The 115,343-nt window shown below is 51.2% G+C and carries 95 protein-coding genes (2 of these 95 only partly in view); 41 read left to right on the top strand and 54 right to left on the bottom strand.

The window, feature by feature from the left end; genetic code table 11:
• Positions 1-273, bottom strand: the start of a protein-coding gene (gene nirB, locus ACYVK4_RS06055) for a nitrite reductase large subunit NirB (RefSeq protein WP_461126577.1). The gene continues 2,241 nt to the left of window position 1, outside the view; only the first 273 of its 2,514 coding nucleotides appear in the window; it begins with the start codon at positions 271-273; the stop codon falls past the left edge of the window.
• 280 nt (positions 274-553) lie between these two features.
• Between nirB and cobA the strand changes: the two genes are divergently transcribed.
• The 10 genes from cobA (at position 554) to ACYVK4_RS06005 (ending at position 16,850) form a co-directional block, all read left to right on the top strand.
• Positions 554-1,312 carry a uroporphyrinogen-III C-methyltransferase gene (gene cobA, locus ACYVK4_RS06050; RefSeq protein ID WP_461126576.1) on the top strand — a complete coding sequence of 253 codons (759 nt, stop codon included), beginning with the start codon at positions 554-556 and terminating at the stop codon, positions 1,310-1,312.
• A 353-nt stretch (positions 1,313-1,665) separates the two neighbouring features.
• Positions 1,666-3,216, top strand: a complete 1,551-nt coding sequence (locus ACYVK4_RS06045) for an alginate export family protein (RefSeq protein WP_461126575.1) — start codon at positions 1,666-1,668, stop codon at positions 3,214-3,216.
• Between the two features lie 144 nt (positions 3,217-3,360).
• Positions 3,361-4,563, top strand: coding sequence for a CmpA/NrtA family ABC transporter substrate-binding protein (locus tag ACYVK4_RS06040; protein WP_461126574.1), 1,203 nt, complete (start codon positions 3,361-3,363; stop codon positions 4,561-4,563).
• 28 nt (positions 4,564-4,591) lie between these two features.
• Entirely contained in the window at positions 4,592-5,374 is a 783-nt protein-coding gene (gene ntrB / locus ACYVK4_RS06035; RefSeq protein WP_461126573.1) for a nitrate ABC transporter permease, read from the top strand.
• A gap of 187 nt (positions 5,375-5,561) precedes the next feature.
• Entirely contained in the window at positions 5,562-6,413 is an 852-nt protein-coding gene (locus ACYVK4_RS06030) for an ABC transporter ATP-binding protein (protein ID WP_461126572.1), read from the top strand.
• Between the two features lie 157 nt (positions 6,414-6,570).
• Positions 6,571-7,866 (top strand): MFS transporter, encoded by a 1,296-nt coding sequence (locus tag ACYVK4_RS06025; protein WP_461126571.1) that lies wholly within the window; start codon positions 6,571-6,573, stop codon positions 7,864-7,866.
• A 107-nt stretch (positions 7,867-7,973) separates the two neighbouring features.
• Positions 7,974-11,711 (top strand): molybdopterin-dependent oxidoreductase, encoded by a 3,738-nt coding sequence (locus ACYVK4_RS06020; protein ID WP_461126570.1) that lies wholly within the window; start codon positions 7,974-7,976, stop codon positions 11,709-11,711.
• Positions 11,712-11,716: 5 nt separating this feature from the next.
• The gene (locus tag ACYVK4_RS06015; protein ID WP_461126569.1) at positions 11,717-13,177 is read left to right on the top strand and encodes a rubredoxin; all 1,461 of its coding nucleotides are present in this window, start codon (positions 11,717-11,719) and stop codon (positions 13,175-13,177) included.
• 337 nt (positions 13,178-13,514) lie between these two features.
• The gene (locus tag ACYVK4_RS06010) at positions 13,515-13,913 is read left to right on the top strand and encodes a hypothetical protein (RefSeq protein WP_461126568.1); all 399 of its coding nucleotides are present in this window, start codon (positions 13,515-13,517) and stop codon (positions 13,911-13,913) included.
• Between the two features lie 72 nt (positions 13,914-13,985).
• The gene (locus ACYVK4_RS06005; RefSeq protein ID WP_461126567.1) at positions 13,986-16,850 is read left to right on the top strand and encodes a M16 family metallopeptidase; all 2,865 of its coding nucleotides are present in this window, start codon (positions 13,986-13,988) and stop codon (positions 16,848-16,850) included.
• 443 nt (positions 16,851-17,293) lie between these two features.
• On the opposite strand, the gene ACYVK4_RS06000 is transcribed toward ACYVK4_RS06005, so the two are convergent.
• Positions 17,294-18,502, bottom strand: a complete 1,209-nt coding sequence (locus tag ACYVK4_RS06000) for an FAD-dependent monooxygenase (protein ID WP_461126566.1) — start codon at positions 18,500-18,502, stop codon at positions 17,294-17,296.
• Positions 18,503-18,512: 10 nt separating this feature from the next.
• Positions 18,513-18,776, bottom strand: a complete 264-nt coding sequence (locus tag ACYVK4_RS05995; RefSeq protein ID WP_461126565.1) for a hypothetical protein — start codon at positions 18,774-18,776, stop codon at positions 18,513-18,515.
• A gap of 494 nt (positions 18,777-19,270) precedes the next feature.
• Here ACYVK4_RS05995 and ACYVK4_RS05990 point away from each other — a divergent pair, with 494 nt between their 5' ends.
• Complete coding sequence (locus ACYVK4_RS05990) at positions 19,271-21,472, top strand: ATP-binding protein (protein WP_461126564.1); 2,202 nt, start codon at positions 19,271-19,273, stop codon at positions 21,470-21,472.
• A gap of 106 nt (positions 21,473-21,578) precedes the next feature.
• Here the strand turns inward: ACYVK4_RS05990 and ACYVK4_RS05985 are convergent, their stop codons facing one another.
• From ACYVK4_RS05985 to ACYVK4_RS05915, 15 genes are all read right to left on the bottom strand, one after another.
• Positions 21,579-23,588, bottom strand: coding sequence for a tetratricopeptide repeat-containing sensor histidine kinase (locus ACYVK4_RS05985; protein ID WP_461126563.1), 2,010 nt, complete (start codon positions 23,586-23,588; stop codon positions 21,579-21,581).
• 174 nt (positions 23,589-23,762) lie between these two features.
• The gene (locus ACYVK4_RS05980) at positions 23,763-25,895 is read right to left on the bottom strand and encodes a M3 family metallopeptidase (RefSeq protein WP_461126562.1); all 2,133 of its coding nucleotides are present in this window, start codon (positions 25,893-25,895) and stop codon (positions 23,763-23,765) included.
• 54 nt (positions 25,896-25,949) lie between these two features.
• Entirely contained in the window at positions 25,950-26,264 is a 315-nt protein-coding gene (locus ACYVK4_RS05975) for a hypothetical protein (protein ID WP_461126561.1), read from the bottom strand.
• 52 nt (positions 26,265-26,316) lie between these two features.
• A complete protein-coding gene (locus tag ACYVK4_RS05970; protein ID WP_461126560.1) occupies positions 26,317-28,434 on the bottom strand; it encodes a M13 family metallopeptidase in 2,118 nt (705 codons plus the stop codon).
• A 134-nt stretch (positions 28,435-28,568) separates the two neighbouring features.
• Entirely contained in the window at positions 28,569-31,733 is a 3,165-nt protein-coding gene (locus ACYVK4_RS05965; protein ID WP_461126559.1) for a hybrid sensor histidine kinase/response regulator transcription factor, read from the bottom strand.
• A gap of 1,142 nt (positions 31,734-32,875) precedes the next feature.
• Positions 32,876-33,295: a hypothetical protein gene (locus ACYVK4_RS05960; RefSeq protein ID WP_461126558.1), complete on the bottom strand. Its 420-nt coding sequence runs from the start codon at positions 33,293-33,295 to the stop codon at positions 32,876-32,878.
• An 81-nt stretch (positions 33,296-33,376) separates the two neighbouring features.
• Complete coding sequence (locus ACYVK4_RS05955) at positions 33,377-34,000, bottom strand: hypothetical protein (RefSeq protein ID WP_461126557.1); 624 nt, start codon at positions 33,998-34,000, stop codon at positions 33,377-33,379.
• A gap of 102 nt (positions 34,001-34,102) precedes the next feature.
• Complete coding sequence (locus ACYVK4_RS05950) at positions 34,103-34,747, bottom strand: DinB family protein (RefSeq protein WP_461126556.1); 645 nt, start codon at positions 34,745-34,747, stop codon at positions 34,103-34,105.
• A 46-nt stretch (positions 34,748-34,793) separates the two neighbouring features.
• Positions 34,794-35,597 carry a hypothetical protein gene (locus ACYVK4_RS05945; protein WP_461126555.1) on the bottom strand — a complete coding sequence of 268 codons (804 nt, stop codon included), beginning with the start codon at positions 35,595-35,597 and terminating at the stop codon, positions 34,794-34,796.
• 5 nt (positions 35,598-35,602) lie between these two features.
• A complete protein-coding gene (locus ACYVK4_RS05940; RefSeq protein ID WP_461126554.1) occupies positions 35,603-36,421 on the bottom strand; it encodes an SDR family NAD(P)-dependent oxidoreductase in 819 nt (272 codons plus the stop codon).
• 21 nt (positions 36,422-36,442) lie between these two features.
• Positions 36,443-36,865, bottom strand: coding sequence for a DUF2147 domain-containing protein (locus ACYVK4_RS05935; RefSeq protein WP_461126553.1), 423 nt, complete (start codon positions 36,863-36,865; stop codon positions 36,443-36,445).
• A 54-nt stretch (positions 36,866-36,919) separates the two neighbouring features.
• Positions 36,920-40,000: an efflux RND transporter permease subunit gene (locus tag ACYVK4_RS05930; RefSeq protein ID WP_461126552.1), complete on the bottom strand. Its 3,081-nt coding sequence runs from the start codon at positions 39,998-40,000 to the stop codon at positions 36,920-36,922.
• A 3-nt stretch (positions 40,001-40,003) separates the two neighbouring features.
• Complete coding sequence (locus tag ACYVK4_RS05925; protein WP_461126551.1) at positions 40,004-41,050, bottom strand: efflux RND transporter periplasmic adaptor subunit; 1,047 nt, start codon at positions 41,048-41,050, stop codon at positions 40,004-40,006.
• Positions 41,051-41,063: 13 nt separating this feature from the next.
• On the bottom strand, positions 41,064-42,401 hold the full coding sequence (locus ACYVK4_RS05920; RefSeq protein WP_461126550.1) for a TolC family protein: 1,338 nt from the start codon (positions 42,399-42,401) through the stop codon (positions 41,064-41,066).
• 49 nt (positions 42,402-42,450) lie between these two features.
• The gene (locus ACYVK4_RS05915) at positions 42,451-43,059 is read right to left on the bottom strand and encodes a TetR/AcrR family transcriptional regulator (protein ID WP_461126549.1); all 609 of its coding nucleotides are present in this window, start codon (positions 43,057-43,059) and stop codon (positions 42,451-42,453) included.
• Between the two features lie 291 nt (positions 43,060-43,350).
• On the opposite strand from ACYVK4_RS05915, the gene ACYVK4_RS05910 reads away from it, so the two are divergent.
• Positions 43,351-44,775 (top strand): carboxylesterase family protein, encoded by a 1,425-nt coding sequence (locus ACYVK4_RS05910; protein WP_461126548.1) that lies wholly within the window; start codon positions 43,351-43,353, stop codon positions 44,773-44,775.
• Positions 44,776-44,930: 155 nt separating this feature from the next.
• Here ACYVK4_RS05910 and ACYVK4_RS05905 read toward each other — a convergent pair whose 3' ends face one another.
• Complete coding sequence (locus ACYVK4_RS05905) at positions 44,931-47,525, bottom strand: carbohydrate-binding domain-containing protein (protein ID WP_461126547.1); 2,595 nt, start codon at positions 47,523-47,525, stop codon at positions 44,931-44,933.
• A gap of 116 nt (positions 47,526-47,641) precedes the next feature.
• On the opposite strand from ACYVK4_RS05905, the gene ACYVK4_RS05900 reads away from it, so the two are divergent.
• The 10 genes from ACYVK4_RS05900 to ACYVK4_RS05855 all read left to right on the top strand — a co-directional run bounded on the left by ACYVK4_RS05900 (position 47,642) and on the right by ACYVK4_RS05855 (position 57,523).
• The gene (locus ACYVK4_RS05900; RefSeq protein WP_461126546.1) at positions 47,642-47,875 is read left to right on the top strand and encodes a hypothetical protein; all 234 of its coding nucleotides are present in this window, start codon (positions 47,642-47,644) and stop codon (positions 47,873-47,875) included.
• Positions 47,876-47,993: 118 nt separating this feature from the next.
• On the top strand, positions 47,994-48,212 hold the full coding sequence (locus tag ACYVK4_RS05895) for a hypothetical protein (protein ID WP_461126545.1): 219 nt from the start codon (positions 47,994-47,996) through the stop codon (positions 48,210-48,212).
• Between the two features lie 285 nt (positions 48,213-48,497).
• Entirely contained in the window at positions 48,498-49,055 is a 558-nt protein-coding gene (locus ACYVK4_RS05890; protein WP_461126544.1) for an RNA polymerase sigma factor, read from the top strand.
• 188 nt (positions 49,056-49,243) lie between these two features.
• Positions 49,244-49,912: a TetR/AcrR family transcriptional regulator gene (locus ACYVK4_RS05885; protein WP_461126543.1), complete on the top strand. Its 669-nt coding sequence runs from the start codon at positions 49,244-49,246 to the stop codon at positions 49,910-49,912.
• Between the two features lie 464 nt (positions 49,913-50,376).
• Positions 50,377-51,618: a PAS domain-containing sensor histidine kinase gene (locus tag ACYVK4_RS05880; RefSeq protein ID WP_461126542.1), complete on the top strand. Its 1,242-nt coding sequence runs from the start codon at positions 50,377-50,379 to the stop codon at positions 51,616-51,618.
• A gap of 381 nt (positions 51,619-51,999) precedes the next feature.
• Entirely contained in the window at positions 52,000-52,434 is a 435-nt protein-coding gene (locus ACYVK4_RS05875) for a response regulator (protein ID WP_461126541.1), read from the top strand.
• A 953-nt stretch (positions 52,435-53,387) separates the two neighbouring features.
• Positions 53,388-53,969 (top strand): DedA family protein, encoded by a 582-nt coding sequence (locus ACYVK4_RS05870; RefSeq protein WP_461126540.1) that lies wholly within the window; start codon positions 53,388-53,390, stop codon positions 53,967-53,969.
• A 328-nt stretch (positions 53,970-54,297) separates the two neighbouring features.
• Positions 54,298-55,140: a hypothetical protein gene (locus tag ACYVK4_RS05865; RefSeq protein ID WP_461126539.1), complete on the top strand. Its 843-nt coding sequence runs from the start codon at positions 54,298-54,300 to the stop codon at positions 55,138-55,140.
• A gap of 101 nt (positions 55,141-55,241) precedes the next feature.
• Positions 55,242-57,110 (top strand): sensor histidine kinase, encoded by a 1,869-nt coding sequence (locus ACYVK4_RS05860; RefSeq protein WP_461126538.1) that lies wholly within the window; start codon positions 55,242-55,244, stop codon positions 57,108-57,110.
• A gap of 248 nt (positions 57,111-57,358) precedes the next feature.
• The gene (locus tag ACYVK4_RS05855) at positions 57,359-57,523 is read left to right on the top strand and encodes a hypothetical protein (RefSeq protein WP_461126537.1); all 165 of its coding nucleotides are present in this window, start codon (positions 57,359-57,361) and stop codon (positions 57,521-57,523) included.
• A 3-nt stretch (positions 57,524-57,526) separates the two neighbouring features.
• On the opposite strand, the gene ACYVK4_RS05850 is transcribed toward ACYVK4_RS05855, so the two are convergent.
• From ACYVK4_RS05850 to ACYVK4_RS05840, 3 genes are all read right to left on the bottom strand, one after another.
• Positions 57,527-57,865: a hypothetical protein gene (locus ACYVK4_RS05850; protein ID WP_461126536.1), complete on the bottom strand. Its 339-nt coding sequence runs from the start codon at positions 57,863-57,865 to the stop codon at positions 57,527-57,529.
• Between the two features lie 964 nt (positions 57,866-58,829).
• Positions 58,830-59,720 carry a hypothetical protein gene (locus ACYVK4_RS05845; RefSeq protein WP_461126535.1) on the bottom strand — a complete coding sequence of 297 codons (891 nt, stop codon included), beginning with the start codon at positions 59,718-59,720 and terminating at the stop codon, positions 58,830-58,832.
• 432 nt (positions 59,721-60,152) lie between these two features.
• Positions 60,153-60,311 (bottom strand): hypothetical protein, encoded by a 159-nt coding sequence (locus ACYVK4_RS05840; protein ID WP_461126534.1) that lies wholly within the window; start codon positions 60,309-60,311, stop codon positions 60,153-60,155.
• Here ACYVK4_RS05840 and ACYVK4_RS05835 point away from each other — a divergent pair.
• From ACYVK4_RS05835 to ACYVK4_RS05810, 6 genes are all read left to right on the top strand, one after another.
• On the top strand, positions 60,310-61,212 hold the full coding sequence (locus ACYVK4_RS05835) for a helix-turn-helix domain-containing protein (RefSeq protein WP_461126533.1): 903 nt from the start codon (positions 60,310-60,312) through the stop codon (positions 61,210-61,212). The genes ACYVK4_RS05840 and ACYVK4_RS05835 overlap by 2 nt on opposite strands.
• A gap of 83 nt (positions 61,213-61,295) precedes the next feature.
• Entirely contained in the window at positions 61,296-62,162 is an 867-nt protein-coding gene (locus ACYVK4_RS05830) for an oxidoreductase (RefSeq protein WP_461126532.1), read from the top strand.
• Positions 62,163-62,532: 370 nt separating this feature from the next.
• Positions 62,533-62,991, top strand: a complete 459-nt coding sequence (locus ACYVK4_RS05825; RefSeq protein WP_461126531.1) for a nuclear transport factor 2 family protein — start codon at positions 62,533-62,535, stop codon at positions 62,989-62,991.
• A gap of 211 nt (positions 62,992-63,202) precedes the next feature.
• The gene (locus ACYVK4_RS05820) at positions 63,203-64,012 is read left to right on the top strand and encodes an SAM-dependent methyltransferase (RefSeq protein WP_461126530.1); all 810 of its coding nucleotides are present in this window, start codon (positions 63,203-63,205) and stop codon (positions 64,010-64,012) included.
• A 415-nt stretch (positions 64,013-64,427) separates the two neighbouring features.
• The gene (locus ACYVK4_RS05815; RefSeq protein WP_461126529.1) at positions 64,428-65,360 is read left to right on the top strand and encodes a PLP-dependent cysteine synthase family protein; all 933 of its coding nucleotides are present in this window, start codon (positions 64,428-64,430) and stop codon (positions 65,358-65,360) included.
• Between the two features lie 264 nt (positions 65,361-65,624).
• A complete protein-coding gene (locus tag ACYVK4_RS05810; RefSeq protein ID WP_461126528.1) occupies positions 65,625-67,838 on the top strand; it encodes a sensor histidine kinase in 2,214 nt (737 codons plus the stop codon).
• 520 nt (positions 67,839-68,358) lie between these two features.
• On the opposite strand, the gene ACYVK4_RS05805 is transcribed toward ACYVK4_RS05810, so the two are convergent.
• Positions 68,359-69,336 carry a GntR family transcriptional regulator gene (locus ACYVK4_RS05805; protein WP_461126527.1) on the bottom strand — a complete coding sequence of 326 codons (978 nt, stop codon included), beginning with the start codon at positions 69,334-69,336 and terminating at the stop codon, positions 68,359-68,361.
• Between the two features lie 246 nt (positions 69,337-69,582).
• On the opposite strand from ACYVK4_RS05805, the gene ACYVK4_RS05800 reads away from it, so the two are divergent.
• Positions 69,583-71,667 (top strand): glycoside hydrolase family 127 protein, encoded by a 2,085-nt coding sequence (locus ACYVK4_RS05800; protein ID WP_461126526.1) that lies wholly within the window; start codon positions 69,583-69,585, stop codon positions 71,665-71,667.
• 271 nt (positions 71,668-71,938) lie between these two features.
• Here the strand turns inward: ACYVK4_RS05800 and ACYVK4_RS05795 are convergent, their stop codons facing one another.
• Positions 71,939-72,412 carry a DMP19 family protein gene (locus ACYVK4_RS05795; RefSeq protein ID WP_461126525.1) on the bottom strand — a complete coding sequence of 158 codons (474 nt, stop codon included), beginning with the start codon at positions 72,410-72,412 and terminating at the stop codon, positions 71,939-71,941.
• Positions 72,413-73,208: 796 nt separating this feature from the next.
• Between ACYVK4_RS05795 and ACYVK4_RS05790 the strand changes: the two genes are divergently transcribed.
• Positions 73,209-75,620: a PAS domain-containing sensor histidine kinase gene (locus ACYVK4_RS05790; protein ID WP_461126524.1), complete on the top strand. Its 2,412-nt coding sequence runs from the start codon at positions 73,209-73,211 to the stop codon at positions 75,618-75,620.
• Positions 75,621-76,124: 504 nt separating this feature from the next.
• Positions 76,125-77,213 (top strand): subclass B3 metallo-beta-lactamase, encoded by a 1,089-nt coding sequence (gene bla / locus ACYVK4_RS05785; protein WP_461126523.1) that lies wholly within the window; start codon positions 76,125-76,127, stop codon positions 77,211-77,213.
• Positions 77,214-77,468: 255 nt separating this feature from the next.
• Here the strand turns inward: bla and ACYVK4_RS05780 are convergent, their stop codons facing one another.
• Together ACYVK4_RS05780 and ACYVK4_RS05775 are read right to left on the bottom strand one after the other, a co-directional pair.
• On the bottom strand, positions 77,469-78,335 hold the full coding sequence (locus ACYVK4_RS05780) for an SDR family oxidoreductase (protein ID WP_461126522.1): 867 nt from the start codon (positions 78,333-78,335) through the stop codon (positions 77,469-77,471).
• 386 nt (positions 78,336-78,721) lie between these two features.
• Positions 78,722-79,324 (bottom strand): hypothetical protein, encoded by a 603-nt coding sequence (locus ACYVK4_RS05775; RefSeq protein WP_461126521.1) that lies wholly within the window; start codon positions 79,322-79,324, stop codon positions 78,722-78,724.
• Positions 79,325-80,054: 730 nt separating this feature from the next.
• On the opposite strand from ACYVK4_RS05775, the gene ACYVK4_RS05770 reads away from it, so the two are divergent.
• Positions 80,055-80,501, top strand: a complete 447-nt coding sequence (locus tag ACYVK4_RS05770) for a hypothetical protein (RefSeq protein ID WP_461126520.1) — start codon at positions 80,055-80,057, stop codon at positions 80,499-80,501.
• A 312-nt stretch (positions 80,502-80,813) separates the two neighbouring features.
• Here ACYVK4_RS05770 and ACYVK4_RS05765 read toward each other — a convergent pair whose 3' ends face one another.
• Positions 80,814-81,536 (bottom strand): hypothetical protein, encoded by a 723-nt coding sequence (locus ACYVK4_RS05765; RefSeq protein WP_461126519.1) that lies wholly within the window; start codon positions 81,534-81,536, stop codon positions 80,814-80,816.
• 485 nt (positions 81,537-82,021) lie between these two features.
• On the bottom strand, positions 82,022-82,312 hold the full coding sequence (locus ACYVK4_RS05760; RefSeq protein WP_461126518.1) for an integrase core domain-containing protein: 291 nt from the start codon (positions 82,310-82,312) through the stop codon (positions 82,022-82,024).
• A 161-nt stretch (positions 82,313-82,473) separates the two neighbouring features.
• Between ACYVK4_RS05760 and ACYVK4_RS05755 the strand changes: the two genes are divergently transcribed.
• From ACYVK4_RS05755 to ACYVK4_RS05745, 3 genes are all read left to right on the top strand, one after another.
• Positions 82,474-83,577: an alpha/beta hydrolase fold domain-containing protein gene (locus tag ACYVK4_RS05755; RefSeq protein ID WP_461126517.1), complete on the top strand. Its 1,104-nt coding sequence runs from the start codon at positions 82,474-82,476 to the stop codon at positions 83,575-83,577.
• Between the two features lie 640 nt (positions 83,578-84,217).
• The gene (locus ACYVK4_RS05750; RefSeq protein ID WP_461126516.1) at positions 84,218-84,616 is read left to right on the top strand and encodes a T9SS type A sorting domain-containing protein; all 399 of its coding nucleotides are present in this window, start codon (positions 84,218-84,220) and stop codon (positions 84,614-84,616) included.
• 13 nt (positions 84,617-84,629) lie between these two features.
• Positions 84,630-84,791 carry a hypothetical protein gene (locus tag ACYVK4_RS05745; protein ID WP_461126515.1) on the top strand — a complete coding sequence of 54 codons (162 nt, stop codon included), beginning with the start codon at positions 84,630-84,632 and terminating at the stop codon, positions 84,789-84,791.
• A gap of 486 nt (positions 84,792-85,277) precedes the next feature.
• Here ACYVK4_RS05745 and ACYVK4_RS05740 read toward each other — a convergent pair whose 3' ends face one another.
• The 7 genes from ACYVK4_RS05740 to ACYVK4_RS05710 all read right to left on the bottom strand — a co-directional run bounded on the left by ACYVK4_RS05740 (position 85,278) and on the right by ACYVK4_RS05710 (position 95,227).
• On the bottom strand, positions 85,278-86,030 hold the full coding sequence (locus ACYVK4_RS05740; protein ID WP_461126514.1) for a hypothetical protein: 753 nt from the start codon (positions 86,028-86,030) through the stop codon (positions 85,278-85,280).
• Between the two features lie 635 nt (positions 86,031-86,665).
• Entirely contained in the window at positions 86,666-87,052 is a 387-nt protein-coding gene (locus ACYVK4_RS05735) for a curlin repeat-containing protein (protein WP_461126513.1), read from the bottom strand.
• Positions 87,053-87,561: 509 nt separating this feature from the next.
• Positions 87,562-88,965, bottom strand: a complete 1,404-nt coding sequence (locus ACYVK4_RS05730) for an MBL fold metallo-hydrolase (RefSeq protein WP_461126512.1) — start codon at positions 88,963-88,965, stop codon at positions 87,562-87,564.
• A gap of 78 nt (positions 88,966-89,043) precedes the next feature.
• Positions 89,044-89,841 (bottom strand): sulfite exporter TauE/SafE family protein, encoded by a 798-nt coding sequence (locus ACYVK4_RS05725; protein WP_461126511.1) that lies wholly within the window; start codon positions 89,839-89,841, stop codon positions 89,044-89,046.
• A gap of 101 nt (positions 89,842-89,942) precedes the next feature.
• Positions 89,943-91,451, bottom strand: coding sequence for an APC family permease (locus ACYVK4_RS05720; RefSeq protein WP_461126510.1), 1,509 nt, complete (start codon positions 91,449-91,451; stop codon positions 89,943-89,945).
• A gap of 165 nt (positions 91,452-91,616) precedes the next feature.
• Positions 91,617-94,697, bottom strand: a complete 3,081-nt coding sequence (gene secDF / locus ACYVK4_RS05715) for a protein translocase subunit SecDF (protein ID WP_461126509.1) — start codon at positions 94,695-94,697, stop codon at positions 91,617-91,619.
• Between the two features lie 146 nt (positions 94,698-94,843).
• The gene (locus ACYVK4_RS05710) at positions 94,844-95,227 is read right to left on the bottom strand and encodes a hypothetical protein (RefSeq protein ID WP_461126508.1); all 384 of its coding nucleotides are present in this window, start codon (positions 95,225-95,227) and stop codon (positions 94,844-94,846) included.
• Positions 95,228-95,370: 143 nt separating this feature from the next.
• Here ACYVK4_RS05710 and nadC point away from each other — a divergent pair, with 143 nt between their 5' ends.
• Positions 95,371-96,204 (top strand): carboxylating nicotinate-nucleotide diphosphorylase, encoded by an 834-nt coding sequence (gene nadC, locus ACYVK4_RS05705; protein ID WP_461126507.1) that lies wholly within the window; start codon positions 95,371-95,373, stop codon positions 96,202-96,204.
• A gap of 114 nt (positions 96,205-96,318) precedes the next feature.
• Here nadC and ACYVK4_RS05700 read toward each other — a convergent pair whose 3' ends face one another.
• From ACYVK4_RS05700 to rpmG, 16 genes are all read right to left on the bottom strand, one after another.
• Positions 96,319-96,678, bottom strand: a complete 360-nt coding sequence (locus ACYVK4_RS05700; RefSeq protein ID WP_461126506.1) for a hypothetical protein — start codon at positions 96,676-96,678, stop codon at positions 96,319-96,321.
• A 215-nt stretch (positions 96,679-96,893) separates the two neighbouring features.
• Positions 96,894-97,874: a pyruvate dehydrogenase complex E1 component subunit beta gene (locus ACYVK4_RS05695; RefSeq protein ID WP_461126505.1), complete on the bottom strand. Its 981-nt coding sequence runs from the start codon at positions 97,872-97,874 to the stop codon at positions 96,894-96,896.
• Positions 97,875-98,087: 213 nt separating this feature from the next.
• Positions 98,088-99,758, bottom strand: a complete 1,671-nt coding sequence (locus tag ACYVK4_RS05690; RefSeq protein WP_461126504.1) for a hypothetical protein — start codon at positions 99,756-99,758, stop codon at positions 98,088-98,090.
• Positions 99,759-99,764: 6 nt separating this feature from the next.
• Positions 99,765-100,535, bottom strand: a complete 771-nt coding sequence (locus ACYVK4_RS05685; RefSeq protein ID WP_461126503.1) for an ABC transporter ATP-binding protein — start codon at positions 100,533-100,535, stop codon at positions 99,765-99,767.
• 274 nt (positions 100,536-100,809) lie between these two features.
• A complete protein-coding gene (locus ACYVK4_RS05680; RefSeq protein WP_461126502.1) occupies positions 100,810-101,823 on the bottom strand; it encodes an aspartate-semialdehyde dehydrogenase in 1,014 nt (337 codons plus the stop codon).
• A 166-nt stretch (positions 101,824-101,989) separates the two neighbouring features.
• Positions 101,990-102,679 (bottom strand): hypothetical protein, encoded by a 690-nt coding sequence (locus tag ACYVK4_RS05675; protein WP_461126501.1) that lies wholly within the window; start codon positions 102,677-102,679, stop codon positions 101,990-101,992.
• Positions 102,680-102,761: 82 nt separating this feature from the next.
• On the bottom strand, positions 102,762-103,355 hold the full coding sequence (locus ACYVK4_RS05670; protein ID WP_461126500.1) for a 5-formyltetrahydrofolate cyclo-ligase: 594 nt from the start codon (positions 103,353-103,355) through the stop codon (positions 102,762-102,764).
• A gap of 13 nt (positions 103,356-103,368) precedes the next feature.
• Positions 103,369-104,916 (bottom strand): bacillithiol biosynthesis cysteine-adding enzyme BshC, encoded by a 1,548-nt coding sequence (gene bshC, locus ACYVK4_RS05665; RefSeq protein ID WP_461126499.1) that lies wholly within the window; start codon positions 104,914-104,916, stop codon positions 103,369-103,371.
• A 98-nt stretch (positions 104,917-105,014) separates the two neighbouring features.
• Positions 105,015-105,359: a HepT-like ribonuclease domain-containing protein gene (locus ACYVK4_RS05660; RefSeq protein WP_461126498.1), complete on the bottom strand. Its 345-nt coding sequence runs from the start codon at positions 105,357-105,359 to the stop codon at positions 105,015-105,017.
• Positions 105,340-105,642, bottom strand: a complete 303-nt coding sequence (locus ACYVK4_RS05655; RefSeq protein WP_461126497.1) for a nucleotidyltransferase family protein — start codon at positions 105,640-105,642, stop codon at positions 105,340-105,342. Before ACYVK4_RS05655 ends, ACYVK4_RS05660 begins: the two co-directional genes overlap by 20 nt.
• Positions 105,643-105,652: 10 nt before the next feature.
• Positions 105,653-106,960, bottom strand: coding sequence for a 30S ribosomal protein S12 methylthiotransferase RimO (rimO, locus tag ACYVK4_RS05650; protein ID WP_461126496.1), 1,308 nt, complete (start codon positions 106,958-106,960; stop codon positions 105,653-105,655).
• Between the two features lie 32 nt (positions 106,961-106,992).
• The gene (locus tag ACYVK4_RS05645) at positions 106,993-107,673 is read right to left on the bottom strand and encodes a hypothetical protein (RefSeq protein ID WP_461126495.1); all 681 of its coding nucleotides are present in this window, start codon (positions 107,671-107,673) and stop codon (positions 106,993-106,995) included.
• Positions 107,674-107,677: 4 nt separating this feature from the next.
• Positions 107,678-108,160, bottom strand: a complete 483-nt coding sequence (locus ACYVK4_RS05640) for a hypothetical protein (RefSeq protein WP_461126494.1) — start codon at positions 108,158-108,160, stop codon at positions 107,678-107,680.
• 295 nt (positions 108,161-108,455) lie between these two features.
• Positions 108,456-109,412 (bottom strand): signal recognition particle-docking protein FtsY, encoded by a 957-nt coding sequence (ftsY, locus tag ACYVK4_RS05635; RefSeq protein WP_461126493.1) that lies wholly within the window; start codon positions 109,410-109,412, stop codon positions 108,456-108,458.
• A 177-nt stretch (positions 109,413-109,589) separates the two neighbouring features.
• Positions 109,590-109,745 (bottom strand): DUF4295 domain-containing protein, encoded by a 156-nt coding sequence (locus ACYVK4_RS05630; RefSeq protein ID WP_012929818.1) that lies wholly within the window; start codon positions 109,743-109,745, stop codon positions 109,590-109,592.
• A 94-nt stretch (positions 109,746-109,839) separates the two neighbouring features.
• On the bottom strand, positions 109,840-110,025 hold the full coding sequence (gene rpmG / locus ACYVK4_RS05625) for a 50S ribosomal protein L33 (RefSeq protein ID WP_012929817.1): 186 nt from the start codon (positions 110,023-110,025) through the stop codon (positions 109,840-109,842).
• A gap of 82 nt (positions 110,026-110,107) precedes the next feature.
• On the opposite strand from rpmG, the gene ACYVK4_RS05620 reads away from it, so the two are divergent.
• Positions 110,108-110,302 (top strand): hypothetical protein, encoded by a 195-nt coding sequence (locus ACYVK4_RS05620; RefSeq protein ID WP_461126492.1) that lies wholly within the window; start codon positions 110,108-110,110, stop codon positions 110,300-110,302.
• Positions 110,256-111,476, top strand: coding sequence for an NADH-quinone oxidoreductase subunit D (locus tag ACYVK4_RS05615; protein ID WP_461126491.1), 1,221 nt, complete (start codon positions 110,256-110,258; stop codon positions 111,474-111,476). The genes ACYVK4_RS05620 and ACYVK4_RS05615 overlap by 47 nt, the downstream gene beginning before the upstream one ends.
• Before the next feature lie 239 nt (positions 111,477-111,715).
• On the opposite strand, the gene hpt is transcribed toward ACYVK4_RS05615, so the two are convergent.
• Positions 111,716-112,270: a hypoxanthine phosphoribosyltransferase gene (gene hpt / locus ACYVK4_RS05610; protein WP_461126664.1), complete on the bottom strand. Its 555-nt coding sequence runs from the start codon at positions 112,268-112,270 to the stop codon at positions 111,716-111,718.
• A gap of 129 nt (positions 112,271-112,399) precedes the next feature.
• On the opposite strand from hpt, the gene ACYVK4_RS05605 reads away from it, so the two are divergent.
• Positions 112,400-113,617, top strand: a complete 1,218-nt coding sequence (locus tag ACYVK4_RS05605; protein WP_461126490.1) for a tetratricopeptide repeat protein — start codon at positions 112,400-112,402, stop codon at positions 113,615-113,617.
• Positions 113,618-113,697: 80 nt separating this feature from the next.
• Here the strand turns inward: ACYVK4_RS05605 and ACYVK4_RS05600 are convergent, their stop codons facing one another.
• Entirely contained in the window at positions 113,698-114,168 is a 471-nt protein-coding gene (locus ACYVK4_RS05600; RefSeq protein WP_461126489.1) for an Lrp/AsnC family transcriptional regulator, read from the bottom strand.
• Between the two features lie 174 nt (positions 114,169-114,342).
• On the bottom strand, positions 114,343-114,633 hold the full coding sequence (locus ACYVK4_RS05595) for a TIGR03643 family protein (RefSeq protein ID WP_461126488.1): 291 nt from the start codon (positions 114,631-114,633) through the stop codon (positions 114,343-114,345).
• A gap of 384 nt (positions 114,634-115,017) precedes the next feature.
• On the opposite strand from ACYVK4_RS05595, the gene ACYVK4_RS05590 reads away from it, so the two are divergent.
• Entirely contained in the window at positions 115,018-115,167 is a 150-nt protein-coding gene (locus ACYVK4_RS05590; RefSeq protein ID WP_461126487.1) for a DUF2256 domain-containing protein, read from the top strand.
• 63 nt (positions 115,168-115,230) lie between these two features.
• Positions 115,231-115,343, top strand: the 5' end (the start) of a protein-coding gene (locus ACYVK4_RS05585; protein WP_461126486.1) for a glycoside hydrolase family 10 protein. 1,588 nt of this gene lie beyond the right edge of the window; 113 of the gene's 1,701 nt are visible here — the first part of the coding sequence; it begins with the start codon at positions 115,231-115,233; its stop codon lies beyond the right edge, outside the window.

Below are 115,343 nucleotides of genomic sequence, written 5' to 3'. Positions count from 1 at the left end.
CCGGTCGATGTTGATGACCGGGTCGGTCAGGTAGAGCGTGATGCCGTTGTCGGCATACCAGCTCTGGGGGGCCAGCGTCAGATCGTCGACGGTTTTGCCATCGAAGTAGGCGCTTAAATGAACCCGATCATACGCTACACGCGGTTCTTCCCCAAAAACCGTCAGTGTAACTAGCTGATCATTTTTTTCTTTGGCTACTAATTTCTCGCAGAACTTGTAGCCCACCATGCCGTTGCCAATGACGACGACACGTCTGTTTTTGTTTGTGTTCATAGTTAATCTTAACTATAACATTGTGAAAACCCCGTTTAATTATTGTATTTATTCAAGAAAATGGCCATTTCCCTCCCCGAAATGACTAGTCAAAAGTAAAAGGTGTTTTTGGTAAATCCTAACGTTTTATTCTGTTACGAGTTGATAATGAAACATATTTTTTTGAATATGGCTTGTTTTTACAAATTTCATCTCTACTTTTGAACCAGAAACAAAAAAGTAGTCGAAATTGCCTATTGATAGTATAATAGTACTATTCCACTATAAACGGTAAAGTCACATGAAGCCAAAGCTTACACTCGTGGGGGCGGGTCCCGGCGACGGCGAATTGATCACCTTGAAAGGGATCAGGGCGCTTCGGCAAGCAGACGTTGTTTTATACGACGATCTTGCCAACGATACTTTACTGGAGTTTGCGCCCGAGCAGGCTCTGAAAATATACGTGGGTAAAAGATCCGGTCAGGCATCCTTCACCCAGGACGAAATCAACGAGTTGATTGTCCGGTTTGCTCAGGAGCACGGCCACGTTGTCCGGCTCAAAGGGGGCGACCCGTATGTGTTCGGACGTGGATTTGAGGAATGTGCCTATGCCCGCCAGTATGCCATTGAGTGCGAGGTGGTACCGGGGGTGTCGAGTAGCATAGCGGTACCGGCCTCGCAGGGTATTCCGGTTACGAGCCGGGGTGTCAGTGAAAGTTTCTGGGTCATTACCGGCACCACGCGCAAAGGCGAACTGTCCGACGATCTGCGGCTGGCGGCTCAATCAAAAGCAACGGTCGTGGTGCTGATGGGTATGCGTAAATTAACGGAGATATGCACGCTGTTTTGCGAGGCCGGACGCGGCCATCTGCCAATGGCAATCGTGCAGAACGGTACGCGCGCTGATGAACAGTGCGTAATTGGTCAGGTCTGGAATATGCCGCAGTTGGCCGAAGAGCAGGGCGTGGGGGCGCCCGCTGTGCTGGTCATCGGCGAAGTGGTGGCGCTGCACCCGTCGTATCTGGCGGAGTCCATGCGAAATTTCTCCATGGCCTACTGATCGATTAGGGCCTTCTGTTTGTAGTTGCTGACTCGATTCCGTCATTCACCGTAACTAAAACTCAAACAGAAGACCATAAAAAAAGCCGATCCGGTGTGGGGGCACCTTTGGATCGGCCAAAACGGGATTTGTCTATGCGAAAAACACAAACGCTTCAAAGAAAATGAAAAAAAGCAGGTAAAGCAAATCGGTCTTATACCACACCTGGTCGCGGCATAGCCCACCAGACCTCTCTGTCCCGTCTTTAGAGCCACCTTTCTCTTCCGCTCTACTCGTCCTTGCCCAATTCGGGCCAAGTCCACTCACTGTTGTCTTCACCGTACATTCTCTACTTAAACTGACTGCTTGCTCTTATGAAAAATATACTGACAAAAGTATCATTAGCCTGTTTTGTGCTATTGGCTATTGAACCGGCTTCGTTCGCGCAGTTCTCCTTGGTTGGGCAGTTGCGCACCCGTACCGAGCTGCGTAATGGCCTGGGTAACCTGGCTCCCAAAGATGCGCCCGCTGCCTTCTTCACATCTCAACGCACCCGCCTGACGTTTGGCTATAAATGGGATCGCGTTCAATTTCAGACATCCATTCAGGATGTTCGCGTGTGGGGACAGGATGCGTCAACGATCAACAACATAGACGGTAACCGCCTGATGGTACACGAAGCCTGGGCCGAAGTGACCCTGGCTAACAGTGCCGATACGACCATCAAATTCAGACCCATTCAGAATCTTTCGCTCAAAATAGGCCGTCAGGAACTGGTTTACGACGATGTTCGCCTGTTGGGTAACCTCGACTGGCTACAGCAGGGACGCCGGTTCGATGCCGCTCTGTTGAAAGGGCAGCACATGGGCTGGGCGCTCGATCTCGGCGTGGGCTTCAATCAGAACACCGATGCCTTCGGTACCGTGGGTGATAATTACACACCGGGCAACGTAGCCCTTTCGGCCTTATCGAACAAAAATGTGTCGCTGACCATTCCGGCTGGCTTTATTCCAACGGCCGGAAAAGGCGGGGCACCTGTCCTAGCCACACCGTTGAGCACAAACGGCCAGAACCAGCAGTTCAAGTCGTTTCAGATGGCTTACCTGACGCGCAAATTCAACCAGACGAAATTCTCGGCCCTGTTCTTTAAAGACGATTTTCAGAAGTACCGCGCTGACTCGCTCGGCAATGCCACGGCGGGTTACGTATATGGGAGACGTTATGACGTGGCCGGCACCAATTCACGCCTGACCTACGGGGCCATGCTAACGGGTCAGTTAGGAAACACCTCCTCGAAATTCGGTAAGGTACAGTGGCAGGCGTTCGCCTATGGACAGAGCGGTAAAGACCGGGATGGCCTGAGCATTAAAGGTGCTTACCACTATGGTGGTAATGTCATGTTTCAGAAAGGGCTGTTGAGCGTTGGCCCCGGCTATGAAGTACTGTCGGGCAACAACGCCACCACCCTTCAGGCGGGCCAGACCAGCCGTTTTGATCCGCTTTACGGTACGCCACACCGGCACTGGGGCTATATGGATTACTTCTACGTAGGGACCGGCTCGCCAGCAGGTGGTTTGCAGGATGCTTTCCTGAAGTTTAAATACGCCAACACCCGCCTAACCACCACCTTCGATATTCACTACTTTGCCCTGGCAGCATCGACATATAATAAAATGGCCGACGCCCCTGTAGGGGCCCTGTTGCCCGCCAAACTGGGCATGGAGTATGACTTCGTGGCGAACTACGCCCTCAACAAGTTCACTAATCTTGAATTCGGCTACTCGGTCATGAATGGCACCAACAGCCTGGAATACTCGAAGCAGGGCACCATGAACGAGAAGAGCCACATTGGTACCTGGTCGTACCTGATGATCAACATTCGCCCGGATTTCTTCTACGCCAAGCCGGTCGCGATCAAGCAGTAATAGAACGCTGATTTTTATGATTTCTAAGAATCATTATGATTTTCTAGGCAGCTTTTAGATCATAGTTTAATCATAAAAATCTGTGTTCTATTAATCTTAAGAATAAGATAATCTACTGATTAACAGAATTTTGATAGATAACAAATGAAAAAGACATACTTATTACTTCTTGCCCTGGTTTCGATAGCATCGGTCACTATGATGATGGCCCTGAAACCGGCTCCGGAACCCATTAAGCTGGGTTTTATTCCACTCACCGACTGCGCTCCGCTGGTGGTTGCCAAAGAGATGGGTTTATTCCAGAAACACGGCGTCGACGTGGTGCTGACCAAAGAAGCGTCTTGGGCCAACATTCGCGATAAAGTGCTGAACGGCGAACTCGATGGTGCCCACTGCCTGTTCTCGATGCCTTTCTCTGTCTATACCGGCGTGGGTGGCAAGGCGGGTTCGGAAATGAAGATTGCGATGGTGCTGAACAACAACGGGCAGGCCATTACACTTTCCAAAGATTTTTGCGGACTGGTCGGTTTCAAGGAAATGGGTAAAGTGGCCGGGGCCGTGAAAGCCGTACAGGGCCGTAAAGAAGTAACGTTCGCCATGACCTTTCCCGGTGGTACGCACGATATGTGGCTTCGCAACTGGTTGTCGGCCGCGGGCGTAAATCAGAAATCGGTGGGCATCATCACCATTCCACCGCCACAAATGGTGGCCAACATGCGGGTCGATAACATGGAAGGCTTTAGCGTAGGCGAGCCCTGGAACAGCGTAGCCGCTTCCCAGAACGTAGGGTTCACCGAGATTGCCTCGCAGGATATCTGGAAACACCATCCCGAAAAAGCCCTGGTCGTAAACAGTCAGTTTTCGACAGCTCGTCGGGAAGATCTCAAGAAAGTAATGGCGGCTGTTCTGGAAGCCTGCCAGTGGCTCGACAACATGGGGAACCGCAAAAAAGCGGCTGCCTGGCTGACGAAGCCATATTACGTGAACGCACCGCTGGCCGCTATCGAATCCCGGCTGCTGGGTTCGAACGACCTGGGTTGTGAACTGGGGGTGCAGAAGTACAAGGATGATTACATGACGTTCTACAACAAGGGCTTTGTGAACATGCCGCGCAAAGCACACGCCATGTGGTTTATGGCCCAGTACATGCGCTTCGGGCTGATCAAAAATGCCCCCGATTACAAAGGCATTGCCGAAAAACTCGTCCTCGACGACCTCTACGCTGAAGTTGCCAAGTCGATGAACATTCCCCTGCCTGGCGATGAGATGAAATCGTTCAAAACGACCTACGATGTGGCTTTCGATCCGAACAACATCGGCGCGTATCTGGCCAGTGCTAAAAAATAGTACGTTCTCACAATCAACTCGTAACACCATGAACCGATTGCTGAATTACCGAACCTACCTACCCGCGCTGTACTTCACGGCCAGCATGGGCATTCTGATCGGCATCTGGGCGCTGATCTCCGTCGTAACCAACAACGACATTCCGACCCCCGGCATGACCTGGGTGGTGTTCAAAGAAATGATCGCTACGCCATTTTACGACTACGGCCCGAACGATAAAGGCATCGGCAACCAGTTGGTAAGCTCGCTGGGCCGCGTATTTACAGGCTTTGCGCTGGGTACGGTGATTGCGGTGCCGCTGGGTCTGATCATGGGTGCCTCGCCGGTGGGGATGCGTTTGCTGAACCCCATCGTGCAAATCCTGCGTCCCGTTTCGCCGTTGGCGTGGTTCCCGCTGGGGCTGCTGGCGTTCAAAGCGGCTGCCGGAGCAACGATCTTCATCATTTTCATCACGAGTTTGTGGCCCACGCTCATTAACACCGCTTTTGGCGTATCGAGCATTCCGCAGGATCATAAGAATGTGGCGACGGCCTTCGGTTTTTCCACCTGGCGGTATGTCCGGCGGGTCGTGATTCCCTACGCGCTGCCGCATATCATTACGGGCCTTCGCCTGAGCATGGGCGTCGCCTGGCTGGTGATCGTTGCGGGCGAAATGCTGTCGGGGGGTATGGGTATCGGTTTCTTCGTCTGGGATAGCTGGAACGCCCTTAGTCTGGAGAAAATCCTCTGCGCCATCCTGATCATCGGCACGGTGGGGCTGCTGCTCGATAAAGGGTTTGATGCTTTACAGAAACAGTTTGCGTATAGCTGATAAAGCTAATCAATCTACCCCACCCCCAACCCCCCCTTGGAAAAAGGGGAGGGGCCAAAAGTCTCCCTTTTGTCCTATTTGGGAAGAGACTATTGGTCACCGTTTTCCCCCTCCCCTTTTTCCAAGGGGAGGGGCCGGGGGTGGGGTAGACTGCTTGCTTCACTAGTGCTTAACCATCTAACGAACCATGAACACGAACATACAATCTACGCTCGTTGATTCGGCCAATGAGTTTCATAAAATTCCCGCTGCCACGAGTATCGACGTGCGCGACGTTACGATTTCCTTCAAGACGCCAAAGGGCGTTTATACGGCCGTAAAAGACATTAACCTGACGGTTGGCAAAGGCGAGATTGTCAGCATCATCGGCCACTCCGGCTGCGGAAAGTCGACCCTGATGAACGCCATTTCGGGCATGGTAAAACCGAGTAAAGGCGAAGTTATTGCCAACGGAAAGGTAGTAAAAGGACCGGGCCCCGATCGGGGTATCGTGTTTCAGAACTACTCGCTGCTGCCCTGGCTGTCGGTTTACAAGAACATTTTCGAAGCGGTGGATTCGGTAATGACCGATAAAACACGGGCCGAGAAAATCACCATCGTTGAAGACAGCCTGAACATGGTGAACCTGTGGGCGCATAAGGACAAACTGCCGGGACAGTTGTCGGGGGGCATGAAACAGCGGGTGGCCATTGCGCGTGCCTTCGCCATCAATCCCAGCATTCTGCTGCTCGACGAGCCGTTCGGTGCGCTGGACGCCCTGACGAAAGGCTCCATGCACATCGAGTTGCTGAAACTCTGGAATCTGGATAACCGCAACAAGACCATCGTGATGGTTACGCACGACATCGAGGAGGCCATCTTCCTCAGCGACCGGGTCATCGTTATGAACAACGGACCCGAAGCGACCATCCGCGAAATTGTCGATGTGCCGCTGGACCGCCCCCGCAACAAGAAAGCCATCGCCCACGACCCCGTGTACATGGACATTCACGACCACCTGCTAAACCTGTTGTTTGATAAATTCTCTATTGAAGATTAATCGTAGCACGGGCTGGCGCGAGCATCAGCTCGTGCCCTTAAATATAGTCAGCATTCGCTGACGCATTTAACCGCCAGTGAATACTGGCTTTATGTAAAGGCACGAGCCGATGCTCGCGCCAGCCCAGCGCAAAACCTCTTACTTACTCAATCAAACCATGCAAACGAACAAACCCCTCGAATCGCTGAACGTATTCAGCTTTAAAGGTGTGCAGATGCGGACCTTCCACATTACGTGGCTCACCTTCTTTGTCTGTTTCTTTGGCTGGTTCGGGCTGGCTCCGCTGATGCCTGCCATCCGGGCTGACCTCAATCTGACCAAACCCGAAGTTGGCAACACCATCATTGCGGCTGTATCGGCTACAATTCTGGCCCGCCTGGTAATCGGTCGTCTGTGCGATACCTGGGGGCCGCGTAAAACGTATACGGCTCTACTCGTATTGGGAGCCTGGCCGGTTATGTTCGTTGGGCTGGCGCATGACTATACCACCTTTCTGCTGTTCCGACTGGCCATTGGCGTCATTGGCGCGTCGTTCGTGATCACGCAGTTTCACACGTCGATGATGTTTGCCCCCAAAATCAAAGGCACGGCCAATGCCGTAGCGGGTGGTTGGGGTAACCTCGGCGGGGGCATCACCCAGTTGGCCATGCCGGTTATTATGGCCACCATCGTTGGTTTCGGCTACACCAAGCCCGAAGCGTGGCGGCTGGCCATGATTGTGCCGGGCGTGATGATGCTCGTGATGGCGTTTATTTATTATCGATTTACAAAAGATACACCGGCTGGGAATTACAGTGATATAGAGAGGTCGGTGGCAACGGGCGAAAAAGTAAGTTTCTGGGCCGCCTGCGCCGATATCCGCGTGTGGGCGCTGGCGCTGGCTTATGCCTGCTGCTTCGGTATGGAGATTACGTTCGATGGTGTGGCGGCCCTTTATTTCTTCGACAATTTCAAGCTGGCCGAGACGGAAGCTGGTTTCTGGGCCATGCTCTTCGGCGGCATGAACATTTTTGCCCGTGCGCTCGGCGGTATTGTGGCCGATAAAGTCGGGAACAAATACGGGATGCGGGGCAAAGGCATTCTGCTGGCCAGTATGCTCGTTCTGGAAGGCATTGGCATCACGCTGTTCGCCCAGGCTGGTAGTCTGCCGTTGGCGATCGTTTCCATGATCACCTTCGCGCTGTTCCTGAAAATGTCGAACGGAGGCACGTACGCCATCGTACCGTTCGTAAACCCCAAAGCGGTAGGCGTTATTTCGGGCGTTGTCGGGGCGGGCGGAAACCTCGGCGGTATGCTGATGGCCTTTCTGTTCAAGTCTCAATCCATCAGCTATGGGCAGGCGTTTCTGTACATCGGCTGCATCGTAGCCGCCGTTGGTCTGCTCTTATTCCTGGTCAATTTCAGCAAAGAGACCATCGCCGAACCCGCCGAAGCGGAATTGCAATTGAACTAAGGGGAGGAGGGGGAGGAAAGGGACGATAGGGAGGAAAGGAAAACCTCGTCACCCTATTTCTCCCTTGTCCCTTTCCTCCCTCTACTCCTTTCCTCCCTCTTAAAATTATGACTCATCAAACGACCTGTTGCTATTGTGGTGTTGGCTGTGGCATTGTCGTCAAACAGGAGCCGACCGGACGATTGACCGTCGAGGGCGATAAGCAGCACCCATCTAATAAGGGGATGCTGTGCTCGAAGGGCATGAATCTGCATTATACCGTCATGGACCAGTCGGACCGGCTGCTGTATCCGCAAATGCGGCTCAACCGCAACATGCCCATGCAACGGGTGAGCTGGGATGCCGCCCTGGAGCGTACAGCCGCTGTGTTCCGGACGTTCATTCAGAAGTACGGTCCCGATTCGGTGGCGTTTTATGTGTCGGGGCAGTGCCTGACGGAAGAATATTACCTGGTCAACAAGCTTATTAAAGGCTTTATTGGCTCGAACAACATCGATACCAACTCCCGGCTTTGCATGAGTTCGGCGGTGGTGGGCTACAAACTGTCGCTGGGCGAGGATTCGGTGCCGGTTTGTTACGACGACATCGAAGAGGCCGATGTATTTCTGGTGCAGGGTGCCAATCCCGCCTGGTGCCACCCCATTCTGTGGCGTCGGATTGAAGCGCACAAGGCGGCTAATCCCAATGTCAAAATCATTTGTGTCGACCCGCGTAAAACGGATACGGCCCGCTCGTCGGATCTGCATTTACCGCTTCGGCCCGGTACCGACATTGTGCTGAACAACGCCATTGGCCGACTGCTGATCGAAAACGGCGACATCGACGTTAACTTTATCACCCACCACGCCGACGGATTTGCGGCTTACAGCGAACAGGTGATGCAGCGAACCGTCGACGAAGCCGCCGAGATTTGTGGGGTTCCGGCCAATGACATTCGGCGGGTGGCCGACTGGATTGGTCGCTCGAAAGGCTTCCTGTCGCTATGGACCATGGGTCTGAACCAGTCGGTGATTGGCGTAAACAAGAATCTGGCGCTGATCAACCTGCACCTGATTACGGGCCGGATCGGTAAACCCGGCAACGGGCCGTTCTCACTCACTGGACAGCCCAACGCCATGGGTGGCCGCGAAACGGGTGGCCTGGCCAACGTGCTGCCCGCCCACCGCGACGTGACCAACGCCACCCACCGCGCCGAAGTCGAAGCCTTTTGGAGCAGCCCGGTTAAAATTGCGGCCAAGCCCGGCCTGACCGCTACGGAAATGTTCGAGGCATTGGCCGACGGCCGCTTAAAAGCCATCTGGATCATCAACACCAATCCGATGGTGAGTATGCCCGATGCGAACGCTGTTGAGAAGGCGTTAAAAAACGCCCGTTTCGTGGTCGTTCAGGACGTATCGAACCAGGCTGATACGGTGCAGTTTGCCGATGTGGTGCTGCCCGCAGCCGCCTGGCTCGAAAAGGAGGGCACCATGACCAACGCTGAACGCCGGATTGCGTACCTCCCCAAAGTCATCGACGCCCCCGGCGAAGCCCTGCCAGATTCCGAAATCATCTGGCGCTTTGCCCAGAAAATGGGCTTTAGTGACGCCTTCCCCTACACCAGCACCTCCGCCGTTTACGACGAATACGCCCAACTTACCGCAGGCACCAACGTCGATATAACCGGCGTAAACTACGCCTTGCTCAAGGAAAAGCGCACGATCCAGTGGCCGTTTAGGAAGGGAGAAGGCAGGAAGGGGGAACGGGACGAAAGGGATGGAAATGGTGGCGGTGGCAAATCTCCCCTCCCCTTTTTTCAAGGTGGTCCGGCATTCCGGGAGGGGCCGGGGTCAGCCTCTTTCGGTACCCAACGTCTTTTCACCGACCACAAATTTTACACACCCAATGGCCGCGCGCAGATCCACGCGGTACCCGACGAAAATACCTCAGAGCCTACCGATGCTGACTTTCCGCTTATCTTAACCACTGGTCGTATCCGCGACCAGTGGCACACCATGACCAAGACGGGCCGTGTGGCTAAACTAAACCAACACAGCCCGCAACCTTTTCTGCAAATTCACCCGGACGATGCCAAAGCCCGACATATTGAAGAAGGCCAATTGGTTGAGGTGCACGGACGCCGGGGTAAGGTTCGGGTGAAAGCACAAGTGACCGACGATGTGCGGCCGGGACTATGTTTTCTTCCCATGCACTGGGGGAAAGTACTGGCCGGAAAATCGGGCGAAAGCAACCTGAACCGGGCTAACAACCTGACCAACGCGCTTGTCGATCCGCGTTCCAAAGAGCCGGACTTTAAGTTCACCGCCGTAGAGGTGGTGCCGTTCAGCAAGCCGGTCGAAAAGATCATCATTATCGGGGCTGGTTCGGCGGGGTTAGGATTCATCAACGCTTACCGTGCGCTGAAGTCAGGGCGGGTAGAAAGCCCAGAAACGCCCGTTAACGACGAACTGCATATTTTCTCGAAGGAAATTTACCCGTTTTATAACCGCGTGTTGCTGCCCGACTACATCAGCGGGGCGCAGTCGTGGGAACAGCTTGTCAAGCTGCGCGAAGATCAGTTCGAAGAGGCCCGTATCATTGTTCACAAGGGCGTTGGCATTGCCCATATCGACCGAAAAGCGAAAGTGGTTGTCGATACCAATGGCGTCGAACATAGCTACGACAAGCTCCTGCTCGGGACAGGCAGCAGTGCGTTCATGCCAAAAGGGATTCCGCGCCTGCCGGGAATTTTCAACATGCGGTCGCGGCTCGATGCTGATTCACTGATGCCGTTCCTGAATCGGCCCGCCGATGGCTCGGAGTCTCATACGGTCATTGTAGGCGGGGGCCTGCTGGGACTGGAACTGGCCGCTTCGCTGCGGCAGATCAATGTTCGGGTGACGGTCATCCAGCGGGTGGGCCGGTTCATGGAACGCCAGCTCGACCCACTCGCCAGTGAACTGCTGTACCTCGAACTCCTCGACCGCGGCATCGACGTGTATTTCAATGAAGAGGTTCAGACCTTTATGGGTACCGATAAAGTGGAAGGTATTCAGCTTAAATCGGGTAAAAAACTCAACTGCCAGGTGGTCGTCATGGCCATCGGCACCGTACCGAATATCGAACTCGCCCGCGAAGCCGGTCTGACCTGCAACCGGGGCGTGGTCGTGAACGATTACCTCCAAACGTCTGACCCTGATATTTTTGCCGCCGGTGAAGTGGCGCAGTGGAACGGGCAGATGTGGGGCATTACCCTGGCCGCCGAGCAGCAGGCCGAAGCAGCCGCCCGTTTCATTGCGGGGGATGTGTCGCAGCCATATAAAGGCAGCCTGTCCATCAGCATCCTGAAAATGGAAGGGCTTCACCTGTGCAGCATGGGCCTGACCGAAGTGCCGCCCAACGCCGGCCGCGAGTACGAAGAGATTGTGTTCATCGACAAATCGAAACGCTATTACAAAAAGTGCATCGTCCAGGGCGACAAGCTCGTCGGGGCGATTCTCGTCGGGGATAAGAACGAGTTCGCCGAGTTTCGCGAACTCATCGCCAACGGCACCGAACTGTCCGAAAAACGTCTCCAGCTCCTGCGGGCCAGCAAACAGGTCGACCCGGTGGAGGGCAAGCTGGTCTGTTCCTGCAACACCGTCGGGCAGGGCAATCTGGAGCGGGCCATCCAGGCCGGTTGTACCGATTTCCAGCAGCTGTGCCAGAAAACCGGCGCGGGTACGGGTTGCGGCTCCTGCCGGCCGGAAGTGCGGAGTATTTTAGAAAAAATGAGCGAAAGAATGAAAGAGCGAAAGAGCGCTATTATCGGATTAGCCCCCCTCGGTTTCTATGCTCTTTCACTCTTTCACTCTTTCACTCTTTAAACCTAATGCGTGATTACTATACTCTGAAAGTCAACATGCCCGCCGGGATAGTTTCGCCGGGGGCGCTGCAAACGGTGCTGCGGCTGGCCTATGACGCGAAAGTGCGGAAGGTGCGCTTTGGGGCACGTCAGCAGCTGCTCATGACAGTGCATTACGAGGACATGCGGTTTCTGGAAAAAGACCTGAAGCAACACCAGATTTCGTATGAGCTGAACACGGAGCAATACCCGAATATCATCAGTTCCTACTGTGGCGAAGATGTGTTCCGGACGGGGGCCTGGCTCCGGGAGAGTGAGTACCATACCGTGCTCGACCAGTTCGATTACCAGCCCCGGCTGAAGGTCAACCTGTCGGATTCAAACCAGAGTTTTACGCCCTTCTTTACGGGTAATCTAAATTTCATTGCCTCACCCGAGCCGCATTTCTGGTATTTGTACATCCGCCCGAAACAGAGCAATAGCCTGTTCCGCTGGCCGGAATTGATCTACACCAACGACATCGGCCGGGTAGCCAAAGCGGTGGAGGAAGTCATGCTAACGCAGGATTTTCAGGGGGAAGACGCGTTGTACAAAGCCGTTACGGCGAACCAGCACTTCATCACGCAACCGGCCACGCAGGAGGTAGAGCTGCCCGAATTTTCGTTGCCCTATTACGAAGGTTTTAACCGCTACGGCGAGCGGTCGTGGCTGGGGCTTTACCGTCGGGATGAGCAGTTTACGATTGCTTTTCTACTTGATGTGTGCGCCTTGTGTCTGAAAACCCGTATCGGCGAAATCTGTGCGACGCCCTGGAAATCGCTCATTATTAAAGGTATCGAAGCTAAAGACCGGGTGGCCTGGTCGCAGGTGCTGGGCAAGCATAACATCAACGTGCGCCATGCCGCTAATGAGCTGGCCTGGCAAACGGAAGATCATACCGATGAAGGCACCGAGCTAAAGCATTACGTGATCCGTAATTTCGAAAAGAACGACACCCGCACCTTCGGGCTTTGTTTTGGGGTGCAGACCCGCGCCAAATCAGAAGTTTTTGGTTCTGTGCTGATTCGGAAACGACCGTTACTCCAGCTTGGGCAACTGGCGTTGTTTAGCGTATACGATTTGTATTACACGGAGAATTTTAACCCCAATAGTCGAACCTACCATGTTTTCGAGAAAGGGCTGTTTCGCATGCACGTTCCGAATCAACTCAATCGGTTGTGCCGAAAATTCAACGCCCGCTGGTCGCAGAACCGGGCCGAAACGATATGGATCGAAACCGATAAGCCGGAACCTTCGCCGGGTGTCGAGGCCACCGTCTACCAGTGCCCACACTGCTTCACCGTCTATGATGAGCAGTACGGCGATAGCCGACACAATATCCCGGCGGGTACGCCCTTCAGCCAGCTACCCGATGAGTACACCTGCCCCACCTGCAACGCCCCGAAGCAGGAGCTGAAGGCCGTGCACTTGGTAACCATGGCGTCGTAACAACCCCGTCGGGGTTGACTATGGATAACTCCGGACGCCGTCCAGGGCAGGACGGCGTCCAGGGCAGGTGACCGTCCGGGGCAGTGTGTAGGGTGTGATGTGCCGAGGGCTGCACCCCCGGATATCCACAGTCAACCCCGTCGGGGTTGGTGGGCGTGATGGGGTATACACCTTATCCGAGGGCTGCGACCCCGGTTAACCACAGTCAACCCCGTTGGGGTTGTTGGCGTGATGGGGTATACACCTTATCCGAGGGCTGCGCCCCCGGTTAACCACAGTCAACCCCGTTGGGGTTGGTGGGTTAGGCTTTTCTATGAAAAATCTGTAGTATTAGGGTATGAGTACGCATCATACCAACGACCTTAAACAACAGATAGAGCGCATACTACGCTGGGAGCAATCGTCTCACTGGCGGGTGCGCGATTACGCATATTTGAGTGAGCTTGTTACGAAACATACGGAGCGACAGGTCGACGCCCGGGAGTTACAGGCATTTTGGGAGTCGTCAGCGGTGCCGTCCAAACCGTCGCTGGATACCCTCGCTCTTTTTATGGATTATACCGACTGGGATGACTTCTGCGCCCGAAATGCGTATGGGGTTGTGGAGGTCGATGAAGAGACACAGCTCCTTCACGCACCCATGTGGGAAATCCCCATGAAGTGGGTCATTGCCATCTGCTGGTTCTCCGTTATTGCGTCGGTGGTCGTAGGAATATTGTTAGTATGGAAACGCTAAACGATTCCACGTTTCGTAGCGTTATTGTCCATATTATTGTCCCGAGAACCACAACCCAATTTAAGCGACCGAATGGTACGTTACCCCTTATGCCTGAGTCTATTCCTCAGCGCAACGCTGGTGCTGGCACAATCCACGCCCAAAGCTAAATCATCAACAAAGCCCGCTCAAACGTCTGCCAAAGCCCAGACGGCAACGCCCAACCTCAATAGCCTCATTCCCCTCGATCCGGATGTGAAAGTCGGGAAGCTGCCAAACGGACTGACCTATTACATCCGCAAAAATGCCGAGCCCAAAAACCGGGCGGAGTTGCGACTGGTGATCCGGGCGGGGTCGGTGCTGGAGAACGACAACCAGCAAGGACTGGCCCACTTCATGGAACACATGGAGTTCAACGGTACCAAGAATTTTCCGAAAAACGAACTGGTTAACTTTCTGCAATCGGCGGGGGTTCGCTTTGGGGCCGACCTGAACGCCTACACGGGCTTCGACGAAACGGTGTATCAACTCCCCGTTCCGACCGATTCGGCCAATGTGTTTACCAATGCCTTTCAGATTCTGGAAGACTGGGCGCACAACGCCACCATCGACCCCATCGAAGTCGACAAAGAGCGGGGCGTCATTCTGGAAGAACGTCGGCTTGGGCGCGGGGCGGGTCAGCGGATGCGCGATCAGTATTTTCCCATCCTGCTGAACAACTCGCAGTACGCCAAGCGTCTGCCCATCGGTACCGAACAGGTGTTGACCACCTTTAAGCCCGAAGTGTTGCGCCAGTTCTATAAAGACTGGTACCGCCCTGACCTGATGGCCGTTATTGCCGTTGGCGACTTCGATATGAAGCAGGTGGAAGGCATCATCCGGCAGAAATTCGGGCGGATACCGGCGGTGAAGAACCCCAAGCCTCGTACCGAGTATGACATTCCGGCGCACAAAGACACAAAAGTCGTTATTGTTACGGACCCCGAACAGCCGAACACGGTAGTGCAGGTGATCTATAAGCGGCCCGAAATCAAAGAGAAAACATTAGGTGATCTACGCGAGGGCATTAAGCGCGGCTTGTTCAACACCATGCTCGGCAACCGGATTCAGGAGTTGACCCAGCAGGCGAATCCGCCATTTCTGGGCGGCTACAGCAACTACAGCGATTTTTTGGGTAACCTCGATGCCTTCACGTCCATCGCTGTAGCCAAGGAAGGCAACGTCGAAAAAGCCATCCGGGCGGTGCTCGACGAAAACGCCCGCGTCAAGCAATTTGGCTTCACCCCAACGGAGCTGGCGCGCGCCAAGCAGGAGTTCATGACCAATGTGGAGCAGGCCTATAGCGAGCGCGATAAAACGCGTTCGGTCAATTACGTGAACGAATATGTGCAGAACTTCACGGACAAGGAGCCCTACACCAGCATTGAGTTCTACTACAATTTTCTCAAAAAAGAACAGGACGGGATCAAACTCGACGAAGTGAACGCGCTGGTCGACCAGTTTATCCACAACGATAACCGGGCGGTCATTGTCATGGCTCCCGAGAAAGATAAGGCTAAATTGCCAACCGTCGAGCAGATCATCAGCTATGTCGACGCTGCCGGAAAGGGCCTGACGGCTTACGAAGACAAAACGCTGGATAGCCCTTTGCTGACCACTCAGCCGACAGCATCGCCTGTTGTAAGCGAGAAGCAGATCAAGGACATTGGTGTAACGGAATGGACGCTGAAAAACGGCGTTCGGGTGGTGCTGAAGCCAACGAATTTCAAGAACGACCAGATTCTGTTTTCGGCCAGCAGCCCCGGCGGTACGTCGCTTTACGATTTGAAAGACTTCCAGTCGGCGCGGTTCTCGTCTACGCTGGCGGCCATGGGTGGCACGGGGGCCTACAACCAGATTCAGCTCGGTAAATTTCTGTCGGGCAAGCAGGTGAGCGTGTTTCCGTATGTGGGTGAACTGAACGAAGGTATCAACGGAAGCGCGGCCCCGAAAGACCTGGAAACGGCCCTGCAGCTGCTCTACAGCTATTTTACCCAGCCCCGCAAAGATGCTGATGTAGTGAAAGGCTTCCTGTCGAACCAGCGTAGTGCCTTGCAGAACCGGATCAATACCCCAACCCCGCAGGGCGTTTTTCAGGACACGGTAACCGTCACACTGGGCAACAACAACCCCCGTCGACAGCCGCTCAAGCCCGAGGATCTGGACAACATCGACCTCGACCGGGCGCTGAAGATTTATCAGGAACGCTTCGCCAATGCCGGTGATTTCACGTTCTACTTCGTCGGTAATTTTAAGGAAGACCAGCTGAAGCCGCTGGTTGAGAAATACCTCGGTGGCCTGCCATCGACGGGTAAGTCAGAAAAATTTAACGACCTCGGTATCCGGGCACCCAAAGGTCAGATCAGTAAAACCGTTTACCGGGGCCTCGACCCGAAAGCGGCCGTGCAACTGGTGTACACGGGTGACATAAACTGGTCGCCGGCAACATCGACTCAACTGGATGCCCTGGCCGAAGTGCTGGAGATCAAGCTGATCGAGAAATTACGGGAAGAGGAGAGTGGCGTGTATGGCGTGAGTGCCAGTGCGGCTTATGCCAAATACCCGGTGCCGCGTTATACCTTCCGCATCAATTTCGGCTGCGCGCCGGAAAACGTGGAGAAGCTCATTGCCAAAACGCAGGAACTAATCAACAACCTGAAAGAGAAGGGCGCTCTTCCCGCCGACATTGCCAAGTTCAAAGCCGAAACCCGTCGCGAAACCGAAGTGCAGCTTAAAGACAACCAGTTCTGGCTGGGCTATCTGCAAAACCAGTACTACAACGGCGATGCCCCCGATGAAGTCCTGCACGAAGACGAGCAACTAAACAAAGTGACCGTCGAAAGCACCAGGGCCGCTGCTAACCAGTACCTGAGTTCGAACCTGATCCGGCTGGTGCTGATGCCGGAGAAGAAGCAGTAAGGGAATTTGATGAGATCTAGCCGTCAGTAGTTTATGCCGAATCGGGTAAAAAACTACTGACGGCTTTTGTCTGGTCCAGGTAAATTATGCACGTTTTCGTCATCCCGACCGGCCCGTCATTCGAGGTCTTTACCGTAGAACCTCAAAAGCTGTTGGTAGAACACTGCTTGAACCTACAGAAGAAATAGCCGTAGTCGGTATTCCGATGTTGAAAGAGCAGTTCCTGAATTGGAATCCCAATAACAGCTTTCTGTATGAATTTGAGCATGGATCGGCAATACCCACCGATGGCGAAGATTACCGAGTAGTTTAATGCTGGTTTCTAGTCGTTTTTATGGTTCACTAAGTTAGATGAGGCTTAACTTAATGTCCAGTCAACTGTAGCAGTTCCAAGCCTTACCAGCTACACTATTTCAACCACACGTTCTGACCAGCCAAAATCACTACCGATAGTCAGGCAGAACAATATCGCCCTCCTGACTCGCGTCCGGGGATTTGTTGGAGCTAAACAGCCGCACCAGCTTCTGAATTGGCTGACTGGCAAACGTACCGGCCACCGTATTCAGCACCGACACCCCCAGCGCCGTCTTGGGGTAGACAATCCAAGGGATGCCGGGCGGCAATTTCTGCACCTCCTCCACGTAGGGGCGCATCCGCTGCTCATAAGCCACAAAAGCCGCCTGATAATCCGGCTGGCTGGCCAGCTCACCCGCCAATAGATAGGCTCCCACCATCGCCAGCGTCGTGCCCTTTCCTGTCAGGGGCGTAGGGCAATAGGCCGCATCGCCAATCATGCCTACCCGCCCCTCGAACCAACGGGGGGCTTTGATCTGCCCTACCTTGTCAAAATACACGTCGGAAGCCTCATCCAGGGCGTTGACGATCCGCTCGGTTTCCCAGCCTGCCCCCGCCAGCTTCGCTTTAAGCACCTGTTTTTGCTCGGCCCCCGAGAGCTTCTCGTGAGCCTGCTCATCGGCCAGAAACGCCACTGACGCCCGCATCATGCCCTGGTTATCGGGTCGTAGCATCACGATCCGACTCGCAACGGCGGTGTACCAGCGCCACCAGTCGTTATCCGTCGGCTGGCGTGGAATGGTCAGGTAAGCCGTGTAGAGTCCCAGGTACTGGAAGCGGGGTTCCTCACCAAACACCAGTTGACGCGTTCGCGAGCGCACCCCGTCGGCAGCAATCACCAACTGGAACGTGTCGGTTTTTCCACTGGCGAAGGTGACGTTGACCTGGTCGGGCTGCTGCTGAAGGGCCGTGATGGAATCCCCAAACATATAGGTTACCTCTTGCCTGGTATGTTCGTAGAGGATGCTCACTAAATCCCCCCGGATAATCTCCAGCTCATTGGTGCCACTGAAGGGATTTTCTTTGGGAAAGGCTGCTGCTACCTGTCCGTTCTGCCCAATCAACTGGAGGCCCAGCTCACCGGTATTGGCAGCCCGGATGGCGTCTTCGATGCCCATTTTTCGGGCTACCAGTTGGGCCGGGCCATTGACGTCGATGTTCTGGCCGCCCAGGCGCAAGGCCGGGGCCCGCTCCACCAGGGTCACCTGGAAGCCGTATTGGGCCAGCCAGTAGGCCAGTGTGGGCCCCGCAATGCTGGCCCCTGAAATCAGTACTTTCTTGGAATGGTGAGTGCTCATAGAGTAACAATCAATTAGTAAGAGTAACCGAAGTGATTACTGGTTTAGCCATCTGCTGAAAGCTAAGCTGCACAGAGCCCACCCGGAAAATCGGCTGATATGTCGCATTGCCAACCCTAAACAGACTAATCAGTGAGCCGGCATCATCAAGCATGAATGCCGTTTGCTCGCCTGGGGGAGTGAAAGGAGCCCGCTGGAGGTGGAAGTAAGTCTCCAACAGGGTGACGGTGGCGTTCACATCCGTTACACTCAGGACTAGATGATTCAGAGTCATTGATTCGATTGTCCTTGATTCGAATACGATTCGATCCGGTAATAAATCGTTAATAAAATTATTTACAACCAATAAATTATATTGTTCATGTAATACATCCGTCTGCCAGAACGGCGTTCATCAAAGGCTACTTGTTTATTAGCCGATGATAACTATCGTCAAGTTCGTGCTTAGTAAACCAAACATAGCTGCGGTATACATCGCCGTACTGTATAAAGAAATTATCTTACCGTGCTGACCGTATGGGGATATAATCTCACTTAGCTAATAAATCGAGTAGCCTCGTTTCCTCGTAATGCTGCATCTCAGAAAAGGCCCCTACCTAAGATGAGCAATTTTCAGCTGTCTGCGTCAAGAATGGGGCGTTTTTTGAAAGAGTAAGCTGATCTACCTACTCCTTAGAGACCATAGCCTAACTTGTTCCGGTAAAAAGACAATTAAGTCTACCTTTAGCTTCGCTTTAGGGTGGCTATCAGATGCCCTTCGCCTGTCACATGAGCAAACAACATCGCGCTAAACCTGCTGATTCAGCCCTTAGTCACCCCCTTGTCGAAAATACGCAAGCCCTGGACTCCTCAGCCCACGAATATCCCCGACTCATCGAGACCATAGATACTGGGTTTGCCCTTTGCCAAGCCATCCGGGATCAAACCGGTAAACTGATTGATTGCCGATTCCTGGAGCTGAACCCGGCGTTTGAGAAACTCACCGGTGTCAAGCCGCCCGAGGCAGTTGGTAAAGCGGCTCGGGAGGTATTCCCCGAGCTTGATCAAGGCTGGGCCGACACTTACCAGCAGGCCATGGATAGTAGGCAGACTATTCGCCTTGAGCAGTTCGTGCCTGGGCTGGATCGTTGGTTGGAACTGACGGCCTTTTTTTATGGCAATGACCAGTTTATAGTCCATTACGACGACATCACCGCCCGCCGGCAGGTCCAGGAATCCCAACAACAAAGTAAAGCCCGCCTACAAATGGCTCTGGACGTAGCCCAACTGGGTACCTGGCGTTGGAACCTGCTCACCAATGAGGGCTACCTTGATGACCGGGGAGCGGAGCTAATCGGTCTGGTCCCCGGTTATCTAGCCAACGTAGCTCAGGCCCAGATGAATAGTATACATCCCGACGATTTGGCTCCCACAAACGCCGACGTGGTGGCGGGGATCGCCCGGGGGGTACCCTTCGGCCTGAGTTATCGGGTCATCCATCCGGATCAAAGTGTCCACCATATTCGCTCCCGTTTCCATGTGGTAGTCGACCGGACGGGACGCCCCGTGGAACTGATGGGGACAAACCTGGACATGACGGCGGAATATGAGCTGACCACAGCGTTACGCCATAGCCAGGAGAAACAGACCTTTTTACTCGCCCTGAGTGATACGCTACACGCCTTAGCGGATCCGGTTGAGATCGAAATGACCGCCGTTCGGCTGCTGGAGGAACACTTGGGCGATATCCAGGTTCAAGTTGGCCAGCTGATCGGGCAAGAGGGGCTCATTCGCCCCGTCGATGACCACCATCCCCCACGCAGAATGGAGCCGCTTCGCTCGATGCCCCTGGGCCTAAAACCGCCTGTTTCTTACTCGGCGGGTCAGGTGCAGGTTGTTGCCGATGTGGCCAAGGACCCCGTTCATACACTGGCTGAACGGGAGCTACTACTAGCCGCTCAGATCAGGGCCTATATCACCGTTCCGCTGGTTAAACAACAGCCGTGGGTCGCCACCCTGACGGTACATAGTAGCCAGGCCCGCTCCTGGACGTCGGCTGAAGTTGACCTGGTTCAGGAAACAGCGGAACGCACCTGGGCGGCCCTGGAACGGGCCCGCGCCGAGAGGGCCCTGAGCCAAAGCGAGGAGCAGCTGCGGCAGTTGTCGGCGAGTTTGGAAAGTCAGGTGCACCAGCGCACGGGGGAGTTGGCAGCGGCAAACCACGAACTGATGATCAATAACCAGGCCTTAGCCGAAGCCAATGGCCTGCTGGTTCGCTCGAATGCCAACCTACAGACCTTTGCCTACATTGCCAGTCACGATTTGCAGGAGCCCCTGCGCAAGATCCAGCAGTTTGGTGATCTCTTGAAAACGCGTTACACGGGCTCGACCGACGAGGCACTCTTGTATCTGGAGCGAATGCAGACGGCGGCCTCCCGGATGTCAACGCTGATTCGGGACCTGCTGGAGTACTCTCGTATTTCCACCCAGCGGGACCAGAGTGCTCCCGTTTCGCTGCAGGCCATTGTTGCCAGTGTGCTCAATACGTTGGACTGGACGATTCAGCAAACAGGGGCTCAGGTTCACGTGGGTCCGCTGCCTACGCTAACGGGCGATGCCTCCCAGTTAGGCCAGCTATTCCAGAACCTGCTGAGCAATGCCCTTAAGTTTCGCCAGGCTGATACGCCCCCCCTCATTCAGGTATGGGCGCAACCCGTGGCATCTGTCGACTTACCGGCTGGAGTGAAGCCTGGTCGGGTGGCGGTCGAGTATCAACGGATTGATGTGAAGGATAATGGGATAGGTTTCGAGGATAAGTATCTGGATCGCATCTTCCAGGTCTTTCAGCGCTTACACAGTAAGAACGAGTATGCCGGTACGGGGATTGGCCTGGCCATTTGTGAGAAAGTCGTCACCAATCATGGGGGAGCCATTACGGCCAGCAGTCAACCCGGTCAGGGAGCCACCTTTACTCTTTACTTACCGATGTAGGACCCTGGTTAGTTGGTGTTCTGTGTTCTGTTGGTAATCCGTTCGGAAGGCCCTTTTCAAATGAATGCTTCAGAAAAGGGGCGTTTTTTTGAGATCGTACTCTCGCTTAACTCAATGCAGGTAATTGAATCACAAACGTACTGCCTTGTCCTTCCTGGCTTTCCACCCTCAAGCTTCCTCCGTGGCCTTTGGTAATAATGTCGTAGCTCAGACTCAGGCCCAGCCCCGTGCCTTCCCCAGTGGGTTTGGTGGTAAAAAAAGGCTGGAAAATCTTGGCCTTCACCAACTCGGGCATGCCCGTCCCGTTGTCGCTCACCCAAATCTGTAGTTGCCCATTAGTGTGATGGGTGCTGACCGTGACGGTGGGTTGATAGCCTGATGGGGCGAGTTTCTGTTTCTCGCTTACGGCATAAAAGGCATTGTTATACAGGTTCAACAGCACCCGCCCAATCTCCTGAGGAACCACCTCGATGCGCCCCAAATCAGCTGTGAAGTTCGTTTTCTGCTCGGCGTTAAAGCTTTTGTCTTTGGCTCGCAATCCGTGATAAGCGATCTGGAAGTATTCATCGGCCAGGGCGTTGAGGTCGGTGGGGCGTTTCTCGCCCGTGGTGTTGCGGGAGTGTTCTACCATGCCGCGCACAATGGCCGAGGCCCGCCCCCCGTGGTGAGTAATCTTTTGGAGGTTTTGCTTCAAATCAATCAGGATTTCGGCTTCCAGCTCGGTATCGCGGTCAAGTTTGTGCTGTTCCTCTGCGAGTTCGGTGACCAGTTCGGCACTCACTTCCGAGAAGTTGTTGACGAAGTTCAAGGGGTTCTGAATCTCGTGGGCGATACCTGCTGTTAGCTCCCCCAGACTGGCCATCTTTTCCTTCTGGATCAGTTGAGTCTGAGTGGATTTGAGCGTTTCGAGAGATTCCTGTAGCTGGGTACGTTGCTGGTGGATCTCGTCGCGTTGGCGTTCAAGCAAGGTATTGGCTTTCTGTTTATGCCGATTGTTGCGGTAAAGTACCAACGCCACTATCCCTAAGACGACTAACAGACCAATGAATATATTGGCTCGAACAGTGCTTCTATATTCAGCTTTAGCGGCTTCTATTTCCTGAGCGTGTTGTTTTTCTTCAAACGTCAGCGAGATTAATTGTTTCATTTTATCCTGACTGTACAAACTGTCTTTAGCGGCCACTGCGATTTCATAATACCGCAAGGCTTCTGTATCGTCTTTGCCTTTGTAAAGTTTGGTCAGGAATTGGCTACTTTTCAAAATGCCTTTGGGCGATGCACTTTTTTGGCCATATAGTAAGGACAGTTTGGCATAGTGAAGAATAGAGTCTTTTTGATCGGTTTTCTGATAAAATGTTGCCAGTTGGTAGTAGGCCTCATTCAGCCGTGTATAGGAATTTTCTTTACTTAGTACGCCAATACTTTGCTGGTAAAAGGAATAGGCCTGGTTCGTGTTGTCTTTGGCCAAGGCTACATTCCCTAGCAGATAAAAGATACGGCCATACAATGTAGGCTGGTCAATTTTAGCCAGGGGCAACGCCTGATTTAGATACACACTTGCAGAATCCAATTGATTCAATTGATAAAAACACTCCCCAATGTTTGCAAGAATAGTGGGCTTCAAACCTAGATCCGGTTGAGGTATGGTTTTATATAAGGCATAACATTCCTGTATTCTCGATAAGCCTTTTTGCCATTCGCCTTGTAGCATGTACACGTACGCGGTATTGTTTAAGACAACGACTACTTTACTGAGTTTTTTTAATTTTATAAAGAGCTGTTTGGCTTGATTGAGCATTTTTAAGGACTTAGCATAATCCCCCAACTGGCTAAATGCGCTGGACATGACAATGAGTCCCCGTGCCTGCCCTGCCGAATAGTTGAGTCTTTGGGCAACCACATAGGCTTGCTGAGCTAACAGGTAGGTCGTATCGGGTTTAATGAGCCGATATTCAAAGGCTAAAGCATTGAGTACGTTCACTCGCGTAGTGTCATTAGCCGTAACCGGCAAGGCGTTTAGCTTTCTCAGCAGGCTGTCCCGCGCCACAATAGATTGCGCCTGGATGGCACTAATCGTCAAACAGCAAAGCAAGCCAATCAACACAAATCGGAGCATGGTGGAGAGTCAAGAGGAGAGGGCCGGAAAGGTATTACAATTCGGGCCCGGTTTGCACGAAAGGTCGTGATTCAGACGCACATTGAACGCTTCATACCAGGCATCAATAGTAGTGGCCATAGCCGCAGTATTGATGCCTGGCGCGTGTTTATAGGTAAGGGTGGTTACGACTCTTTACAGGATCAAACCGCTTCGTCGCAGCATAGCTTTGGGAGATGGTTCGCGGCCCCTGAACTTCTTATAGAGATCCATTGGCTTTTCACTGCCGCCTTTCTCCAATACGTTCTTACGGAAACTATCGGCGGCCGCTTTATTGTCCAGGCCCCCTTTTTCCCTGAAAAACTCGAAGGCATCCGCATCCAGCACCTCGCTCCATTTGTAGCTGTAATAACCAGCTGAATAACCTCCGTTGAAAATATGCGCGAAAGACGGACTACTAGCTATCCCGTTAACATGGGGAAACAGATTCGTCACCGAATCAACTTTATTTTCGACCACGCCAATGGACTCAGCTGTTGGCTTCTGACCGTGATAATACATATCGATCAGGCCATAACGAAGTTGCCTAAGGTTAGCCAGGCCCGCCATAAAGTTCTGACTCGCCCGAATTTTCTCAATTAGTTCATTGGGGATTACTTCGCCAGTCTGGTAGTGTTTAGCAAACAGTTTGAGTGCTTCGGGATCGTAGCACCAGTTTTCCATCAATTGGGAGGGCAACTCCACAAAATCCCAGGGTACATTTGTGCCCGACAAACTCTCATACGTACCGTTGGCCAGCATACCGTGCAGGCCGTGGCCAAATTCATGAAACAAGGTAATGACTTCCATGAATGTCAATAACGATGGTTTGGTGCCTGTGGCACGGGTGAAATTACAGATGTTAAGAACTTGTGGCCGGATATTCTGCCCATTCTCAATTTTCTGACCCTGCACATAGTTCATCCAGGCACCACTACTTTTGCCCGCCCGGGGAAAGTAGTCGCCATAAAATACGGCCAGAAATTTACCGTCCTTGTCGAAAACATCGAACGTCTTTACTTCCGAATTATAGACCGGAATATCGGTACGTTCTTTGAAGGTGATGCCGTAGAGTTTGTTGGCCACCGCCATGACACCATTCAGCACGTTTTCCAGCTTAAAATAAGGTTTCAGCGTCTCATCGTCGAGGTCATACTTTTCCTTCTTTAGTTTCTCCGAGTAGTAGCTATTGTCCCAGTTTTGCAGTTTGTCGTCCGTAAATCCGTGGGTTTTGGCATAGGTCGTCAATTCAGCCAGCTGGCGCTCAGCGGCCGGACGGGCATACGTAACCAATTCATTCAGAAAACTCTGCACTTTTTCGCGCGAACCGGCCATTCGTTCTTCCAGCACAAAATCAGCGTGGGTTTTGTAGCCCAACAGACTGGCCCGTTCGTAGCGCAGATTGACCATCTTGTCTATGATGGCCGAATTGTCGTTTTTATCCCCATGGTAACCCCGTGCGTTAAAGGCCATGAATAGCTTCTGGCGAAGTGCCCGGTTGTCGGCATATTGCATGAACGGCCCGTAGCTGGGTGCCTGTAAAGAGAATAAATAACCCTCCTGCCCGTTCTTTTTCGCGGTGACTTTCGCGGCTTCACGAACATAATCGGGTAAACCGGCCAGGTCTTTCTCGTCGGTTATAATCATGCTGTATTCATTGGTTGCGTTCAGCACATTTTCGCCAAACTGAAGTGACAACTGCGCCATTTCCTTGTCGATAGCGCGAAGCCGTTCCTTACCCACTGCGTCCAGATTAGCCCCATTTCGGGCAAACAGCTTGTATGACTTTTCGAGCAACATACCGCTTTCCTGATCCAGTTTCAGCCGGGCACGCTGCTCATAAACCGATTTAACCCGCGCGTAGAGTATTGGATTGAGGGTAATGTCATTGGTATAGCCGGTAATGATTGGCGATGCCTGTTTAACAATCTTCTGGAGTTCAGGCGTTGTTTCCGCTTCACTCAGGTTATACATGACCTGGGTAATTCGTTTCATCAAACTGCCGGAGCGGTCGAGGGCAACGACTGTATTCTCAAACGTGGGCTTTTCAGGATTTGTAACGATAGCATCGACCTCTTTTCGACCCTGAGCCACTGCTTCCTGGAGGGCAGGCAGGTAGTCGTTGTTGGTTATTTTGTCGAACGGCACCGTTTGGTGGGGTGTCAGATAAGGCGACAAAAATGGATTCTGGCGTTGCTGGGCAGCGGCTGATTGTGCGAAGGACACAGCCGTCGTGGCGACAATGATCAGTAGAAAACAGGTCTGCCTGATTAATCGGGAGAGGAACATGGTGATTTGTGTAAAAGGTGATTTAACGTAAGCGGATACGAATGAGCGTCAACGCTATTGATTAGGGGTAACGACCCAATTTCCGAGGCTGGGGGTATTCTGGTTGCCTTTCTTTACAATGAAAGTCCATCGGTAGCCCGATGGCATTGAGCGCGGAAAACCGAACGGTGCTTCAGCGCCAAGTTGCTGAGCCTCGCCCATGGGTGATACCGGTTCAGAGGATACATCGGCCACCATTTCGGCTGGTTGTTGCGGAAATGATCTACTCAGCCGATTGGCCTGTAAAACCGATGAACAGGACACTAAACTGCCGAGCGAAGCCAGCAGTAACGAACGAATCAGCAAGCCTGGTGCGAAGGGTGTTTTCATGGTTGAAGGGGGTATAAAAGAGGTGTGGATAGACAACTTGTTTTCTCTGCTCTTACCAGACCTTGATCCGCTGGTCAGGAGCCTTATACATTTTCTCGCCCGGCTGCACGTTGAACGCTTTATACCAGGCATCAATATTGGTCAGTGGACCATTGCACCGAAACTGATCGGGTGCGTGCGTATCGGTCAAGAGTTGTTGAGCCTGCGATTCGGGCAGCATGTTAGTCCGCCAAACCTGCGCCCATGATAGGAAAAACCGCTGGTCGGGCGTGAATCCGTCGATTTTGGTTTCACTCTGCCCCTGTTTCGTTTTCTTAAACGCGTCGTAGGCAATGGCCAGACCGCCAAGGTCAGCCAGGTTTTCGCCCAGCGTTAGCTGACCGTTCACTTTTAGCGAATCCAGCACCCTGAAGCCAAAGAACTGCTCTTTTACTTTATCGGCACGTTTGGTGAAATTGGCGGCATCATCTTTGGTCCACCAGTCGCGCAGGGTTCCGTCGGCATCGTACTGGCGGCCTTGGTCGTCGAACCCATGTGTCATTTCGTGGCCAATCACCGCGACAATACCCCCGTAATTAATGGCGTCGTCAGCCTCTGCATCGAAAAACGGGAATTGCAAAATAGCCGCCGGGAATGCGATTTCGTTATTTACCGCCCTGTAATACGCATTTACCGTTTGAGGGGTCATGCCCCATTCCGTTTTATCAACGGGTTTGCCCAGGCGGCTAACGTTGTCGGTATACGCCCATTTGCTGGTCGCCAGCACATTGCCATAAAAATCGTCGCGCCGGATGGTTACGCCCTCGTAGTTTTTCCACTTATCGGGGTAGCCGATCTTGCGTTTAAACGAGGCTAATTTGGTCAGAGCCCGTTTTTTGGTGTCGACACTCATCCAATCGACAGCGTTAATATGGTCTTTGAACGAGGCCTCAAGATTATCAATCAGCACCAGCATCCGTGTTTTGGCTTCCGGCTTAAAGTACTGTTGCACATAGAGTTGCCCTAATAGTTCACCCAATGATTGGTTGATCAGGTTGCTCCTGCGCTGCCAGCGGGGTGTCAGTTGTTTCTGGCCCGACAGTACCTTGTTGAACGCAAAGTTCTGGTTCACAAACGGAGTGCTCAGGAATGGAGCCGCGCTTTTCAGCAGATTCCAGCGCATGTACGCTTTGAGGGCGTCTACCGGGGTTGCTGTCAGCAAACTATCTACAGCGTGGTAGAATAATGGGCTTTGAACCAATACAGTGTCTTGTTCAGGAATGCCCAGTTTAGGCATCCAGGCGGCCCAGTTGATGCCGGGCGTTTGCTTCGAGAAGTCAGCTACGGTCAGTTTGTTGTACGTTTTTATGGGGTCACGGGACTCTACGCGGCTCAATTGTGCGTTGGCCAGGGCTGTTTCCAGCTTCAGGACCGCGTCGGCGCTGGTCGTGGCCCGGCTGGGTTCTTCGCCAATCAAGCCAAACATTTTGGTCAGGTTATCCCGATAGGCTTCCCGGATTTTCTGGCTGCGCGCATCAGCTTTGAGGTAATAATCACGGTCGGGCAGCGTGGTGCCTCCCTGCACAAACTGAACCACGTATTTATTGACGTTTCTCCTGTCCTGCGCCACAAGAAGAGAAAAAAACATCGTACTGCCCTGGGCACGCTGATAGGCAATTTCGTTCATCAGCTCGGCTTTATCCTTAAGTTGATCTACACGAGCAAGGTCGGCTTTGATGGGGTCAAATCCTTTTTGCTCAATCGCTATACTATCCATGCCACTGGCGTAGAAATCGCCCACCATCTGTTGTAACCGTCCTTGGCCGGGGTTTTTTGCAGCCTCTTCGAGTAGTGATTTCATGGCATTGAGGCTTTTCTCGTACAGGATATCGAAGCTACCCCAACTGGTCTTTGACGCTGGTATGGTGTTCTTCTTTAACCATTCACCGTTGGCATACTGATAGAAGTCGTCGCCGGGTTTTACTGCGAGATTCATGTTCTGCCGGTCGATGAAGGGTGTTTTCGGGGCTGCCGCCTTAGGGTCAGGTCGTATCGGGCTGCGGTCAGTCGCGTTTGGTCGGGCTACGCCGGACTGGGGTAATCTTTTGGCTAGTTTGCTTGCTGGGGGCGTAGCTGCTATCAGGCAAACCATCAGCATGACCGATGCAAAGAAAGTAAGTTGTTTTCTCATGGAGGGATTGGGATTGAGTCAGCAAGTTTTGCCAACTCAAAGGTCTCTCAATACCCGCTGATGCTCTACATGATTGGGGACAGATGTCGTAAGATCGGGGACATTCTGCCGCTGGAAACGGAAAAAAGTACAGATCAGGCGTTTTTCACGCGGCTGGCAATAAATTCGGTCGGCGTTTGCTGGTAAAACTCTTTGAACATAAGGGTGAAATGAGAGGGTGAATTGTACCCAACTAAATTAGCGGTTTCCGCTACGTTGTTACCCGACTTTAGCAGTTCGGTCGCTTTCCGAAGCCGATACTGACGAATCAGGTCGGTAGGCGATAACTGGATCTGGCTCTGCACTTTTCGATACAATGTCTTGCGGTTCATGGCCAATTGGTCGGCCAGCCAATCCACACCAATCGACGGATCATCCAGGTGCTGCTCCAACAGCCCATAAATCCGGCTCAGAAAGGGGTCCCGGATTGGCTCAGGCACGACATCCATTACGGCACTGAACCCTTTTTCCGTCAGCGCAAACTGTTGCCGGTAATAGGCCCCTAACTTCTGCTGGCGGGTAATCAGGTTAGCCAACCGCACCTGGAGCTCGGTTACGCTAAACGGTTTGGCCAGGTAATCGTCGGCTCCCTGCTGAAGTCCCTCTAAACGACTCCGATGAGCCGTTTTAGCGGTCAGCATTACCACCGCAATATGGTCTGTATCGGCACTGGCTTTAATCAGCCGGGTGAGTTGGTACCCGTCCATGCGGGGCATCATCAGATCTGTAACGACAATATCGGGCAGTTCGGTCTGGGTTAATGCCCAGCCAGCCTGCCCATCCTCTGCCTGAACGACCTGATACGCCCCTGACAATTCCCCCACCAGAAATTCCCGTAGTTCGGTGTTGTCTTCGACAATCAAAACGCGGGGAATCAATTGGCCAGTAACCGATCGATTGATGTTCGGAGCCACCCCCAGTGGCACCGTTTGCTTCGGAGCATTCGAAGTAGGTGATGACCAGCGGATGTGGGGTAAGTCAACGGTTGTTGATACCGGTTCGATCGGTAAGGTCCAATAAAAGGTCGTACCGAGATTTACTTCACTTTGGAGGGTGATGGTTCCTCCCAGCAGGCCAACTAGTTCATAAACCAGCGCTAACCCGATACCGGTCCCTTCGTAGGCCCGGGTGCTGGAGCTATCCACCTGATAAAAGCGGTCGAAGACATATGGTTGTTCTTCAGCAGGAATACCAATGCCGGTATCGACCAACCGGAAGGCGACCTGGGTTATTTTGCCGGACGTCCAAACAGGCGAGAGTGTCAGGGTAACTTGCCCTCCACTGGGTGTAAACTTGATAGCGTTAGCCAGCATATTGGTCAGAATTTTATCCCATTTATCCGCATCGAAGGCGTACTCGACTTGGGATAATCTGTCTATACTATACCGCAGTTGTATGCCTTTTTGCTCCGCCGAACGCTGAAATAGCGTGACAATCTGGTGAACAAACTCCGTCAGGTCTCCCTGCATGAGCGAAACGGGCATGAAATTACCCTCCAGTTTGGCTAGGTCGAGGAGTTGATTAATAAGCCGCAGGAGCCGATCGGCGCTGTGATGGACCAGTGTCAATAATTTGCCATCGTACCGTTTTTCTTCCAGTAACTTGGCGACCGGAGATAGAATGAGCGAGAGGGGTGTACGAAACTCGTGGGTCAGGTTATTGACAAAGCGTGACTTTACCTGATCAAGCTCTCGAAGCTGGTCAGCCTGCTGGTGAAGTTCCTGGGTACGCTCAGCGACCTGTCGTTCCAGCTGTTCATTTTGCTGGGCCAGGAGTTGCTGTCGTTCATGTTGTTGTGCCAGGTTTTGGGCCGATAGCGTCTCAATCTCCCGAATTCGGTCAACCAGTTGGCCATTGATCCAGCCATGTTCCAGTGCCAGCAGAATCGACAGCGTAAGCGGGAAGCACAGAAAACTGGCTAAATAAAACCCATGAAACAGCCATTCATGGCCATAGCCCGGCAGATGCAGGGAAAATAAGAAGGACGACAGAATCCATAAGCCCAGATTACAGAACGCGCAGATGGCCACGATAGTAGCCCCCCTCAACTCACGTCTGATCGCCACCAGCGAAAGGCGGATCAATTCAAGTGGCAGGAAATAATTGATTGGATAAGACAGCCACTGAAAATCGGCGGACAATGGAATAAGCTTAATACAAATGCTGCCCATTGCCAGCCAAAAGAGCCACCCCCGTCGAAAATTGAATAGGCCATAAAACGTCAGGACCACCAGTCCTGGCACCCACAGATCAATGCGCGATCCATAATAAACCAGAATCCGCAGGCCAGGGGAGTGGGTAAAATCGTTGGCAAACCTGGACAAAAGGCCAATGTTCAGCAGCAGATACATGCCACCCGCATAAAGGTTAGCCCGCTGGCTGGGATGCGCAAAAAACAGGCTCAGATGCAGAATAAAGAGGATGAAGGCGATGCCGATTCGGAACGTATTCAGGTAAATCGACTCGACATCAACCGGTTTGATGGCGGGTAGAACATAAGTTGGAAACAACCAGAACTGAACCGTTCCCGCATCCCAGTTGAGGTAGTTGGCGTAGTAAAATTGACTCGGCTGACAGGCAATCCGGAGGGCCAGTATATGTTCAGAGGAGGTTGTCAGAGGAAAACTATACGCAGCCGCAGGATTATAAGCTTGTACGCTATCTGGATTAGTACTGACCTTGCCGAAACGATACAGCAATCGCCCATCCAGGTAAATTTCCGAGGCAACCGATTGGAACAGCTTAATCATCAGGGGTGGTAAATCGGGACCGGCCTGGATGTGCAGCCGCAGCCAGCCAATACCCGCCCGTTGTAGTTGAGGCAATTGCCGAATGTCTTTGGTTGGATCAATGCCAGCCCAGTATCGATCATCTACATCAGGGCTGGCTCCCTTTGGGTTATCACCGGGGTGGAATCGCCACCCCTCTTTGAGCAGAAACCCATCCGCGGGTACCTGCCTTAGGATAACCGGGGTTGGGGCTGGTTGGGCCCGGGAAATCGTTACTAAGGAAATGGCTGTGATGAGACCAAGAATCAGCCGCTTCCATACCGATGATGGTGAGCGGTTGAGACTTGGTTGGTGACGCTTTACTAAGGTAGATTGCTCAGGTTGAAGGATACACGCCGTTTGATGCTGTTTCTGCCTGGAATCAGTCGAGCGGATCTCCTGCTTTTTTTCAATTGACAGCGAGCCATTTGGTCTAAAAGTCCAGGCAAGATCGAATGAGAATTCGGAAAGGTATTTGGTTCCGAAAGCCATGAACTCAGCGCTTACCTGGCTCAAAAAAGTTATCTGCCCAACACTCAGTGATTGGAAAAGGATTAGTCGCACAGGGAGTCCATGGGAAAGAGGGAGTGGATGGTCTAAAACTAGGTAATTATACTGCTTACTCCTACTACCTACCCCGAAAGTCAATAATTAAAAAACAGGATTTAGAGTTACAATTTAATGAGTACTGCTGGTCAGAAAGTTACCAAAAAGGGTATTGAGAACTCGACTAAGAAATTCACGTTTCTGATAAGCCTAAAGGAGTAATCTAGGTTATCAAAAGGATTTCCTAATTAATGAATTGTTTGTAATGAGCTGATAATCAAAATTCTGTCAACATATTAGTTCACTATCTTGTAAAACTGCCCCGTCGGGAATGAGAACCCCTTGAACCAGTTCACTTTGATCCCTATGCTGAGATGGTCTATTAAGTCGGCACAGTGAACTTGTTTGATTTCGCAAGAGCATACAGCCTAAAAACAAACCCCTCAAACGGCGTAAATACGACGCTACTTTCAAGGCCGACGTGCTGAAAAGGTTGCTAATGGCCAGAGCGTGCCTTGTGTGGCTCAGACGTTGGGCATCGGTTGCTTCAACGGATTAGTCAACTAAATACTGAGCGCGAGATCTTAAAAAAAGCCCGCCGGGCGGCCCCGTTGAGCATTGTCAGCCAACAGACCTGAAATCACGCTATGAATTGGTTCAAGAGTCGTCGTCTAAGTTTGCTGTCGCAACCTTATGCTCAGTTCGGGAGGTGATTCGGACAGCTTACTATGACATCAGCCACCCGGCGATACCTGCGGGGCAATAGCCACCAACTGAGCCCAGACAATACTACACAAGCGTTTCATGAAATGCGACCACATGAGACGAAAAGACATGCCTGTAGATGCGTTTAACTGGGGCCTTCTTTAAAGCCCCTATTCCCCAGATTGCGTTGAGAAGTTTCCCCTGAACTGAGCCCGTTCGTTGTCTGATCTTCTTAGACATAGGGAGCTTTACAATGTGTACTTTTTAGCGCAAAAATGATGACACTTGCAGAAGTTCAATAATGGGCAAAATCGCCCTGTCTAACCCTTATCTTCAGTCGTTTAGATTTTACACCCAGTAAACCAGGTGACCTCTCCGAACGTTTAATTTAAGTATTGACGCCCAACTAACTGGGCGTCATAAGGGGTATCGACTGGTTTTCGATTGGTTAATAAAATCACGTAGTGAGACCTGATTTCATCCAGGGCTAGTTGGTTGGATTCGATTACCTGTCTTAAAGACGAATGCGCTCCCCATAACATGGCCAGTAAAGCCAGGTCATGCGCAAGGGCCAGAGAGTCAACCCGTTTTAAAATCATTTGGTGAAGACCACTCATGAATGCCTGCCGCGCGGTACTGCACTCTATCAGAAAGTCAAAGAGTAGTTCCATATCAGGATTCTGTTGTTTTAGTCGCCCAAGTTGTATCAGATCGTCATCAAGTAACCTAACCGATGCGGTCAAGTTTGTTAGCCATTGCTTGTAATCTGTGAGTAACTGGTTGAGTCGGATATCTTTTTCCATACACTACCTGGTGAGTTTTAAAATTTAGCGATTCTATGAATCATCAGGACAAAAATTTCGATTAGGCTCTTTACCGATATGTTACAGCTTTAGTAAACCGCCGACGTGAAGTTGTAAGTAGTAGCCATTCATGCGGTCAAACAGGCCCGTTTCTCGCCCGGTGGCTTTGTAAAGCCATTGGGTATCGCCATTTAAGGAAACCAGGTATCCCCCTTTCAGACCAAAAAACAAACCGTTTGCCCCAATTTTTCGAATCGATGTCCCAATGTTTATGCCCAGGTGGCTATTGGAGAAATTGGTAAATCGCTGATTATCCTTCGTTTGTAAAATAGTTTGATTGTTCTCGATAAGTAATCCCACGGTTGGCTCCAATCGCCAGGTACTCTTACTGGGCAGTACATTGTATCCTGCAAACAGGGTATTACTAAATCCCACATACTGTTTTGTCTCTAAATCCGTATTTCTTGTGCCAACGGAATAAAGAAACTCTACTCCAACAAGGTAATTATTTCTAGAAAGTGTGCTGCCCGCTCCTATGGACGACGAAAATACCTGGGGGTTGATATTATAGCCAAACTGCTTTTTGAATGCATTCTGTTTGGCACCAACAATCGCGTAAAAATTAGCAGACGTTGGCTTGTTTTGGCCGTAAAGTGTGGTTATGAAGGTGCCCCAAAACAGGGTGAGCATAAGTATATTTTTCATGACTGGGATGTGTTGTGAATTGGATTTGTCTATATCATCTTAATCGGTTCCGACGGCCGTTACAGCTATACCTGCCTGGACCGCCTTACCTGACCAAACGGGCTATGGCCGGGGAAATGCTTCAGCTTCTTTGATTTGCTCCATCTGGGCGACGTGCCGCTCCAGATGCGCTGACATCAATAAAAGGGTTTGATAAAGGTCGATGTAGCCCGTTAGCGGATGCCGCCAATAGTGGTTGCGCAGGTCATCCGAGGTCTGGCTTGCGTAAGTCATCGTTTTATTCCGCTGTGACTGCAAGGCTTGGATAGCGAAGGTAACATCGGCAAAACGTCCGGTTGGGCGGAACACTTCGGGCGATTTGGCCCGCCAGCTTCGGCTCGTCATCCGAGGGCGAATGGCCTCATCTTTGATCTTGATTTTTCTCCGGAAAGCCGGGTCGGCGGGTTGCTGCATCGCTTCGGTAACGATGTCCGGGAAGCGCAACTCGGCCAAAGTAACGTGTTCGATGCATTCGGCCAGTGTCCAGGTGCCTGGTTGGGGCCGGAATGCCAACTGCCCAGGCGATAAGTTGGCAACTACCGAGTTGAACTTCTCCAGCGAGGCTTGCAGTTGCGTGTGGAGCTCCTGCCGTTCCGGGTCAGTCAACGTCGTTAGGGAGTTCGAGTCGGGGAGCGCAGCTTGCTGGGCCAGCCCATCCGAAACGGTAGCCGCTAATGACAGTGTAATGCTGTATAGAAAGTGACGCATGATGAATGGAGTGTCGTAATGATTATTGATTGACTGATCATACAGGTCACACAGGGGCCCGTAGTGTGTTTTTCTCGTAGCCGAAGCGGCTCAACAGGGGTTTCCCGCGTAGGGCCTGCCAAAAAATGGCTGCGGTAAGCAGGGCGTAGCACAGGCTCACCACCACAACCCACCGGCTGCTCCTGAGGACGTAAAAGCCCAGTAAGGGCAGCACCTGCAAGGCGTGCATGCCCAGAAAGTGGGCAATACGCAGGTCGCCGTAGCGTCGGCTCCAGTTCACGATGGGCAGACCGGGGCTGCCGTCCGGGCCGCCAACGGTATGCGTCAGCCGACCGCCCATCGCGAAGCCCTGCATTGAAAACAGCACGAACAGCCCAATGCCCCAGTAGATACCCCACACGTAAGCACGGGGCAGGGTCGAGAGGTCGGCCCGGAATAACAACAGGCCGATGTAGCCCGTCCAGAGCGACGCGCCCGTGGCGGCTATAGCCATCAGGCTATACAGGCTGGCGTGCAGCGGGGTGCTCAGATTGAAGTGCGACAACTGGCCACGTCCTGCCTGCAAGGCGATGTAGCCAATCTCAAAACCCAGTAACCCGATCATTGCCCACGAATAGGCCACCAGGGCATCCGACCGGCCCAGATACTTCCCGTACCAGCCCATGGTCCACACCAGCAGCGTTGTCGACAGACAAAATTTCATCGGCTTGTACCACGCATTCACGCCCATTACCTGCGTATGAGTGAATGGGATCAGAACCAGGCACAGACCCGCCCCCATCAGGCAAACCCACCCGAACGCATACAGCAGCGGGTTCACCTGGTGGAGTTGTTGTAAGAACGGTTTCATAGGCGTCAGGCGGCAGTACGTTGGTGTTGTGTCATGCCGCCCATTACCTGCTCCATAATTCGGACTTTAGCCCAGCGGGGCACCATCCGAAGCGAATAAGTCAGCAGTTTGGTCAGAAAGCCGGGAAGCACCGTCGTTTGCCGACCCAGGGCCTCCAGAATGGGGATGCCCACCTGCTGCGGAGTCAGTGCCATGTTCATCCGCATGTTGGCCCGGGCCCCGAAACCGCTCATCACCGGACCGGGTGCTGCCGCCAGCACAGACACCCCCCTGGGTCGCAATTCCCGCGCCAGCCCCTCGGCCAGCGACTGTACATAGGCCTTGGTAGCCGCGTAATTGGCCGAGTACGGCACGCCCTGAAACGCCACCAGCGAGCTCAGCAACACGATTCCGCCCCGCCCCTGCCCCGAAAACCGCTTGGCGAAATGGTAGGTTACGGCCAGCAGTGACTCGCAGTTGACGCGTACCATCGCCAGTTCGTCAGTCAGCGTTCCGTTGATGAGCGGCCCTGAGGTGCCAAATCCCGCTGATGCGATGAGCAGGCCAACGGGTAGGTCGGCCGTAACGTCGAGCAGGCGCTGAATCGTGGTCGGGTCGGCTATGTCGGCGGCAACGGTACGTACCTCTATACCGTATTGAGTCTGAAATTGCGCAGCCAGTTGGGGAAGGTCGGCTGCGCTGCGGGCGTTAAGAATCAGCGAAAAGCCGGCCCCGGCGAGTTGGGTGGCCAGTTCGAGGCCGATGCCGGAGGTAGCTCCGGTAACGACGGCCCATGGACCATAGTTTTTGAACAGGCGTTGCTGTTCGCGGCTTGATAAAGTCATAGAAATAAGGTTGTTAAGGGGTTAATTTTCTTTCGTCCAGACTTCGGTTCGGCCAAAGAGCGACACGCCGACGTACCCGCGAATGTTGAGGTGGGTCGGGTCTTTCAGGTTCATTTTGCAGGAATACGTTTTGCCGTCGCGGGGGTCGTAGATGGTGCCATTTTGCCAGGTGTTGTTGCCATCGAACGTAAAGTCATTGAGGATCACTACCCCAATGAGGTCGCGGCTGCGGAGTGCCGGGTCCGGGTTCTTTTCGTCTTTGGCCGGTCCGCCCGTACCCCACATAATTTTGCCGAAATAGGCTGTGCCCTGTTTGTAAATCTGGATACGGCTGTCTTTTTTGGGCGATAGCCATTGCCCCAGAATCGTTGATGGGTTGGTTTGTGCGTAGCTGTTAACCGCAAAGGCCAGTACGAGCAGGTAAGTGGTGAGTTGTGTTTTCATGGTTTGTTTGGGATTATTGGTAAGAATTGAGGGATTGATTGATCAGCCAGCCAATCAAACCCCTGCCATGTCCCGCTCGCGCAGAACACCGCTCGGTTCGATGGTGGGCGGGATGAGTTTGTACATCACCGGCGTGACGATGCGGGAGAGAATAGTCGAACTGATAAGACCACCGATCAACACGAGTGCCAGGGGCGAAATCTGCGGGTTGGGGTTCAGGGCCAATGGGATTAAGCCGCCAATGGCCGTCAGCGAGGTGAGCACCACGGGCAGGAACCGGATCTCGCCCGCGTGTTCGATGGCCTCGATCAGGGGGGTGCCTTCCTGCCGGAGCTGGTTGGTGAAGTCGACCAGCAGGATCGAGTTTTTTACTTCGATACCCGCCAGCGCGATAAACCCGATGATGGCGATAAACGATAACGGGTTACCCGTTAGAAAGAGTATGGTAACACCCCCGACCACGCCCAGCGGAATCACCGATAACACGATCAGAATCCCTTTAAAGGTTTTGAACTGCAGGATCAGTACGCCCACAAACAGGAACACCGTTAACAAAATCACCGTGATAAAGCTGCCGCCGAAGGCATCGCCCTCACTTTCGGCCTCGCCCGAAAGCCGGTAGCTGTAGCCCGCGGGCAACTTCAGCGCGTCGAGTTTCGGCACCACGTCCTTCAGCACTGTGTTGGCTAAAATGCCCGTGCGGGTGTAGGCCGTGATTTTAGCAAAGCGGTTTTTGTTGTAATGGTTAATCGTCGTCGGCGACGTCTCGAACCCGATCTGCGCCACCTGATTTAGGGGAATGGGCGTGCCCTGCGCGTTGTTGACGAAGAGGTTGTTGAAGACGGCCATGGTCGGGAATTTGTCGCGGGCCACGGCCACCACCACGTCGTAATCGGTATCATCTTCGTCGGAAAACGACCCCACGGTGAGGCCCGATACGGCCATCCGAACCGTTCTGTCGATGTCGGCGGTCAGCACGCCCAGGGTACGGGCTTTCTCGCGGTTGATCTGCACCCGCAGGTCGGTTTTGCGTGTGTTCAGCTCGTTGTTGATGTAGATGGTGCCGGGGCTGTTGCGAATCAGTTGCTCCACCACAAACGACCACCGGCGCAGCGTGTCGAGGTTGGGGCCAAACAGCCGGATCGACAGCGGGGCTTCGATGAGCGGGCCCTGCTCGAAGTCTTTGACCTCCACTTTGGCGTAGGGGAACGCCCCCAGCCGCTGCCGCAAATCGGCGATTACTTCACGCTTCACCGTGGGCTTGGTATCGGGGGATAGCTGCACGAAAAACTGCGCGAAATCGACTTTTTCCTCCTGCTGTACCACGTTGTAGTAAATCTGCGGGTTTCCCTTACCCACGTTGGTGGTGAAATACTGAATGCGGCTGTCGCGTCGGAGGCTGTCTTCGAGCATCCGGGCAATGCGGTTGCCCTGTGGCAAACTCGTTTGCTGCGGCATCCGAACGTTGACCAGGAAAATCGGTTTTTCGGACGTCGGGAACAGCTTGAAGCCAATGGCCGGGAATAACCCCAATGCCGCCACAAACAGCCCTAACGAGACCAGCAAGGCGGTCTTGGGCCAGTGCAGAGCCTTGTCGACCAGCCGCGAATAGGTGGCCCGGATGCCCCGCTGTAAGGCATGCAAGAGCCAGTTGCCCTCCGGGTTGGCGTGGGGACGGAGCAGAAAACTCGCCCCGAACGGCACGATGGTCAGCGAGACAAACAGCGACCCGACCACCGTAGCGATCACCGCCAGCGGCAGGCCGCGTACGAATTCGCCGGGGCCGCCGGGCAGAAATATCAGCGGCAAAAACGCGATTACGAGGGTGGCCGTAGTGCCCAGCACCGCCAATGTAATTTGCTTTGTGCCGCGCAATACGGCTTCGCGCCGGGAGTAGCCGTCACGCATCCAGCGTTCGATGTTTTCGACCACCACGATACTATCATCCACGAGCAACCCGAGGGCCACCACCAGCCCCACGATGCTGAGTTGATTGAGCGATATACCGAAGGCATTTAGCCCCACAATGCCCAGCCCCAACGACAGCGGAATCGAGATCATGACGATGGTGGCCGCCCGCCAGCCCAGCGGCAGCAGGGTAAAAAGCACCAGAAAAATGGCAATGCCGAAGTCGATACCGAGTCCGCGCAGTCGCCCCGCCACATTGTCGGCCTGATCGAAATAGCTAACGAGCCGGATGTTGGCAGGCAGCTTTTTAGTAAACTCAGCCACCACCGGGGCATACTGCCGTTGCGTGGCGGCAATGTTGGCCCCTTCTTTCTGGGCCGCCGTGACCAATATACCCCGGTGCCCGTTCACGCGGGTGATGTGGGTTTCGGTTTGGTTTTTCAGACCCACCGTCGCCACGTCGCGCAGGTACACGATACGTCCGTTTCCGTTGTACACCACCGTGTTGGCAATGTCTTGTACATCCCGAAACCGCCCGCTTGTTTTCACGTTGACACTCAGTCCGCCCGCGTTGACACTGCCACCGGGTACACTGGCATTCTCGCTTTGCAGACTCCCCAGCACCATTGTGAGCGGGATACGCAGTTGCGCCAGCTTATCGGTCTGCACGTCTACCCGCACGACCTGCGCCGGCGCCCCCGCCACCTCGACGTTTTTGAGGTCGGTGATTTTCTCCAGCGCTTCCTCCAGGTCTTCGGCCTGTTGTTTGAGTCGGGCCATAGAGGCCGTTTCCGACACCAGAGCCACTTGCAGAATGTTGACGTCTGAGGGGTCCACTTTACGGATGTCGATGTCGTAAATATCGGCGGGCAGGGTGCTGCGCAGGCCGTTTACCTCGCGCACCACCTCCTGGTATTTTGTATCGACATTGCCCCCGTAGCTGAATTCCGGATTGATGACGGCCACCCCATCCTGAATCGTGGTCACGATTTTTTGGATGTTGGCCAGCTCATTGAGCTTGTTTTCGATGGGCTTCACCACCAGCTGCTCCATATCGGTGGGGGTTGTGCCGGGGTAGATTACCACAATCGGGAACTGCGGAGGGTTGATCTGCGGATCTTCGGCCCGGGGCATTGTCAGCAGGGTCACTACGCCCACTACGGCCACCATCAGCGCGACTACCAGCGTAAACGGGTAGTTTTTAACGGAAAATTGGGTCAGGTTCATGGCTTACCGGATAATACGGATGGTGGATTGTTCATTCAAAAAGGCGCTGTTGCTCACCACAAAGGCCGGTATGTTTTCCAATCCGTGTTTCACCACGACTCGTTCGGGGTCGAACTGCTCAATCTGAATCGGAATGCGCCGTACCCGGTTCTGGCCCACCGGTACGTACACAAAAGCCGCATCGCCGTCGGCTTCAATCAGGGCTTCGTAGGGAATCACGGTCTGTTGGCTGCTGCGCCCCGTCTGGATCGTCGCCTTGCCGAACATGCCCACCGACGGCGTGACGCCCGCCAGATCGACCCGCACCTCCACCTCGAACGTACCGCTGGAGAGGTCGGCGACCACGGGCTTGCGGATCACCGTACCCGCAAAGGTGCGCCCCGGAAAGGCGTCGATACGGACGGTGGCCCGGTTGCCCAGGGCGACGCTCGCCCAGTCGCGGTCGTTGAGGCCCAGTTTCAGCGTCCAGTCGCGGTTGTCGGTGGTTTCGTTGATGGCCAGTACGGGCGTACCGGTGCCAATGACCTCGCCTTCATTGGCCAGCTTTTTGGTCACTACCCCATTGGCCGTTGCGTAGATATAAGCATACTGCTGGTTGAAGGCAACCACACTCACCGACCGCTGGGCGATGTCGAAGGCGGTTTGGGCGTTTTGGACTTGTTCGAGCGTCGCTACCGAATCTCGGTAGAGGTTGGCGGTCCGCTGGTAGTCGCGTCGGGCTTTGTCGAGGCCAATCTCGGCCTGTTCGCGCTGGGCCCCGATCTCGGTGATTTTCAAAGCCGCCAGCCGTTGCCCCTTCCGAAAGGTCTGTCCCTCTTCGACCCAGATACGGTCGATGATTCCACCAATTTTGAACCCGTAGCGGGCTTCGTTTTCGGTCGTCAGTAAGCCCGTGGCTTCGACCACCGGCTGCACCCGCGCCGACTGCGTGGCCATCACCCGGACGGGAATGGTTTCGGGCGCATCGTCCAGGGCGGTATGGGTTTGTTCGTGGCGGCAACCGGCTCCCAGCGTGGCCACCGCCAGCAGAAGAAATGTTGTTGTTTTCATGGGGGTGAGATGGTTAATTGATCGACATGGCCGCCGTAGCCCGCTCCAGTTCGGCCTGTTTGACCCACGCATCGAAGCGGCTGATGGCTACCTGTAATTGATCGGTAATGACCTGATTCTGCGCGTCGAGGAGTTCGATGTAAAGCACCTGCCCCTCCCGGTAGAGCCGTTGCAGGTCGCGGTAGTTCTGCTGCGACGCCACCACCTGCGACTGGGCCGCTTCGTACTGGGCCAGGGTAGACCGGAGGGCGTTGGCTGCTGTTGTGATTTGCAGCCGGAGTTGACCCGTCACGTACTGCGTGCTGGCGTCGAGGGCTTCCCCGTCGAATCGGGCCTGCGTCACTTTCAGCGCGTTGCGGCCCGCTGAGAACAGCGAGAGATCGAACGTCAGGCCTCCGAGGTAATAGGGCGTGTGGCGGTCCACGCGGAAGTCGAACGCCTGGGAACCCAGGTCGGCGAACAGGCTGATTTTGGGTTTGCGATAGGTAGCGGCCAGGCCCACGAGCGAGGTGTTGATCGCCCGTGCCTGGCGCAGTTTGGCCAGTTCTTCACGACCCGAAAGGGTCGTGTCGATGGTCGTGGGCAGGTCAGGTACGCTGGAGAGCCCGTCGGCGTCAATGGGGGTGTTGGCGGGGCGGTTCAGCAGGAAATTCAGGTACGCCTGCGCCGAGTGCCGCGTTTGCTGAGCTACCGCCAGCTGTGACCGAATCCGTGTCACCTCGTTGGTGCTTCGGACTACGCTGGTGCGGTTCACCTTCTGGTTATTGAACAGGGCCGTGTTGACCCGCTGGCTTTCCTGCACCAGCGTCAGCGCGTTTTCGTAGATGCGGATGGCCTCGGTGGCTTGCAGAAAGCGGTAATAGGCCACCTTCACGTCTTTGACCAGTTCGCGCTTAAACAAGTTGACCTCCATGCGCTGCAGATCGGCCTGCTGCCGTTTAAGCTGCTCGTTGTAGCGGATTTCGGCATTCAGGAGGGGGTACGTCGTGCGGATGTGGACGTCATAAAAATTGTTGGGGTTGAGCAGTACGCGCTGGTTTTGCAGGGAGGGAAACGCGTCGCTGCCCGTGAGCTTGTTCAGCGTCGCATAGGCGGGGTTGAGGAGGTCGCCGAGGGGCAGGTCGATCGTACGTCCGCCCCCGGCGAGGGTATAGGTACCCGTCAGGTTGATGGCGGGCAGGTAAAGCCGTTTGGCTTCGTCGAGGGCGATAAGGTTGCGCTGCAAAACAACCTGCTGCTGCCGAATGCTCTGGTTGTTGGCAAAGGCCAGCTGGACGTAGCTGTCAAGGTGGGTTTGCGCCGACAGCGGTCGGGTAAGGAAGATCAGGAACGGTAAAAATAAGTATCTCATTGATCGTAGATTTAAAATTGAACAATGTTCATTATTGGGGTAAAAAATTTTATGCCTTATCCAGCATGCGCAAAAATTCGGCGTATCCCTGCGTGGTGGGTTGGTCGAGGTTGACCACATCGGTACGGCACGAGATTCTCAGACTACACATCCCATGGACGAGACTCCAGATCAGAAACGAGAGGGCTTCGGGGTCGTGTCCCCCAAAATGCCCAACTGCCTGACAGTCCTGAACCATGGTGCGCAACACACCAAAGGTTGCCTTCCCTTCGTTCCATACATCGCCTTCGCCTTCTTTTACGAAGTCTATCGGAGCCTGTGTATTGAACATTAGATCGTACATATCCGGCTGTTCGTGCGCAAATTGGATATAAACTTTACCCGCAGCCTTTAGCCGCTCCATCGGGTTAGCCACGTTCAACAGCACCATAAATCGATCCCTCAACTCCAGGAACCCCTTGGTGTGGAGGGCGTGCAGAATAGCATTTTTGTCTTTGAAATATACGTACACCGTCCCGACGCTATACTCCACGGCATCGGCGATATTACGGATGGTCACGTTCGCTACGCCCTTTTCTGCAAAGAGCTTCATTGCCCCTTCCAGAATCAGGTTCCGTAGTTCTTCTTTCTCCCGTGCTTTTCGTTCGCTGACACCCATGTTCTTAATCGTTGAGTCAAAGGTAAATTAAAAATGAACATCGTTCAAAATAATTTCTCTTTTTTTATTTTTTATCATTGACCGTTCACTGACCAGGTGCGTAAATGGGGGAGTGACTCAGCCCAGGCGTAACTGTATGCAACTGATGGCGTTTGACAGATATTAGAAAAACAGTGTCTTATAAAAACGCTCTCACATGAGACGAATGATATACGAGTAAAACCTCAGTCCTGAAAACTTATTCATACCGAATCCTTTCGAAATGGGTCAGAGATTTGAACAACTAGCTGCATGAAACGAGACTTTTATACTAGTGTTCTCTTTGGCTTAGGGCTCAATTGCGTGGCTGGCTTATTCCAGAGCTGGCTTCATTTTCAGGCAGGCATCGACATCTACACCCTGGCCTCATTTCGAAGCTGGTTTTTGGCAACCAGCGGTATCTCCTTCATTACCTCGCTTCTGCTTCTCGCCTATTATCGTCACCAAAACTATCAGGCTGCCTTTTGGACGGGGCTGGTGGCCTTGGTGACAACGTTGGTCAGTCTTTCTTACCTATTTTCGGCAACGCTGTATCCCATTTTTCGGAAACACCCGGATGCGGCCGTGTTCATTGGCGTTACCATCAACCTGGTGTCTGCATTAAGTCTGGTCTTCTCCAGAGCGAGCAGCAGACCCTGGTTAAAGCGAGCCGGTATCGTGTCAGCTATGCTTTGCCTTGCCCATATAGCGATCCTGGTTTGGTTTAGGAACGTACCACCCTATCCAGTCAAGAACAGCATTGATTCGCTTCGACAATGGCTCTTTTTGATCGAGCGAATAGTACCGGTTTTGTTGTTATTGAATTTCCTGGACGAATACCGACGTGCTGTACCGGAGCAAGAAAACGCTGATTCCTTCAATCGATTCCATCTGGCCCGTGGCATGCTGGTCCTACTGAGCCTCTATTTGCTGGTTGTGAGCCTATCCTTGATGAGCGAAAACTACGACCTGACTCACGTATCGGGTAGGCAAATTGCGTTAGCGAAATCCTTCGATGAAGGCCGATACATCAGTCCTCAAGGAGACACCTTATTTTATCGGCTCTTAAAACCCATCGATTACGATCCTCAAAAAAGTTACCCGCTGGTTGTAGCCCTGCCTTATTCCTGCTGGGCAGACAACGCGCGGCAGATCGATGCTTGTCCGATGGCCAAATGGCTCAGTAGCCAAGAAAACAAAAGGAAGTATCCTGCCTTCGTGTTTGTGCCTCGCTGTCCTCCTCACACGGGATGGGGCGGTGTGGCCAATACACCTTCCATAGCTGGTCTCGCTATTGAGGCAATTATTTCCCTGGACAAGGTCTATCCCATTGATGGGCGAAGGCGCTACATCTCTGGCGTCTCACGCGGTGGGTATGGCTCCTGGCACATGGTTGGCCTGCACCCCGAATTATTTGCGGCCGCCATTCCGGTCTGTGGCGAAGGGGATCCCCGTCAAGCCAATAGGATGAGCTCGGTTTCTGTTTGGGCTTTTCATGGCGCAAAAGATGTCAATGTTCCCGTCAGTGGTTCCCGCGATATGGTTGCTGCTTTGCAGAAAGCGGGTGGCCGCCCCCGCTATACGGAGTTCCCGGATGGAGGTCATGGCATATGGGAGGCTGTGGTGGAGACCCCTGGCTTATTGGATTGGTTATTTGCTCAAAAACAAGCTAAGTCAGCAAAAGCAATCAAAATCTAACCGTTTCAAAATTCGCTCCCAAGTGAGACGAGAAAATGTTCCTGAATAAGCTCCCGTCAGAGACGACAAAGTATTCATGCATCTGCTCATTAATTCGGGTATCTCAGAAACGGGTTATCTCAGTAACTGTCGACTACTATGGGTAGCATACGATTTTAGAAGGATATTGTATTGACAGTGCTGGTAGACGATGTTGTCGAAGTAGCCTTTAAAGTGGCACCCGAATTTGAATAGGTACCGCCGGTGTATACCCCCCAGCCCGTGGTATTGCCAACGAAACTTCCACCAGTGTAACTTCCACCGAAGTATATTTTGTAGATCGCTCCTTTGGCTAAACTCGGATTGGAGAAGTGAAAGTAAGCCGAAGCACTTTTAGGCTTAAACGTTACCAACTCCTTGCCGGATGCATCTTCAATATGAATCACCGAAGTCGTTGCTACCTGAGTGGACGACTTGATAAACATACCCACCTGTGTTGAAGCGGTTTCCATCGCTTTGGTCATATTATTGCTCGGTTCTGCACCCAGTAAAACTCCGCCGGTAATCAGAAAGTTACCGTTAACATCAATGTCTTCGTTGCCGTTGGCAATGATAGTTCCCCCTTTTATGGTGAAATTACCATTACTGTCGATGGCATCCGAACCGGTGGCGATTAATATGCCCCCGTTTACCGTCAGCGCACTGTTATCGTTTGATTCGGTACCACCCGAAACCGTGCCATAAGAGGTATTAACCCCGTCGTTTGTCGCCGTCAGATTCGATATACCGCCATTGATCGTAATGAAGATAGACTCCATCCCTTCATATGATTTGGTAACATTTATGGTACCGTCGTTGACGGTGATCGACGTGCCGGACTTCAGCCCATCATCGGCTGCCGCGATGTTGAGTTCGCCCTTGTTCATGATAAAGGCACCGTCGCTTTTAAAGCCTTTTGCTTCACTGGTTAGCGCACTGCTGTACGTATACGTTGCGCCGGAGGCCGTAATGGTGGTTGTTCCACCGCTTATCGTAGCGGTACCATCAACGGTGATACCTTTGCCGCCGATTCCGGTGCTCGTGATGGTTAAATTCCCCCCATTAATAGCCAGATTTTTATCACAATTAATGCCCGCCGGAGCCGCAATATCCGCATCGGCCGTCACATAATAGGCCGCCCCTGAAGTCGTGATTTTTACAGTACCGGCGGTTAGGGTGAAGTCGCCGGATGTTTTGATTCCTTTAGCTCCTTTTCCACTAACGGCTAGTGTAATCGGGTTATTGGTGGCGATTGTTGTATAGCCTTCGCTCTTGATCGCATTCCCCTTATCGCCCGTAGTCGATACGTTCAGGGTTCCCCCTTTGATTGAAATATAAGGCGTAATGGTAGCGTCTGTTCCTTCATACGATGTCTTGATGCCGTCACCCACGCTGTTTACCGATAGTGTACCGCCGTTGATGGCAATGTACCCTTCCTCGGCTTCAATGCCATCACCGGCTGCCGTAATCGTAACGGTTCCGTTATCCATCGCAAAATAATCATTCGCATGGATGCCGTCTTTGGCTGCCGACTGTACATTGATCGTTGTTTCACTCACATAGATATAATCGTCGGATACGATGCCATGCTTATTGGCTCCGGTTATATTTAGCGTTCCGGCACCCATAAAGCTGAGCTGTCCTTCGCTAAAAAAAGTACCTTTTTGATCCTCAGCGCTCGTGGTGTAGGTCGCCCCGTCGGCCAGCGTATTGGTTGTGCCGCTCACTACGTGAATGGTTCCTTTCTTACTGGACTGGCTGTTGATGGCGGGCCCTGCGCTGTTGGTCAGACTCAGTCCTTTCATCGTGATATTATACTTGTATGGGCTATAGATTTTGAAACTACCTTTTGTGGCGGTGCCCGATAAAGCATACACAATTTCTCTGGTCGTATTGGTCGAGGTTACGACTACGTCCGCACCACTTAGTGCCACGCTTACACCGGCATCCTGAAAAGCATTACTGACGGTGGCCGTTGTACCTGCATACACAATCACAACTGTATCGGTAGCCGCCGTGGCTGTTCCCGATGCCGTTATAGTGACCGTAATAAGGCAACTTTGCCCCCCCAAACTCAGCGTAAAGGTAGCCGTACCCGATGAGGTTGGGGTGCCCGAAATAGTATACACCAAGGTTCCCGAACCGTTGGCCAATGTTCCTGCGGCAACGGTTGCCGTTAGCCCCTCAACACCCGTTGAGGTGGCCGTTGACACGTCATACGTACCGCCATTACCACCGGTATAAGCTACTGTAGCGTTACCTGAATACGAAATCCCGTTTGTACCATTTACAGGAGCCGCTGTACACGTCAGACTGGAAACACTGGCTTTCGAAACCACTACGGGCAGGGCCAGGGCGCAGGATTGTCCGCCTACATGGATTGAAAAACTGGCCGTCCCTGCGGTTGCCGGCGTACCGGTAATGGCGAAACTGGCCGTTCCATTTCCACTCGACAAGGTCCCTGCCGATAACGTGGCGGTTAATCCCGTTACACCCGTCGAGGCAACCGAGGTCCCTTCTCCATAGGCAATGCCGTTACCGCCGGTATAGGGTACACTCGCTTTACCGGTATAAGATGCTCCGCTTGTGGCCGTAGCCGAAAAGGTGGCAGCTGAGCAATCGAGCGCAGAAATGGTTGGCGTGTTCACGGCTACTTCGTTCGTCCTACACGACAGGGAGACGACTACAAAGGTTACCAGGATAACAAGTACGGAGGGGAATCGGCTGTTCATTGGCTACGCTAAACAAATAGTTTACGGATTAATAAACTGGATACGCGTATACGATGACGAACGTGGCATGGTAGATAAATAGAGCGCCTTTCCAACTGGGCGGCTTTGGGTGACTGATGGAATATCGCAACTTAACCGGCATCCGGAGTATATGGGTTCAACTCACCGACCTGGCCCGCCTAGAAGCCGGTCAGGAATCGGTTGACATTCAGCCGTTTGGCGCGGCTGGTTTGCTGGGTGACCTGGTGGCCACCCAGCAGCCTTTAGCGGCTCAAAAAGGCCTGATCCTACAGGCCGATGGGCCAACGCTGTTACCCGTAAAACGTGTCGAGAAAATGCCAAACGCTTAGGCATTGAGTATAAACGCAGGTCGTTGCCAAACAAATAGCTTTTGCATTTTTCCTCGAGTGGCCTTTTGCTGACTAATCGATCAGCAGCAACGCCTATCCCTCGATGTGAGCGGCTTTGATGACGAAAGCTTCTCTCAACCGTTGCATCAGTTGGAAGCCCAATGGCAACAATTACTTAACCAGCCACTTTGCCTTCTTTCGAAATGAGCAAAATGACAACCACATCGCTAAACGATCCAAATTAATCAACGATCCACATTGGGTTGTTGAGACAGGCATGGCGAATCAGGCCGGAGCATTGCTTCGGCCTTTTTTGTTGATGGGTTTCTTCCTGTAAACAGGATGTCATGAAAAATCAATACCCTCATTTGCTGTTTAACCCCGAGTTACTTGATTAGTCTTTTCGGTGATCAATGTGTAACCAATCAAGGTAGGGCTGCCTGCCGATGTTTACAATGCGTACGACATCTCCCTAAGTTTTCTGATTTGGCTGGTCCAGCAACCAAAAAACGTGTGAATTTGACGCTTCATCGAGTATTGTTCCCAATCTCTAACAAAAGAGAACAGATTTGTATTAACAAGTGCGAAAGGAAAATACTACAAGATAATCCATTTGCTTACAATGATTACCAAAGCCCAACTCAACGACGAAGATTTGATTCAAAAGCACCTGGCTAACAATCCCAATGTTTGCTTTGAAACGCTTTACAACCGCTATGTCAGCAAGGTCTACCGGCGCTGTCTATCGCTGACCAAAGACAATGAGAAAGCGCAGGACTTCACGCAAGACATATTCATGCGCACCTTTGAACGACTGGACCGTTTCGAGGCTAAATCCAGCTTTTCTACCTGGCTCTACTCGATTTCCTTTAATTACTGTATGGATCAGATCAAAAAGGCCAACCGCCTGTCGATGACCAGCCTGGAAGACCATCATGCTGATCAGCTCGCCGATCAGCATGATCTGGACGCCTGGGAAGAGCAGGCTCAGTTGCTTAACCAAACCCTGCAAGGGTTGTCGCCTAAAGACGCCAGCATCCTTCAGATGAAGTACCAGCAGGGGTTGAATATTCACCAAATCAGTCAACAGTTGAACCTCAATCAGAGCGCCGTGAAAATGCGCCTGAAGCGATCCCGTGAGAAAGCCCGCCAGTACTATCAGGCTCGGTTAGATCATTAATACTCTGCTTTTGAAGGCTTGCCTGGCTGGGCTCAACAAAGCGGAACACAAAGCGTATTCATCCAGCTAGTTAAACGGCCTCCTGTCGGCTAAATGCCGATTAAGTACTACTATCAGGCTGAACCAGTACGCTTTTAGGTCCGGCCCTCTTTACTCAACGACAACTATCAATTCGTCTAAAACCAATTTTGGAAAAGCCCACACGCAACCGAACCGCTACGACTGACCGCATTCTCAAGGCCTTTGAAGAGCTTCTAGCTGAACAGGGCATGGATGGGGTCAGCATCACCCGGGTCACGGAAAAAGCCCAGGTCAGTAAAGTGTTGATCTACCGCTATTTCGGTGGCCTGGAAGGGCTGGTTAGCCAGTATATACAATCCGGCCGGGTGTTGCCCCGGTATACCCCCCAAATGCTGGAGAAGATAAGCCCCATCCAGCAACAGGGTTTGGCCGCTTTCTGGTCGACGAATGCCTTACAGCCGTTCCGGCAAATGCGGACTTCGGCCTCGGCCCGTCAACTACTGAAAGCCGCTGTCCAGCCACATGTCCCGCTTGGTGACACGGTCAATCAAAGCCTGGATCAGGAGTTTACCCAGTTGGTCCACCAGCTTTCGCTCGTCAGAGGAGGAGATACAGAAGCGCTGTCAGCCGTGGTGCTGGGCGGTTTGTCCTATCTAACCATACAGGCTCAACTGGACCGTTCGGTGATGGGCATGGATTTGCGAAGCGAGGAGAACTGGCAACGGGTTGAACAGGCGGTTAGCTTGATTTATCAATCGCTGGCCAGGTTAGCTTTAGATTCAAATACCATCCAATTGGAATTGAAGCAGCCGAACAGCCGCTTCAACGTGGAATAAGCTGTCGGGATGGCTTACTGGCAGCGCTTGTCTCGCCCCCAACACGTGTACAGCCCGACCCCATCGATTAGGCTTACTTTGATGAGCGGCTGCCAGAAAGCTATGTCGTCTCCTGTAGAAGCCTTATTGGAGACGCTGGTTTTTAATAACGGTCAACCACTATCCGTCGCAGGCTCATTTTTTCTTCACCCCGTTCTCAATAATGCACGAATACATGTAGTTTAGCAATTCGATAGAGAAAAGCTACTGATCATCTGGCCAGCTTACTATTGCGGCCAGGTGGCAATCATTTAGCCCCTCTTTACAATCAGGATAAGAATACCTTAGCTTGACTTGGTCCGCCGACACGATTACTGTCCACCGCTAAAGAGTCAATTAAGGTAATCTGAATATTTTATTCGCTTATTCTGAAGGGGCGGCTACTCTCAACCGCATGACGCGTAATTATTCTCTTTGGTGTGAGTATGAGTCAACATCCTCCCTATTATGAACAGGAATTAGCGACTCGGGTGGAGCGGCTGGAGTCGGCTTTGCGAGCGGCCAATGTGGGTACCTGGGATTATAATTTGATGACGGGGGAAGCTTATTGGTCCAGCCTCTGTAAGCAACTCTTTGGCTTATCCCCCGATGCTGAAGTAACACCGGCTGTCCTGCTCGCTCAAGTACACCCCGATGACCGGCAGTGGGTTGCTCAGGCCAACCAGCGCAGCCTCGACCCGGCCTGCTCCCATGAACACAACATTATCTTTCGAACGATGACCACCGAGAGCCGGACGCGCTGGGTTCAGGCTAAAGGTGAGACCCTTCGCCATGAGCAGGGACACATCCTGCGCTTCAGCGGTATCGTCATCGACGTAACGGCCCAGATAGAAGCCCGCCAGCAACTGGAAGAAAGCCATGAACGCTATCGAACCCTGGCCAACGAACTGGAAGACCGGGTTCATCAGCGTACCCAGTCCTTGCAGGAGGCTAACCAGGATTTAGTACGGTCAAATCAGAATCTGGAGCAGTTCGCCTTTGTCGCCAGCCATGATTTGCAGGAACCCTTGCGCAAAATTCAGTCGTTCAGTGCCATTCTGCAGGAAAAATATGGCGACCAGTTGGGCCAGGAGGGAACCGCTTACCTGAGTCGACTGACCAAGGCCGGGGCGCGTATGTCAACCCTAATCCGGGACCTGCTCGCCTTTTCCCGCATTGCTACTCAGCAAGCCGTCCTCAACGATGTATCGGTGCAGCGGATAGTGCACCAAGCCTTAGACAATCTGTCCATTGCTGTTGAGGAAAGCCAGGCGCAGATCACTCTGGGCGACCTGCCCGTTGTTCGGGGGGATGGGATGCAGCTGAGCCAACTGTTTCAAAACCTGTTGAGCAACGCACTCAAGTTCCGACGCCCGGGTATCGTTCCACAAATCCGGGTGATCGCTCATCAGATTGTCAGACGGGATCTTCCCGCCGATGTTCATCCTACGCGGCTCACCACCGCCTACTGGCGCATCACGGTGAGCGATAATGGAATAGGTTTTGAAGAAAAGTACAAGGACCGAATCTTCCAGGTCTTCCAGCGGCTGCATGGCAAGGATGAGTTTTCAGGTACGGGCATTGGGTTGGCCATCTGTCAGAAAGTAGTGATCAATCATGGTGGGGCGATGACGGCGGATAGTCAGCCAGGGCAGGGAGCCTCGTTCAACATCTATTTGCCCGTGTAAACCTGATCAGTTCTATGAGCCAATCTGCTCATTCGGGGAGTGCCATTTTCGGGAACCCTACACCAAGCGACAGGGAGTCGGCAGAAAGCCGTGTTAAAATGAAGCGTATGCCATCAATGAGAGTCCAATTTCTGGTGAAGTCCAGTTATTGGCATCCGCCTAGACCGGCCCATTAGGTAATCTATTGATGGGTATTATGGGTAATCCTGTAGAGAAATGGTTGATATGTAACGTACTGGTATTCTTGCTCATCCTGACCAGGGGGGATAACGGAAGCCTTTCTGCTTAATTCAGATTAGATCCAGTATTTACGTCAAAATAAAATGACTCTATGGATAGTTTATCGTCTTAATAGAGTTCACCGACCGAATAACTTGTATAATGAAATCATTAACGTCCGAATGTGTCTTTTTAGTTGATGACGACGAAGACGATCGCTTCCTGGTTCAAGCTGCCTTCGAGCAAAATAGCCCGGAGTGCAGGGTTAAACCAATTCCCAATGGTGTTGAACTCCTGCAAGCCCTAAAAACGAGTGTTGACTTTCCCCGCCTGATCCTGCTGGACCTGAATATGCCCCTGATGGGTGGTTTGGAGGTCCTTCAGAAGATGCGACAGGAGTCCGGTTACGATACCATACCCGTTGTGATCCTGACAACCTCCAATCAGTCAGCGGATCGGCAGGCGGCTATTGCGTTAAAAGCCGATGGTTTTATTACAAAACCATCCACGCTGGACGGCTTAAATCAAGTGGTGCTCGGGTTGCGTCAGGCATGGCTGTCTGGCAAGTGCGTGATTGAACAGCCCCGTGAAAATTAACATGGCTTTGCCTTGTTTTTTCCCCAGGTTAGGGAGAGTCGTAAAATAACTTGTGGTTCATACTGATTAACCCGATGGCACTTACCGGCGTGCTCAAGGGCCATCGGGTTTGCCGGTTCACTCAGTCAGCTATTCCCTCTTCACTCACCCATCGTTCCTGGATGAAGGCGATTGAATTCGTTAGCTCCCCAGGCGTTTCCACTTTGGCAATAAATGCCCGACTGCCTAACGGGTAACTTCTGGCCCGATCCGCATCAGTTTGGATGTTAGTCAAACCGATGACCGGTATCGATCGCCAGCGCGCATCCAGCTCATTCTACATCAACCGGCTGACACGCACCGTCTGATCGTCGGGATTACATAGTTCTTCGAAAGGTCTTGCCAACAGGGATTCCGCCAACTCATCGAATACCTTAAAATAGTTGTTCACAAACCGATCGCTTGTAATGCGCTAGCAAAGAGGCTAGCTCCTGCGGACTTATCGGCTCGGCTTAAATGTAGGCTGTTGATTACATCCCTTCAGATGCTGAACTTTGTAATTTTGATGAACAACAGATCTACTGTAAGTTTATGTTGAGCATAACCCTACATTAAGAAAGCTTTTTTGGTTGTAAAAAGGCTTTTAAGCAAACGCTTACTAATACCAATACGCTTGGCTATGTCTGCTGAAACAACCCCTTGTACCAGACAATAGCCACCAGGTCCCTGTCTAGCCTACACTACGGATTGCGGGCAACAGTTATTAAAATGAACTGTTCAATTATAGGCGCACATATTTGTTCATTTCTTCGTCTCAAAAAGAAATAGTTTTAGGGATGACAATTCGAATCGATCGCCTGTGTTTATCCTATCTTTTACCCGCATAAATAAGCTTCCGTCAGCCTCGGCATGCCGAGTAATAACCAATTGACCTTGAATGAGTTTTACCTGAACTCAACGTTATCTAATGGATCATGGACTTTCAGGAACTCATGCTCACCTACGGCTATCCTATGCTGTTTCTCGGCGTTCTGCTGGAGAGTGAAGCCTTTTTATTGATCGGGGTTTATTTAGCTCATCAAGGATATTTTTCGCTACCAGCTGTGATTGCTCTGGCTGCGTTTTCTTCGTTCTGCATCACCCAGCTTTGCTTTAAGCTGGGCCATCGCTTTGGCTCAACCTTTATCAGTTCCCGACCTCGGTGGCAACTCCGTTACCAGCGAATTAAGGGCTTGATCGATCGCTATGGTACGGGGCTGGTAATCGGTTTTCGGGCATTGTATGGCCTACGGGGGGCTGTTCCGGCTGCTTTGGGTTTGGCGGGCTATTCGTCAACTCGGTTTACGCTCTACAATGCCCTAGGGGCTTCAGTATGGGCCGTGAGTGTGGCTCTGTTGGGTAACAACCTGGTCAATGGAATCAAACAACTCTATGATACCCATCATCCTTCCGAAACGACCGTCTTACTTATGCTGGCAGGCTCCGGCATCTTATGGCTTGTTTACCGACTGGTGAAACGATCCCGCTTGAGAAAAAGTCAATTGATAAAGCTGTAATTGACTGTCAATCTAGTCCACTTAAGTAGCGTATTAGCGAGATGCCATGCTCTTAACTATTGGTTAAATGGTCTGCTGCTGCGGCTCACTTAGTTACGTACGCCTGGTATTTTTTCTTCGCTTTTTTAACCTGATAGTTCATAGATAAATTAACTGAGCACCAGCAGAACAGGCAATGCCTGATCCTGTCAATCGCACATACTACTTGTCCACTATTTTAAGTAGGTATTTTATGAATTCTTTGAAAAAATGACTTACCTTAACACGAATTAAAAAGGCTCAATGGAGTAGCTCTGTGCGTAAAAATGGGATTGGCTTTCTAATTCAAATGCTTCTGATAACCGGATTGAGCTGCTCTTCCGACACCAATCAACGTCAGGCGACAGCACCGGGTAATCACTTGAAGGGGTCGCCCAAGCAATCAACTTCTGGGCTTTGCCGCCAAATTATCTGGCAAGAGGCCAATGCCAATCGCTACATGTACCTCTTCGACTCGCTTCAGCGTCTCATTACATGTACTGCTCAGGAGGAGGGCGCCGGTTATAAGCCATTTACCCTCGTCCAGCAATTAACCTATAACAAACAGGGATGGCTGGAATGGGTACATGGACAGGAAGATTCCAGCCATTATATCTACCAAAAGGGTCGCCTGGCCTCAATTGACTTTTTTCAGGAGGGACGCCACGTCTATCGTTATCAGCTCCATACAAACGCTCAGGGTCATCTGGTCGAACTGCGCGGCATACCCATAAACAACAGTGGATTGCAGGGCTATTCGACACGCTACCAGCTCGACGGACGGGGGCGGTATGTACAACTTGAGGTGTTTAATGATAAAGGCCAATTGTACTATCGAGTTATCCAGCGCGATTTCGTGGCTATTGATGATCATCTGGCCAGAGCTATGCGGATTCATGGAATTCCCTATGACCTTAACCGCAACCCCTGGCCTGGCTGGGGTAAACAGTTTCCCGTAGATGAACATTTGGCCGGCCGAATTGAGACATATCGCTATGCCGCCCCTCAAACACCAACCCGTCTGATCAAACGGGCGGATGTGTCGGTAGCGTTTCTGCGTAATCGGCGAGGCTACATAACCCGCCACATCAGCACCGATGCATTCACTTCGATGCTGGATACCATTCGCATTACCCACTTAAATTGTCCCTGATCAATGGCCACGATCGTCAAAAGTCTTTTTACGGAAGTTGAAGGCACAATTTTAAGTGGCTTCTCCAAACTCTATACCTTACGACACTTTGCCCTTCGCTGATGGCTACACGCGCCAGACTATTCATTTGGTTAATTATAATGGGTGTTGTTTGCCAGGCCCAAACGCCGAAAGTGGGCGCTGATGTGATCCGCTTCCGTCAACGCATGGCATCGATGCCAACGGTGCAGCGCCTAAAGCCGCTGTTTGACTACAGTCGAGATTTGATCAACCAGTCTCGTTTTAAAGAAGCCCGGCCACTGGTTCATGAAGGCCTGACAATAGCCCGTCAAGCCCGTATTCCCGAGTGGATCGCTCGATTCTACGCTCGGTTTGGTTTTCTGGAATCCAATCTGGGCAATCATATTGGGGCTATTGACCATTACTTACAGGCATTGACAATCGCTCAGTCAGTCTACGCTTACGACCAGCAGCAATTACTCAGCTTCAACCTGTATGCCGAATATGAGGCATTGGGCGATACGGCAAAAAGCAGGCAATATCAGAAGCTGGCTAATTCGTCAGTGCATGAGCCTAATCAACCCGTTCTTGCCTTGGGAAATTACATGTATAAGTCCAGTCAGGCTCAACTAAAAGGTCAAATCGATTCGGTAGCGTTTTTCGAGCGCCAGGCGCTAACCATGTTGTGGGCCAGTCGGCAGTGGAATAATTTCTATTCGATGTTGGACGGGTATGGGGTTACATTAGCCAAGTCGGGCCATTTTCGGGAGGCTGAACAAACCTTTCTCCGATGTCTGGCCTATGCCCAGCGCCAGAGCGATTATCGGCGAATGAAGTATGAGTACTTACATCTGCCAGAACCCCTGCTTCACTTGGGCCGGCTAAGCGAAGCACAACGCTATGCTTATTTAGCTCTCCGGTCTATTGAAGGTGATCCTGAACGAAGGGATGAACACCGAATGCAAGTGTATGAAGTCTTGACGAAAATTGCGGAGGCTCGGGGTCAGTATCAACAGGCACTGGCCTACGAACGGCTTCGCAGCCACTATGCGGACCAGGTGCAAAACACCGACAAAATTCGTCAGGTAGCCGGAGTGGAATCCCGCTTCCTCATCGCTCAGAAACAAGCGCACATCGACTGGCTGAACCGGGACAACCGGCGGCAGTTGATTTTGATCATCTGGCAGGCCGGTGGGCTGGTCGCGTTGTTGGCACTTTTGGTTATTGCCGGGTGGCAATATCGCTTGATTCGGCGGGTCAACGCCCAGTTACAGACCACGAACCAGCTTGTCTCGAAAAATAACCAGCAGATTAGTGAACAGGCTGAACGGCAAACGGTGCTGATGCACGAATTACAACACCGGGTGAAGAACAACCTAGCCATCATTTCCAGCCTGTTGCGTATGCAGTCGCGGCAATTGGATGACTCCAGGGCGGTGCAGGCCGTTCAGGAGAGCCAACGGCGGGTGGATGCTATCTCGTTAATTCATCAGCAGCTTTACCAAAGCGATAATCCGGCCGAAGTGTCTATCAAAGCGTATGTGACAGAGTTGACCGAAGGCCTGCTGGTGGGCTATGGATTTGACCCGGCTACGTTTGATTGCGAGATTGATGTTGCCGATTTACAACTGAATGTTGAAGTGGCAGTGCCGCTGGGGCTGATTCTAAATGAAGTGCTCACGAATGCCTTTAAATATGCCTTTCTGACGCCGACATGGGGAGGTAGCCAACAAGGAACTCGGCAGCACCACCCAACACTGCTAGTTCGATTACAACCAGGGCCAACCGGCGAACTGTTGCTGGAAGTACAGGATAATGGCCCTGGTCTCTTAAGTCAGGTTGCCCCTGGACGACGGGCCTCCTTTGGACATCGGCTTATTAGGGAGCTAACGGCGCAGTTAGATGGAGAGATGAGCCTGACCAATCGCCATGGTACGTATTTTCGGCTTTGGATTCCGGCTATAAATTGACGTTGCTGACCACTGCGTCATTCGTAGTCAACTCAGATCTAGTTTAATCTAAGTGTATGTGACATGTTGGACTACTATCCAGGAATACAACGATTCGGGTAACTAACCGTTTGTTTACAAGCCGTATACTCTTTCGTAGAGGTGATAGTAGCTCACGGTAGTTTATACTTGTCGAGTAAATGAACGACTGTTAATGCTTACGCTCAGCAAAGGACCTGCTGTTTTCTAATTTAATTACTCTACTAGCTATGGACATGCTTGAAGTGCTCGCCAAATGGCTTTTTTTGCTCTTTGATGGAATCGGCGTCAACGTTATTCTTAAGAAGATTGCTAAAGCATTCGCCAAAAAGAGTGAAGATAGCCCTAATTCAAATAGCAATTCGCTGATCAGCACAAAGCTACCACAGGTATGATTTCTAGTTTAAAGCAAGCGTAAGACAAGTAAAAATCCGCTCGTCAAAGGCTAAGACCGTACCGATTGTATAGGCATCTCCGACACCGGTGTCAGGCCATCGTCGGGCCACCCCTAAGGCTTGCTCACTAACGCCATCACTGTTTAAAACGATGTTATTATCCAATCGCTTCCGAGGCCGATTGTACTCGGCCCGGCTAATGGGCATGGCCAGGCCGCGTTGGATGAGTAGCCCGTGTTGTAGTTCAATGAAAACAGCTGTGTTAATGGTTTCCCGAAACTGCTCAAGTGCCGTTTGATAGGCTTTCAGGAAGGGTGACTTAGTGAGGAAAACACGGTTCAACAGACCTGTATCACACAGTAAGGCTGGTTTCGTAACCGTAATCAGGGAATGGGCGTGGGATCAGGGTGTTTGTGTTTGCCCAGCTCACCAGCAATGGCTAACCCAGGGTCATCGGTTGCCAGTTGCCCGGATGGAATGATCCCTTCAATGACCTGGACCCGATGCGTTTAGGAGCTTTACCTTGAGGGGCTTCCTGGCTCTTAATTTCGTGTTTGTCGTTGCCATAGCTTGATCGATGGGAAAAAATTAAAAAAAGTTGGGGCGAATACAGCTCAATTGTTTACGTATTACAACCCGTTGATAATGGCTGAGCTGCATAGACGTTAACCATTACGGAAAGATATAGCTTGCACTTTAGGAGTAGCGGTCAAATCCGTTCAATTAATTGCTTCGCCGAATGAACGCGTGTCCTTACCTGGAGCGGTTTATAACGAAGTAAGACAGATTCAGTTGATGCTATCCGATTTGCCGAGTATGCATACCGTTTCCGGGATAAACTTCATCTTTGGTAGCCACCCCGCCCCGTTTTGCAAAAATTAGCGACTTTAAGTGTGCTTCGCCAGCGGCTACTTCTAGTGCATCAGCAAAGGCAACCGCCAATCAGAGAACAACAACGCTTTATTGAACCGAACCTTCAGCGACAGCTCATCAGGAGTTGTCAAGCCCCGCTGAACGCAATAAAGGTTGATCTGAAGAATGTTGACAAGCAGATCCAATCGCTTATTCTGGCCGATGAGTTAAAGACTCACTCACCCGCCGACCGGGCTCTCACCCTAGCGTAAGGCCGGTACTAACGGGGGCCTCCTTCGGCCCAGAATTAGCTTACAGGCCGCCAATTAAAGCATGTGTGCTCATCTGACTACCGCTATCGGGAAGAAGGATGGCCATCGTAAGGCAACGACCAAGATGGTCAGCGGGGGAAAACGGTCATCGTCACCCCATATTGCCCACCCGCCGGAAGCAGTTAGTACGCTTCGTACTCGTAGTGTAAGATCTCCGTTATGCCCGCAGGGGTGGTCGTTGTTCGACGGATGGGCAAATTAGTCCCATTGTAACTATAACTGTAAGTTGTGGTTGCGCTCGCCATCTCAGCCGACACAACGTTATTCTGGCTCAAGTTAAACACGTTATCAATACCCCCGTAAAAGGTATAGAAGGGCCCAAACGCCGGGGACGAACTGGCAAAGGGGAGAAAGACCCCCGGTGCTGGAATCAAAAAAGCGCCGTAGAATGGATTTGTTTTGTCATCGAAGGCATAGGTTGTGCTGGTTGATCGACTATAAACAGCCGGAGCCGTGGGCGAACCGCCGGACCGAAATACCGAAAGGGTCTCCGAGGCATTCGTGAGATTAGGACCCGTGAAGGTAAGCGAGCCCCCGCCCGTAGATTGAAGTCCACTGACCCCGATCCCTTTACCAAAGCCGGTCAGTAGATTGGCTGCGTTGTATTGCAGGGATACCCGGAAGGTAGAAGGCAAATTGACCAACTGTGCCAACTGACCCGCCTGATTGTAGGTAAAGGTATACGTTTCAGTCAATGATCCCCGTCGGACCATCGCGTGTTGAACTTGACTAAGGCGTCCCTGCGCGTCGTATTCATAGCGCGTTTGTTCCACCGGAGCCACGCTACTATCGGGTAGCTGGTAAGCGACAAGGGAACGAAGCCGATTTTGTTCATCATACGAAAAGGCACTGACTGTGCTCAGACTGAGCTGGCTGGTCACGACCTGGGTCAGCGCTTTGACGCGTAATCGAGCGGTGCCGGGCGTGACGACAGGGAATAAGTGATCGGCGCAACCCAGCAAAGCGCTCAGCAGCAGGATAACGATGAATCTGATGGGTAAACGATTAAGCATGATGGGAGTGAATAAGGATGACGACAGCTAATGAGGAATAAAATTCGGCCGAAAGCGTTAACGAAGCTATTATAGTGCAATGATACGGACCATGAATCGGCCCGGTAGCCGCCCAGGGGATGAGGTGATTGGCTTGACAAAGGAACAACTTTTTCTTTCTCTCTCTATGACACTTTATCAAAAGGCATTTTGGCCTCCGGGATAAGGACCTCGGTTGGACAACGAAGGGCCCGGCGGCCGATTCCTTGTCACCCACCGTATGCCTACAGACGAAGCACAATGTGGAGCGCGTTAGCCGACAATCAATCTTTACACAACTGGCTCAGTCATCAGCCAGGAACGATTCGGACTGATGGGCGCATCCCAGCAATGACTGGTAGTCAGTTGACTCAATTTCACGCGCCCGTGCTATCCAACTTCCTACCCATCCGATTATACCTGGCTGATGCGGATCTGCACAAACTGCCAGACTGAACGGGCAAAGGTGTTGTGGCTGTCGTCATTCAGTATTTTACTAGCTAGGGCGCGGTGGCCAATTGTCAGGTCGTTCAACGAATGATTTTTTGATTGGATTGTGTAAGTTTGTTCCATGGGGCCAACTGAAACGATAGCGGACTTTTATCGAATAAAATTTAACCAACAACCGGTTGGTCTGTCTAATGAAGCCACGCATATCAACGTATTCCGGCTAGAAGACTGCATCGGCCAGGGGGCCCTTCCCATTCAGTATAGCCGCCGTGATTACTACAAAGTTTCCCTCATCCGGGGGGACAACCTCTATCATTACGCCGACAAAAGTATCCGGGTCAAGGGGACGACCCTGCTGTTTTTTAATCCGCAGGTGCCTTATAACTGGGAGCCTCTTTCCGACAATCAAACCGGGTTCTTCTGTATTTTTCGAGATGCCTTCATGGCCGAACGCATGCGCGGGAACCTGCAGGAGTTACCCATGTTCCGGGTTGGAGGAATGCCTGCTTATCCGCTTGAGGAAGCCCAGGATGAGCTAATCAGTGGGCTTTTTGAGAAAATGTTAGCCGAGGTTCATACCGATTACATTTACAAATATGATCTGATTCATAGCTACCTCTCCCAACTGATTCATACGGCCCTGAAGTTTCAACCCTCCAACAGTCTCTATCAGCATCCGAATGCCAAGTCCCGCACTACGGCGGCCTTTATCGAATTGCTCGAACGCCAGTTTCCCATTGAGTTGCCGGGTCAGCGCTTCAGGCTAAGGTCCGCCCGGGATTTTGCCCGACAGTTATCGGTTCATGTCAACCACTTGAACCGCTCCATTCGGGACACGACCGGCCGAACCACGACGGCTCACATCGCCGAGCGGCTCATTAGCGAAGCCTCCGCCTTGCTGAAACATACCGATTGGAACATCGCCGAAATTAGCTACTGCTTGGGCTTTGACGAACCAGCCCATTTTACGTCCTTCTTCAAAAAGCATACCCGGCTGACCCCCTCTTCCTATCGTACTGTTTGAATTTAGTAAGTATTGGTTTGAATGGCGAAAGCCGTGACACCCCCTGGTAACCGACCTTTGCTGCCAATCAACACGAAAGCGACATGGAAAACAAAAAAGTATGGTTTATCACGGGGGCCTCCAAAGGATTCGGTCTTGGCCTGGTCAATCAATTGTTACAGGCTGGTCATGCGGTGGCCGCCACCTCCCGCTCAATTGACGGATTGCGCCAGGGCGTCGGTCGTCAATCGGCTGATTTTCTACCCCTGTCGGCGGATTTAGGAAATGAGATCAGCGTTAGCGAGGCCATCCATGCCACGGTCAGGCAGTTTGGCCGTATTGATGTGGTGGTCAACAACGCGGGCTACGGCCAGTTAGGAAGTCTGGAAGAGTTGACCGATGAGGAAGCCCGGGCCAATTTCGAGACTAATGTGTTCGGGACGCTGAATGTCATTCGACAGGTCATGCCTTACTTGCGGAAACAAGCGTCAGGTCATGTGATCAATATTTCCTCGATTGCGGGCATCACGGGGAGTTTTCCCGGCTGGGGTATTTATTGCGCCACCAAATTTGCAGTCGAGGGTTTATCGGAATCACTGGCCGCCGAGGTGGCCCCCTTTGGGGTGAAGGTAACGATTGTTGAGCCGGGTTATTTTCGAACCGATTTCTTGTCGTCTGGTTCGATGCGGGTCGCTCAGGGTCCGTTGGCTGAATACGCTTTAGTGCGGGAGTCCGAAGCCCTGCATCGGGAACACATCAGAGGTAATCAACCCGGTGATCCCGAAAAAGCGGTGGCGGCAATTATTCAAGTGGCTAACGTAGCTAACCCGCCCCTACACTTACTGCTGGGTCAGGATGCTTATGATCTGACGGTTGGCAAGATACAGGCTCTACAAGATGATCTGGAAAACTGGAAAGCCGTTACGATAGGAACCGGTTTTACGACGGTTGACACTTTGGCAACGGTGTAAGGACGGACGGGTTTGCGAATCAGTATGATGTGTTCAATTCAATACATCATACTGATTAATAGGTAGTCAATCCGTATACTAGTGAGCCCCGGCGGACCGTTTGCCATGATTTCTAGAACACCCCGTTATCTCAGTCACTACACGGACGCCCCTTGGTTTTAAATAGGGGCCTTTATAGAGACATTTGTTTTTGATATCTGACAACAACTGTTGGTAGCATGCGGATAATAAAACAGATCTTTTAACAATTGGCCAACCGGTAAATAATTGATAATTAGTATAGTACATTGGCCCTCTTATCTTTAGCCAAAATCAATAGAAGACATTTACCCAAGGACATCCATTCACTGCCTTGTTGGCAAGAATCACCATGAAAAAGAATTCGCTATCGGCTTTGGTTGTGCTGTTCTCGGTCGTATTGACCGCTCACTCAACGGTTGCTCAACAAACCAGGGAAGCCGAAATCAGACGGCTTGAAAATACAGAACGGGAAGCGGTCTTGAAGAGTGATTCCGCTACGCTTTACAACAAGCTTTGGTCGCCTGATATGGTCATTCATACGCCAGCGAACCGGGTCGGAACGGTCGAAGGGACCAAAATGCAATTACGCACCCGTAAACTCAACTACCTTTCCTTCGAGCGGGCGATTGAAAAAATAACCTTCAACGATAATTTAGCGATCGTGATGGGGGAGGAGACGATCAAACCCCAGGGACAGCAGGATAATGCCGGTAAATTAGTGACCAGACGATTTACTAATGTATGGAAATATGAACACAATAGTTGGAGTATTATTGCCCGGCAGGCGACGATTATTCGGATAGAATAGTCATGGCTGGAGGCAAGGCACCAATCGGATACATGGACTGATTTCGAACATGCGGAGCGGATAGATGTCCTGGAAGCTGTTTGGCATTTGGAGTTGGGTAGTAGTCAGAATCTTCGCTAACCAATTAAAAAACAAAGCGTTCGATCAATTACAGTTCTTGACACAACTTGTGTTCGTCATCAAATAAAAATCATTGGGGAGGCAGATGTCTATGGAAGATTTGTTCGCTACAACTCAGTTTCCCCGCTCCTCCAGCTACCATCCCGAGTGGATCAAGGCAGGCGTCAGTGGGGGGGCCAATCCCTTGTGGCTCACGGAATGGTTAGCCCAGGCACTGGACTTGCGTCCGGGAATGCGGATTTTAGATTTAGGCTGTGGACGAGCGATGTCCTCCATTTTTCTACACCGGGAATTTGGCGTGCAGGTATGGGCCGTGGACTTACTGTGTTCGGTTTCAGAAAACCTGCAGCGGATTCGCCACGCCGGTTTCCAGGAAGGCGTCTTTCCCCTTCGGGCCGATGCTCGGGCCCTGCCGTTTGGCGCTGATTTCTTCGATGCCGTTGTGAGCGTTGATTCCTTCGTTTACTATGGCACCGATGACTTATTTCTCCACGACTTAGTTCGGTTCATCAAGCCCGGTGGCCAACTAGGGATTGTCGGAGCTGGCCTGATGCAGGAGATTGAAACCCGGGTTCCAGACCATCTGAACGAATGGTGGACGCCGGATCTATGGTGTTTACACTCCGCTCCCTGGTGGAAACGGCATTGGGAACGGACTGGTCTGGTGGACGTAGAAGTGGCAGATTCGCTGACTGATGGCTGGCGGTTATGGCATCGATGGCACTCCGCTATTGCCCCGGACAACCAAGTTGAGCTGGCCGCCCTGGAAGCGGATGCTGGTCGGTATTTGGGGTATACTCGCCTGGTAGGTCGTAAACGGTCTGGTCTTATTTTACCGGAACCTAGTCCATCCGTTTCTCTTCACTACTTCCCCGCCCCCCTGTTACGCAACTCCGAATAACAACCCTGTTTTCCAAACAACAACACGCCCGAGTGCGTACATCACGACTTCATTGAACCGAAGATGACTATCCTTACCCTGAAGCTAAATTAATCACGTCTCCCATAAACACGCCCACCCAAAACGAAAGCACATTCATTTACTTACGTTTAATGACGCTCATTCAGGGAGCAGATACAGACAAGCACTTTGGTCTCAGGCAGGATCCATTTACGGAAAAATCAATACATGAGTATTTACCCTTCAGTCGTGTACGTTCAACACCACACCTATACTTGTGAAACAGGGCTAAATTTTGATGTACCATTTATGTGGGCAATTTCACGTTCTGATAGTGAACCCATTGTGGTTGGGCGTTTTACCCGATCCGCACAAGCTGTCTAATCCGTATTAACCACTAGTTAAGCCATCAATTATGCCCTCATCAGCGTTTAGTGCCCTCACCGCCATTGGCAATACGCCACTGGTGCAGTTGCGCAACATTGTTCCCCCACAATGTGCTGCTATATACCTGAAATTGGAGTACCTGAATCCAACGGGTTCCTTCAAAGATCGCATGGCGCAGGCTATCATTGAAGAAGCCGAATTACGGGGTACGCTTCAGCCCGGCATGACCGTGGTGGAGTGTACCGCCGGAAGCACCGGCACCGCATTGGCCTTTGTTTGTGCGGTGAAAGGCTACCGCTTCCAGGTGATTTCATCGGATGCGTTTGCGCAAGAGAAACTACAGTCGATGCGGGCACTGGGCGCTGATATTCAAATTGTCGCTAGCGAGGGGGGCCGAATAACGCCGGATCTAATTCCTCGTATGATTGGTATAGCATCGGAATTAGGCCAACATCCCCAGAATTACTGGACGCGCCAGTTTGAAAACCAAGATGCTCTCGCCGGGTACCGCAAAATGGGGTTGGAAATTCAACAGCAGTGTCCAGGTCCAGTCCATGCTTTCGTAGCGGCTGTTGGTACGGCGGGCATGCTGACAGGGGTGTCGATGGCATTAAGGCAGGCCTGGCCTGACATAAAAATAGTGGCTCTGGAACCTGCGGAGTCTCCCCTGTTGACGCAGGGGGTTAAAGGGAGTCATAGCGTTGATGGAGTAGGAGTAGGGTTTATTCCCCCCCTTTTGTCGGCGGCAAGTTACGACGAGGTTCGGGCAATACCCGAAGCACGTGCTCGAGACACGGCGCGGCTGCTGGCGGCTCGTGAAGGCATCTTTGCCGGCACCTCAACCGGACTTAATGTAGCGGCTGCGTTGGATCTGGGTTGCCAGTTGGGTCCGGGCTATATCGTTGCCACCGTTGCTTGTGATTCAGGCATGAAGTACTTAGCCGGTGGTTTATTCGACTAAAACAATCAGCTCGCTCTGCGTTTGGAAGCTACAAGAAGCAGATATAAGCAAGTTCCAAGGTTTCACTGGGAAGCGAATGATGAGATAGTAATTTTAATAGTTGTTCACTCTTGTTAGTAGCATACGCCCTCCCGATTGACATGCCCATATTGTCACTTAAGGGACTTAACTGAACAGTTCATCCCGATTGAGCTTGACGCCAGCGGCTCTGGTCAGCAATTTTAGGGGTCAACCATGAGTTCAGCCAACTGTCTACCCCTTTCTATGCGCTTCATTTTTTGGATTTATATCGTTTTCGGATTACTATCAGCCGGATACGCCCAGCCTACGGCCAAGGTGCTTAGGATGCCTTTGGATGAAGTCTGGCCGGATGAATACTGGCGATTCCATGTGGGGCATAATCAGGCCTGGGCCAGCCCCTCCTTTAAAGATGGTCAATGGATAAACCATTCCCCCTCCTCGCTGCTACTTCAGAACAAAGCACTTTGGCAGACGGGAGAAGGGTGGTTCCGGTTGACGTTTCGGCTCGACAAGCGTCTGACAGGTCAGGATCTGCTGCTTACCATCGACCAGTTTGGTACTTCGGAGTGGTACCTCGATGGCCGTAAGTTGGCAACGCTCAAACCATCGGCCAGGGGGTGGGCCGCCACCCAGCGAACGCTGCAATCCCTTTTGTTTCAGGTAGCCGATACTAACCAGCACTTACTGGCAGTCCATTATCGTTTCAAGCCCGAACCTGTCTACTATGCCGCTACCGGAGAGGTACCTTTTGAAACCAAAACTTACAGGGCTAGTCAGGCCAGTCAGGAACTGGCCAACTGGAATCGCCTGATTACGGGCTTAACGTTTTGTTTACTGAGCGTATTTGTGCTGCTGGGTATGCTCCATCTGCTTTTCTATCGAGCGAATCCTGCCCAGGAAGTTAATAAATGGCAGGGTATGGCCATGCTTTGTCTGGGTTTGGGGTCGTTGTTAGATGCCCTGAGCGATTTTCCAATCTCTTTAACGGCCTATTCGTTGACCAGTCTGGTCTGCGACCTAACTTGCTGCCTGGGTTTTGGTTTTTTACTGACGGCAGTGTATCGTTTTACGAATCAACCTTTGGGCTGGCAGTATCGACTACTTATCGGGTGCATGGCGGGTAGCTTTATTTATAGTCTGGGCATCGACTCTCTATCTGACAGCATGACGGGGGGGCTGCTCATTTTGTTTCTGTATGACTACGTCCGGGTAAGCTGGCTAGGCAAACGTCAGCCAGATTTGAATGCCCTGCTTCCCTGGAACGCCCTCAAGGTTGCTTTTTATGCCCTACTGGGAAGCCCTGTGATTCTCATCCTGTTGCTGCTGATGGGGCAGAGCGAAAACCTCGACCTGTTTGTATACCTAACGATGCTCCTGGTGGCCGTGGCGTTTTTGAGTGTACCCCTCGGGTTTTCGCTCTCCCTGGTCCGGGACTATGCCCAAACCCATCAGGCCCTACGCCAGAATTTACGACAAGTAAAACAACTTTCGGAGCGGACGCTGGCTCAGGAACAGGAAAAGCAGCTCTTGCTGGCCCAGCAGAACCAAACCCTTGAACGACTGGTACACCAGCGCACCGCCGATCTGGAAGCGTCACTGGAAACACTGCGCCGAATGCAGAACCAGTTGATACAGAGCGAAAAAATGGCCACTCTGGGTAAGCTCACCAAAGGCATTGTCGACCGGATTCTTAACCCACTCAATTACATTAAAAACTTTTCGCTCAACGCCCAGGAGCTATTGCAGGAAATGCAGCTGACCACTCAGAACTACTTTGCGATGTTACCCCCTAAGGCAGAAAACGACCTGGGCGAAACCACGACGATGCTGGCTCAGAATTTATCCAAGATCAATGAGCATAGTAACAGCACGGCCCGCATCTTGCAGGATATGAGGAAGTTACTCAAAGAACGCTCCTCAACACCGGAGCTTATCGATCTGAATCAATACCTGACCCAGCAAATCGACACCACCTTACAGAAAGCGAAAACCAGGTATCCGTCCTTATCTGTTGAACTCGCGCTTCAACTTTGCCACCAGCCGATTTCGGTCTATTTGCTGCCCGTCGAATTCAGTGAACTTTTGTTGAGTCTGGTTGATAATACGTGTTATACACTGGCCGAAAAGAGTCGTCGGGAGCCGGGTTTCGCAGCCCGGCTGGAGGTGAGTACGCAGGTTGTCAATCAGCAGGTAGAGCTTCAGATCCGAGACAATGGGCGAGGCATACCCGCCCGCGAGGCCAGCCAGTTATTCAACCCATTTTTCACCACCAAGCCAGCCGCCAAGGGTACCGGTTTAGGGTTGTATATGAGTAAAGATGTCGTCGAGTATCTGCAAGGGCAGATGCAGATCGAATCGGTCGAGGAGCAGTATACCCAGGTGACCATTCGGCTGCCGATCCCTGGAGAAACGTACCTAACTAACGAATCCATCGCGGATTGGGCAGTAGCTGGCTAACCTTGGCTAAGTACCGTTCGAGGTGCGTACTGAGCTAGGGAGTGGTAGTCTCCAACAGCCAATAACCATCCCGATTCAGTGCCATCATCAATCTTTCAGGGAAGTGGGTTTCTGAAACGATGCCAATTGGCAGGAGTATATTCATAAGTTAAATTTTTTTTGAGTGGTCTACCGATTTCCGGCAGCGACGATTTTTGAGAACCTTCTCTTGTTTGGCCTCCTGATTAGTTAAAGCCTGAATCAGTACGACCAGATAGAAAGGGTGATAAAAGTTCGCGTTATGTTAGGGGGAAACTCCGATTGGTCATTGAGGGGACTTAACTAGTCAATGTCCAACTAAACGCTCTCAAAGAAGAGATGAAGCATTTTTTTTCTCCGGAAGGAGCGATTGACGAGACAGGGATTTTTTAATATCTGTCAACTGCCATCAGTCATATACGGAATTGACTGGTTTGGAATTGACTAAATGCCTTTATGGATTATCAATCGATGATTTAATTATTTAGTAATTATACGTACTTCATAAAGACTTGCGGATGGTTAGCTTCCAGGGATTCTCAAGGGTATGGATTGCCCGCTGTTCAATCAGGGTGGCCATTGTTTTGCCCATCTGGCTAAAATCAGTCGATAAAGTCGTGATGCCGCCAGCCAGAATCTCCTTGAGAGGGGTATCATTGTAGGAAATAATACCAATATCACGGCCCGGCACCAGTTGCTGGCGATCCGCCTGTTTTAACACATCCGCCAGGTCGTTGTCCCGCACGACAATGTACACCTCCCCAGCAACCATGGCCCGGTTCGCCGTTGTATCAAGATAATCACAGGTGAACTCATGCTCGCGGCAGAAGGCCTGAAGGCCCCTGTAGCGTTCCAGCGGCTCCTTCGCTTCGTGCTGCACCATAAAAATACGGTTGTACTTCTGAAGATGAGGCAAGCCAAACGTCAACGCTTCGTAGGTATCTTTCTCGAAATTCTGCGCTACCGAGGAATACATTCCTTTTAGTTCCGGATGAAAATGATCCAACAGGAAAACCCGCCCGGACAAGGTTTGCAGTAGCGGCTCAATGCCGTTAAACTTACCCGACATAATCACGTACGTCGTGTACTTTCCATTGGCTTCATGGAGCAGCGTTTCAAAGACCTTTCGGTTGTAATTATGGAAAAACAAATCGACGGTTACATCGTTGGCAACTGACTCAATGAACGAACAATACAGCGTTTCCTTAAACTCGTTGAACTCGTTAAACAGCAAAAAAACATTTTGGCCGGTACGCACTTTCGTACTGGCCACAAAACTGCCCACCCCCGGATTCGAGTCGATAATTCCTTTCAAACGCAACTCCCGCAAGCCGGCATAAACGGTATCGCGCGAAAGATTGTACAGACTGCGAAACTCGTTGATCGACGGTATCCAGTCCCCTTTTTTATATTCCTCGCTAGCGATTCGATCGGTTACGTGGCTAACGATCAGGTTATATTTTGATTTGTTTTCTTTCACAGCTACACGGTATGCCGCAAAGATACGTGGATGGAGGCCTATCCGGTTAACCGGTTCAACTAAGCATCGTACTCTTAATGGCGCCATTGTCTAAGAAAGATATTAGCTAACGAAGAATATAAATCGTACCAGTTCGTACCAGTTGGAAGATTTTGCTACATTTGTAGGGCACGCCTGCGTTTAATTCAAGCTATATGAAGCCTGAGTAGCCGGTGATTCGTGCTCTAGTCGTCTACCCCTGACCCAATGAGACGTTATTCGATCACTCTGAGCATCTGCCTGGGGCTAATTCTGTTAAGCTGCTCCACGAATCGACGCATTCGTTCGACCCATGGCCAAACGAATCAGCTGAAAAAAGTCCAGCATGTAACCGTTAAGGACTCGTTCTGGAGTCCCCAGTTTGAGCGTTGGCGCACGACGACGGCCAACGACGTATTGGATAAGTTTGAGGCCAAAAATCTGCCCGCGGCCAGTGAGCAGGCGAAAAATAACGTCTTTGCCAACTTTGACCAGGTGGCCCAGGGCAAGAAAGGTACGGGGCACCATGCGGGCCTTCCCTGGTTCGATGGACTGATCTACGAAACGATTCGCGGTATTGGCGATCTACACCCCGACCCGCAGCTGATTGCCCGGCTGGACGGCTACATTGACCGGATTGAGGCCGCTCAGCAGGCTGACCCTAAGGGGTATCTCAACACGTACACTGACCTGATGGAACCTACCCACCGCTGGGGTGACAACGGAGGGATGCTGCGCTGGCAGCATGATGTCTACAACGCTGGTATGCTCATCGAAGCGGGGGGCCATTATTACCAGGCAACGGGTAAAACAAAACTACTGACCGTAGCCACCCGCTATGCGAACTACATGAGTGAGTTGATGGGTCCCGCGCCCCGACGCAACATTGTACCGGCTCATTCCGGTCCGGAAGAAGCGGTGCTTAAACTTTACTGGCTCTTCAAGCAACAGCCTGATCTGAAAACTAAACTTGATGTTCCGGTTCACGAAAAGGCTTATTATGAGCTGGCTCAGTTCTGGATTGAAAACCGGGGAGTGAATGTCGGGTACCCGCTTTGGCTGGCCTGGGGCAGTGAGAAGTCCGAAAAGTGGATTAAAGAGCAGCAGTATAAAACCGGTAACCCAACGGCTCAGATGCGCCCAAGCTGGGGCGATTACGCGCAGGATTCTATTTCGGTATTCAAGCAGACGACGATTGAAGGTCATGCTGTCCGGGCTACCTTGCTGGCCACGGGCCTGACGGCGATGGCACTGGAAAACCACGCGCCAGCCTACGTCAATACGGCAACCAATCTGTGGGACAACATGGTCGGTCGGCGCATGTTTGTCACCGGTGGAGTCGGGGCCATTCACAACGACGAAAAGTTCGGGCCGGATTTTTTCCTGCCGACGGATGCTTACCTGGAAACCTGTGCCGCCGTGGGAGCCGGTTTTTTTAGTCAGCGCCTGAACGAGCTGACCGGCGAGGGTAAATACATGGATGAGTTTGAGCGGGTGCTCTATAATAATGTACTGACGGGTGTTTCGCTGTCGGGTACGCAGTACACCTATCAGAATCCGTTGAACGCCCATCGCCACGCCCGTTGGAGCTGGCACTCGTGTCCATGCTGTCCGCCGATGTTTTTGAAGATGGTTTCGTCCCTGCCCGATTACATCTACGCATCAGCCGCTGACCGGTTGTACGTAAATCTGTTTGTGGGCAGCTCGGCCACTGTTGAGTTGGCCGATAATGCCGTAGCGCTTACCCAAAAAACCAACTACCCGTGGGATGGCAACGTAACGCTTGAGCTGAGCCCGCAAAAAGAGACCACGTTTGCCGTTCATCTGCGCATTCCGGGCTGGGCGCGGGGGCTGGAAAACCCGTATGGGCTGTACCAGTCAAGTCTTATATCGACCGCTACCTTTCGAATCAATGGTAAGCCCGCGAAGATACCCATGATGGATGGCTACGCCGTGATCAAGCGACGCTGGAAAAAAGGCGATCGGGTTGAGCTAGTCCTGCCCATGCAGCCTCGTCTGATCACCGCTACCGAGCAGGTAGCGGATTTGAAAGGAATGGTCGCCATCGCGTCGGGGCCCATTGTTTATTGTCTGGAAAGCATCGATAACCGTCAGCTCGACAGCCTGGCACTAGACACCTCGTCTCCCCTTCAACTAACCCAGCAGCCGTCAATGCTGAACGGTGTGAACGTCATCACGGGTGTGGCACGGGATGCTCAGTCACGACCGGTAACCATCATCGCCATCCCTTATTACGCCGTTGGTAATCGGGCGGGTGAAGGCTACAAAGTGTGGCTCCCTAAATCGAAATGAAACAAAGCAACTATTCGGTAACCAGAATCGGGTATCGTTTTACTTTAACTCTTATTAAGCCTAAGGGCATTATTATTGGTAGAAAATTACGGCCTCACGCGCTAAGCCCAACCCCAATTGAGTAAGGATGGCCAATCGTAAGCTACAAATAGTCGTTAAATCAAGCCGCCTTGCGCCGTGTCCAAGTTGTGAAGCAAATACATGAAAACTTCATCGTCTCAGAGGGGAGCATTTTACGGGACAGTTAGTTTTTAACGTTTGTTCAACGCCATTAATCGCATACGTCTCTGGCCAAAAAGCTGCCTAATAATTGCTCTAAGTTTTCATTACAGGCATAATATTCATCATCTAACTTATTTAAGTACTCAAATGTCTCCTCTTCAAAGTCAACTATACAGCTCAAATTTTTATTAGCTATCTTACTGATCAACCGCTCATCAGTGGGCTCTTCTAGACTCAACCGTTCAATTGCTCTGTTCAAGACCGCTGCCTGAGGAAAAGCCTCAATCCGTCGTAACCAGTCAATCGTTTCATAGGCGAATTGCCCATACGAGTTCAAAAAGTATTGATGAAATCCCCCGTTGAATACTTGGTTATGGAATACGATAACTACATAGACTGATCGCTGTGGTACGGGCAATTTCATTACATAGTTGTACCAAACTGGATAGGGTGCTATTAGTATGTCTCGATCAAGACCTGCTATGGCTTTTTGGTAAGTAGATTCTACCAGATTAGAAACCATTATTTATTAGTATAGGTATGAATATGTTAGGTTCGTATTTAAATATTGCTCTGCCAAATATCGGTAAGCTGAGCAGCCAAAACCATAAAGTAGGTCAGACGAAAACGGAGAAAATTTATAGCAGGTATTGTAACGTTTCGCATTGACTGCGGCTTACGTCAACACATTCCATGACTACTTTGAACATACACAGTCGCGGCCCCGGCAACCTAATCCCAAATTCCTGACTAGGCATGTAGATACTACCTGTGACCTAGGACGACTTTAGCTATACAGTATTAGTAAAATCTAAAAAACGGAAAGTTATAATTTTTAAATTAGATAAAAAGATAATATTTTTAACCTTATCTAGGTAGCTTTCGCCTTTTATTTAATAGCGTGTATTCATTTGGGAACTCCTTCCCGAATACCACCAGTGGCTCATGACTGAGCCAAATCTCTTTTAATTCACCTACTCAACAACATCAAACTTTTCGAAAGATCAAGTGGTAAAAGGGCACTGACGCTTTTTTACAGGGGGTAACCTTTACTTTATTTAGTACAAATAGAGTAATTAGTTATTCATCGTTGCCTGGCCGCTGGCTTGGCTTCGTACGACAAACCTAAACCAATCGGCTTGTATAAACTTTTATCACCGACAGAATTGCCAGGACTCCAGTGTGTTTGCCCGCAATGGTAGAAATGGGAGTGGCGTTGCAAGACAGTTATTGAAGGTGAATCCATCTACGCGGTATGAAAACTGACCTTAGCAAAACGACAATCTATAATTGGCTGGTCAGAACTGGCCCTCTCTTTAATGAATAGTGATTCCTCTGTCAGCCGAGCGGCTCCATTTATAAAAAGCGTAACGGATACTAAGGCACTATTTGTGTTTACCCCGTTATATGATGAGCAGAATCAACTGATTGACTTACAGCTAATCGGCAATAGTTCTACTGGGCTAGACACGCCTTTTGCCGGCAACTGCCTGACGGCTTGGTGGGCCAACCAACCCTCCTATTTGGGAGAGGCTTTCTGGCAAGCCTTACAGAGGGGTCATACTTGCTCACTGGCCTATAGCTTACCCGCGGGTGGGTCTGAACAACTAACGATTACTCCGCTGCAAAATAGTTTTTTGGTAGAATTAGCCACTAGCCATGTAGCCAGTTCATCGGTACGCACTACCGCGTCAACCACAGGTTCGCCAGCACCTCCGTCCAATGCCAGCCTAACGCCCCAATTTTACCCGCTACAGCCATACGGTTCCCTGCTACCAGACAATGCTTCCGACCCGCAAATTACCTTACTGAAAGATATCGTTGCCCATTCACCCGTTGGTCTGGCCTTGCTAAGTCCGGTCTGGCAAGGGAATCAAATTACTGATTTCGTCTTTATACTGACTAATCCGGCTTATGCGGCTATCACTGGTCGGAGGGCAGACCAACTCAGCGGGCATCGCTTTGCCCGCATATTCCCAACGGCTGCCAGCCTGGGCTTATTTAACCGCTTGGTGGAGGTGGTTCAAGGGGGCATCACCCAGCAGTATGCGCAACAAATTACGATGGACGGGCTCGCCTGCTGGTGCCAATGTATCCTTTCCCGGATAGGCCAGCACGTGCTGTTCACGGTGTTGGATATTACACCACTGCAAGAAGCCAAGGCTCAGCTGCAAGAAAAAAATGAGCAGCTTCAAGAGCTGGTTGACCAAACCCTGCAGGCCACCGAGCAACGGTATCGGTCGCTGGTGGAAAACTTGGAAATTGTTGTCTTTCAGGCCAATGCGCAGGGGCAGTGGACTTTTTTGAATCCCGCCTGGGAACGGGTAACCGGTTTTCGGCTGGGAGAAACCCTGGGCGAACATTTTCTGGATGCTGTTGTCCCTGAGGACCGGTCAGCTTTGTTTCCCCGGATAATGCCCGGTAGCGCCCCGGAGAAGACCCCGCTTCGAGGGGTATATCGGTTCATCCACCAGGCGGGGGGGTATCGCTGGCTCGATCTCAATGCACAATTGAACTACGATGAGCAGCACCACCCAATGGGGGTTTCGGGCACGCTAACAGATATAACGAATCGGAAGCAGGCTGAAGAGGCACTGGCAGCCAGTGAACGGCGGTTCCGGGAAATAGCCGAAAATGTAGACCAAATTTTTTGGGTTCGGGCGGTAGACGAACCCCGGTTTCTCTATATGAATCCCGCTTTCGAGAAGTTTACCGGTAAGCGGGTGGATGCTCTTTATGAGAACCCGTTTGCTTTTCTGGATTGTGTGGTCGAAGAAGACCGCCCGCTACTTGCGGCACCTTTCCGGAGTAATGAGTCGGAACTGGGCCTGCGGTTTCGGGCTTATCATCAGGATGGAAGTATCCGCTGGCTAAGTGCACGAATTTTCGGCATCTATGATGAACAAGGTGAACTTACGCGTCGCTTAGGGGTGGCAACGGACATCACCTCTGTCCTTGAAAAGGAGAAAATTTTGGAGGCATCGTTACAGCAGGAGCGACGATTGAATGAACTCAAATCACAATTTGTGAGCACGGCCTCTCACGAGTTCCGTACCCCGTTGACCAGTATCAGCTCTAGTACCGAGCTGATCCGCTTTTACCTCGCCCAGGCTGATGGGTCGACTTTATCTCCGGCAATCGATAAACATTTGAATAACATTCTGACAAAGGTTCATGCCCTGACCGATTTAATAACAGATACACTGAGCATCAGTAAAATCGAGGAGGGTAAGGTACCCCTGGACCTGGCATCCGTTGACGTGGTAAGGCTGGTGAAAGAGTTGCTTCATGGGACTTTTCGGGACCGAGCCGATCAGCGACAAGTTAAGTTACAGGTCCTGGGAGAGCCCACCCAGGCCCGTGCCGATCGTAAACTTTTAAGTCATGTGCTGAGTAACCTGCTCAGTAATGCTTTTAAATTTTCGCTGACCAACCCGCAGTTAACCATTCATTTTACCGGTCATGCGATTCTTCTCATTGTTCAGGATGAAGGGATTGGCATACCAGCCGATGAGTTGTCCTTCCTTTTTGATAAATTTTATCGAGCCAGTAATGCAGCCACGTATCCGGGAACGGGCTTAGGACTAGCCATCTGTCGAACGTATGTAGAATTACAGCAAGGGGAGCTTACGGTGATGAGTAAGCTAGGCATTGGAACTACGTTTACCATCAGACTGAAGATTTGGAATGATCCAGAGCTGGCCAGCTTCTCGTCTGCCTCCATCGTTTAAGTTGTAGTATGCCCCAGAGTGGATTGGCCAGATAGTAAAGTAAGTCGTCCAATTAAATACCCATTTAAAGCACTACCGGTCTAATTTTAGCCATCTGTCTAAATTTTAGTCAGGAGCGATTTTAGCCGGGATTCCGACGATCGGCCCTCGTCATACAATTGTCACCCACTCCGCACGCTAGTCATAAATCAACCGCAGTGACGGACGATCTTAACAGTCAGTACAAACCATGTATCCGTAGTACTGCGCCATTTCAGCAGAAGTCTTTCGCTGTTATAGGAAAACGTGGCCAGCTCTGTAGCCTGTACGTTTTCCTGAATAATGGCCTTTTTAGCTGCTTGTCTTGCCTTTTTGCATCACTTTCTTACGACGATTGCTATCAGTAACGGGAGAGAATGAAAAAAGGTGGTAGTAGGGTAAGTGTATACGACATGAAAGGGTACATATCTTGTTTTATTCACTAACTTTGAATTGCAAAGTACTTTCTATTTTAATTTGTTATCAATGAACAGCCACTCTTATTCACCTGCCAGAACACCGTTAGGGCGCTGGACGTGGGCCGGTGCACTGCTGGCCGTACTAACCATGCTGATGCTATCCTGGGCTTTGGCCAACCCCAGTATCCGTATACCACTGGTGCTGGCTCTGGCCTCCTTAGCCGGAGCGGTGCTGGCTCGTTTTGTCTATGCCCTTAACCGCCAGGTTAGCTGGAAGCGTAAAACTTGGTTGGGCTTGCTGTCGATGCTTACCCTACTCTTGGTTTGGCTGGGCATCCAGTGGAGGTACGTCAGCGAGAAAGGCGGTGAGCAAAGACAAGATCCTTTTCGCATTGCGGGTAATCTCTATTACGTAGGTACTAAAGAGATGACCTCATTTCTACTCACCAGCGCTCAAGGCCATGTCTTAATCGATGGCGGCTACCCAGGCAACACCCAGATGATCCTACAGAACATTAGCCGGCTGGGCTTTAAGATAAACGATGTAAAAATATTGCTCAACTCGCATGCGCATGTAGACCATGCGGGCGGACTGGCAGCCTTGCAGAAGGCTTCCGGGGCAAAGCTCTGGATTAGTGAGCCCGATGCCGAGTTAATCAAAAGGGGCGGTGCGGGTAAACGCAATTTAAGTTTGATGAATTTTCTAATCTACACCGGTCTGACTAGCTATCCCGTACCGCATATAGACCATGAGTTTAGAGATGGTACTACGATCCGCCTGGGGTCTATTGAGCTCACCGCCTATATCACCCCCGGGCATACGCCCGGAAGCACGACCTGGACGTTTCCAGTAAGGGATGGCAACAGGAGGCTACTGGCCGTCGATATCAGCAGCCTCACGCTGATTCCCAGTTCATTGGTAGGGGAGTGGTATGATGCGCAACTGCAAGCCGAATTCCGACAAACGTTTGTCAAGCTACGCCGGATACCGGCCGACCTCTTTTTAGGTCCACATGCGAGTTTTTTTAACATGGCCGCTAAGTTGAGACAACGAGACACGCTTGCTGATCCTATAGCCCCGTTTATCGACCGGGCCGGTTACCTGGCTTATATAGAACAATCGGAGGCAAGATTTCGGCAGGCTGTGCGGGAGTAGCCCACTGACGGCTGGTCTCTCAAGAACGGCCCTGGGTCATATCGGTTGTCGAGCTACAGTCATGAGTATTCAAAGATAAAGAGCGTTTCACAAGACGCTGGCTTGTATTATCTGCTCCGTTTTACCTCCAGCGTGCGATTAGCCTATACGCTGCGGTTTTGTCAACGGCGCCAAAACCGGCCCAATAAAAAAAGGGGCATGAACAATAGAAAAGCCTAACAGACCCTTGGTCATGCCCCTACAACAAGCTATGTATCACGCATTCCCTCCATTGACATCCAACAGACTTCCCGTAATGTAAGACCCATCGCTGGAGGCCAGCAAGACATAGGCAGGGGCCAGCTCTTCGGGTTGGCCGGGTCGCTGCATAATGGTTTTACGGGCCGCTTCTACCACGCCCTCAGGACCCATACCCGCCCCTGGCAGGAAGGGCGTGTAGATCGGACCGGGTAACACCGCGTTGACCCGAATCTTTCTCTCGCCCAGTTGGGTGGCCAAAGACATGGTAAAGGCATGAATCGCGCCCTTCGTTGAGGCATAATCAACCAGTTTAGGCTGGCCTTGTTTCCCCACAATACTGCCAGTGTTGATGATCGAAGCCCCTTCTTTCAGATACGGCATGGCGGTTTGTACCATAAAAAAGTACCCTAGTATGTTGGTGTGGAATGTACGAACCAGTTGCTCTTCAGTAATGTCTTCAATCTTTTCGACAATGTGTTGATAAGCCGCATTGTTCACCAAAATATCCAGTTGCCCAAACTGAGCCACCGTTTTATCGATAATGTCCTGACAGCTAGCTTTACTTCGTACGTCGCTTGGGATAGTAAGGCAAGTGGCGCCAAACTGTTCAGCCAGACGCTTGGTTTCCTGAGCATCCACTTCCTCTTCAGCCATATAGGCAATGGCTACGTTTGCCCCTTCTTTCGCAAAGGCGATGGCTACCGCCCGGCCAATACCCGAATCCCCCCCGGTAATGATAGCCACTTTGCCTTTCAGTTTACCCGCTGCCTGGTAATTGTTCAGGTCGCTGTTAGGTTCAGGGGTCATCTTAGCCTGGATGGCCGGAAACGCCTGTATGTCACTTTTAAGTTCTTCTGCCTGGGGATACTCAATAGATTGCATGAATGAGACTGTTTTAATTGGATTAAATACGGACTTGGTTTCAGTAATAATCCGCTTGCGGACCAATATTGTTTGTGGACCGATATTATGTGGGACTAACCACCGATCGCTGTAGGAGTTTGGCTATGCCTAACGAAGAGCCAGGCCGCTAGCGTGGCCAGACCCCTGGAGCGGGTAAATTTATGGCTTGTACTTAACGAGTAAAGAATAGATTTTAGAGGAAACACTGTAGGTTGGGGTAATCTCGGCTTTCACCAGCGAGCACATGAGGTGTTTTGTGCGGTAGCGCGGGAATCAGTCACTAACCCTGAGGGTTTGCGTTTCACATGGGCGCGTTTGGTACTATTATTTTCAATAGCTGATTACTATTTTATTATCTATCCCATTCAGGCAGCAGTCGTCAAAGGAATTAACGGAGTAAAAAAACAGCAATAAAAGGGGCCGTAACGGCAGTTACGATAAGGCAACGATTGACTTTCAGGCAGTACGTTTTGAATCAGTATAACGACACCCACGATCAGAGCTGCTGCCCCCAGGATGGTCAGTAGGATGGCCAGGACCATTTGATAGGTTGGCTTAAAGGCCCGGATCTCCAGAGTGTAAATTCGCTCGGGGCCAGGGTCCGGTAATTCGAGCTGGTAGTCTCCGGGCCCGGCCCAGAAGGTAAACAACTGGAAACGGGTTTCTCCTACACTGCTGACTATCACATTGGAGTGGGCTTGGTGGATCAACAGTTGTTTACCCGTTGGCACTGAGATAACGATTGGCGTGGGCATCTCCACCGATACCTGTCCATAGGTTTTACGGCTCTGCCAGATGGCAAACTTGCCGGCTTTTGTCACCACAAAGGGACAGCTCGGTTGAAGGGGGAGCAGCTTGCCTACAAGGGGACTAGCTGCCCACTTGATCAGTCGCCGAATCCCTTGTCGGAGCCACAGGCTTCCCGTTAGGACCAGCGTGATCGCTACAACCCATAAGGGGAGATGCATATAGTTTTTTCAGATGACGGCTTTTTTATAGACAAACCAGTTATATAACCATTTTTCATCCTTCGGCTTTATCGCACCGATTACTCACCAGCCTATGAATTTAGTAAAGTTCACTAGTTGAGCTGGATTGAGTTAGGCAACGCATGAGGCTTACTTCTAAAAGGCTTGATTTAAGGTGATTCAATTTATTTATGTTTCGTTTGGGAGGGTTTGAGGAAATAGGACATCCAACTCCTGCAGTGCCTCAGAAGTCCTATCAAAATAAGTTTTATTAGGATAGAAATTCCTGAACTCGATTCATAAAACAAAGCCCGAAGCCAGCGCCCCCTAACGGCCCCGTCTTTCAAATATTAGGCAGCACGACCGCCAACCGCCATTTGCGAGTCAACCGAGGGCTAGCCCTCCGTTAAACTACCAGGCTGACGGGACTAACGGTTGGGTAAACTAAGGATAGAGATTAAGACGTATTAAACTAAGTTGGCCAATGCAAGGTCCAGTAGTGAAGCAAATACAAGGGTATCTTCATGTCTCACTTATGAGTGAATTGTGATACGTCGTTTTTTTACTATTTCTCTAGCGCTATTAGTAACATACGCTTTAAGATACAGCACGAAATATTAATAATATTCCACTTGATAATTTGTCCATGAAACTATAAACCTAAGTTGGTACATAGGGTTACGCTACTATTCAACCAACTGGTTGATTGACAACAAATAAACTCAAGGTTATGAAAAAGATCGTATTCATGGGGGCTATGTTATTGGCTGTAGTCTCCTTCAGCGCCCAGGCCCAATCTTCGACCAACGGAACCACATCAAACAGCGGCACCGGCAATGGAACCAATGGGTCGGCTAATCAAAATGGCACAACCAACAGTAGTGGTAACAGTACTGGATCAACAATGGGGACTAGTTCCGACAACAGTTCAACCTCGTCGGGCAATAGTAAGATGAATCGCAATAAATCAGGCCGTCGCTCCATGAAAGGGACAAGCACATCCAGTAATGGAGCGATGGATGACGGATCGACCACTAGTACGACAACTGGCAATGGCAGTGCAAACACTCAAGGCTCAACCCAAGGTCGTAGCGGCCGCCGATCAAAAAGTATGAGTGGCAGTCAGGGCAGTAGTTCTTCGTCCTCCTCGACGGGCACGACTCCGCCTAACAACTAGTGAACCAGGTGGAGACCCCTGACGAAGGGTTTACCCGGCTTGGCTGAAAGGATTGTTTTTCTCACTGTTTTATGAAAAAGGGTCGGCTACTCTATGTTGCCGACCCTTTTTCATAAAACCAATTTACCAGAGACAGATTTGGCTCAAAACAGGAAGCGAATTGTGAGGCAGTGATTTTTAATATCTGTCCAACGCCATCCGTAGGTAGCATAGGAGTTTATCAAGATGGCTGATAACTAACTGGCCGATGCTGATCTCCAAGCCATATGAACCCACTATGGCAACCCTGGTGGAAATAACTGTGTAACTACTTTAATGGCCCTTACGCTGAACAGCAATATTCCAATGATTCTGTATATACTCTGTTAGTGCATATATGAAAACGATTAGGCCGGTCATCTCCATCATTTCTTCCAGATGAGTCGATAGTTTATACTCAATGCTCATTTGCCCCTCAAGGGTATAAAATCCAGCGCCCATCATTTCAACCCCAATGGCACCAACCACATAAATTGCGCCCGACACAATCATCAGACCCGCTATTCTGGAAGGAAGCGACCGTAAAAATGGTACATACAGGAAAAAGAATATCACCACAAACAGCGCATAAGGAATAACCCATGTCCAGTGAAGATACCTGCTCATTGAACGAAAAGGCTTCAATGTATTTCCATTTAAATACTCATGAAAACCAATTCCTTCATCCATGGCCAGTAGTAAGAAGACAAACGCGAGCAGTGACCAACAATTCGGAAGCGATACAGTCGATTTTTGATGGTAACCTATGAACCAGGCTAAACAACTGGCGATGAGCAATAAAATGACACTATAAAAAGCAGGCACACTTAGCTCCCCGTCTACGTTCATTTTTTCGACCAGGTGATGAATGTATCGATGCATTGCCTCATAGTTCTGGTGCAACTCTATGTAAGCACCTAGTAAACTCAGGCCCGTCAATGATAAGGCAATCAGGAATAGCACGCGAGCAACTTTGCCAGGTGAGACAGTCAGGCAATACTCTTTATTAATATTCATAGTGAGAGAGAATAGGTGTCAAAAATCTCTGCTTCAGGTATTAATTCTGGCTTTAGAGCGCACGAATAAAGCCATGTCGTAACCTCGTTAGGCGTTCATTCGCCTAATGATAATAAGTTGCTATCTTGAATAGTCTGTGGAATGAAATCTATCTATCAGCTTTCAACTAACTACGAGAGTCGGTTTCAGTAATTGCTTTGTACTGAGCACCATACATTGGCTCCACTTAATTGTTGTATCAACATGAATTAGAGGAATAGGTTCAAAAACTATACGTTCTAAAGTAAGTAAACCTTCTTTTTACACTGGACGGTCAGCCGCTCAAATCTTTGTAATGAACTGGTTTTGTCAGAAAAGGGCAATTTGAATAAGACCTTGTTTTCTGCCTTCGGTGAGCCAGTTTTGACTCATCATTGAGCCGCCTTGAGGTCCCCCCGAAAAGCGTACCGGGCAAAGATTTAGGGTCGGACCTTCATTTGTTTGTTTTACCTTCCCTTTTCAACTTCATCCGGTGTCAATCCACCCAGCCAGCTGTTAGGTCGGAAGTTGTTGTACTCCTGCCGCCAATGTTCGAACTTATCTCGAACATCTTCTAAGGATAAGAACCAGTGCGTTTTCAGACACTCGTCGCGGAAACTACCGTTGACCGATTCAATCCTTAGAACTTCTTGGGCTATTAATCCTAATGATGAACTTTGCCGGTCAATAGTTGTGGTGATACAGGCTGATGGATCGCTTCGCTGGGATATTACCAGGTTGATTCGAAGTATATACATGAATGCCTTATCGTTTCAAGCTGGAGCGAATTGTGAGACAGTGATTTTTAATCGCTGTCCAACGCCATCCGTAGCATTCGAGCTAGCCAGTTACTAAAAAAATACTAAAATAGTAACTCTTTCCCCTTCCTCGGGTTTTGATAACAAATCAATTAACGTTCATGAAAAATAATCTATTTTCTTCCCTGAGCTTGCCACTCGTAGGGGCTGGCCTGCTCATGTTGACCCTCACTGCCTGCCAGGATCACCGCATTCCTCAACCTGGTCAGACGATTCAGCCGACCGGTCCCAAACCTGACTGGGCACCCACCATTACACCCCCAATGCAGGCGGTCATCGAAGAGCTGGGCCGGCTGGCTCCCACCCCGCTCAATGAGCTTACGCCCCAACAGGCCCGTCAGCAGCCCTCCTTTAAGGATGCAGTTAATTCGTTGTTGGATAAAAATAACATTGCCCGGCCAACAGCTAATGTGACTATTAGTCAGCAGATGATTCCGGGAGCGGGCGGAACCCCCATTCGGATCGTGGTTTACACCCCTAAAAATGCCACGGGGCCGCTACCCGTCATTGTTTACTACCACGGGGGCGGCTGGGTGATCGCCAGCCCTGAGGTGTATGAATACTCTACCTTAGCGCTGGCCGAGGAGACAGGGGCCGTGGTTGTTTCGGTCGATTACCGGCTGGCCCCTGAGAATAAATTTCCCACTGCCCACAACGATGCCTTTGCCGCTTATCAGTGGGTAAAGGCCAACGCGGCCAGCCTGAACGGCAATCCCGACAAGGTGGCCGTAGCGGGCGAAAGTGCGGGGGGGAATATGGCCATAACCGTGGCCATGATGGCCCGTGATCAGGGTGTGGGTTTACCGGTGCACATTTTGTCGGTGTTTCCCGTGGCGAACAATGACCTCAATACGCCTTCCTATAATCAGTATGCCAATGCCAAACCCCTGAACCGGCCTTTGGTTGAGTACTTCACGGCGAACTACTTTAACTCACCGGCCGATGGAGACAGCCCCCTGATCTCGCTGGTAGATGTGGCTAATCTGACGGGCTTGCCTCCAACCACCATCATTGGAGCTGAGATCGACCCCTTGCAAAGCGAGGGCATGCAGCTGCGGGATAAGTTACAGGCTTCGGGCGTGACGGTGACGTATCAGTTGTTTATCGGGGCGACGCACGAGTTCTTTGGTATGTACGCAATTGTTCCTCAGGCTCAACAGGCCCAGGAGTTAGCCGCTACTCAACTCCGCAATGCCTTCAAGTAGGCAGTTTCGCACTTATCAAGGTCCGGCCACTGGCCCGAAATGTCAATGACCGAACCTTGATGAGTGCGGATCCGTGGTGTGTGGCCTAATTCATGAATTGGCCTTTAACCGTTCGGCTTTTTTCTTTCTCCTGGTAACCTGATCTTTCTACAGCACAGGTAGCCCTTTCATGCGCCCGGGCAAAAGCGGGGATCACTTTCCTTTTGGCAATCACCGGTATCCAGGTCAAAAAGACCCTACAGGCTGGAAAAGTACGCTTGCTATTGCGCGCGTGGGGCGATGAAATTACCTGAGTCGCTCCGCCCCACAAATTCTTAACCCGACATACACTTATGCCTGTATGTTGAGCTACCCAGAGCCAGAAGGTAAGACCCAACAGCGTATACATGCTTTTAATTAACAAAATGATGACAATTGAAGAGCGTATGCGACGGATGGTGTTTATCTCCCAATCCGCTCCTTCGTCTCATTTGGGAGCCATTTTGAGACGATTCCTTTTTAACGATTGTCAAACACCATCAGTAAACTAGGCATGGCACAAAACTACCAGTAGTTGACTCATTTGTGACAGCCTATTCTGAGCCTCGGAGCGACCTTTGATTCATCCAAAACGGATAAAAACAACCAAACTTGATCGCTCATGAAAACGCTCCTCACCACCCTGCTTCTGGCGGCTTCTTTAACGGTAACCACCTCCTCGGCTACCCAGGCCGAAAACCAACCCGCTCGTAAACCCACCCAGGTGGCCACTTACCAAACGGGTATCTATACTACGACCGAAGGCAAGCTTCAAATTGCCCTCGATAAACAAACCGGCGGGGCGCTAACCGTTCGCCTGGTGAATCAGAAAGGGGACGTCCTTTTTGATCAACAAATCGGGAAGCAACAAACATCTGCCCGTCTGCGGCTTGATCTGAGTGAGCTGTCCGATGGCGCCTATCAGGTGGTCATTTCCAATGGCAGAGACGTCACCACCCGCTCCGTTACGATCTCGAGCCAGCCGGTGGCAACATCGGACCGGTTGGTGGCTCTGAACTAAGCCTTTGCAACCCTTGCTCTTCGTCAACCCGCCCGCACCGGCCGATTTTCCAGCTGACACGGGGTTGGGGTACTCAATCGGTCCGGGTGAATCGAAAGCCTGTTTTCGGATGGGTTTCTTCCCGAAGAACCGATGCCGGAACCGGCAACTGATCACGAAAACCTGGTTTATCTGACCATTCACCTTTTAGCTGGATGGTCAGATAAGCCAGGTTTTCGTGATTCTGTGGTTTGTAAACTACCTATAAGAGGCCCAAGTTAAGGAACAGGCACAGTAAAGATCCTAAGTCTCAATGGGGAGCGTATTTTGAGATTCAGCCGTGCAACCAGGTGAGAAAATGTATAAGACTCCTGATTAGCGGATCAAGGTCTGTTAAAAGAAACGGTCGTGCGGGTAAGCTCCGGCTCTCTCTGGGGTTGGTAAGGGTGATCAATTACGCCGAAGGTGCCGGACTGACCTAACGCATAAATTGTTCCTTCAGCTTACCGGACTACAATTGACTACCCTGGCTGTCTCCTTCCGCTTGCAACCAAATCCATGCCGTATCGGTAAAGAAGAAGCCAACACTATATTTTTTAAATAGAACAGGAACAAGCCGCCCTGCTGTAAGGACGGCTTGTTGGTACCATTGTAAGCTTGATCCGCCCAGGCGAACCAGGGATTAGTTGCCCTGCTGGATATTACCCGTGTTTCCTGTGCCACTCTGACCAACCGAAGCCGTGTTAAAATTGCTGTTCTGGTTAATTATGAGGCTATTAGATATACCGCTCTGTATAGCGATGTCGCCACTCAACCCTTTAATTACGTTGTTGTTGCCAACTTGAGAGAGATCAGCGATATGCAGAACACCTGTCTGCTCAAGCTTAGCAGTATTCAAATTGCCTTTCTGGGTAATGGTCGCCGTGTTCCCATCGCCAGTAGTCGCATCGCCCTGCTTAATAGAGGCTATATTTTTGTCACCGGATTGAGTAAATGTAGCATAGGTGCCTCCCTGACCGCTAACGTTGTCGGCCTGGATGAGTGTTGCCTCGTTGCTAGTACCGCTTTGGGTGAAGTACGCCGTAGCCGCCGACCCGCTGTAACTAGCCTGTTCAGACGTGATCTTATTTGACGTCCCCGTTTGCGTCGAGTAAGCGTACGAACTTCCCTGTACTTTCTGAGCAAAGTTGGCCGAGTTCGTTGTTCCGGACTGCGTAGACTGCAGGTAATTGCCGAATCCTGCCTGGCTGGAGATCAGGCTGTTACTACCCGTTCCAGACGAACCGTTGTTTTGTCTAATTAAGGCCTGGTTTTGGCCAGCTTGTTTTATTGTTGCCTGTTGGCTATTTCCAGATTGATCGAGGGTAGCTTGGTTTTGGGCAAAAGCAGTGGTGATGGCACATGCAGCAGCAAGAGAAAGAATTACTTTTTTCATGGTTTTGGATTATAAAAATAAAAAGGATGAATTGAAACGTAAGGTCTTTTGGCGTTCGATGCGCCTTTCTGTATCGTAAGAGCGTTTCCGTCGGGTGATCAGCTCCTGGCCAGCGAGCGTTTTCACTTTGTTGTACGTGCGTTACTCAGCGTTGCCTGGTGAGCTGCGGTGGGTAGATTCGGGTAAATCGGCCTGAACCCGGTTGGGCAGGCCAGGCACACGAATCGTCGTTCGGGAACATATCTATTCCCTGTGGGCGTCGACTCATTGACAGCCCGCGGCTTACTTATTTGCCTGAGTCGACAGCGAGTAACACCGGCTGCTCAGCTAAACGCCCCTGGTAAGAAGCAACCGTATCCCCGCTGCTCCGTATCAAGCAGGCGTTGTTTCCGGTGCTGCCGTCTTATTCCTTATTGATGACGACGTCGCACAGGACTGCCTCGACGGTGTTCGACCGGTAAAGGTCGAGAGCCTTGCGGCCGTTGTTGGTACTACCGACGACGCGGTAGTCATCGCCTGCCAGCCTGGTTGGTCTGGGCGAAACCAGCTGCGGCAAAGGCTATCAGGGCCGTGCCGGTAAGGAGTACTTTTTTCATTGGGTTAGTTAATCGAACTACGTGGTTATGACGCCTGCGTTACTGCCGTTTCCAGCTTTTTGACGGCCGTGTTTTACCTCGATGGTCGGGGAGGACAGGGAGCGTGTGGATGGCGTTCTCACCCGTTTGGGACGATTGGGTGATTGTCGCCGTAGCCTGGCCCTCCTGGGAAATCTCGACCGAGTTAGGGCCGACGTTCTGCTGGTTGATCGTGGTTCGGGTGCCACGGGGCACCCGCAGGCTTACCCGGTTGCCGGGCTTAGGGTCATCCGTAGTCGCACCCCCCGTCTGGCTGATGCTGACGCTGTTGCCCTCCCCCGACTGGGTGACGGATGCCGAGTTGTTGCCCCCACCGTTTTGGGTGATGCTGACGTAGTTCTGGGCGTAGGCTGCGGAGGCTAGTAGGATTGTGAGTGTGGATAACATGATATTTCTCATATGTGCATATTTTATAAATTCTTCACTGGACATGCCCGTGTATCAGCTTTAAGCTGTTGGTTAGGCGTGTGTTTAGTTTTGTGTGGTAAGCTTAGCGGACGAAAAAGCCGCTAAGTGATCGGATGAAAGTAGAGAAGCGGGGGCATTGAGATGTGAGGCTATTAAAATGTGGATAGAGGTGGTTTGTTTTGAATCAAAAGTATGCTGAGTTGAAATGCACTGCTGAAAATAAGCAGTGAATGACGGACTGGGTGTAGTGAATAGCTGAATTTTGGGAGGGGATGAATTAACAGAGTTACATAAATTAATTTTTGTGAGCTCGCGTGCCACGGATAGTACCGCCGTACGGCTTGACAGACATTAAAAATAACTGGCTCCTATTCCGAATCATAGGGTCCATCGCAGCGGTACAAAGCGATAAAGCCATCCAACAAGTCGAAGGCCGTGCCATACGTTAACGTCTAGCACGGCCTTCGACTTGTTCGATCAAACTCTTCTTAATGGGCAGCGGGTGTGTCGGCTACAATCGGTACGCCCGTTTTTTTTATGGCTGCTATGCCGCCCTCTACATTCACTACATTATCAAATCCCCGCGCTTTCAGAATAGAGTTGGCTACCATCGACCGATACCCACCGGCGCAGTGAACATATACGGGCTCGTCACGACTAATTTCGGTCATGTGATCGTTGAGATCATCCAGTGACAGGTTTTCGGCTCCTTCAACGTGTTCTCCTGTAAACTCAGTTGGTTTTCGCACATCGACAATCGGAATAGCCGGGTTCTGCTGCCAGCGGCTGGCGAACTCTTCGGCCGAAATAGACGCCACCGTATCGACTTCTTTCCCGGCCGCTGCCCAGGCTGAAAAACCACCGGCCAGAAAGCCAATGCAATGATCGTAGCCAACGCGGGCCAGTCGCAAAACAGTTTCGGTTTCTTTGCCTTCGGGTGCGACCAGCGCAATGGGCTGCGTTAGTTCGGGGATCAACGCACCTACCCAGGGCGCAAATTGCCCATTCAGGCCAATGTTGATGGCGTTCGGAATGAAGCCTTTGGCAAAATCGTCGGCATCCCGCACATCCAGAATCAGGGCACTGGTTTCGTTGACGGCAAACTCAAAGATGTCGGGCGAAAGTGCCTGACTGCCCCGCTTCATAACGCGATCAATGGGTTCGTAACCCTCTTTGTTAAGGCGGGCGTTTTCGGCAAAGTAAGCGGGGGGCGTTGTCAGGCCATCGAGTACTTTCTCAATAAACTCTTCCTTCGATTTGGCCCGCAGGGCATAATTGAATCGTTTCTGATTACCAAGCAAATCGGTTGTCTCTTTACTCATGTTCTTCCCACAGGCCGAACCGGCACCATGCGCCGGGTACACGATCACGTCATCGGCTAAAGGCATAATTTTCGTCTGGAGGCTGTCGTACAACATGCCGGCCAAATCGCGTTCGGTCAGTTCCCCTTTGATGGCGAGATCGGGTCGGCCTACATCGCCAATGAACAGCGTGTCGCCGGTAAAGATTGCGTGTTCCTTTCCCGTTTCGTCGATGAGCAGGTACGTCGTGGACTCCTGCGTGTGGCCGGGCGTATGCAGTACTTTTATGGTCACATTTCCCAGCGCGAACGTTTCGCCATCCTGGGCATGATACGCTTCGAAGCGTGTATTGGCGTGTGGGCCATAGACAATCGTTGCTCCCGTTTTTTGGGCCAGATCAATGTGTCCTGACACAAAATCAGCGTGAAAATGCGTCTCGAAAACGTACTTGATTGTCGATCCGGCTTTCTCGGCTTTGCGGATATAAGGTGATGTTTCGCGAAGAGGATCAATAATGGCCGCTTCGCCATTACTTTCAATATAATACGCTCCCTGCGCTAAACAGCCTGTATAGAGTTGTTCGATGATCATCGTGTAAGGCAGATGGTCGGCCGAAGCCGTAGAAATCCACTTTTAAATTTATGATCGCGGTTTCTACCCGCGTTACGCTTACATCAGCTCCCGGATGAGCATGTAGATCGCCACGACCAATACAAACCAGCCAAACCCTTTTCTGAGCTTGTCGGGGGCTATAAATCGGGCTAGATACATGCCTGCGAAAATGCCGATAATGGATAAACCCGTAAAGGGCAACAGAAAATTCCAGTTTAGCTGTGTGTGTTGGAGATCGCCCATAAAACCAACAAAGGAATTAACGGCAATGATCAACACGGATGTCGCCACCGCCCGGTTCACGGGTAAGCCTGCCAGCAGCACCAGCATGGGCACGATCAGAAATCCACCGCCAGCACCAATGGTCCCTGTGAGCAAACCCACCGCCAGGCCGTCGAGGGCCAGGCTGCCATAGCGGGGGCGTCCGTCCGCGGCTTCTCCTTCCTCCGGGCGCTCGTTGCGAAGCATGGCGCGGGCGGCTATGATCATGACAAACGCAAAGAAATAGAGAATGGCTTCACTTTTGGCGAGTACGAACCGCTCAAACTGGAACAGTGGGTCGGGGAGGGCGGGCACTAGATACCGGCGACTTAAGTAGACCGAAATGAACGACGGCAGTGCGAAGGCCAGCGTTACCCGCAAGTCAACACGCTTATGCCAGATGTGATTGACAGAACCAACCAGTGAGGTGGTGCCGACAACGAACAGCGAGTAGGTAGTGGCCAGGATTGTTGGAATATGAAAAACATACACAAAAATGGGCACCGTCAGAATGGAGCCTCCGCCCCCGGCTAATCCGATCACTAACCCAACTACAATGGCTGATGCGTAGCCAACAATTTCCTGTCCACTCATTGGTTGGCAAAATAGCACTTGTTTAGTCTATAGACTAATGAAAACGCCCTCTAATGCTGGCATCAGAGGGCGTTTGTGACTAATTACTGTAAAAAGGCTTTCTAAGCTTCTTCCTGAGGTTTGTTCAGGTGGCTGTGTTTACGACTATAGGTGAAGTAAACGATCAGGCCAATTACGCACCAGACTATGAAGGATATCTTCGTATCTGTCCGCAAATTGTACATTAGGTACAGGTTGGCCAGAATACCTAGCGTGGCGATAACGGGCAGAATAGGCGTCCGGTAAGGGCGTTCCAGGTTGGGTTCCCGAACCCGCAGCAGCCATACAGCTCCGCAGATCATGGCAAACGCCAGCAGTGTTCCCGAACTGGTTAACTCCGATACCTTATCAATAGGCGTCAACGCGGCTACGACCGATACGATCAGGCCCACCAGAATCGTGCTCTTCCAGGGTGTTTTGAACTTGGGGTGAATAGACGCAAACAAGCCGGGAGGAATCAGCCCATCTTTCGCCATACCCAGGAACACACGGGTCTGGCCCAGCATCATCACCAGCATCACAGAGGTTAGTCCGCCCAAAGCCGCGATCGTGATGATATAAACGGCCCACGTCAAGCCTTTATCGGCAAATGCCTGCGCTACCGGCGCCTTCAGGTCCAGGCTTTTGAACGGTACCATACCAGTCAGCACCAGCGATACCAGAATATACAGGACCGTACAGATGATGAGCGAAGCAAGGATAGCGAAGGGTACGTCTTTCTTGGGGTTGATGGCTTCACCAGCTTGGGTCGAAACGGCATCGAAGCCGATGTAGGCGAAGAACACAATACTGGCCGCCGTCACGATACCATTGAAACCATAATGCTGCTGACCTCCGCTGTCGATAACAGGTTCTGGAATGAAGGGATGCCAGTTAGCCGTATCAACGTAAAACGCACCGACCACGATAACGAAAATAACCACGGCCACCTTGATGATCACAATGATGTTATTGGTGCTGGCCGCTTCTTTAATACCCCGAACCAGAATGTAGGTAACGACCAGTACGATCAGGAAAGCAGGGAGGTTGAAGGCAAATGAAAAATCAGGGATAGATTCGCCCGCAGCGCGTAATTTCTCCGCTTTTTCCTGAGCTGTAACGGGGTCGTTCATTAACCACAGGGGTGGATTGATGCCGAACAGGTGAAGGAGTTTCTCAAAATAGCCGGACCAGCTAACGGCCACGGTGGTGGCTCCCATCATATACTCCAGAATCAGGTTCCAGCCAATAAGCCAGGCGAAAATTTCACCAACGGTACCGTATGAATACGCATACGCTGAGCCTTCTACCGGCAGGATGGAGGCAAACTCGGCATAACAAAGGGCCGCAAACGTACAGGCCACACCGGCCAGCACAAAGGACAACGCCAAAGCGGGACCAGCCCAGTCGTGAGCGGCAATACCTGTCAATACAAAAATACCGCCACCAATAACGGCTCCAATACCGAGCGAGGTTAATCCCCAGCGAGTTAGGACGCGTTTTAGTTCACTTTTTTTCATGTCGGCTTCATAAGCCGCCAGGGGCTTTTTACGCCAGACACTCGTATCAACAGGCTTTAGTTTGGTTTCCATGTAAGGGAATCAGAGTTTGGTGATTGCGTCGTTTGGGAAAAGATTCTTAAAGATGAAGTCGAAATATACGAAATATAATGAGCGAAAGAATGAAAGAGTGAAAGAGCGAAGAAAACGGTTATACAGGTTTCGCTCTTTCACTCTTTCATTCTTTCGCTCATTATATTACGACTGCGAAGGCCGGATCAGCGGCTTCTTGTCTTTCTTTTCTTTCTTTGCCGTGAACTCCTCAGGCGTTGCCGGAGCTGCGGTCGTAAAGTCGGCTGGAATGGCATCGAAGCCGGTTTTCTTATCAGCCGCTACCACTGTTGGCGAGATCGTTTCTTTCTCCTGCGCGGTCGTCAACGAGTCAACCACAATAGGTGTAGCGACGAACAGCGACGAATACGTACCCACGATAACACCGATCAGCATAGCGAACGAGAAACCACGAATGGTCTCGCCACCGAAGAAGAACAGCACCAGCAGCACGAGGATCGTGGAGAAACCGGTTACGGCTGTGCGGCTCAACGTACTGTTAAGGGCGTTGTTGATAATTACGGCAATCGACTCTTTCTTGCCTTTGTTCTCGGCCAGGTACTCGCGCACCCGGTCAAACACAACTACAGTGTCGTTCATGGAGTAACCCATGATCGTGAGCAAGGCACCTACAAACGCCTGGTCAACATCCAGCGAGAAGGGCAGCAGGCCGTTGAAGATCGAGAAGATAGCCAGAATGATCAGTACATCGTGGAACATAGCCACGACAGCACCGTAACCAAAGGCCAGTTTCTTGAACCGGATAAGGATGTAAACGAATACGACAGCCACGGCCAGCAGAATTGACCACAAGGCTGAAGTCAGCAAGTCATTGGCAATCGTTGGACCAACCTTCTGCGAACTTTCAATTTTGGCGGGATTACCCTGAATGCTGCTCAGCCCTTTGTAAATGGCGGCTTCGGCTTTTTTATCTGCACCCTGTGTGTTATCGTCGACCAGATACGGCGTCGTTACTTTCACCTGGTTGGAACCAATACCCGTGCCACCATAGGTTTTTACTTCCGGCGACGATCCCAGTACGGTCTCCAGCGAGTTACGCACATCGTCGGTACTGACTGCTTTCTCGAAACGAACTACATACGAGCGGCCACCTTTAAAATCGACACCCAGGCCAAAGCCTCTGAAAATAGCTGAGATAATACCTAAGCCAATGATAATCGACGACACGGTGTAATACAGTTTCCGGCGCGATACGAAATCGAAGTTAGAGTCGGCAAACAGATTCTTTGCCCATGTGGAGCTGAACGACAACGTTTTGCCATTGCGGATGTAGTATTCCAGCAACAGGCGGGTGATGAAAATAGCCGCGAACAGCGATGTCAGGATACCGATGATCAGCGTCGTGGCGAAACCAAGGATCAGGCCGGTTCCGAAGATGAACAGGACGATACCTGTCAGGAAAGTCGTTACGTTGGAGTCGATGATCGACGAAAGGGCGTTCTGGAAACCGTCCGTTACCGCCTGCTTAAAGGTTTTACCCAGTTCCAGCTCTTCTTTGATCCGTTCAAAAATCAGTACGTTCGCATCCACGGCCATACCAATCGACAGTACGATACCGGCAATACCCGGCATGGTTAGTACGGCACCCAGCGAGGCCATAACGCCCAGCAGAAAGAACAGGTTGACGATCAGCGCAATGTCGGCAATGAAACCGGCGCGGTTGTAGTAGAACACGACGAAAGCCAGTACCAGCAGAATACCGATGATGGACGAGAGGATACCCGCGCTAACGGCTTCTGAGCCCAGCGTAGCACCCACTACGTTCTCTTCAACGATGTTGGTTGGCGCAGGCAGTTTACCGGCTTTCAGCACGTTGGCCATGTCTTTGGTCTCTTCAACGGTGAAGTTACCCGAGATGCTCGAACGACCGTTTGGAATTTCGTTCTGTACGTTTGGCGCGGTATATACGAGGTTATCGAGCAGGATAGCAACCGGGCGACCCACGTTGGCGGCTGTCAGGTTTTTCCATTTACGGGCCCCTTCGGGGTTCATGTTCATCGTTACTTCCGGACGGCCCCGATCATCATAATCGTTGGCGGCTTCGGTAATCACGTCACCTTCGAGGGGGGCACGGCCACCCGGCTTTCTCAGGAAATAGATCGACAGAATTTCTTTGCCGTCGGTCGCTTTGAATGTCTTGCGATCCCAGGCAAAAACGACATCGGCAGGGAACAGGCCCCGCACTTCAGGTGCATTTAAAACGGCATTGGCGCGGGCGGTATCTTTCAGATAAACACCTAGCTGATCCTGACCGACGGGTAGGAACAACTGGGTGAGGGCCGTACCCTGAGCGGCCGACGTAGCGGTATCATTTTTCGCCGTTGAATCTTTTTTGGCACCCTGCGCCAGCTGCGATTCCAGGCTCGATGTTCCTTTGGCGGCTGTTCCGGCAGTTGGAGCGGTCGTTTTCAGAGCGGCCTTACGAGCAGTTTCTTCGCTGAGCAGATAAGCACCCATACCTTCAAGGGCAGGGGCCAGTTCGCTTAGACGATAGACTTCGGTAAACTCCAGTTTAGCGGCACCGGTCAGCAGGCGACGAATACGCTCGGGGTTATCAACACCCGGTAATTCGATCTGGATACGGCCCGAACCCGGCAGGCGCTGGATGTTTGGGTTAGCCACCCCGAATTTGTCAACCCGCGCCTGAATGATCTGGAAGGCACGCGTTGTAGCACCGTTTACTTCGTCGTTCAGCAGTTTCCGAACTTCGGTGTCGGTCGACTGATAGTTGATTTTGCTCCGGTTGGCGCTGGTGGCAAAGATCGTAGCCAGCTTGGTGTCTGGCGCGACTTTTTTGAAGGCACTGGCAAACAGATCGACAAAGCTGGTCGTGCTTGACTTCTGATCTTCAATGGCCTGTTTCAGCGCTTGGTTGAATTTTGGATCGCGGTTGTTGCCTGAGAGGCTGCGCAGGATGTCGGCAGGGGAAACTTCCAGCACCACGTGCATACCACCCTGCAGGTCAAGGCCAAGGCCTAGTTCGCGCTCGGTAACTTCCTGTAAGGTACTTCCCAGATAAACGGGCTCTTTCCAGAGCGAATCCAGGTAATGCTGTTTTTTGTTGCGGTCAACGGTGCCATCTTTCGTTGTGGCGTATGCCTCGGCATCGGCTTTGATGCTCCGCGAGACGAAGGTAAACGACAGAAAGTAGATGCAGATAGCTGCAATAACGCCTGTCAGAATAAGAATTCCGGTTCTGTTTTGCATTGGAATACACAGGCTGCTGCCCGTGATTTGATAATAAATTGTTAGGGTAATTAAGTAAAGGAGTCAGCTTGGGGTGGGCGTTGACTCAATAGAAGAATTGCTTCAGACACCTGCAGCCAGGCAGGAATGACGTCCGAACAGGTACACTAGGGCGCATTAGTGGCAATATGGTGCCCAAATACGTGCTTGAAATAAGAGAAATAGAAATGCGGGATTGTAAAGAAGCGAAGCAGAGGAACGCTTAGCAACAAGAGAATCAGAAGTGTTGGCGCGGGTAACAGGAAAGCTGTCTGCCCCGACTCGCCCAATTGAATGGCGGGTGTCACTACGGCTTCAAATTGAGCCGCACTTAGTTTAGCTGCCGCAGGAGCCTCGGTAGCTTTGCCTGACTTTGCCTGTTCAGCAACGGATTTTTGCGCTACCGGCATCTTCGCCTGGGTCACGTTGCCATGCCCCCAAACGGCTGTAAACAGCAGCAGGGTGGCCAGTACGAAACTGGAAAGGCGTTGTATGACACGAGGTTGCTTCATATTATTCCTTAGCGGATGACAAATTTCGTACCAATTGCGGAGGAATGCAAGTGTAGTTCACAGAGTTTTGAAAAAGAGAAAAACTAAACTTGCCGGGTTTTCTATAGTTCTGTCAAAAAGGAATAATCTGCTACCTTGCGACCATGAATCTACACGAGTTTATTCAGTTAGCCCTTGCCGAGGATGTCGGCGATGGCGACCATACGTCTTTATCGACTATTCCGGCTGACGCGCAGAAACGCGCCCGTCTATTGGTAAAAGAAACCGGTATTCTGGCGGGTGTGGAGGTGGCACAGGCCATTTTTGCCGAAGTCGACCCAACCTTTGTGGTGGATGTGCTCATACAGGATGGAGCCAGTATCAAACCCGGTGATATCGTGCTGACCGTTAGCGGCAACGCCCGTAATATTCTGACTGCCGAACGGCTGGTGCTGAACTGTATGCAGCGCATGAGCGGTATTGCCACGCACACCCGCGAACTGGTCAACCTGCTGGAGGGCACGCGGGCCAAATTGCTGGATACCCGCAAAACCACGCCTAACTTTCGAATCTGTGAGAAAATGGCGACCAAAATTGGTGGCGCAGTTAATCACCGCTTTGGCCTGTACGACATGATTCTCATCAAAGACAATCACGTCGACTATGCCGGGAGCATCGAAGCGGCCATCACAAAAGCCGTTACCTATTTAAACGAAACCGGTCGGCAATTGCGCATCGAAGTTGAAACGCGAAATCGGGCCGAAGTGGAAGAAGTGCTGCGGGTAGGGCAGGTCGATGTGATTCTGCTCGATAATTTCTCGCCCGAAGGCATCCGCGACATGGTGCGGCTAATCAATGGCAAGTTCATTACGGAAGCGTCGGGAGGCATTGACGAAACGAACCTTCGAGCCTATGCCGAAACCGGGGTCGACTTCATTTCGTCCGGTGCGCTGACCCACCAGATCAAAAGCCTGGATTTAAGTTTGAAAGCATATTAATTTAGTTGAACACAGCGATACGGAGAGCACAGCGATTTATAGGCATCCTTTCAGGGATTTAATCGCTGTGCTCTCCGTGCCGCTGTGTTCAACTAAATTTGCTTAATTTCTACTTCACTTTTCCGGATTCTCGTCAATCCCCAATCGGGGTAAGGCCGGGTTTAGTACACGGGGAACGACTTTGAGTCGGAAGACCCGTGCACCAGCCACGTTAAAATCACTACTGTAAAAACCCCGCTGCTTTACCCCCCTGTACACGGCTGTGTAGTTGACTTTGGGTGGCCAGTTGTTCAGGGCCAGTTCGGCCGAAATGGCATCGACCGCTTTGCGAAGATTCGAGAAAAAAATGACGGTAGGCTCCCGTTGTCGTAAAGCCGTTAAGGAGCCAACATGCTGAACCGTCACTTCATAAATTATGCGGCCGGTTAGCCTGATTACTGGCCCTTTCGACGTGTTTTCTGACAATTCATTCATATGCATCAATAATACGAAAAACTATGCAACTATTTTTCAGTGCCTAAACTATTTCTATCCATTCGTGGTTTTACCTATAATTGCATCAAACAGATAGCCCGGCCGTTTTACAACAGCCGGGCTTTTTTGTTCATGAGCGTTCAATTCACACGGTAGGCTACAAAAAAAGCGTCGAACCAACAGGCCGACGCTTTTCCAGGTAAGGGTTATATCGCTTACTTTTTGTACATCACGGTTTCTACCGCTTGCAGCGTGCGTTTTACGTTTGGCAAAATCGCTTCGATCAGGGTAGGGGCATACGGCAGGGGTAAGTCCATGCTGTTGACCCGAACCACTGGAGCATCCAGATAATCGAAGGCATTCCGTTGAATGTTGTAGGTCAACTCCGACGAAATAGCGGCTAATGGCCAGGCTTCTTCAACGATCACACAGCGGTTCGTTTTCTTCACCGAGTTGATAATCGTTGCGTAGTCGATCGGACGAACCGAGCGCAGGTCAATAACCTCCGCCGAAATACCGTTCTTCGCCAGTTCATCTGCGGCAGCGAGGGCCACTTTCATGATCTTGCCGAACGAAACGATCGTCACGTCGTTACCTTCCCGTACCACATTTGCTAAGCCAATTGGAATCAGGTATTCTTCTTCCGGTACCTGACCTTTGTCACCATACATCAACTCCGACTCCATGAAAATAACGGGGTCATTGTCGCGGATACAGGATTTCAGCAGTCCTTTGGCATCGTACGGATTGGACGGTACGACAACTTTCAGGCCCGAGGTGTTGGCAAACCAGTTCTCGAAGTTCTGCGAGTGCTGCGACGACAGCATCCCGGCATTACCCGTTGGGCCGCGAAATACGATGGGGCAGGAATACTGTCCGCCCGACATCGACATCACTTTAGCTGCCGAGTTAATGACCTGGTCAATCGCAACGAGCGAGAAGTTGAAGGTCATGAACTCAATAATTGGCCGTAGTCCGTTGATGGCTGAACCAACGCCGATACCGGCAAAACCCAGCTCGGCGATCGGGGTATCAATAACCCGCTCCGGTCCAAATTCGTCCAGCATTCCCTGACTGACTTTGTAGGCTCCGTTGTATTCAGCGACTTCTTCGCCCATCAAATAGACTTTCGGATCCCGGCGCATTTCTTCCGTCATGGCCTCCCGGAGGGCTTCACGGAATTGTATTTCTCTCATAATGAGTGCGTTGATTGCGTTTGGTTACTCATCCGGCTTAAATAGGCTCATGGATGAGATGGCAGAAAACCAGTCAAAATTAGGTAAAATGCCCTGATTCATCAAATAGCGATTGATGGGTTCTTTTTCTGAAGCTGTTGTCTGATCAACTTTTGGAAAAATATGCGGAAAATGAAGGGTAATCCGCTTGTGATTCCTTCCCTTTTTTGTTGTTTATCCCATCTCGATCTTACCCCATTCCGTTTTTTTGTATTGCCGTAGAAGTATCCAGACCATAGCTAAAGATAAGGGCAGGGCGATCCAGGTGCCATAGGGTAACATCGTTAAACCATAATGCGAGAAACCAACAAGGGCCAGAATGATACTGGTCAATAAGCCACGGGCCGTATTGTTCTGCTTCAGCGCATCCGGGGCCACCGAAAACGGCATGAAGCGGGTGGAGAACAGGGCAGTACAAAGCAGCATCACCAGCGAATTACTGAAAGCCAGCAGTACGTCGCTGATCTTATCAAGACCGTATCGGTACAGAATATATCCTGCCAGCACCGCATAAAACGGAAGCAGCAGTTTAACGATCAGCGCTTTTAATGAGCCGGAAAGCACATCGCCCGGTGCCTGAATGGGGGCGCTGCCATAAATCCAGGAAGCTTTGTAATTATCCGAAATACCCAGTTGATACTGTGCTACCATGACATACAGCCCGGCGAAATACAGCGCAAACAGATAGAAAAAGCCACTGCCGCCCAAACTTCGGCTTTGTAAAGACATGGCGACCACATAAGCCAGCCCGAAACCGAGTTGTGGATAGGTTTTGAGCTTGAACTTACGGTCGCGGCCGGTAACCCGCCAGGTAAAACCAAAGGCGGCCCGTTCGAGTGGATTGGTCGTAAACCATCCCGAAGTTAAGTCGAGTAACGTAGTTTGGCCCGACGGTGTGCTGCTCGTGGCGGTGGCCGATGGCTCGGGCCGGTTTTCACTGTCGATACCACTCAACCGTTGGGTAAAATCAGCGGTCAGGAACCGGTTCATGAACCATACCCCGCCAAAGGGGATAACCAGTGCCAGTAGCGCGAACACCAGATGGGTCGAGTCCAGAACAGGCTGAATGAAAATGTCGACGGTAGCCGCCATCCACATAGGCGGGATGAAGTAATGCCACCATTGATGGGCAACAGCCTGGGTGAGTACGTGCTGCGAGTCGACCAGGCGCGGTAACAACTGATAGCCGCCGTAGAACAGCACCGCCATCACAATCTGGAAGTAGTTGATCACCTCGCGCAGTTTCTCTTCGCTAATGAAACGCATCAGGGCCAGATAAAACAGGTTGGTCAGAAAAACCATCAGCACCGCCGACAGCAGACTCATAGCCAGAAATGTCAGTCCCGCCAGCGGCCCGAACCGGTACGCAATAACCAGAATACCACCCACCGACAGCGACAGGGCGATGCCAAATAAATAGCTGGTGATGTGCACGACCCGCGCCAGCCACAGCGTCCGGTTGCCTACGGGCCGAGGCAGAATAATCTGGTTGTCGGACGAGTCCATGATGACCGACGAGAAGTCGGAGATGAGCGTCATGGCACACAGGGCCATGATGTAGGAAAACTGGAGTGTAAGCGGGAAGAACAGTCGGTCCTGATCGGGCGTAGCCAGCATGCTCAAGCTGATGATACCACCAACAACGGTGTAAATGAGCAGAATTCGGGTGAAGTTGCTGTTACTTTCAGCCGATGGTTTGCCATAACGACCCATGCTCACGATGCTCCGGCGGTTGTCCATCATGAGCTTTACCTGCACAATGGCCCGCAACTGGTTATAATCGGCCCCCAGCAATTTAAATAACGGTTTGGCCCGATCGAGGAGCCAGAGAATAAGGCTTGTCATACCGGATTACTTATTGAGGGCCTGAATAAATTCTTCGGCAACGCCCGTTTGTCCATCGCTGCCCGTAAGTTGAGCAAACAGTTGTTCGAGCGATTCGGGACGCTGGTGCTGCAATTCGGCAAACGTGCCATCGGCAATGATCTGTCCCTGGTTGATAATAATGATCCGGTCCGAGATCTTCTCCACCACGTCCATAATGTGCGAGCTGTAGAAGATCGTTTTGCCGCTGTTCGCCAGCTGGCGCATGATCTCTTTCACCAGCACCACGGCGTTGGCATCCAGACCCGACAGCGGCTCATCCAGAAAAATAACGTCGGGATTGTGCAGCAGTCCCGAAATGAGCAGAACCTTTTGGCGCATGCCTTTCGAGAAGGTCGTCATGCGGGCGTTGGCATAGTCGCTGAGTTGAAACAGCCGGAGCAGTTCGAGGGCTTTTCGTTCAATGTGAGACGTGTCCAGATCATACAGCTGCCCAATAAACTGCAGGTACTCCATGGGCGTCAGTGTGTCGTACAAAGCCGCGTTCTCCGGAACATAGCCAATCCGGCGTTTGATGTCGAGGGACTGCGTTTTTACATCCATGCCCAGTACCGTCGCTTCGCCGGTAAAGTCGGGTAGCATACCGATCAGGATTTTGATCGTCGTTGACTTTCCGGCTCCGTTAGGCCCAATATAGCCCACAATCTGACCGGAAGATACTGTCAGATCAATGCCTTTCAGCACAGGGGTCGATCCATAAGATTTAACGATATTCTGGAGTTGGATAACGGGTGTCATGGAGACGTGTGTTAATAAGGGACTTATGGTACTGCTGTAAACTACCCTACCCCAGTCCCTCCCCTTGACATAAGGGGAGACGGTCGGCCGCTGCCGGGCTAAAAAGTGACTGGTCGGAGCCCCTCCCCTTGACATAAGGGGAGGGGTTGGGGTGGGGTAGTTTACTGATGAATTTATGATTGCTTGTTTAAGCTTTGCTCATGTCAATCTACGCAAAAAGTCCCGTTCGGCAGTAAGCCAAACGGGACTTTAGGTAAATAGTCTGGAGGAATGGTTACGCAGCGACTTCTTCGCTTTCAACCAGATTATGCTTCATTAGATATTCGGCGATCTGAACGGCATTGGTGGCGGCTCCTTTGCGCAGGTTATCGGCCACAATCCACATGTTCAGCGTTTTTGGCTGGCTCTCATCCCGACGGATACGACCCACGAACACTTCGTCTTTTCCGTGAGCCGTTAAGGGCATCGGGTAAATTTTATTGGCCGGATCATCCTGCACGATAACGCCTTCGGCATTGGTTAGCAGGTCGATCACTTCGCTAAGCTCGAACTCCTGTTCGAACTCGACGTTTACGGCTTCCGAGTGACCGCCGATGGTTGGGATCCGAACCGTGGTGGCGGTTACCTGAATCGAATCGTCGCCCATGATCTTCTTGGTCTCGTTCACCATCTTCATCTCTTCTTTGGTGTAGCCATTGTCGAGGAAGACGTCGATGTGAGGCAGCACGTTCAGGTCGATGGGGTGCGGGTATACTTTCGCAACACCTTCCTGACCGGTACGCTCGGCAAATAGCTGATCGACGGCGGCTTTGCCCGTTCCCGTTACCGACTGGTAGGTCGAGACCACCACGCGCTTGATCTTGAAGCGGTCGTGCAGGGGTTTCAGTGCCACAACCATCTGAATCGTCGAGCAGTTGGGGTTGGCAATGATCTTGTCTTCGGGGGTAAGTGTATTGGCATTGATTTCGGGCACAACCAGTTTTTTGGTTGGGTCCATGCGCCAGGCCGATGAGTTATCGACGACAGTAATACCCGCTTCGGCAAATTTTGGTGCCAGCGAAAGCGACGTGCCGCCACCGGCCGAAAAAATTGCAATGGCTGGTTTGGCCGCAATCGCATCATCAAAACTTACGACCGTGTACTGTTTACCCTTGAACTCGATCTGTTTACCAACCGACCGCTCGGAAGCGACGGGTATGAGTTCTGACACGGGGAAGTTGCGTTCTGCGAGCACCTTCAGGATTTCGCTACCGACTAAGCCAGTAGCTCCAACGACTGCGATTTTCATTGTGTTTATGCGGAGGTCCGGGCCTGCCTGTTTGGCCAATGGCCGGAAGAATCCGCTTTTATTGGTTAATAAATCAGGGATATTGGCACTAACCAACCCCTATAGGTTAATTGGAGTGCAAAAATAGGGTAAAACTTTGACGGTCAGGAATTATATTCTAAAAAAATTAGAATCGTCCAATCAGGCCAATGCCTGAGTTGGACCCGGACGAGTAAGGGGTGACCCGCCAGGAAATGCCCTGTTGTTTGAGCGACCGATTATACAACTGAACCGACCGACGAAGATGCGCCCCCGGCATAGTCAAGCCCCAGCCAATACCAGCCAGAATAGCACCGCCCAGCATAAAGACACCCCCCTTGGCATGCATATTTTGCCGGTTCATATCGGTTACAGTTTGGTAACCGGCAATCTGCCCGCCATATACCGTACCCGATATACCTGTACCCCCACAGGCATAGCCAGTGGGGCAATAGTAGGGCTGTTGCGTCGTAAATTTCCCGTCGCTTCCCGGCCCGTTCGACCCCATAACGATGGCACCAATAATTGCCCATGTAACGCCCCCCGCAATTAGCCAGCCCCCCGTATGCCGGCTGCTGATGTAGCTCTTGAACTCACGGATGGCATCCCGATCGCCCGACGCCAGGATGTATTGCCCCAGGTCTTTGGCATGACGAACGTCGAGACCATCATACATATACTGGGTTTTTACCTGCTGGCCGTACCGTCCGTTATACGAAGGGATCAGATCACTTTCGATTGGCTTAAGGGTTTCTGGCTGAACCGGGGGTGGTATTCTATCTTGTTGTGCCCACGTAGTAAGCGGGCAGAGGAGCAGGAGAAGCAGAAATTTTTTCATGGTCGTTGTTCTTTCTAGAAAGTTAACAATAACCAACACTTGTTCATATTAAAAAAAGTAAATAATCTTTGATTAACTAGGCTTAATTAAAGACATAGGTGTGTTCAGGTGTAATACAAACATCCAGTCTGACATCAGTCGGTTCGACATCAACGATGTTATCAACCGGATCAAATAACGATAATCCGATCTTGCGGCTGTCAGGTACATCATCGGCCAGAAACCGGTCATAATACCCACCACCGTACCCGACACGATGCCCTGTTTTGTCGAAAGCCAGTAAAGGTACGAGTACAATGCTTATCTGGCCGGGTTCTGTCTCGTATCGGCTTCCGATGGCTGGTTCGGGAATGCCCAGCCGGTTATTGACCAGCGGTGTGCCGGGAAAAATGGTGTAATTGAGCAGTTGCTGGTTGTATTCATCCGTAACCGGAACACTGACCTGTATGTGGCTGTATGACAACCAGATCGGCTCGACGATGGCCCATGTGTTCACTTCATTGTGCCGTTTGATGGGCAAAAATGTGTGAAGAGTGAAGGGCGTTTCGGCCAGGCCGTTTTGCTCAAGGTAGGTAAAAAAATGATCGGCAATGCGTTCACTCAGGCGGGTCACGTCATCGGCTTCCAATGCCTTGCGTTGGGCGAGGAATGATTGACGTAGCGCTGACTTCGTCATAAAATAGCAGGTGTTATTCCAGGCAAAGCTGCATGCGGTAATCGAACGGGTCGAAAACGGACAGCATCTTTTGCAGGAACTGGCGGTCGTTCAGGTAAAAGGTCATAAAATTTTCGTTTCGCTCCTGCAGGCCGCCGTTCGGGAAAAGCTCACTCTTGACGGCCAGCAGTTGACGGATACCCGTTTCCTGATTACGTTCTTCGGCGCGTCGCATTTTCTTTTCCAGCCGGGCTACGGCGTTGGCGAAACGCGTTGTTTCGGCCAGTACGGCCCGCTCCAGTGAGGGGTCTACCATTTGCGCTTTGTGCAGAATGGCGTCCAGTGCTTTGTTGACCGTCTTGTTTTCGTTGTCGAACTTGAGTGTGTGGCGGGTATGATTGTCGACAAACTCCCGCTTGAGCGTAAGGGTATCCTGAAAAAGCTGTTCGGGCGTGAGGCCGAGTTTGGCAATCCGTTTGGCACTGACAGACGGCACATACATCGCGAAGTTCCGGGGCATCAGGATCGGGAAGGGCGTTTGGTAATGCTCGAAAACGCTCTTCAACTGTAGCCAGTAGGGCACTTCGGATGGGCCGCCAATGTAGGCCAGATTAGGCAGTATGGTTTCCTGATAGAGCGGCCGCAGCACAACGTTCGGGCTGAATTTTTCCGGGTGTTCGTCCAGCAGGGTTAACAGTGTATTCTCCGAAAAAACCTGTTTCGTGTGCAACACCTGATACATGCCATTTTCCTTGCGCTCGATGCGTTCACGAAGCTGATCGTCGAGGTAAAACAGGTTAATATCGCGGGGCGAAATGATGGTTTTGTAGCCGAGTTCTTCCAGCTCTTTGGTGCGTTCCTGTACCAGTTCGCCGGATGTTTGATTTACCAATTCGTCGCGCATGACAGGCGCGAAGAGCCGTTTTAGAGCCGCATCGTCGGCATCCAGACAAACCAGCCCTTCGGCTCCGAACAACTCATTGACATAATACCGGGCGGCATCGGCCAGCGTATCATGGTTCAGATACGCTTTCTCAAAGAGCGACAGTTTCTCGGGAATCTGGGCAAAAAGAGTTTTCAGCTCCTTTGGGTTCATCCGGCCAACGGCTCCGCGCTGTTCCGTTTGCCAGGCGTAATTTTTCCCCATCAGGGAGAAGTGGTTGATCTCAGCGAAGTCATGATCTTCGGTTGCCATCCAGTACACCGGCACAAAATTGTAGCTGGGGTACGTTTCCTTCAGCTTTCGAGCCAGATTGATCGTTGTGATCAGCTTGAAAATAATGTAGAGCGGTCCCGTAAATATATTGAGCTGATGACCCGTAGTAACCGTAAAGGTATTGGGCTGGAGCAGCACCGAAACGTCCGGCTTTGATGCCAGCGACTGATACTGACGTTCGAGGGCATCTACCAAAACCCGCCGGTTAGCCTCATCAAATGGTTTGCTATGAATCTGCCCCTCAAAGGCGGCAATGTCAGGAAAGCGACCGTAAAAGGGTTTTAAGTTGTCTTTGTTGGTAATGTAATCAAGGAAAAGGGAAGAAAACTGGCCGGTTGAGGCCAGCGGCAGGTACTGACAGTCCATGCGGAGGGCGGGGGTTGCGTTTACCGGTTTTTAACAATGAAAAATCCGGCAAGGTTCGGTAGACGTTTGCCGGATTTTTCGTTGATATGAGATAGCGTTTATAAAGTCTCTACGATATGTACTAGTAATGATTTCAATTGAGGGATGTCATCTGTAATCACATCCCATATGAGCACTGGATCAACGCCAAAATATTCGTGTACAAGAATATGGCGCAAACCTGTCACTTTACGCCATTCTACTTTCGGAAATGTTTCTTTTACTGAAGCATCAACATGATTACAGGCTTCCCCAATAATTTCTAGTTGTTTGATGCAGGCAAATCGCATCATTGAGTTTTCCTGAAACTGAATGTATGTGTGGTTCATCACATACGCTTCAATCTCAGTTATGGCATCGATGGCATGCTCAAGGCGTTGCTTATTACCGAACCGCCCTTTCATAAATCAGTTTCTTATCCTGGTCAATAAAGGGACGTATTCGGGGCGACAGCCCATTCGCAGATACTAAGTCGACGGCTTTGTTAAGCTGCTCTTCAAGGTCGAGTTTCATACCAACGAATTGCAAACCGATTGGCTGGCTATAATCCAGTTCAACTAACAAATCCAGGTCACTTTCCGAATCAGCTTCATCACGAGCATATGAACCGAACACGTAGGCTTTCACCACAGGCTTATCCTGCAAATAGTGGTGAATAACCTGTAGTTCGTTCGGCGTCAGTTTCATAGAATGGTAATTAAACAACTTCGCCGTACAAATCAAACTCCTCGGCCCGGTCGATGCGCACGTTGGCGAAGTCGCCGAGTCGAACGTATTGGGTGGCGGGTACGAGCACTTCATTGTCCACTTCGGGCGAATCGGCTTCGGTACGGCCGATGAAATAACCGCCCTCTTTTCGATCGAACAGCACTTTGTAAGTTTTGCCGATTTTGGCCTGGTTCAGCTCCTGCGAAATGCCCTGTTGCAGATCCATTAATTCGTCGGCGCGTTCCTGCTTAATGTCGGCCGGAATATCGTCGGGCATCGTGAAGGAATGCGTATCGTCCTCGTGCGAATACGTAAACACGCCCAGTCGGTCGAATCGCATACGTTCCACGAAGTCGTAGGTTTCCTGAAACATGGCTTCCGTTTCGCCGGGGTGACCAACAATCAGGGTCGTGCGGAGGGTGATGTCCGGCACTTTCTCCCGGATGGTTTCGATCAAACTTTCGGTTTTCTCCCGCGTAATACCCCGGCGCATAAGCTTCAGCAACTCGGTCGAACCGGTTTGAAGGGGCATATCGAGGTAATTACAAACATTGGGCCGGTTGCGCATCACATCCAGTATATCCATTGGAAAGCCCGATGGATAGGCGTACTGCAACCGAATCCAGTCGATGCCTTCTACGTCGGCCAGTTGGTCGATGAGGTCGGCGAGGTTGCGTTTTTTGTACAGGTCGAGGCCGTAATAGGTCAGGTCCTGCGCAATCAGAATCAGTTCTTTCGTGCCGCGCCGGGCCAGCGACCGGGCTTCGGTCAGGAGTTCGTCGATGGGCCGCGACACGTGACCACCGCGCATGAGCGGAATGGCGCAAAACGAGCAGGGACGGTCGCATCCTTCGGCAATTTTCAAATACGCGAAATGGGCAGGCGTAGTGAGCAGCCGCTCGCCCACGAGTTCATGCTTGTAATCGGCCCGAAGCGTTTTCAGCATCCGGGGCAGTTCGTTGGTGCCAAACCAGGCATCGACGGTGGGCATTTCCACTTCGAGTTCGTCTTTGTACCGGTGGGAGAGGCAGCCCGTTACGTAGACTTTATCGACAATACCGGCTTCTTTGGCATCGACATACCGCAGAATGGTGTTGATGGATTCTTCCTTGGCGTTGTCGATAAAGCCGCACGTGTTGATCACAACGATGTTAGCATCGTCTTTTTTCGATTCGTGCGTCACGTTCATGCCATTGCCCTTGAGTTGCGTAAACAGCACTTCCGAGTCCACCAGATTCTTCGAGCAACCGAGCGTGACGATATTGATTTTATTGGTACGTATTCCTTTGGTTTTCAAAACAGATATATGTTTCAGAGCATCAGTACTCACTAACGCTCAGGGTAAGCTGCAAAGTTCGGTGCTATGGGATTTCCGGCCTGGTTATGGTTGATAATCCAGGGTACCTGATGTAGGATAGCGGTATGAGGTACGACTGAGAAAAAGCGCTCCAGAAACTCAATGTCTGCAAAAAAGAGGTTGTTGATCCGGATAATCTGCCCGTCGTTAGTGTAAAATAAATAATAGCCGTAATTACCCAAGGGGTCTTTACTGTTCGACGTCTTTTTGAGGTGATGTTCGATACGCACGACGTTTTCGGGTGTGAGGTAGCTGGTGTAATCAGGATTGTCGACGGTGATGCTGGGGTTAAATGGGTTTAAGGTAATCCGTGTATGGCGGGTGATAGTCCAGTACTGCCAGTCGACATAAAAGAAAAAAATCGGCACAGCGATAAACGCAGCAAAGACCAATGCAAGGGGAAACAGCGATGGTTCATGGGCGACGGCTTCCTTTAAAATTACGTAGGGGAGCACAATCGCCTGTATGAAAACAATGCCCATGAGTATTTTGAAGAAGCCGATAAAATACTGCGAGGCCGAGAACTGGTACGTTCGTTCTTTATACAAAGGGGAGTTTTCTCCAACGGTCTCATCCGTAAATCGCAGGGCACGTACGAGAAACCAGCCTGCCGGTACAAACACAAGAACGAACAGAATGAAAAATGTTTCCATCGGTTCAAAACACCGCCTGGTGCGTAATATCGACCGTTATGGAAACGGGTTTGTTCTTCTGGACGCGGACCGGAAAAATATTGTTCTGGCCATCGAACAGATTGGCATAGAGGCCCTTTGGCTCCCGAACCATAACGGTGTACTGGCCAACCGGCAGAGTCACGCAGAATTTGCCGTCTTTACCGGACTTCACCGTCTTCACTGGCTTTACATTCCCCACCGAGCTAATAAACCCATTTTCTCCCTCCTCCACCTGACTTTTGTTCAGCAGTGGGAAAATCAGCACATAGCGCACCACGGGCGACCCATCCGGGCTTTGTCGGGGCGAGTCGGGGCTGGGCATGAAGTTGCCGCGCTTTTCCCGAACGACACCGCATATTCCTTGTTTTGTCACGGCTTTAGCTGCTTTGCGCCGGGGGGCTTTCTGAGCTGAAACGGACAGTGAAACGTTTAGAAAGAGCACTAAACAGAGGACGTATTTATGCATAACGTTGTTTGAGGCCTTATGATATAGTTCTTTGGTGTTGTATCGGACCGCATCCTGCTGTCCAGCCGTCAGGCTAAGATTGCATGTACTAGTAGTAAAAATTAGCCTGACGGCTGGACAGCAGGATGCGGTCCGATACAACACCTAAAATACAAAAAGGCTTAGTTTACTATACATGGTCGCTCAGGTCATCGCTCATAAATGCATTTACCGTACTTTCTGACTTCTCAATAGAAAAGACGACTTGGTGTCAGAAATTGGTTGGCAAATCCGTCGCCACCGCCATACGAAACACTCATTTCTTAAAAAACGAATCCACGAACTCCATCTTGTTGAAGGTCTGCAAATCGTCGATCTTCTCGCCCACGCCGATGTATTTGACCGGAATCTTGAACTGGTCCGAAATGCCGATCACGACACCCCCTTTAGCGGTGCCATCCAGTTTGGTAATGGCCAGGGCCGTTACTTCCGTCGCTTTCGTAAATTCAGTAGCCTGAATAAAGGCGTTTTGGCCTGTCGATCCGTCGAGTACAAGCAACACTTCGTGGGGAGCTTCGGACGTAAACTTCTGCATGACCCGCTTGATCTTCGTCAGCTCATTCATGAGGTTGACCTTCGTGTGCAGTCGGCCGGCGGTGTCGATGATAACCACGTCGGCGCCGATTTCGGTAGCCTTCTTCACGGCATCGAATGCTACGGCCGAAGGGTCGGTGTTCATACCGTGCGAGATAACCGGAACACCCACGCGGTCGCCCCAGAGTTTGAGCTGGTCGACGGCGGCTGCCCGGAAGGTATCGCCCGCGCCAAGCACCACTTTTTTGCCCCGCTTGTGGAATTGAGCGGCCAGTTTACCGATGGTCGTTGTTTTACCAACACCGTTGACACCCACTACCATAATGACGTAGGGTTTTATGCCAGCGGGCAGCGAAAAATCATCGGCAACATCAACCGTATTATTATCAGAAAGTAAAGCGGCTATTTCTTCGCGCAGGATTCGGTCGAGTTCGTCGGTACCTACGTATTTATCACGAGCTACCCGTTCTTCGATCCGCCGAATGATTTTAACCGTTGTTTCAACACCGACATCAGAGGAAATAAGGACATTTTCGACTTCATCGAGCACATCTTCATCGACAGTCGATTTCCCAACCACCGCCCGACCGAGTTTAGAAAAAAAACTGTCTTTTGTTTTCTCCAGACCTTTGTCGAGCGTTTCTTTCTTTTCTTTCGAGAATAAACCAAATAGGGCCATAAGGCAAAGTCAGTGAATTGGTCAGTTAGTAGTCAGATCGGGTAGCGTTCTCCGGTTCAGTCATGGCTGGCTGTCTCGCTATCTGGCTTAACTGTTTTTTAATAAAAAAAAGTCCCACAGAACCCTATAAGGCTGTGGGACAAATGTCTTCGTGCAGGAAGCTGACTGATTCAATGCCTAGCTTTTCAGCGCAGCCTGTACTTCGTCAACCGGGACCATTTCTTCTTTGAAGGTATAGGCGCCAGTTTTAGGCGATTTAACGGCTTTGATAATTTTGGCGAACGCCTTGCCGTTGTCCTTCGTTTTCAGGGTTGCAACTACCTTTTTTGCCATTGTCTTTTTAGTTTACGGTTTACGGCCTTCCGTTTTCGGATGCGGCAGCAGATTGACTCTACCCACCGTAAACAGAAAACGATAAACCTAAAACCTATTTAATTTCTTTGTGCAGCGTTACTTTCTTAAGGAACGGATTGTACTTCTTCCGCTCGATACGAGCCGGCGTGTTTTTCCGGTTTTTCGTAGTAATGTACCGGGACATGCCGGGAACACCGCTGTCTTTCTGCTCGGTGCATTCCAGAATAACCTGGATTCTATTGGCGCCTTTCTTTGCCATTGCTAAAGTTCGTTTTCTCGATAAGGAGCGCAAAGGTACGAAATGCGTTTCACTTGACAAAGAGCTTGTTAGAAAAAAATGTATGATTTTCCGTGAACGACCTCAGAAAAGCCCGCTGACGTTTGGCTTTCGGCTACCCGCTTTCGACCTTTGGGGGAATGTTGTACCAAACAGCCGCTGGCTGTTGGACGCCCGAAAAGCAAACAGCCAGTGGCTGTTTGGTACCAGTCATGAACACACAGACAATACAATACGAATACGCACCGGGGCATTTTAAAGCATCGGAACCGACTGTCTACCGGCCCGATATGCTTCAGGAGGGCGAGATGATCCTGAACATGGGGCCACAACACCCGTCGACGCACGGCGTGCTGCGGTTTGAAGTGGTCACCAATGGGGAAATTGTGGTCGATGTGGTGCCGCACCTGGGCTATCTGCATCGCTGCTTCGAAAAACACGCTCAGAATCTCCCGTTCAATCAAACGATTCCCTTTGTCGACCGGCTCGATTACCTGGCGGCTATGAATTCCGAACATGCCTTTGTGATGGGGGTGGAGCGGATGCTGGGTATTCAGAATGACATTCCTAAACGGACCGAATATATACGGGTGCTGGTGGCCGAACTGAACCGGATTGCTGCGCACTTTGTGGGCGTGGGTACTTATGCACTCGACATTGGCGCTTACACGCCTTTTCTCTGGCTCATGCGCGACCGGGAGCACATCCAGCGTCTGCTCGAATGGGTGAGCGGAGCCCGGATGCTGTATAACTACATCTGGATAGGCGGGCTGTTTTACGATCTGCCGGTTGGCTTTGAAGAGCGATGCCGGGAGTTTGTCAATTACCTTAAGCCAAAGCTGGTCGAGCTACAGCAGCTCGTTATCGAAAACGAAATCTTTGTAAAACGAACGGCCAATGTGGGGGTATTGCCCTTGCCGGTCGCCATCGACTACGGCTGTACGGGGCCTATGCTGCGCGGCTCAGGTCTGCGGTACGACCTGCGCCGGGTAGACGGGTATTCGGTATATCCCGAACTGGATTTTGATATTCCTATTGGTGAAGGGAAAATGGGGACCGTGGGCGATTGCTGGGACCGGAATAACGTTCGGGTGCTGGAATGCCACGAGTCCATCCGTATCATCGAACAGTGTCTCGACCAGCTCCTGGGTGATCACAAACGCACCCGCGATTACGATCCGCAGGCCGTTGTGCCCAAGAAAATCCGCCCCAAAGCCATGGATTTCTACGCCCGCGCCGAAAGTGCCAAAGGTGAGTTGGGCTTCTTCTTCCGAACGGATGGCCGGTCTGATATACCGGTCCGCTGCAAAGCCCGTTCGTGCTGCTTTCACAATTTATCGGTCATCAGCGAAATCAGCAAAGGCGCCATGCTCGCCGATCTGGTCGCCATCATCGGGTCAATTGATGTGGTGATGGGGGAGGTGGATCGATAAAGGAGTTAGGAGTTAGGAGTTAGGAGGGCTGGCGCGAGCATAGGCTCGTGCCTTCTTATTGGGCAAGCATTTGCTTGCGTCAGTCAGGTTGCAATATTCTGACAGCAACTAGGGGCTTAATTACTCGTGCTTGGCGCAAGTCAGTCGTTTCGGCGTCCTGGTTCGCTTGCGTCAGTGAATACTGACTTCATGAAAAGGCACGGGCGAATGCCCGCGCCAGCACTCGCGTCAGCAACTCCTCACTCCTCGCTCCTCACTTCTAACTCCTCAAAAAGAACAAATATCTCCTGCGTATTCCGGCCCAGTCCGTCGTAGTCGAGGCCGTAGCCGAGTACGAAGCGGTTTTCGATCTCGAAGCCAACGTAGTGCAGGTCGAGTTTTTCTTTCAGGGCGCTGGGTTTGAACAACAAGGTAGCAATGGCAATGGAGGTAGGCTGCATGGCCTGAAGCTGCTGGCACACCTCATGAATGGTCAGGCCGGTATCGACAATATCTTCGACAACGATCAAATCCCGACCCGCTACGGATTCGTTGAGGCCCAGAATCTGCTTCAATTGGCCGCTGGATTCGGTGGCGCTGTAAGAAGCTACGCGAATGAATGTAATCTCGCAGGGAATCGTAATGTGTTTGGCCAGATCGGCGGCAAACAAAAAAGCGCCGTTCAGAACGACCACAATGAGCGGCTGTTTGTCGGCGTATTCCTGATTAATTTGCTGAGCTAATTCCTGAATGCGCTGTTGAATGGCATCGGCTGGAATAAACGGGACAAATGTTTTGTCTTTGATCGTTATCATATCGGCGTCTTGGTCTGTCAAAGATACGCCCGTGCTGAGGTTGAGGACAAAAAAAAGCCTAAAAATAAACCAAGGCAAACGGACTGCGACCCGTTTACGTTTATATACTATTAACGCAAAATCTAACGAATGAAGAAGCTATTGTTGACGGTATGGTTTATGGGTCTGGCTGTTCTGGCGCAGGCGCAACTCTACGACCCGTCGGCTTTTGACAAGAAATATGATGGTTTGCTGAAGCACCCCGGCGTTCAGATTGAATCGGCGGAGGCTATCAACCTGATGTATAATTACAAGTTCTACGAGGCCGACAAGGAGTTTCGGTGGTTGCGGCTGCGCTACCCGAAGCACCCCATGCCGTACTTCATGATGGGTCTGGCCGAATGGTGGAAAATTGTGCCCAATACCGACGTAACGGACTATGACACATCCTGTCTGGCGTACATGGATTCGACCATTACGATGGCTGAAAAACTGTATGATGAGAGCGACAACAAGCTGGAGCCTTCGTTTTTTCTGGCCGCTGCCTATGCGTTCAAGGGTCGTTTATACTCCGAGCGCAAGAAGTGGGCGAAAGCCACCATTGCCGGTAAAAACGCCCTGAAGTACTTCGATAAGTGTAAAGGCAACGCCGATTTCAGCCCTGAACTGCTCTTTGGCGACGGTATGTACAACTACTACGCCCAATGGATTCCGGAAAATTACCCGATCCTGAAGCCCATCCTCATGTTCTTCCCGAAAGGCAATAAAGCAAACGGGATAAAAGAACTGGAAAAAACGGCTAATTCGGCGTTTTACACCCGCGTGGAAGCCCGCTACTTTCTGGTACAGATCTACAGCATGGAGAATCAGTACGATAAAGCATACGACATGTCGAAGTACATGTATGAGCAGTATCCTGACAATCCCTTTTTCGAGCGTTATTATGCCCGGTCGGCGTTTGTGACGGGGCGGCTGGCCGATGCCGAGCGGATCTCTAAAGATATTCTGGAAAAGGTTGACCGTACGCAGGCGGGTTACGAAGGCGTAAGCGGTCGGACGGCAGCTTATATTGTTGCGTACGTCAACCACCTGTTTTACAAAAACCTGTCGGCGGCAAAGATCTATTATCAAAAAGCGATTGACTACGCCAAACAAACGAACTCGACGAACGCGGGCTATTATCTATCCTCTGTGATGGGGCTGGCGAAGATTGCCAACGACGAGAAGAACTACGATCTCGCGCAAACTTACTTTAAAGAGGTACTGGATAAGGCAGAAAAGAAATCCAGTCAGTATAAGGAAGCTAAAAAAGCAATTGACGACGCCAAGAAGACAAGAAGGGAAGAGCGTCGGAAACGGAGAGAATAGGGATGTATGATGTATGATGTATGATGTATTTTCGCCTGCGGCATACATCCTATATCATACATCATACATTTTTTGTTTAATCAAGGAATAGGCAGCACTTTGCTTTCCTTGAATGTCGACATGATCACCATCGTTTGGGTGCTGGCAACTTCGTCAATTTCGTTGATAACGTCCAGCATCAGGCCCTGATACGACGAGATGTCTTTCGCAATTACTTTTAACAGGAAATCTCCCGAGCCGGTAATGTGGTGGCATTCAATGATTTCAGGAATTTCGTTGACCTTCCCCACGAACGACATGGTGGTCTCTTTCTTGTGTCCTACCAGCGTAACCATAACGAAAGTCGTTACGCCAAGACCAATTTTTTCCCGGTTCAGTTGAGCGTGGTAGCTCTGAATGATACCCGATGTTTCCAGTTTCTTGACACGTTCGAGCGTTGGAGCGGGCGAAAGGCCAATTTCTTTGGAGAGCTGTGCGTTGGTGATTTTAGCGTTGGCCTGGAGGATTTCTAATACGTTTCGATCTATCTGATCTAATTTTTGGCTCGACATAAATGATGCAGTCTTTTATTACTGTGTTACAGGATGGTGCAAAGCTACCATCTTTTGAAATAGAAAATTCTTTAAACTTATTGGATTCTTTCAAATAACAGAACAAATAGTGCTAATCCTGAGCTAAAGTGGCAAAAAAGTAAGTTTAATACCACAGATGCCAAATAAGGAAATTTAGCGTTTACTTATTTTGTTTAGGGCTATACCCCTTTGTTGAGCTGATTTGAACCGGGCATCATCAACGGCCGACAGTGTTGCGTGCTTGGTTGATCGTCCCTGCACCCGTTCGCGCCATCTCCGCCATGACGACGGTTTCAACTCCCGGCGCATGAGTTCAATGACTTCCTGTTCTGATAAGCCGAACTGCGCCTGAATAGCCTCGAAGGGCGTACGATCTTCCCAGGCCATTTCGATAATACGATCGGTCTCAATGTCTGTTAACGTTTTGGTAGCTAAGGCTTTCATACTGATAGAACCGTACAAACGGGTAAACAGTTACCAATATTTGGTATAAAAATTTGGCGAATCAGTTGATTATCAGTTTTAGCTACGGTTTGTCAAACGAAGCCATACGTCCGAACGAACAATATTCGTGCTAAAGCGTCCATCCATCGGTTTTATCAGGACATAAGCGAAGGGACGAAGTGCTCAGCAGGAAAAATTGCCTGATTGGCAGGTTGCCGTAAAGCATCCATCTGTCAAATCGACAGCATGCGTGTATCTCGATGGAGGCAGAAGGGCTTTTTGATCTGGTTTGGTCCGCTAAAAACATAAGGCAAAAGAGGGTACTCCCGTTCAAAACGTACGCTGGCGAGAAAACTTGTTCGGAAACCAGCGTGTTGTCCATCTATGAAAATGCGTAAGAAGTCCGATTTGCCGACGAAACTATGCCCCGTCTGTAATCGGCCGTTTAGCTGGCGTAAGAAATGGGAACGCGATTGGGACAACGTTATTTATTGTAGCGATGCCTGCCGAGCCATTGGAAAAAAACAGAATTGATAGCTGGTTCGGCTGAGGTGTGCCCGACTATCGTTAATTTTGGCAGCTAACCCATTGTGTCCAATGCGTCGGATTGCTTCCTGTTGCTTATTCTTTCTTATTCTTATCAGCAATAGCTGTCGGCAGGCTAAACCTGTTGCCACGGCAAAACCTGCTGTAAAGCCAAAGCCGCCGGT

The sequence above is a fragment of the Spirosoma aerophilum genome, from assembly GCF_054782495.1.
This window is presented reverse-complemented; position numbering and strand designations above follow the sequence as displayed.

Excerpts from the sequence above, each read along its gene's own strand:
- ACYVK4_RS05855 (WP_461126537.1), top strand. The coding sequence starts at position 57,359 with ATGGACATGCTTGAAGTGCTCGCCAAATGGCTTTTTTTGCTCTTTGAT.
- bla (WP_461126523.1), top strand. The coding sequence starts at position 76,125 with ATGAACAGCCACTCTTATTCACCTGCCAGAACACCGTTAGGGCGCTGG.
- ACYVK4_RS05605 (WP_461126490.1), top strand. The coding sequence starts at position 112,400 with ATGAAGAAGCTATTGTTGACGGTATGGTTTATGGGTCTGGCTGTTCTG.
- ACYVK4_RS06015 (WP_461126569.1), top strand. The coding sequence starts at position 11,717 with ATGCGTGATTACTATACTCTGAAAGTCAACATGCCCGCCGGGATAGTT.
- ACYVK4_RS05945 (WP_461126555.1), bottom strand. The coding sequence starts at position 35,597 with ATGAAACCGTTCTTACAACAACTCCACCAGGTGAACCCGCTGCTGTAT.
- ACYVK4_RS05875 (WP_461126541.1), top strand. The coding sequence starts at position 52,000 with ATGAAATCATTAACGTCCGAATGTGTCTTTTTAGTTGATGACGACGAA.
- ACYVK4_RS05935 (WP_461126553.1), bottom strand. The coding sequence starts at position 36,865 with ATGAAAACACAACTCACCACTTACCTGCTCGTACTGGCCTTTGCGGTT.
- ACYVK4_RS05860 (WP_461126538.1), top strand. The coding sequence starts at position 55,242 with ATGGCTACACGCGCCAGACTATTCATTTGGTTAATTATAATGGGTGTT.
- ACYVK4_RS05670 (WP_461126500.1), bottom strand. The coding sequence starts at position 103,355 with ATGACGAAGTCAGCGCTACGTCAATCATTCCTCGCCCAACGCAAGGCA.
- cobA (WP_461126576.1), top strand. The coding sequence starts at position 554 with ATGAAGCCAAAGCTTACACTCGTGGGGGCGGGTCCCGGCGACGGCGAA.
- ACYVK4_RS05890 (WP_461126544.1), top strand. The coding sequence starts at position 48,498 with ATGATTACCAAAGCCCAACTCAACGACGAAGATTTGATTCAAAAGCAC.
- ACYVK4_RS05655 (WP_461126497.1), bottom strand. The coding sequence starts at position 105,642 with ATGAAACTGACGCCGAACGAACTACAGGTTATTCACCACTATTTGCAG.
- ACYVK4_RS05880 (WP_461126542.1), top strand. The coding sequence starts at position 50,377 with ATGAGTCAACATCCTCCCTATTATGAACAGGAATTAGCGACTCGGGTG.
- ACYVK4_RS05955 (WP_461126557.1), bottom strand. The coding sequence starts at position 34,000 with ATGAAAAATATACTTATGCTCACCCTGTTTTGGGGCACCTTCATAACC.
- ACYVK4_RS05930 (WP_461126552.1), bottom strand. The coding sequence starts at position 40,000 with ATGAACCTGACCCAATTTTCCGTTAAAAACTACCCGTTTACGCTGGTA.
- ntrB (WP_461126573.1), top strand. The coding sequence starts at position 4,592 with ATGAACCGATTGCTGAATTACCGAACCTACCTACCCGCGCTGTACTTC.
- ACYVK4_RS05780 (WP_461126522.1), bottom strand. The coding sequence starts at position 78,335 with ATGCAATCTATTGAGTATCCCCAGGCAGAAGAACTTAAAAGTGACATA.
- ACYVK4_RS05725 (WP_461126511.1), bottom strand. The coding sequence starts at position 89,841 with ATGAGTGGACAGGAAATTGTTGGCTACGCATCAGCCATTGTAGTTGGG.
- ACYVK4_RS06000 (WP_461126566.1), bottom strand. The coding sequence starts at position 18,502 with ATGAGCACTCACCATTCCAAGAAAGTACTGATTTCAGGGGCCAGCATT.
- ACYVK4_RS05800 (WP_461126526.1), top strand. The coding sequence starts at position 69,583 with ATGAGACGTTATTCGATCACTCTGAGCATCTGCCTGGGGCTAATTCTG.
- ACYVK4_RS05960 (WP_461126558.1), bottom strand. The coding sequence starts at position 33,295 with ATGGAAAAAGATATCCGACTCAACCAGTTACTCACAGATTACAAGCAA.
- ACYVK4_RS05730 (WP_461126512.1), bottom strand. The coding sequence starts at position 88,965 with ATGATCATCGAACAACTCTATACAGGCTGTTTAGCGCAGGGAGCGTAT.
- ACYVK4_RS05760 (WP_461126518.1), bottom strand. The coding sequence starts at position 82,312 with ATGTATATACTTCGAATCAACCTGGTAATATCCCAGCGAAGCGATCCA.
- ACYVK4_RS05600 (WP_461126489.1), bottom strand. The coding sequence starts at position 114,168 with ATGTCGAGCCAAAAATTAGATCAGATAGATCGAAACGTATTAGAAATC.
- ACYVK4_RS05775 (WP_461126521.1), bottom strand. The coding sequence starts at position 79,324 with ATGCATCTCCCCTTATGGGTTGTAGCGATCACGCTGGTCCTAACGGGA.
- ACYVK4_RS05640 (WP_461126494.1), bottom strand. The coding sequence starts at position 108,160 with ATGCATAAATACGTCCTCTGTTTAGTGCTCTTTCTAAACGTTTCACTG.
- ACYVK4_RS05770 (WP_461126520.1), top strand. The coding sequence starts at position 80,055 with ATGAAAAAGATCGTATTCATGGGGGCTATGTTATTGGCTGTAGTCTCC.
- ACYVK4_RS06020 (WP_461126570.1), top strand. The coding sequence starts at position 7,974 with ATGACTCATCAAACGACCTGTTGCTATTGTGGTGTTGGCTGTGGCATT.
- ACYVK4_RS05895 (WP_461126545.1), top strand. The coding sequence starts at position 47,994 with ATGACGAAAGCTTCTCTCAACCGTTGCATCAGTTGGAAGCCCAATGGC.
- ACYVK4_RS05710 (WP_461126508.1), bottom strand. The coding sequence starts at position 95,227 with ATGAAGCAACCTCGTGTCATACAACGCCTTTCCAGTTTCGTACTGGCC.
- ACYVK4_RS05870 (WP_461126540.1), top strand. The coding sequence starts at position 53,388 with ATGGACTTTCAGGAACTCATGCTCACCTACGGCTATCCTATGCTGTTT.
- ACYVK4_RS05690 (WP_461126504.1), bottom strand. The coding sequence starts at position 99,758 with ATGACAAGCCTTATTCTCTGGCTCCTCGATCGGGCCAAACCGTTATTT.
- ACYVK4_RS05950 (WP_461126556.1), bottom strand. The coding sequence starts at position 34,747 with ATGCGTCACTTTCTATACAGCATTACACTGTCATTAGCGGCTACCGTT.
- ACYVK4_RS05940 (WP_461126554.1), bottom strand. The coding sequence starts at position 36,421 with ATGACTTTATCAAGCCGCGAACAGCAACGCCTGTTCAAAAACTATGGT.
- ftsY (WP_461126493.1), bottom strand. The coding sequence starts at position 109,412 with ATGGCCCTATTTGGTTTATTCTCGAAAGAAAAGAAAGAAACGCTCGAC.
- bshC (WP_461126499.1), bottom strand. The coding sequence starts at position 104,916 with ATGGACTGTCAGTACCTGCCGCTGGCCTCAACCGGCCAGTTTTCTTCC.
- ACYVK4_RS05685 (WP_461126503.1), bottom strand. The coding sequence starts at position 100,535 with ATGACACCCGTTATCCAACTCCAGAATATCGTTAAATCTTATGGATCG.
- ACYVK4_RS05965 (WP_461126559.1), bottom strand. The coding sequence starts at position 31,733 with ATGGCTTTCGGAACCAAATACCTTTCCGAATTCTCATTCGATCTTGCC.
- ACYVK4_RS05815 (WP_461126529.1), top strand. The coding sequence starts at position 64,428 with ATGCCCTCATCAGCGTTTAGTGCCCTCACCGCCATTGGCAATACGCCA.
- ACYVK4_RS05900 (WP_461126546.1), top strand. The coding sequence starts at position 47,642 with ATGGAATATCGCAACTTAACCGGCATCCGGAGTATATGGGTTCAACTC.
- nadC (WP_461126507.1), top strand. The coding sequence starts at position 95,371 with ATGAATCTACACGAGTTTATTCAGTTAGCCCTTGCCGAGGATGTCGGC.
- ACYVK4_RS06005 (WP_461126567.1), top strand. The coding sequence starts at position 13,986 with ATGGTACGTTACCCCTTATGCCTGAGTCTATTCCTCAGCGCAACGCTG.
- ACYVK4_RS05865 (WP_461126539.1), top strand. The coding sequence starts at position 54,298 with ATGCTTCTGATAACCGGATTGAGCTGCTCTTCCGACACCAATCAACGT.
- ACYVK4_RS05985 (WP_461126563.1), bottom strand. The coding sequence starts at position 23,588 with ATGCTCCGATTTGTGTTGATTGGCTTGCTTTGCTGTTTGACGATTAGT.
- ACYVK4_RS05750 (WP_461126516.1), top strand. The coding sequence starts at position 84,218 with ATGAAAACGCTCCTCACCACCCTGCTTCTGGCGGCTTCTTTAACGGTA.
- ACYVK4_RS05970 (WP_461126560.1), bottom strand. The coding sequence starts at position 28,434 with ATGAGAAAACAACTTACTTTCTTTGCATCGGTCATGCTGATGGTTTGC.
- ACYVK4_RS05675 (WP_461126501.1), bottom strand. The coding sequence starts at position 102,679 with ATGAAAAAATTTCTGCTTCTCCTGCTCCTCTGCCCGCTTACTACGTGG.
- ACYVK4_RS05825 (WP_461126531.1), top strand. The coding sequence starts at position 62,533 with ATGAAAAAGAATTCGCTATCGGCTTTGGTTGTGCTGTTCTCGGTCGTA.
- ACYVK4_RS05630 (WP_012929818.1), bottom strand. The coding sequence starts at position 109,745 with ATGGCAAAAAAGGTAGTTGCAACCCTGAAAACGAAGGACAACGGCAAG.
- ACYVK4_RS05830 (WP_461126532.1), top strand. The coding sequence starts at position 61,296 with ATGGAAAACAAAAAAGTATGGTTTATCACGGGGGCCTCCAAAGGATTC.
- ACYVK4_RS05755 (WP_461126517.1), top strand. The coding sequence starts at position 82,474 with ATGAAAAATAATCTATTTTCTTCCCTGAGCTTGCCACTCGTAGGGGCT.
- ACYVK4_RS06025 (WP_461126571.1), top strand. The coding sequence starts at position 6,571 with ATGCAAACGAACAAACCCCTCGAATCGCTGAACGTATTCAGCTTTAAA.
- hpt (WP_461126664.1), bottom strand. The coding sequence starts at position 112,270 with ATGATAACGATCAAAGACAAAACATTTGTCCCGTTTATTCCAGCCGAT.
- ACYVK4_RS05620 (WP_461126492.1), top strand. The coding sequence starts at position 110,108 with ATGATTTTCCGTGAACGACCTCAGAAAAGCCCGCTGACGTTTGGCTTT.
- ACYVK4_RS05915 (WP_461126549.1), bottom strand. The coding sequence starts at position 43,059 with ATGGGTGTCAGCGAACGAAAAGCACGGGAGAAAGAAGAACTACGGAAC.
- ACYVK4_RS05680 (WP_461126502.1), bottom strand. The coding sequence starts at position 101,823 with ATGAAAATCGCAGTCGTTGGAGCTACTGGCTTAGTCGGTAGCGAAATC.
- ACYVK4_RS05795 (WP_461126525.1), bottom strand. The coding sequence starts at position 72,412 with ATGGTTTCTAATCTGGTAGAATCTACTTACCAAAAAGCCATAGCAGGT.
- ACYVK4_RS05645 (WP_461126495.1), bottom strand. The coding sequence starts at position 107,673 with ATGGAAACATTTTTCATTCTGTTCGTTCTTGTGTTTGTACCGGCAGGC.
- ACYVK4_RS05735 (WP_461126513.1), bottom strand. The coding sequence starts at position 87,052 with ATGTTATCCACACTCACAATCCTACTAGCCTCCGCAGCCTACGCCCAG.
- ACYVK4_RS06030 (WP_461126572.1), top strand. The coding sequence starts at position 5,562 with ATGAACACGAACATACAATCTACGCTCGTTGATTCGGCCAATGAGTTT.
- ACYVK4_RS05920 (WP_461126550.1), bottom strand. The coding sequence starts at position 42,401 with ATGAGATACTTATTTTTACCGTTCCTGATCTTCCTTACCCGACCGCTG.
- ACYVK4_RS05790 (WP_461126524.1), top strand. The coding sequence starts at position 73,209 with ATGAATAGTGATTCCTCTGTCAGCCGAGCGGCTCCATTTATAAAAAGC.
- ACYVK4_RS05835 (WP_461126533.1), top strand. The coding sequence starts at position 60,310 with ATGGGGCCAACTGAAACGATAGCGGACTTTTATCGAATAAAATTTAAC.
- ACYVK4_RS05820 (WP_461126530.1), top strand. The coding sequence starts at position 63,203 with ATGGAAGATTTGTTCGCTACAACTCAGTTTCCCCGCTCCTCCAGCTAC.
- ACYVK4_RS05910 (WP_461126548.1), top strand. The coding sequence starts at position 43,351 with ATGAAACGAGACTTTTATACTAGTGTTCTCTTTGGCTTAGGGCTCAAT.
- ACYVK4_RS05840 (WP_461126534.1), bottom strand. The coding sequence starts at position 60,311 with ATGGAACAAACTTACACAATCCAATCAAAAAATCATTCGTTGAACGAC.
- ACYVK4_RS05660 (WP_461126498.1), bottom strand. The coding sequence starts at position 105,359 with ATGAAAGGGCGGTTCGGTAATAAGCAACGCCTTGAGCATGCCATCGAT.
- ACYVK4_RS05995 (WP_461126565.1), bottom strand. The coding sequence starts at position 18,776 with ATGACTCTGAATCATCTAGTCCTGAGTGTAACGGATGTGAACGCCACC.
- ACYVK4_RS05740 (WP_461126514.1), bottom strand. The coding sequence starts at position 86,030 with ATGAAAAAAGTAATTCTTTCTCTTGCTGCTGCATGTGCCATCACCACT.
- ACYVK4_RS05990 (WP_461126564.1), top strand. The coding sequence starts at position 19,271 with ATGAGCAAACAACATCGCGCTAAACCTGCTGATTCAGCCCTTAGTCAC.
- ACYVK4_RS05615 (WP_461126491.1), top strand. The coding sequence starts at position 110,256 with ATGAACACACAGACAATACAATACGAATACGCACCGGGGCATTTTAAA.
- ACYVK4_RS05590 (WP_461126487.1), top strand. The coding sequence starts at position 115,018 with ATGAAAATGCGTAAGAAGTCCGATTTGCCGACGAAACTATGCCCCGTC.
- secDF (WP_461126509.1), bottom strand. The coding sequence starts at position 94,697 with ATGCAAAACAGAACCGGAATTCTTATTCTGACAGGCGTTATTGCAGCT.
- ACYVK4_RS05810 (WP_461126528.1), top strand. The coding sequence starts at position 65,625 with ATGCGCTTCATTTTTTGGATTTATATCGTTTTCGGATTACTATCAGCC.
- ACYVK4_RS06040 (WP_461126574.1), top strand. The coding sequence starts at position 3,361 with ATGAAAAAGACATACTTATTACTTCTTGCCCTGGTTTCGATAGCATCG.
- rpmG (WP_012929817.1), bottom strand. The coding sequence starts at position 110,025 with ATGGCAAAGAAAGGCGCCAATAGAATCCAGGTTATTCTGGAATGCACC.
- ACYVK4_RS05595 (WP_461126488.1), bottom strand. The coding sequence starts at position 114,633 with ATGAAAGCCTTAGCTACCAAAACGTTAACAGACATTGAGACCGATCGT.
- ACYVK4_RS05975 (WP_461126561.1), bottom strand. The coding sequence starts at position 26,264 with ATGAAAACACCCTTCGCACCAGGCTTGCTGATTCGTTCGTTACTGCTG.
- ACYVK4_RS05695 (WP_461126505.1), bottom strand. The coding sequence starts at position 97,874 with ATGAGAGAAATACAATTCCGTGAAGCCCTCCGGGAGGCCATGACGGAA.
- ACYVK4_RS05905 (WP_461126547.1), bottom strand. The coding sequence starts at position 47,525 with ATGAACAGCCGATTCCCCTCCGTACTTGTTATCCTGGTAACCTTTGTA.
- ACYVK4_RS05845 (WP_461126535.1), bottom strand. The coding sequence starts at position 59,720 with ATGCTTAATCGTTTACCCATCAGATTCATCGTTATCCTGCTGCTGAGC.
- ACYVK4_RS05925 (WP_461126551.1), bottom strand. The coding sequence starts at position 41,050 with ATGAAAACAACAACATTTCTTCTGCTGGCGGTGGCCACGCTGGGAGCC.
- ACYVK4_RS06045 (WP_461126575.1), top strand. The coding sequence starts at position 1,666 with ATGAAAAATATACTGACAAAAGTATCATTAGCCTGTTTTGTGCTATTG.
- ACYVK4_RS05980 (WP_461126562.1), bottom strand. The coding sequence starts at position 25,895 with ATGTTCCTCTCCCGATTAATCAGGCAGACCTGTTTTCTACTGATCATT.
- ACYVK4_RS05720 (WP_461126510.1), bottom strand. The coding sequence starts at position 91,451 with ATGGAAACCAAACTAAAGCCTGTTGATACGAGTGTCTGGCGTAAAAAG.
- ACYVK4_RS05765 (WP_461126519.1), bottom strand. The coding sequence starts at position 81,536 with ATGAATATTAATAAAGAGTATTGCCTGACTGTCTCACCTGGCAAAGTT.
- ACYVK4_RS06010 (WP_461126568.1), top strand. The coding sequence starts at position 13,515 with ATGAGTACGCATCATACCAACGACCTTAAACAACAGATAGAGCGCATA.
- ACYVK4_RS05700 (WP_461126506.1), bottom strand. The coding sequence starts at position 96,678 with ATGAATGAATTGTCAGAAAACACGTCGAAAGGGCCAGTAATCAGGCTA.